General features: G+C 39.8%; 111 protein-coding genes, 1 tRNA gene and 1 riboswitch (2 of these 113 cut by a window edge). Of the genes, 30 read left to right on the top strand and 82 right to left on the bottom strand.

From position 1 onward, the window contains the following. The 4 genes from mgtE to AC106S_RS06650 all read right to left on the bottom strand — a co-directional run. Nucleotides 1–220 carry the 5' portion of a magnesium transporter gene (gene mgtE, locus AC106S_RS06665; RefSeq protein ID WP_482438300.1) on the bottom strand. The gene continues 1,127 nt to the left of window position 1, outside the view, so the window shows 220 of its 1,347 coding nt (coding positions 1–220); it begins with the start codon at nt 218–220; its stop codon lies beyond the left edge, outside the window. A gap of 147 nt (nt 221–367) precedes the next feature. Beyond that, nucleotides 368–532, bottom strand: coding sequence for a bacteriocin-like protein (locus tag AC106S_RS06660; RefSeq protein ID WP_482438299.1), 165 nt, complete (start codon nt 530–532; stop codon nt 368–370). A gap of 19 nt (nt 533–551) precedes the next feature. Next, the gene (locus AC106S_RS06655) at nt 552–701 is read right to left on the bottom strand and encodes a bacteriocin-like protein (protein WP_482438298.1); all 150 of its coding nucleotides are present in this window, start codon (nt 699–701) and stop codon (nt 552–554) included. Nucleotides 702–949: 248 nt separating this feature from the next. After that, nucleotides 950–1,501 carry a pyruvate decarboxylase gene (locus AC106S_RS06650; protein ID WP_482438297.1) on the bottom strand — a complete coding sequence of 184 codons (552 nt, stop codon included), beginning with the start codon at nt 1,499–1,501 and terminating at the stop codon, nt 950–952. 173 nt (nt 1,502–1,674) lie between these two features. Here AC106S_RS06650 and rpsO point away from each other — a divergent pair, with 173 nt between their 5' ends. Both rpsO and AC106S_RS06640 read left to right on the top strand, forming a co-directional pair. After that, nucleotides 1,675–1,944, top strand: a complete 270-nt coding sequence (gene rpsO / locus AC106S_RS06645) for a 30S ribosomal protein S15 (RefSeq protein ID WP_062696685.1) — start codon at nt 1,675–1,677, stop codon at nt 1,942–1,944. A 209-nt stretch (nt 1,945–2,153) separates the two neighbouring features. After that, the gene (locus AC106S_RS06640) at nt 2,154–3,296 is read left to right on the top strand and encodes an acyloxyacyl hydrolase (RefSeq protein ID WP_482438296.1); all 1,143 of its coding nucleotides are present in this window, start codon (nt 2,154–2,156) and stop codon (nt 3,294–3,296) included. A 50-nt stretch (nt 3,297–3,346) separates the two neighbouring features. Here the strand turns inward: AC106S_RS06640 and AC106S_RS06635 are convergent, their stop codons facing one another. Together AC106S_RS06635 and AC106S_RS06630 are read right to left on the bottom strand one after the other, a co-directional pair. Continuing rightward, entirely contained in the window at nt 3,347–3,550 is a 204-nt protein-coding gene (locus tag AC106S_RS06635; protein WP_482438295.1) for a DUF4260 family protein, read from the bottom strand. Between the two features lie 285 nt (nt 3,551–3,835). Next, the gene (locus AC106S_RS06630; protein ID WP_482438294.1) at nt 3,836–5,257 is read right to left on the bottom strand and encodes a sugar MFS transporter; all 1,422 of its coding nucleotides are present in this window, start codon (nt 5,255–5,257) and stop codon (nt 3,836–3,838) included. 444 nt (nt 5,258–5,701) lie between these two features. On the opposite strand from AC106S_RS06630, the gene AC106S_RS06625 reads away from it, so the two are divergent. From AC106S_RS06625 to AC106S_RS06615, 3 genes are all read left to right on the top strand, one after another. Continuing rightward, nucleotides 5,702–7,927, top strand: coding sequence for a polyribonucleotide nucleotidyltransferase (locus AC106S_RS06625; RefSeq protein ID WP_482438293.1), 2,226 nt, complete (start codon nt 5,702–5,704; stop codon nt 7,925–7,927). 113 nt (nt 7,928–8,040) lie between these two features. Further along, nucleotides 8,041–8,769: a WG repeat-containing protein gene (locus tag AC106S_RS06620; protein ID WP_482438292.1), complete on the top strand. Its 729-nt coding sequence runs from the start codon at nt 8,041–8,043 to the stop codon at nt 8,767–8,769. A 4-nt stretch (nt 8,770–8,773) separates the two neighbouring features. Next, nucleotides 8,774–10,045, top strand: a complete 1,272-nt coding sequence (locus AC106S_RS06615; RefSeq protein ID WP_482438291.1) for an outer membrane protein assembly factor BamB family protein — start codon at nt 8,774–8,776, stop codon at nt 10,043–10,045. 238 nt (nt 10,046–10,283) lie between these two features. Here the strand turns inward: AC106S_RS06615 and AC106S_RS06610 are convergent, their stop codons facing one another. The 6 genes from AC106S_RS06610 to AC106S_RS06585 all read right to left on the bottom strand — a co-directional run bounded on the left by AC106S_RS06610 (nt 10,284) and on the right by AC106S_RS06585 (nt 18,793). Beyond that, nucleotides 10,284–12,692, bottom strand: a complete 2,409-nt coding sequence (locus AC106S_RS06610; protein ID WP_482438290.1) for a TonB-dependent receptor domain-containing protein — start codon at nt 12,690–12,692, stop codon at nt 10,284–10,286. Nucleotides 12,693–12,697: 5 nt separating this feature from the next. Further along, nucleotides 12,698–13,138, bottom strand: a complete 441-nt coding sequence (locus AC106S_RS06605; RefSeq protein WP_482438289.1) for a MarR family winged helix-turn-helix transcriptional regulator — start codon at nt 13,136–13,138, stop codon at nt 12,698–12,700. 744 nt (nt 13,139–13,882) lie between these two features. Continuing rightward, complete coding sequence (locus AC106S_RS06600; RefSeq protein WP_482438288.1) at nt 13,883–17,056, bottom strand: M1 family aminopeptidase; 3,174 nt, start codon at nt 17,054–17,056, stop codon at nt 13,883–13,885. Nucleotides 17,057–17,058: 2 nt separating this feature from the next. Continuing rightward, nucleotides 17,059–17,931 (bottom strand): ABC transporter ATP-binding protein, encoded by an 873-nt coding sequence (locus tag AC106S_RS06595; protein ID WP_482438287.1) that lies wholly within the window; start codon nt 17,929–17,931, stop codon nt 17,059–17,061. Nucleotides 17,932–18,072: 141 nt separating this feature from the next. Continuing rightward, a complete protein-coding gene (locus AC106S_RS06590) occupies nt 18,073–18,276 on the bottom strand; it encodes a helix-turn-helix domain-containing protein (RefSeq protein WP_045494476.1) in 204 nt (67 codons plus the stop codon). Between the two features lies 1 nt (nt 18,277). Next, nucleotides 18,278–18,793 (bottom strand): DUF2975 domain-containing protein, encoded by a 516-nt coding sequence (locus AC106S_RS06585; RefSeq protein ID WP_482438286.1) that lies wholly within the window; start codon nt 18,791–18,793, stop codon nt 18,278–18,280. Nucleotides 18,794–18,961: 168 nt separating this feature from the next. Between AC106S_RS06585 and AC106S_RS06580 the strand changes: the two genes are divergently transcribed. Then, a complete protein-coding gene (locus AC106S_RS06580) occupies nt 18,962–19,306 on the top strand; it encodes a TfoX/Sxy family protein (protein ID WP_482438285.1) in 345 nt (114 codons plus the stop codon). 358 nt (nt 19,307–19,664) lie between these two features. Here AC106S_RS06580 and AC106S_RS06575 read toward each other — a convergent pair whose 3' ends face one another. The 11 genes from AC106S_RS06575 to AC106S_RS06525 form a co-directional block, all read right to left on the bottom strand. After that, complete coding sequence (locus tag AC106S_RS06575) at nt 19,665–20,723, bottom strand: nucleotidyltransferase domain-containing protein (RefSeq protein ID WP_482438284.1); 1,059 nt, start codon at nt 20,721–20,723, stop codon at nt 19,665–19,667. Further along, on the bottom strand, nt 20,698–22,956 hold the full coding sequence (locus AC106S_RS06570) for a winged helix DNA-binding protein (RefSeq protein ID WP_482438283.1): 2,259 nt from the start codon (nt 22,954–22,956) through the stop codon (nt 20,698–20,700). The genes AC106S_RS06575 and AC106S_RS06570 overlap by 26 nt, the downstream gene beginning before the upstream one ends. After that, nucleotides 22,932–24,170 (bottom strand): ATP-binding protein, encoded by a 1,239-nt coding sequence (locus AC106S_RS06565; RefSeq protein ID WP_482438282.1) that lies wholly within the window; start codon nt 24,168–24,170, stop codon nt 22,932–22,934. The genes AC106S_RS06570 and AC106S_RS06565 overlap by 25 nt, the downstream gene beginning before the upstream one ends. Before the next feature lie 172 nt (nt 24,171–24,342). Then, the gene (locus tag AC106S_RS06560) at nt 24,343–25,053 is read right to left on the bottom strand and encodes a tunnelling fold family protein (protein WP_482438281.1); all 711 of its coding nucleotides are present in this window, start codon (nt 25,051–25,053) and stop codon (nt 24,343–24,345) included. 64 nt (nt 25,054–25,117) lie between these two features. Further along, entirely contained in the window at nt 25,118–26,494 is a 1,377-nt protein-coding gene (locus tag AC106S_RS06555) for a TROVE domain-containing protein (RefSeq protein ID WP_482438280.1), read from the bottom strand. Nucleotides 26,495–26,598: 104 nt separating this feature from the next. Beyond that, a tRNA-OTHER gene (locus AC106S_RS06550) sits at nt 26,599–26,730 on the bottom strand. Then, nucleotides 26,708–27,526 carry a hypothetical protein gene (locus AC106S_RS06545; protein ID WP_482438279.1) on the bottom strand — a complete coding sequence of 273 codons (819 nt, stop codon included), beginning with the start codon at nt 27,524–27,526 and terminating at the stop codon, nt 26,708–26,710. Before AC106S_RS06545 ends, AC106S_RS06550 begins: the two co-directional genes overlap by 23 nt. Nucleotides 27,527–27,661: 135 nt before the next feature. Next, nucleotides 27,662–28,393, bottom strand: coding sequence for an ATP-grasp domain-containing protein (locus AC106S_RS06540; RefSeq protein WP_482438278.1), 732 nt, complete (start codon nt 28,391–28,393; stop codon nt 27,662–27,664). 25 nt (nt 28,394–28,418) lie between these two features. Continuing rightward, a complete protein-coding gene (locus tag AC106S_RS06535; protein ID WP_482438277.1) occupies nt 28,419–29,042 on the bottom strand; it encodes a hypothetical protein in 624 nt (207 codons plus the stop codon). A gap of 11 nt (nt 29,043–29,053) precedes the next feature. Continuing rightward, nucleotides 29,054–29,719, bottom strand: a complete 666-nt coding sequence (locus AC106S_RS06530; RefSeq protein ID WP_482438276.1) for a hypothetical protein — start codon at nt 29,717–29,719, stop codon at nt 29,054–29,056. 1 nt (nt 29,720) lies between these two features. Continuing rightward, on the bottom strand, nt 29,721–30,473 hold the full coding sequence (locus tag AC106S_RS06525) for a nucleotidyltransferase domain-containing protein (RefSeq protein ID WP_482438275.1): 753 nt from the start codon (nt 30,471–30,473) through the stop codon (nt 29,721–29,723). Between the two features lie 503 nt (nt 30,474–30,976). On the opposite strand from AC106S_RS06525, the gene cobT reads away from it, so the two are divergent. From cobT to cobC, 3 genes are read left to right on the top strand one after another with little or no spacing between them, the layout of a single operon-like run. Further along, nucleotides 30,977–31,981 carry a nicotinate-nucleotide--dimethylbenzimidazole phosphoribosyltransferase gene (cobT, locus tag AC106S_RS06520; RefSeq protein WP_482438274.1) on the top strand — a complete coding sequence of 335 codons (1,005 nt, stop codon included), beginning with the start codon at nt 30,977–30,979 and terminating at the stop codon, nt 31,979–31,981. After that, nucleotides 31,982–32,764, top strand: coding sequence for an adenosylcobinamide-GDP ribazoletransferase (locus tag AC106S_RS06515; RefSeq protein WP_482438273.1), 783 nt, complete (start codon nt 31,982–31,984; stop codon nt 32,762–32,764). Continuing rightward, a complete protein-coding gene (cobC, locus tag AC106S_RS06510; protein ID WP_482438272.1) occupies nt 32,749–33,303 on the top strand; it encodes an alpha-ribazole phosphatase in 555 nt (184 codons plus the stop codon). The genes AC106S_RS06515 and cobC overlap by 16 nt, the downstream gene beginning before the upstream one ends. A 156-nt stretch (nt 33,304–33,459) precedes the next feature. Here the strand turns inward: cobC and AC106S_RS06505 are convergent, their stop codons facing one another. The 3 genes from AC106S_RS06505 to AC106S_RS06495 form a co-directional block, all read right to left on the bottom strand. Beyond that, a complete protein-coding gene (locus AC106S_RS06505; RefSeq protein ID WP_185113841.1) occupies nt 33,460–33,597 on the bottom strand; it encodes a hypothetical protein in 138 nt (45 codons plus the stop codon). A gap of 628 nt (nt 33,598–34,225) precedes the next feature. Beyond that, complete coding sequence (locus tag AC106S_RS06500; protein WP_482438271.1) at nt 34,226–35,239, bottom strand: helix-turn-helix transcriptional regulator; 1,014 nt, start codon at nt 35,237–35,239, stop codon at nt 34,226–34,228. A gap of 39 nt (nt 35,240–35,278) precedes the next feature. Then, the gene (locus AC106S_RS06495) at nt 35,279–35,614 is read right to left on the bottom strand and encodes a HopJ type III effector protein (protein ID WP_482438270.1); all 336 of its coding nucleotides are present in this window, start codon (nt 35,612–35,614) and stop codon (nt 35,279–35,281) included. A gap of 679 nt (nt 35,615–36,293) precedes the next feature. Between AC106S_RS06495 and AC106S_RS06490 the strand changes: the two genes are divergently transcribed. Together AC106S_RS06490 and AC106S_RS06485 are read left to right on the top strand one after the other, a co-directional pair. Continuing rightward, a complete protein-coding gene (locus AC106S_RS06490; RefSeq protein WP_482438421.1) occupies nt 36,294–37,094 on the top strand; it encodes an RtcB family protein in 801 nt (266 codons plus the stop codon). A gap of 189 nt (nt 37,095–37,283) precedes the next feature. After that, entirely contained in the window at nt 37,284–39,035 is a 1,752-nt protein-coding gene (locus tag AC106S_RS06485) for a hypothetical protein (RefSeq protein ID WP_482438269.1), read from the top strand. 965 nt (nt 39,036–40,000) lie between these two features. On the opposite strand, the gene AC106S_RS06480 is transcribed toward AC106S_RS06485, so the two are convergent. Then, the gene (locus AC106S_RS06480) at nt 40,001–41,185 is read right to left on the bottom strand and encodes a DUF1501 domain-containing protein (RefSeq protein WP_482438268.1); all 1,185 of its coding nucleotides are present in this window, start codon (nt 41,183–41,185) and stop codon (nt 40,001–40,003) included. 27 nt (nt 41,186–41,212) lie between these two features. Continuing rightward, nucleotides 41,213–42,589: a DUF1800 domain-containing protein gene (locus AC106S_RS06475; RefSeq protein WP_482438267.1), complete on the bottom strand. Its 1,377-nt coding sequence runs from the start codon at nt 42,587–42,589 to the stop codon at nt 41,213–41,215. Nucleotides 42,590–43,005: 416 nt separating this feature from the next. On the opposite strand from AC106S_RS06475, the gene AC106S_RS06470 reads away from it, so the two are divergent. From AC106S_RS06470 to AC106S_RS06445, 6 genes are all read left to right on the top strand, one after another. Then, a complete protein-coding gene (locus AC106S_RS06470) occupies nt 43,006–43,569 on the top strand; it encodes a hypothetical protein (protein WP_482438266.1) in 564 nt (187 codons plus the stop codon). 114 nt (nt 43,570–43,683) lie between these two features. Then, on the top strand, nt 43,684–44,733 hold the full coding sequence (locus AC106S_RS06465) for a glucokinase (protein ID WP_482438265.1): 1,050 nt from the start codon (nt 43,684–43,686) through the stop codon (nt 44,731–44,733). A gap of 147 nt (nt 44,734–44,880) precedes the next feature. After that, on the top strand, nt 44,881–45,447 hold the full coding sequence (locus tag AC106S_RS06460) for a YceI family protein (protein ID WP_482438264.1): 567 nt from the start codon (nt 44,881–44,883) through the stop codon (nt 45,445–45,447). A 78-nt stretch (nt 45,448–45,525) separates the two neighbouring features. After that, nucleotides 45,526–46,152, top strand: a complete 627-nt coding sequence (locus AC106S_RS06455; protein ID WP_482438263.1) for a YceI family protein — start codon at nt 45,526–45,528, stop codon at nt 46,150–46,152. 381 nt (nt 46,153–46,533) lie between these two features. Next, entirely contained in the window at nt 46,534–47,199 is a 666-nt protein-coding gene (locus tag AC106S_RS06450) for an alpha/beta hydrolase (RefSeq protein WP_482438262.1), read from the top strand. 114 nt (nt 47,200–47,313) lie between these two features. Further along, nucleotides 47,314–48,735, top strand: a complete 1,422-nt coding sequence (locus tag AC106S_RS06445; RefSeq protein WP_482438261.1) for an L-serine ammonia-lyase — start codon at nt 47,314–47,316, stop codon at nt 48,733–48,735. 98 nt (nt 48,736–48,833) lie between these two features. On the opposite strand, the gene AC106S_RS06440 is transcribed toward AC106S_RS06445, so the two are convergent. The 6 genes from AC106S_RS06440 to AC106S_RS06415 form a co-directional block, all read right to left on the bottom strand. Beyond that, entirely contained in the window at nt 48,834–50,471 is a 1,638-nt protein-coding gene (locus AC106S_RS06440; protein WP_482438260.1) for a serine hydrolase domain-containing protein, read from the bottom strand. 4 nt (nt 50,472–50,475) lie between these two features. Further along, nucleotides 50,476–51,057, bottom strand: coding sequence for a YIP1 family protein (locus AC106S_RS06435; RefSeq protein WP_482438259.1), 582 nt, complete (start codon nt 51,055–51,057; stop codon nt 50,476–50,478). A 10-nt stretch (nt 51,058–51,067) separates the two neighbouring features. Then, nucleotides 51,068–51,340: a DUF2089 family protein gene (locus AC106S_RS06430; protein WP_482438258.1), complete on the bottom strand. Its 273-nt coding sequence runs from the start codon at nt 51,338–51,340 to the stop codon at nt 51,068–51,070. Nucleotides 51,341–51,495: 155 nt separating this feature from the next. Continuing rightward, nucleotides 51,496–52,338: a prephenate dehydrogenase gene (locus AC106S_RS06425; RefSeq protein WP_482438257.1), complete on the bottom strand. Its 843-nt coding sequence runs from the start codon at nt 52,336–52,338 to the stop codon at nt 51,496–51,498. Between the two features lie 165 nt (nt 52,339–52,503). Beyond that, a complete protein-coding gene (locus AC106S_RS06420; protein ID WP_482438256.1) occupies nt 52,504–53,034 on the bottom strand; it encodes a DUF5991 domain-containing protein in 531 nt (176 codons plus the stop codon). A 16-nt stretch (nt 53,035–53,050) separates the two neighbouring features. Further along, on the bottom strand, nt 53,051–53,539 hold the full coding sequence (locus AC106S_RS06415) for a hypothetical protein (RefSeq protein WP_482438255.1): 489 nt from the start codon (nt 53,537–53,539) through the stop codon (nt 53,051–53,053). 487 nt (nt 53,540–54,026) lie between these two features. Between AC106S_RS06415 and AC106S_RS06410 the strand changes: the two genes are divergently transcribed. Beyond that, on the top strand, nt 54,027–54,671 hold the full coding sequence (locus tag AC106S_RS06410; RefSeq protein WP_482438254.1) for a hypothetical protein: 645 nt from the start codon (nt 54,027–54,029) through the stop codon (nt 54,669–54,671). A gap of 104 nt (nt 54,672–54,775) precedes the next feature. On the opposite strand, the gene AC106S_RS06405 is transcribed toward AC106S_RS06410, so the two are convergent. From AC106S_RS06405 to tsaE, 9 genes are all read right to left on the bottom strand, one after another. Beyond that, nucleotides 54,776–55,294, bottom strand: a complete 519-nt coding sequence (locus AC106S_RS06405) for a hypothetical protein (protein ID WP_482438253.1) — start codon at nt 55,292–55,294, stop codon at nt 54,776–54,778. A 21-nt stretch (nt 55,295–55,315) separates the two neighbouring features. Further along, nucleotides 55,316–55,804, bottom strand: coding sequence for a hypothetical protein (locus tag AC106S_RS06400; protein ID WP_482438252.1), 489 nt, complete (start codon nt 55,802–55,804; stop codon nt 55,316–55,318). An 82-nt stretch (nt 55,805–55,886) separates the two neighbouring features. Next, entirely contained in the window at nt 55,887–58,169 is a 2,283-nt protein-coding gene (locus tag AC106S_RS06395; protein WP_482438251.1) for a cation:proton antiporter, read from the bottom strand. Nucleotides 58,170–58,457: 288 nt separating this feature from the next. Next, nucleotides 58,458–58,847: a hypothetical protein gene (locus AC106S_RS06390; RefSeq protein WP_482438250.1), complete on the bottom strand. Its 390-nt coding sequence runs from the start codon at nt 58,845–58,847 to the stop codon at nt 58,458–58,460. Between the two features lie 109 nt (nt 58,848–58,956). Next, entirely contained in the window at nt 58,957–59,667 is a 711-nt protein-coding gene (locus tag AC106S_RS06385) for a LytR/AlgR family response regulator transcription factor (protein WP_482438249.1), read from the bottom strand. Then, on the bottom strand, nt 59,645–60,415 hold the full coding sequence (locus tag AC106S_RS06380; RefSeq protein ID WP_482438248.1) for a histidine kinase: 771 nt from the start codon (nt 60,413–60,415) through the stop codon (nt 59,645–59,647). The genes AC106S_RS06385 and AC106S_RS06380 overlap by 23 nt, the downstream gene beginning before the upstream one ends. Nucleotides 60,416–60,495: 80 nt before the next feature. Continuing rightward, nucleotides 60,496–60,867, bottom strand: coding sequence for a hypothetical protein (locus tag AC106S_RS06375; RefSeq protein ID WP_482438247.1), 372 nt, complete (start codon nt 60,865–60,867; stop codon nt 60,496–60,498). Further along, a complete protein-coding gene (locus AC106S_RS06370; RefSeq protein ID WP_153394414.1) occupies nt 60,867–62,060 on the bottom strand; it encodes an alanine dehydrogenase in 1,194 nt (397 codons plus the stop codon). The genes AC106S_RS06375 and AC106S_RS06370 overlap by 1 nt, the downstream gene beginning before the upstream one ends. 70 nt (nt 62,061–62,130) lie before the next feature. Next, nucleotides 62,131–62,538, bottom strand: a complete 408-nt coding sequence (gene tsaE / locus AC106S_RS06365; protein WP_482438246.1) for a tRNA (adenosine(37)-N6)-threonylcarbamoyltransferase complex ATPase subunit type 1 TsaE — start codon at nt 62,536–62,538, stop codon at nt 62,131–62,133. Between the two features lie 210 nt (nt 62,539–62,748). Here tsaE and dnaG point away from each other — a divergent pair, with 210 nt between their 5' ends. Beyond that, nucleotides 62,749–64,731 carry a DNA primase gene (dnaG, locus tag AC106S_RS06360; RefSeq protein ID WP_482438245.1) on the top strand — a complete coding sequence of 661 codons (1,983 nt, stop codon included), beginning with the start codon at nt 62,749–62,751 and terminating at the stop codon, nt 64,729–64,731. Between the two features lie 121 nt (nt 64,732–64,852). After that, nucleotides 64,853–65,539 carry an ATP-dependent Clp endopeptidase proteolytic subunit ClpP gene (gene clpP / locus AC106S_RS06355; RefSeq protein WP_050021502.1) on the top strand — a complete coding sequence of 229 codons (687 nt, stop codon included), beginning with the start codon at nt 64,853–64,855 and terminating at the stop codon, nt 65,537–65,539. A 217-nt stretch (nt 65,540–65,756) separates the two neighbouring features. Here clpP and AC106S_RS06350 read toward each other — a convergent pair whose 3' ends face one another. After that, nucleotides 65,757–66,881 (bottom strand): T9SS type A sorting domain-containing protein, encoded by a 1,125-nt coding sequence (locus AC106S_RS06350; protein WP_482438244.1) that lies wholly within the window; start codon nt 66,879–66,881, stop codon nt 65,757–65,759. An 80-nt stretch (nt 66,882–66,961) separates the two neighbouring features. After that, nucleotides 66,962–67,152: riboswitch (cobalamin riboswitch) on the bottom strand. A 247-nt stretch (nt 67,153–67,399) separates the two neighbouring features. Between AC106S_RS06350 and AC106S_RS06345 the strand changes: the two genes are divergently transcribed. Then, the gene (locus AC106S_RS06345; protein ID WP_482438243.1) at nt 67,400–68,662 is read left to right on the top strand and encodes an esterase-like activity of phytase family protein; all 1,263 of its coding nucleotides are present in this window, start codon (nt 67,400–67,402) and stop codon (nt 68,660–68,662) included. Between the two features lie 241 nt (nt 68,663–68,903). Here AC106S_RS06345 and tpiA read toward each other — a convergent pair whose 3' ends face one another. The 5 genes from tpiA to AC106S_RS06320 all read right to left on the bottom strand — a co-directional run bounded on the left by tpiA (nt 68,904) and on the right by AC106S_RS06320 (nt 74,047). Then, entirely contained in the window at nt 68,904–69,662 is a 759-nt protein-coding gene (gene tpiA, locus AC106S_RS06340; RefSeq protein WP_482438242.1) for a triose-phosphate isomerase, read from the bottom strand. A gap of 72 nt (nt 69,663–69,734) precedes the next feature. Next, entirely contained in the window at nt 69,735–71,858 is a 2,124-nt protein-coding gene (locus AC106S_RS06335) for a S9 family peptidase (protein ID WP_482438241.1), read from the bottom strand. A gap of 27 nt (nt 71,859–71,885) precedes the next feature. Beyond that, nucleotides 71,886–72,236 (bottom strand): TerB family tellurite resistance protein, encoded by a 351-nt coding sequence (locus tag AC106S_RS06330; RefSeq protein ID WP_482438240.1) that lies wholly within the window; start codon nt 72,234–72,236, stop codon nt 71,886–71,888. A gap of 128 nt (nt 72,237–72,364) precedes the next feature. Next, a complete protein-coding gene (locus tag AC106S_RS06325) occupies nt 72,365–73,477 on the bottom strand; it encodes a BT_3928 family protein (protein WP_482438239.1) in 1,113 nt (370 codons plus the stop codon). Nucleotides 73,478–73,483: 6 nt separating this feature from the next. Continuing rightward, the gene (locus tag AC106S_RS06320; RefSeq protein ID WP_482438238.1) at nt 73,484–74,047 is read right to left on the bottom strand and encodes a DUF1599 domain-containing protein; all 564 of its coding nucleotides are present in this window, start codon (nt 74,045–74,047) and stop codon (nt 73,484–73,486) included. Nucleotides 74,048–74,323: 276 nt separating this feature from the next. Here AC106S_RS06320 and folP point away from each other — a divergent pair, with 276 nt between their 5' ends. Continuing rightward, the gene (folP, locus tag AC106S_RS06315) at nt 74,324–75,190 is read left to right on the top strand and encodes a dihydropteroate synthase (protein ID WP_482438237.1); all 867 of its coding nucleotides are present in this window, start codon (nt 74,324–74,326) and stop codon (nt 75,188–75,190) included. A gap of 465 nt (nt 75,191–75,655) precedes the next feature. Here the strand turns inward: folP and AC106S_RS06310 are convergent, their stop codons facing one another. The 5 genes from AC106S_RS06310 to alaS form a co-directional block, all read right to left on the bottom strand. Then, on the bottom strand, nt 75,656–75,892 hold the full coding sequence (locus AC106S_RS06310) for a hypothetical protein (RefSeq protein ID WP_482438236.1): 237 nt from the start codon (nt 75,890–75,892) through the stop codon (nt 75,656–75,658). Nucleotides 75,893–75,907: 15 nt separating this feature from the next. After that, nucleotides 75,908–78,322, bottom strand: a complete 2,415-nt coding sequence (locus AC106S_RS06305; protein WP_482438235.1) for a hypothetical protein — start codon at nt 78,320–78,322, stop codon at nt 75,908–75,910. Nucleotides 78,323–78,485: 163 nt separating this feature from the next. Beyond that, nucleotides 78,486–80,300, bottom strand: coding sequence for a cytochrome-c peroxidase (locus AC106S_RS06300; RefSeq protein WP_482438234.1), 1,815 nt, complete (start codon nt 80,298–80,300; stop codon nt 78,486–78,488). A 66-nt stretch (nt 80,301–80,366) separates the two neighbouring features. Beyond that, entirely contained in the window at nt 80,367–81,854 is a 1,488-nt protein-coding gene (locus AC106S_RS06295; protein WP_482438233.1) for an alkaline phosphatase PhoX, read from the bottom strand. Between the two features lie 530 nt (nt 81,855–82,384). Continuing rightward, nucleotides 82,385–84,988, bottom strand: a complete 2,604-nt coding sequence (alaS, locus tag AC106S_RS06290) for an alanine--tRNA ligase (RefSeq protein ID WP_482438232.1) — start codon at nt 84,986–84,988, stop codon at nt 82,385–82,387. Nucleotides 84,989–85,441: 453 nt separating this feature from the next. Here alaS and AC106S_RS06285 point away from each other — a divergent pair, with 453 nt between their 5' ends. The 4 genes from AC106S_RS06285 (at nt 85,442) to msrB (ending at nt 87,920) form a co-directional block, all read left to right on the top strand. After that, nucleotides 85,442–85,996: a sigma-70 family RNA polymerase sigma factor gene (locus tag AC106S_RS06285; protein WP_482438231.1), complete on the top strand. Its 555-nt coding sequence runs from the start codon at nt 85,442–85,444 to the stop codon at nt 85,994–85,996. Nucleotides 85,997–86,009: 13 nt separating this feature from the next. Beyond that, nucleotides 86,010–86,282: a hypothetical protein gene (locus tag AC106S_RS06280; protein WP_482438230.1), complete on the top strand. Its 273-nt coding sequence runs from the start codon at nt 86,010–86,012 to the stop codon at nt 86,280–86,282. 80 nt (nt 86,283–86,362) lie between these two features. After that, entirely contained in the window at nt 86,363–86,809 is a 447-nt protein-coding gene (locus AC106S_RS06275) for a DUF417 family protein (protein WP_482438229.1), read from the top strand. 19 nt (nt 86,810–86,828) lie between these two features. Then, a complete protein-coding gene (msrB, locus tag AC106S_RS06270) occupies nt 86,829–87,920 on the top strand; it encodes a peptide-methionine (R)-S-oxide reductase MsrB (RefSeq protein WP_482438228.1) in 1,092 nt (363 codons plus the stop codon). Between the two features lie 705 nt (nt 87,921–88,625). Here the strand turns inward: msrB and AC106S_RS06265 are convergent. From AC106S_RS06265 to AC106S_RS06180, 18 genes are all read right to left on the bottom strand, one after another. Then, on the bottom strand, nt 88,626–88,967 hold the full coding sequence (locus AC106S_RS06265; RefSeq protein WP_482438227.1) for an LPXTG cell wall anchor domain-containing protein: 342 nt from the start codon (nt 88,965–88,967) through the stop codon (nt 88,626–88,628). A gap of 16 nt (nt 88,968–88,983) precedes the next feature. Continuing rightward, entirely contained in the window at nt 88,984–91,257 is a 2,274-nt protein-coding gene (locus AC106S_RS06260) for a hypothetical protein (RefSeq protein WP_482438226.1), read from the bottom strand. A gap of 37 nt (nt 91,258–91,294) precedes the next feature. Beyond that, on the bottom strand, nt 91,295–93,316 hold the full coding sequence (locus AC106S_RS06255; protein ID WP_482438225.1) for a hypothetical protein: 2,022 nt from the start codon (nt 93,314–93,316) through the stop codon (nt 91,295–91,297). A 98-nt stretch (nt 93,317–93,414) separates the two neighbouring features. Beyond that, the gene (locus tag AC106S_RS06250) at nt 93,415–94,233 is read right to left on the bottom strand and encodes a phage baseplate protein (protein WP_482438224.1); all 819 of its coding nucleotides are present in this window, start codon (nt 94,231–94,233) and stop codon (nt 93,415–93,417) included. Between the two features lies 1 nt (nt 94,234). After that, nucleotides 94,235–94,762: a hypothetical protein gene (locus AC106S_RS06245; RefSeq protein WP_482438223.1), complete on the bottom strand. Its 528-nt coding sequence runs from the start codon at nt 94,760–94,762 to the stop codon at nt 94,235–94,237. Between the two features lies 1 nt (nt 94,763). Further along, entirely contained in the window at nt 94,764–95,663 is a 900-nt protein-coding gene (locus tag AC106S_RS06240) for a nucleotidyltransferase (RefSeq protein WP_482438222.1), read from the bottom strand. Between the two features lies 1 nt (nt 95,664). Then, nucleotides 95,665–95,964 carry a hypothetical protein gene (locus AC106S_RS06235; RefSeq protein WP_482438221.1) on the bottom strand — a complete coding sequence of 100 codons (300 nt, stop codon included), beginning with the start codon at nt 95,962–95,964 and terminating at the stop codon, nt 95,665–95,667. After that, entirely contained in the window at nt 95,954–96,247 is a 294-nt protein-coding gene (locus AC106S_RS06230) for a hypothetical protein (RefSeq protein ID WP_482438220.1), read from the bottom strand. Before AC106S_RS06230 ends, AC106S_RS06235 begins: the two co-directional genes overlap by 11 nt. 1 nt (nt 96,248) lies before the next feature. Beyond that, nucleotides 96,249–96,473, bottom strand: coding sequence for a hypothetical protein (locus AC106S_RS06225; protein ID WP_482438219.1), 225 nt, complete (start codon nt 96,471–96,473; stop codon nt 96,249–96,251). Next, nucleotides 96,470–96,961 carry a hypothetical protein gene (locus AC106S_RS06220; RefSeq protein WP_482438218.1) on the bottom strand — a complete coding sequence of 164 codons (492 nt, stop codon included), beginning with the start codon at nt 96,959–96,961 and terminating at the stop codon, nt 96,470–96,472. Before AC106S_RS06220 ends, AC106S_RS06225 begins: the two co-directional genes overlap by 4 nt. After that, a complete protein-coding gene (locus AC106S_RS06215; RefSeq protein WP_482438217.1) occupies nt 96,961–97,959 on the bottom strand; it encodes a hypothetical protein in 999 nt (332 codons plus the stop codon). The genes AC106S_RS06220 and AC106S_RS06215 overlap by 1 nt, the downstream gene beginning before the upstream one ends. Then, on the bottom strand, nt 97,940–98,572 hold the full coding sequence (locus AC106S_RS06210; protein ID WP_482438216.1) for a DUF6046 domain-containing protein: 633 nt from the start codon (nt 98,570–98,572) through the stop codon (nt 97,940–97,942). The genes AC106S_RS06215 and AC106S_RS06210 overlap by 20 nt, the downstream gene beginning before the upstream one ends. 1 nt (nt 98,573) lies before the next feature. Then, entirely contained in the window at nt 98,574–100,196 is a 1,623-nt protein-coding gene (locus AC106S_RS06205; RefSeq protein WP_482438215.1) for a hypothetical protein, read from the bottom strand. Nucleotides 100,197–100,377: 181 nt separating this feature from the next. Then, the gene (locus AC106S_RS06200) at nt 100,378–100,785 is read right to left on the bottom strand and encodes a hypothetical protein (protein WP_482438214.1); all 408 of its coding nucleotides are present in this window, start codon (nt 100,783–100,785) and stop codon (nt 100,378–100,380) included. An 18-nt stretch (nt 100,786–100,803) separates the two neighbouring features. Beyond that, entirely contained in the window at nt 100,804–101,241 is a 438-nt protein-coding gene (locus AC106S_RS06195; protein ID WP_482438213.1) for a hypothetical protein, read from the bottom strand. Between the two features lie 8 nt (nt 101,242–101,249). After that, on the bottom strand, nt 101,250–102,410 hold the full coding sequence (locus tag AC106S_RS06190) for a DUF2586 family protein (protein WP_482438212.1): 1,161 nt from the start codon (nt 102,408–102,410) through the stop codon (nt 101,250–101,252). A gap of 84 nt (nt 102,411–102,494) precedes the next feature. Continuing rightward, the gene (locus AC106S_RS06185; RefSeq protein ID WP_482438211.1) at nt 102,495–103,016 is read right to left on the bottom strand and encodes a hypothetical protein; all 522 of its coding nucleotides are present in this window, start codon (nt 103,014–103,016) and stop codon (nt 102,495–102,497) included. A 1-nt stretch (nt 103,017) separates the two neighbouring features. Next, nucleotides 103,018–103,476, bottom strand: a complete 459-nt coding sequence (locus AC106S_RS06180) for a CHAP domain-containing protein (protein ID WP_482438210.1) — start codon at nt 103,474–103,476, stop codon at nt 103,018–103,020. 218 nt (nt 103,477–103,694) lie between these two features. Between AC106S_RS06180 and AC106S_RS06175 the strand changes: the two genes are divergently transcribed. Further along, complete coding sequence (locus tag AC106S_RS06175) at nt 103,695–104,240, top strand: hypothetical protein (protein ID WP_482438209.1); 546 nt, start codon at nt 103,695–103,697, stop codon at nt 104,238–104,240. Here AC106S_RS06175 and AC106S_RS06170 read toward each other — a convergent pair. From AC106S_RS06170 to AC106S_RS06130, 9 genes are all read right to left on the bottom strand, one after another. Beyond that, a complete protein-coding gene (locus tag AC106S_RS06170; protein WP_062696604.1) occupies nt 104,237–104,440 on the bottom strand; it encodes a hypothetical protein in 204 nt (67 codons plus the stop codon). The two genes, AC106S_RS06175 and AC106S_RS06170, sit on opposite strands and share 4 nt — an antisense overlap. Nucleotides 104,441–104,525: 85 nt before the next feature. Beyond that, the gene (locus tag AC106S_RS06165) at nt 104,526–104,744 is read right to left on the bottom strand and encodes a hypothetical protein (protein WP_482438208.1); all 219 of its coding nucleotides are present in this window, start codon (nt 104,742–104,744) and stop codon (nt 104,526–104,528) included. Nucleotides 104,745–104,901: 157 nt separating this feature from the next. After that, a complete protein-coding gene (locus tag AC106S_RS06160) occupies nt 104,902–105,231 on the bottom strand; it encodes a hypothetical protein (protein ID WP_482438207.1) in 330 nt (109 codons plus the stop codon). Between the two features lie 10 nt (nt 105,232–105,241). Next, nucleotides 105,242–105,412 carry a hypothetical protein gene (locus AC106S_RS06155; RefSeq protein ID WP_482438206.1) on the bottom strand — a complete coding sequence of 57 codons (171 nt, stop codon included), beginning with the start codon at nt 105,410–105,412 and terminating at the stop codon, nt 105,242–105,244. Nucleotides 105,413–105,567: 155 nt separating this feature from the next. Then, the gene (locus AC106S_RS06150) at nt 105,568–105,777 is read right to left on the bottom strand and encodes a hypothetical protein (RefSeq protein WP_482438205.1); all 210 of its coding nucleotides are present in this window, start codon (nt 105,775–105,777) and stop codon (nt 105,568–105,570) included. Continuing rightward, nucleotides 105,774–106,406, bottom strand: coding sequence for an ATP-binding protein (locus tag AC106S_RS06145; protein WP_482438204.1), 633 nt, complete (start codon nt 106,404–106,406; stop codon nt 105,774–105,776). The genes AC106S_RS06150 and AC106S_RS06145 overlap by 4 nt, the downstream gene beginning before the upstream one ends. Then, nucleotides 106,403–107,329 carry an AAA family ATPase gene (locus AC106S_RS06140; protein WP_482438203.1) on the bottom strand — a complete coding sequence of 309 codons (927 nt, stop codon included), beginning with the start codon at nt 107,327–107,329 and terminating at the stop codon, nt 106,403–106,405. The genes AC106S_RS06145 and AC106S_RS06140 overlap by 4 nt, the downstream gene beginning before the upstream one ends. Nucleotides 107,330–107,348: 19 nt before the next feature. Continuing rightward, complete coding sequence (locus tag AC106S_RS06135; protein ID WP_482438202.1) at nt 107,349–109,406, bottom strand: hypothetical protein; 2,058 nt, start codon at nt 109,404–109,406, stop codon at nt 107,349–107,351. A 23-nt stretch (nt 109,407–109,429) separates the two neighbouring features. Further along, complete coding sequence (locus AC106S_RS06130) at nt 109,430–109,564, bottom strand: hypothetical protein (RefSeq protein WP_482438201.1); 135 nt, start codon at nt 109,562–109,564, stop codon at nt 109,430–109,432. Nucleotides 109,565–109,957: 393 nt separating this feature from the next. On the opposite strand from AC106S_RS06130, the gene AC106S_RS06125 reads away from it, so the two are divergent. Then, nucleotides 109,958–110,677, top strand: a complete 720-nt coding sequence (locus AC106S_RS06125; RefSeq protein ID WP_482438200.1) for a S24 family peptidase — start codon at nt 109,958–109,960, stop codon at nt 110,675–110,677. Nucleotides 110,678–111,504: 827 nt separating this feature from the next. Here AC106S_RS06125 and AC106S_RS06120 read toward each other — a convergent pair. Next, the gene (locus tag AC106S_RS06120) at nt 111,505–113,667 is read right to left on the bottom strand and encodes a TonB-dependent receptor domain-containing protein (RefSeq protein ID WP_482438199.1); all 2,163 of its coding nucleotides are present in this window, start codon (nt 113,665–113,667) and stop codon (nt 111,505–111,507) included. A 144-nt stretch (nt 113,668–113,811) separates the two neighbouring features. Here AC106S_RS06120 and AC106S_RS06115 point away from each other — a divergent pair, with 144 nt between their 5' ends. Both AC106S_RS06115 and AC106S_RS06110 read left to right on the top strand, forming a co-directional pair. Next, nucleotides 113,812–114,834, top strand: coding sequence for a sensor histidine kinase (locus AC106S_RS06115; RefSeq protein WP_482438198.1), 1,023 nt, complete (start codon nt 113,812–113,814; stop codon nt 114,832–114,834). Then, on the top strand, nt 114,831–115,343 hold the 5' portion of the coding sequence (locus tag AC106S_RS06110; protein ID WP_482438197.1) for a LytR/AlgR family response regulator transcription factor. 192 nt of this gene lie beyond the right edge of the window; the window shows 513 of its 705 coding nt (coding positions 1–513); the start codon lies at nt 114,831–114,833; its stop codon lies off the right edge, out of view. Before AC106S_RS06115 ends, AC106S_RS06110 begins: the two co-directional genes overlap by 4 nt.

Here is a 115,343-nt window from a genome sequence, read left to right as displayed (position 1 = left end):
GAATTTCAGAAACCTCATCGCTTCCGATACTTCTGATGGTATCTTCCTGAAAATCCGGATCAAGATGGGAAAAAACTTCCGCTTTATATTCTTTCGGAACCTTCAGAAACGCCAGCAGCCTTTCATCAGCAGGCAGTCCGCTGAGAGTCTCGGCAATATCGGCAGGATTGAAGATAAGTTCGTCTCTGGAATTCAAAACGTGAAATTTTTGGATATGCAAAAATAATTCAATTTTTTAAAACAGGACAACAAAGTGATAAAATTAAGGATTAATTAAAGTTCAAAAACCTTTATAACAGTGTATTGGAAAATAAAAAAACACCCGCCGGAGCGGATGTCAGAAAAATTAAATTTCAAAATCTCTGGATTATTCCAGTATCGGTCCGCATAAAGGATAAGGGGAGGGCATACACATGCCGCCGTCACAACATTCCCCGAATCCGCACTGCGTATGGGTCTGACATTTTTTTAAAGGACCGCCGCCGTTAATCTCCTGAAGCCCTTTTCTGCTAAGTTTTTTTAGATTTTTCATAACTGTCGGAGAATTTAGATCAGGCTTCAATACAGATATACGGTTTACAGGCTCCGTCACAGCACCAGCCCACAGTACATGGTACCGTTTCGCTGCATCTTTTGATGGCTCCGCCATTGATCTGCTTCTGCTGATCTCTCGTGATTTTCTTTAGATTTGAATTTTTCATATGATGTAGATTTAATGCTATACTAAAATAAGAAAAATTCCCATATTATTCACCAGATGATGAAAATATTTAATTATGAATCAGAATGTTGTACGTTTTTTTTGATTTTCGATATAAAATAAAAGGAAAGATTTCAAATAGAAAGAAATATCAGGATTTTATCATACAGCTATAAATTGAGTATTGACCAGTGCCGCTGAATTGAGCATTGACACTCTCAGCATACTATGAATTACAGACTGTACCAATTACAGCTCAACTCCCTCAGCATATTTAAGCTTGCGGAGTTTTTTTAGAATTCCTTTTATGGCACCTTCTGTTCCTATTTTAATGGAGTTTTCGGTAGAACCTAAAAGACGCATGTTTTTACGGTAGGTATCATAATCGGTTTCTGTTACCAGGTTGCCAACGGCATCAAAAAGTTTCATGCTGACTACCACCTGATTGGAGAATACGTATTTACCGATACCCACTTTAAAGTATTTTACTTTGGGAACAACCGCAAAATCAGCATCGTTATTGACGCAGTAATCGGTGATGGTTTGCTTTTCGATCGTATCAAAAGGAATCTGGACTCCGGCTCTGAGCATTTTGTTTTTCCGGTTGCTGAAATTGTCTGAAACGGCACTGAAAAAAGCCAGATTGGTGAGTTCTTTAATTTCCTCAATATCAGGTTCCACCTCAGGATTAAAGTATAAAACCTTTTTTGCTTTATCGTCGCTGTTTTTCTGCGCCTTTACTGAAGTAAAACCGATGAGGAGAAAAGTGCTGACTGCTGTAAAAAATATAATTTTTTTCATTTGTAATTCGTATGCAAAAATACGGCCTTTTAACAGGATGACATAAAATTTATTAAGAAATTTTTAACATTTTTTTCTATCAATTTTGATATATGAAATCGATAATGTTTGCAGAATCAAAAAATAGTCGTAATTTTGCACCCGTTACATAATAATCATTAAACAATATTGGAATGTACTTAACAACAGAAAAAAAGCAGGAAATTTTCGCAAAACACGGAAAATCTGCACAAGACACAGGAAGTGCTGAAGGACAGATTGCACTTTTCACTTTCAGAATCAACCACCTTTCAGGTCACTTAAAAGGGAACCACAAAGATTTCAACACAGAGAAATCTCTTGTTAAGCTGGTAGGTAAAAGAAAAAGATTACTGGATTATCTTAAAAATAAAGATATCGCAAGATACAGAGCGATTATCGCTGAACTAGGTTTAAGAAAATAGTCTATAAAAATTTTCAAAGACAAAGCAACTTCAGAAGAAGTTGCTTTTTTTTGTTTACAGATGAAAAAAATTAATGCAATTTTATTAAAAAGGTATAATAATGAATTATGCAATGATTTTAATGGTTTTTTAATTTTTTTTAGTTAATTAATGTTTTAGATTTGTGGATTTTAAATCCATTACCCGTTTTGAAACATTTTTATCTGTTTATGATCTTAGTGCCGGCATTCTGTATGGCACAGGAAAAAGATTCGCTGCATAAAAGCACTCTGGCGTTTTCTGCCGGCGCTGAATACGGAAAAGTGCTGGCTACCAATATACATCTGAAAAGTTATGAACATAAAGATTATGCGGCATATTCTTTTCAGCTGCTTAAACAGACCACAGGTACCAGAGACTGGGAAAAACAGTTTAATTATCCTCAGTACGGTATAGGGGTTTTGGCGCTTGATTTTCTTCATAACAGACAAATGGGAAGCCCCTTTGCCGTTTACGGAATATATAATGCGAAGATCAGGCAGTGGGGACCACTGAAATGGTATCACCACGTTAATTTCGGAATATCCTTCAATTCCAGTCCGTTTGATATTGATAAGGAGTATTACAATACATCGGTAAGTTCTAAAACCAATATGTTCATCAGTGTGGGAACAGGAATGTACTATGAGCTGGGAAAGTATTTTGATATCGGGCTTAATGTAAAATTCAATCATCTTTCCAACGGCGGCTTAAAAATTCCCAATAAAGGCTTAAATACCTGGGCTCCGCAGCTTAGCCTGGTGTACTATCCGGAACGTGCAGCGCTGCCGGAAACACGAGGAAATAAATATACACCGTATGATAAGTACAATACTTTTGAAGTATCTGTTTTCGGAGGCAGGAAAAATGCATTTTACAGAGGCGATCACCGTGAAGATCTCAGGCTGTACGAAGGCTACAACTATTCTGTGTACGGTGCTGAAGCATTTTATATGCGGCAGTATTCTGCAAAATCAGCGTACGGAATAGGGGTAGGCGTTACGATGGATGAGCAGTATAATCATCAGATGTATGTTTCAGACAGTACATTATATCAGAAAAAAAGGTTTTCAGATGATCGGGTTTTACTGAGTGTCATTCCTTCTTACAGATTGATGATGGGAAAATTATCCGTTAATATCGGAGCTGGATATTATGTCTTTAAAAAACAGCGGGAATATGATGATGATGCTTTTTTTCAGAGAATAGGACTGCAGTATCAGATCACAGACCGTTTTTTCGCCTCATTCGGAATCAATGCCTACAACTTCCATGTTGCCAATTATCTTGAATGGAAACTGGGATATACCTTTTCTAAAAAAGTAAGAAAATAGCTTTTTCCGGGAACAAGCCGCTTTTACAATTAAAGATAACTGTACCCGGACTACGTTTTATTTTTCCCGATCTTTCCCAGAGGGGTATTCTGAAAACTGTCCGGATACTTCAGTCCATAGCCCGGCAAGCGGTCAAAAGCAGAATGAGAAAACAAAATGGCCCCGGCTGTCTGCAGATAGGGAAGAGAAAAAACTTCCCCCAAAAGATAAACGGCAATGGTCACTCCAAACTGATGGAACAGTTTATAGAACAATGCCCCTGTTTTATTATTGATCAGATAGATATCCCAGCATGGAAAGGTCAGGAGCAAAAAAGAGCTGCAAACCACCACCAGGAATATTCCGTCCGCGAAAATGCAAGGATCCCTAAGACTGAAAATGCTGCGTACTCAGGTTTTAACTGGGCTTTCATAGGACCTGAAGGTTTAAACGATATATTAGAATAAGTAGAATTTTCCGGAGGGAAGTTACCCGCTGCATATTTTAAAAAGAAAGCGGAACACCTGAGTATTCCGCTATATTTTTTATATCACTGATTTTTAATGTCCGGATTTCGATTCCGTACTTTGAACGTGGCTGAGATACTTGGTGCAGTAAATTCCGAATATCAGAATCACCAGATAACAGAATACAGGAATGATAAATGAATGCTGAACCCCGAACTGATCCGCAAGATATCCCTGGAAAATAGGAACAATGGCACCGCCAAGAATAGCCATAACCACCAGAGACGACCCCTGGCTGGTATATTTACCTAATCCTGAAATCGCTAAAGTATAGATATTGGAGAACATAATGGAGTTGAATATCCCGATTCCTAAAATACTGTACATCGCCAGTTCTCCGTGGTTTACCATAGCAGAGATCAGCAGAAGGACATTCACGGATGCAAAGATGGAAAGAGTTCTTGCGGGAGCTGCTTTACCGATAAAGAAAGCAATGAAATTCAGCACAATGAATACCAGAAAGAAACTGATCTGAGCAAAACTCAGATTCACAATACTGAAGATGACCAGGAATACAGCACCTGCCGCTCCCAGCATATAGAGGGCTTTTTTCTCCTGGCTTAGTGACTGATTCAGGGAAATAGCCCCGAGGAAACGTCCGATCATCGCGCCTCCCCAGTATAAGGCAAGATAATTTTTACTGATTACCTCTGTGAAATTCATGATCTGTGGCTGTTCCAGGAAGCTGATGATAAAACTTCCTACGGCTACTTCACCGCCTACATAACAGAACATGGCAAAAACACCGAATTTCAGATGACTGAACTGAAGCGCTCCCCAGCCTTTTACAATTTCCTCTTCTCCCATCCGGAATGAAGGAAGTTTCACTCTGGAGATCAGTAGGCCTACCAGAAGCAGTATTCCTGCAAAGATCAGATAAGGGATTCTTGTGGCAACAGCGCTGAAAGAGCCGTCCGGAGCCGAGAAAAACTCGAAGATCAGATGCCCGCCGAGTACCGGGGCAATCGTTGTTCCGAAGGCATTGAAAGCCTGCGTCATATTCAGACGGCTGGATGCGGATTCCTCGCTTCCCAATAAAGAAACATAGGCGTTGGCTGTGATCTGTAATACCGTAAAACCGAGCCCGAGAATAAATAACGCACCTAAAAATAAAGGATAGTAGGAGAACGTAGCCGCCGGATAAAATAATACACAGCCCAGGGCCGCCAGAAGGATTCCAAATAAAATTCCCTTTTTATATCCTAATTTATTGATGGGATCTCCTTTGGAAATGGAAATCAGGAAATAAATCAGCGATCCGATAAAATAAGCTCCGAAAAAACAGAACTGTACCAGCATCGATTCGAAAAAGGTGAGTTTGAAAAGCTGCTTCAGATACGGGATAAGAATATCATTCATGCAGGTAATGAATCCCCACATGAAAAAAAGCAGGGTGATGGTGATCAGCGGAACAGTATAATTCCTGTTCTGCGGCTGTACTTCTTTATTGGTCATAAACATTTATTTAATATGAAAAAGCCTGTTAAACTTATTCAGTTGATTTTTCGTCTGCAGCATATTTTTGTGAGAAGCGGGGCAAAGATAAGACGGTATCTTATTTTTCTGCAACTTCTCCACTGCTTTATACTATTAAAAGCATAGTTTGATCTTTTAAAACTTTATTTACACTTTTTGAGACAATAATACAAAAACAGCATGATTTTTTCCTACATAATTTTGGAAAAAATATTTTTTTACCTTCAGAATGATCGGCAGGTTTAACTTTTCACACAAACAGCTACTATTTGTTAAGATGTGACCGTTCTTTTTTCTGATCTCATATAGGATTTTGAAACTGAAAATTCAATATATCATTATTATATACTACCTTTGCAAACGAAAATTTAAAGAGTTTAAATATTAATCATACTCAATACGGAGTATAAAGAAGACAAATTTATGAGTATACCTCAGGCGTTTACAGAAACGGTTGTCCTTGCAGACGGCAGGGAAATCACTATTGAAACAGGGAAGCTGGCCAAGCAGGCAGACGGATCTGTTGTTGTAAAATGTGGCGGAACAATGCTTTTAGCAACCGTTGTAGCCAATAAAGAAGCCAACCCGGGAGTGGATTTCTTACCACTTACAGTTGATTACAGAGAGAAATTTTATGCAGGAGGAAGAATTCCTGGAAACTTTTTCAGAAGAGAGGCTAAGCCTTCTGATGATGAAGTTCTTACAATGAGATTGGTGGACAGAGTACTTCGTCCGTTATTCCCTGAAGATTTCCATGCGGAAGTACAGGTAATGATCTCCCTGATCTCTTATGATAAAGAAGTAATGCCGGAAGCACTGGCAGGTCTTGCAGCTTCTGCTGCGATTGCGATTACCGATATTCCTTTCAACGGACCAATGTCTGAAGCAAGAGTAGTAAGAATCGATGGCCAGCTGGCGGTAAACCCAAGCTATGAAAACCTGTTAAAATCAGATATCGATATTATGGTGGGAGCTACCAAAGATTCCATCGTAATGGTAGAAGGGGAAATGAAGGAGATCTCCGAGCAGGAAATGCTTGAAGCGATCAACTTCGCTCACGCAGAAATCAAAAAACAGATCGAAGCTCAGGAAAGACTGGCGGCGAAAGTAGGAAAATCCTTCCCTAAAAGAGAATATTCCCACGAAGATCACGATGAGGAGATCCGTGAGAAAGTATGGAAAGAATGCTACGATAAAGTGTATGAAGTAGCGAAAACCCCTTCCAACAAAGAAGAAAGAGGAGAGAAGTTCAAAGCGGTTCTTGAAGAATTCCTGGCACAGTATGCTGAAGATGAAGAAGAGCTGGCAAGAGTAACTCCTTTCGTTAAAGTATATTATCATGATGTAGAGAAAGAAGCAATGCGTCAGATGATCCTTGAAGACAATATCCGTCTTGACGGCCGTGATCCTCAGACGATCCGTCCGATCTGGTCAGAAATCGACTATCTTCCGGGAGCACACGGTTCAGCGATCTTTACAAGAGGAGAAACTCAGTCTCTTACTGCTGTAACCTTAGGTTCTGTGAAAGACGCAAACATGATCGACAGCGTAATCTCGCAGCACGATGAGAAATTCTTCCTTCACTACAACTTCCCTCCGTTCTCTACCGGAGAGGCAAGACCTTTAAGAGGAACTTCAAGAAGAGAAGTAGGACACGGAAACCTTGCTCAAAGAGCATTAACAGCCGTTATCCCTGCTGAAAACCCATATACCATCAGAATTGTTTCCGATATTTTGGAATCCAACGGTTCATCTTCAATGGCAACCGTTTGTGCAGGAACATTAGCATTAATGGATGCAGGTGTAAAAATCACAAAACCGGTTTCAGGAATCGCGATGGGATTGATCACAGATGCCAAATCAGGTAAATTCACTGTTCTTTCAGATATCTTGGGAGACGAAGATCACCTGGGAGATATGGACTTTAAAGTAACAGGTACCGCAGACGGGATCACCGCTTGCCAGATGGATATCAAGATCCAGGGGCTTTCTATGGACATCATGGAAAAAGCGTTAATGCAGGCTAAAGACGGAAGACTTCACATCCTGAACAAAATTACCGAAACTATTTCTGAACCAAGAGCAGACGTGAAGCCTCACGCTCCGAAAATGGTGGTTATGGAAATTCCAAAAGACTTTATCGGTGCAGTAATCGGGCCTGGAGGAAAGATCATCCAGCAGATGCAGAAAGATACGGATACGGTGATCGCTATCGAAGAGATCGGAGAAATCGGACGTATCGAAATTGCCGGTACAGACCGAGAGAAGATCAACGCTGCGGTGGCGAAGATCAACGAAATCACTTTCGTTCCGGTAATAGGAGAAGTATACAAAGGAAAAGTAGTGAAAGTAATGGACTTCGGAGCTTTCGTTGCTATTGCTAAAGGTACCGAAGGACTTCTTCACATCTCTGAAATAGAGTGGAAGCGTCTGGATAAAGTTCCTTATGCGGAAGGTGATGAAGTGGAAGTGAAGTTCATGGGTTACGATGACCGTAAGAAAATGAAACTTTCAAGAAAAGTGCTTTTACCAAGACCTCCGAAACCGGAAGGAAAACCAAGACCGGAAGGCGGACAGAGACCGGATGGAGGGCAAAGACCTCAGGCTGAAAAGCCGGTGGAAAACCAGAATCCTTCAACAGAAGCTTAAGATTAATTCTTATATACATAGAATCCCTCAATTTGAGGGATTTTTTTTTGTTAAAAGCCTGAAATAATGAATATTTCACCTGATTTTGTTTTATCTTTAGCCAAAACAGAGCAATGAGAATCATATTGTTAAGCAGCATAATCGTAATGATGGCCTGCCAGCCTAAAAATAAAGAAGAAAATCAGGCACGTCCGGCCGCTCAGGCAGAAACGGTAAAAACGATGCCGGAAAATAAAGGAGATTACGGTACCCAGGTAAAAGGACACTACAATAAAACAGATGATGCATGGATCAGTGAAGATCCTTTTTACGAAACCGTTCATTTTGAGGGTTCTGATTTTGCAAGTATAAAGAGACTTACGGATAATGAAGACGAACCGAACATGGGGCTTATCAGTAAACAGGGAAAAATAATGGTGTCTACCAAGTACGACGGAATCGCTGTTGGGTTTACCGATGGTTTCTGTCAGGTAGCTTTGGGCCAGAACTGGGGCTTGGTGAATGATAAGGGAGAAGAGATTCTGAAGCCTTTGTATGGAGATATTATGGCCGAAAAAGACGGGATTTTCAGGATCTCAAAAGATAACAAATATGGATTTGCCGATAAGACGGGGAAAATATTGGTTGAGCCCAAATATGAATCGGTGGATTATGCAGGAAGCGGGCTGTTTTTCTTTATGAAAGAACCGGCACGCTGGGGACTTAAAAATTTCAGAGAAGAAATAATTGTTCAGCCCGAATTTACCTTTACCAACGATTTTGTTGATGGAAAAGTGGTTCTGCAGAAATCAGGCGGTGAAGAATATACCGTGTATACGGATGGGAGAGTCGTTAAAAAATAATGGTATGAAAAAAATATTTCTGTTATGCTGTACCGCTGCCATTCTGTCAGGCTGCCATTCTACCGGAAAAAAAGAACCCGCAGTAAAGGTTCCCAATGAAACGCTGATCGTCTCATCAAAAGGAAAATTATTCAATTTTAACCTGGAAACCGGAAAACTGACGTGGCAGTATGTATCAAAGGAAGACACCCTGTCCAATCAAAACCGGTTTACTTTCGATACGGAATCTGTTTATATGCCTTTTGAAAGCGGAAGGCTGGTTTCAGTACAGATTGTTTCGGGAAAAGTAAAATGGAATAACAGCTATAAAGATGCTCCTGATGAAATTATTGAAGGGGGAATTTCTGAAGACGGAACCATTATAACGGAAAATTCAGAAAGGTATCTGGGGCCTGTTTTTATGTCAAAGCCTTTACGGTACGATGATAAATTATATATTGCCTCCGCGGGAAATCCTCAGGTTTTCAGATCCCGGTTTTATGTCATTAATGCTAAAGACGGAACCAGCTTTTCTACCGATAACAATTCCACCAATTACAACTATTATCAGCCGGTGGAAAACAATAAAAACATCTATCTCAATTCTGCGGTTTATCTTGATCTGCATTATAAAGAAGGTACCTCTGCAAGCAACGGAATGTATGAAGATGCTCCTTTTCCCGATCCTCTGTATGTTCAGATGCAGGCTTCCGGAAACCTTCTGTTCTTAGGAGATGAAAAAGGAAAATTCTATGCATTGGCCGTAGAGGAAAAAGGATTGACAAAAGGTGGGGATATTACAGACCCTAAAAATAATTTTACCGACAGAAAAGATATTTTTGAGTGGACCTACCAGTCGGAAAAATACCCGCGCCTGGGAGATGATCAGACCGCCCTGGCTGATGATTTCCTAATAGTCTGTAAAAAAAGCGATGACGGAAACAAAATGGCCTTAATTGCTCTGGATTCAAAGTCAGGAAAAGAAAAATGGATGTTTGAGCCTCGGGGAATGATCAAAAACTGGCAGCTTACCGGTCAGCATGAAATAACAGGATATACCGCAGATAAAATTTTTGTCATAGACCTGAAAGGGAAAACAACTTTTGAGATCCCGGTTGATTCCTCACTTTACCCGGTTTCCAATATTGAGATCAATGCGAAAAAACAGTTGATTTATATTACCGGAAAAGGAATTGTATCTGTGGATAGAGAAAAAAAGAAAATGAAACTGATGATTTCACATACTTTCTATCCAAGCTCTTCACCTTTAAACCAGATTAAATATTTTAATAAATAGGCTTTTTTACAGGACATTGAAAGTCTGAAATAAGTCTTTTAAATTCATTTAAACTTAGCCGGAAAAAGAGAAAATTTTGTTTTAAACACTTGAGTTCACTTAGAAAGTTTAAGAGAATATCTCACAGTTTAATAAAAGAGGTTGAACAGACTTAATAAAAGAAACTTATTTTTTCTCATATAAAAAACCTTACAGACGATCCTGTAAGGTTTAATCTTATCATTTGTAAATTAAATAATTACGCTCCGATTCTCTGTTTCAGATCATCCGCACCGCCAGTCTTTCTCGGCTGTCCGTTTTTCGAGGAACCAAAATTATAGGTATAGGAAAGCGTAATGACCCGGCTGTCTCTTTTTACATCAAAATTCTCTACATAATTATTGAAAACGACCTGGGCTTTTTGATTGCTGGTAAAAAATACATCGTTGAAAGCCAGTTTCAGTGTACTGTTATTGCTGAATTTTTTCTGTGCCCCAATATTCAGGTACCAGTTCGGCTGAACGTCCATATACGCATAAACTTCCCTCGCTCTGTAATTTCCTGTAAGTTCTGCTGTAAAACCGTTTCCTAATTTAAATGAATGAATGCTGTTAATATTGAAAGTGAAATTTCCTTTATTATTGATCTGCGTTTCCGAAACATTTCCTGTATATAATCCGTAATAGAAATTAGCACTGTTGTTCATTTCCCACCATTTCGTCACTTTTACCGGAGCGATCAGATAAAGTCCGTAATAAGTTGCTGCACTTATGTTTTCGATGGTTTGAACTGTAATATTCTTCCCGTTTTCCACCACAGGCTTTATCACATCCGTAATATTGTCGGAAGTTCTGCTGTAACTTAACGTAGCAAAATATTTATTGCTCAGGCTGTAAGTGAATTCATAATTCATTGTGGTCTGTGGGTCCAGATCTGGGTTTCCGGCCCGGTAGGTGGTAGGGTCCAGGTAGAATTTAAAAGGATTCAGCTGATTGTAGCTCGGCCGGGTGATCCTTCTGCTGAAATTGACTTCCAGGCTGCTTTTATCCGTCAGATTATAAGAAAATACAGCACTTGGGAAAAGCTGGGTGTAATTCTTTTTATTAACCTGATTGGTCGTCAGCTGGGTTCCTTTTACATTGGTATTTTCAGCTCTCAGCCCGAAAACAGCACTGAACTTTTCCCATTTCTTCGATACGTTTCCATAAGCAGCATTAATGTTTTCCTCATAAATGAAATGATTGGTTTTATTCACATCCAATACCGGATTTCCTGAGCTGGCATCAAAAAACTGCAGATCATTATCTGCCTTTACAAAGCTTACTTTGGCTCCGGCTTCTATTTTCCAGTCGTTTTTAAGGTTTTTCGAAAGATCAGATTTTAAAGAATAAATATTAAGGTTCCCGCCAATATCCCCCTGCAGAATGTCAAGTCTGTTTTCTGCTGCCGAATAAGTTCTGGTTTCAAAATTCTGGAGAGAAGTATTGGAATAGTTGATATAATCGAAATCGGTTGTCAGCTCTGATCCCAATGAATCAATCGTATACTTATGATTCAGATTGAACGAAATATTTTTCCAATGGTCATGAGAACGGTTCTGAGTGGTGAAATTACTTTCAGGAAGATGATTATTGCCCAATACAATACTGGAATTGTCACCTTTCGGGTCAAATTTATTGCTTACAAATCCGGCGGAAAAACCTAAGATATTTTTATCATTCAGGTAATAATCCATTCCGGCTCTGGCAATGTGGTTTCTGAAATTAAGCTTCATAAAATTGTCCTGTACATAAGCGCTTTGAAAAACACCGTCCTCATAAAAATTTCTGTCGAGTTTCAGATGATTGTAAAATTCACGGTAAGCGAAGCTGTAATTGGCAAATATATTCAGTTTTTTATTCCGGTGATTAAGGCTGATGCTGTTGTTGTTCTTGATAAATTTTCCGGTTCCCAATGAGGTGGAAATGGTTCCGTTCGTCCCTTTTCTCTGATCTTTTTTAAGCCTGATATTGATAATGGAAGTTCCGGCTGCATCATATTTGGATGAAGGATTGGTGATAAACTCTATTTTTTCCACGGTGGAAGAGGGGATACCCCGTAGATAAGCTGCCAGGTCGGTTCCGGACATCGGAGTATTCTTTCCGTCGATCTGAATGAGAAGATTTCCCTTTCCGCGAAGGCTGATGTTATCATTGCTGTCTATATTCACCCCGGGTGCTTTTTCCAGAACTTCAAAGGCTGAATTTCCGGTGCTTGCAATGCTGTTTTCCACATTCAGGATCATTTTACCGTCCTGCCTTTCAATATAAGGCTTTGCTTTTGTGATGGTAACTCCTTCAATGGACTTTACATTCAGATCAATTGAAGGCAGGGTTTTATTTTCTGTTAAAGCAATATCTCCGGACTGATAGACTTCAGCTCCATTTTTGCTGATCTTCAGCTGATAATTTCCTGCCTGAAGACCGTTAAAGCTGAATTTTCCGCTGGCATCTGCAATCTCAGTTTTGATTAGTTGATGGTCCGGGCTGAGCAGGTTAATTTCCATCTGTTCCGGTTTCTCAGAATTGATATTTCCTGAAAGAGAATAATTCTGTAAAGTCTGGGCAGAAAGCGGGCTGCTCATCAAAGCTATTACCCAGGTTAATAAAAATAAAAATATTCGGATCATGGTATTTATTTTTTAGTGTTAAGACAGTTTTCTGAAATATTAAGCATCGCTGAATTCACTATTTCCAGTTCCTCATGGCCAATGCCTTCTAATGCTGTGGTCCGGTTACCTTCCACAAGTTTCTGGACATCCTTAATGATTTTTTTCCCGGAATCGGTGACTTCCAGGTTGGTTTTTCTGCGGTCTTCAGGATGTACATTACGGATGATATATTCTGATTTTACAAGCAGATCTATGATCCTGGTTACCGAAGCTTTATCCTTGAATACCAGATCACCAATCTCATTCTGGGTAATTCCCGGATTTTCCAGAATGGCTTTAATAATAAGCCACTGATCGATGGTAATCGTAAATCCGTGGGCTTTCAGCTGGCGTTGCGCGTAATTTCTGTAAGACCTGATCGCTTTATCGATATTGTAAAATATAATTGAATTTAATTTTTCCATGATTTTAAAATTTAAATAAAATGATTTATCAATTATTGATATATCAATTAATTAGTAAAATGTATTTTTATTTTGTTACAGGAAGATGAAAATATTTTTTTGTAATAATTGAAAAAGCAGCTGTATGATGAGGATATAGCTGGTTTTATGTGATATTTGTATGTTTTTCTCTCGTGGATTTGCGGATGTTTTTCTTCGAATTTTCAGATAATATGGAATTTTTTGTTGGTTTAACGCGATGGCACAAAGCTTTAATTATTATACTGCTTTTAAGGCGCAGGAAAATCAAAGATTTTCAGCAAGTTTTGTAATATAGTCGAAAGCCAATCCGCCGCTTCATCCGATCAACGGAGTTGATTCTACACTTTGCACCCTTAAAATCAACATTGCCTATGCATTGAACATTGCGTTCCAAAAAATACAGTTATCACATTGATAAAATTTGAGTTCCCCACAGATTCCACAAATCCCACTGATATTTATAAGTGTTTTTATCTTGCAGATCATGCTGATAACGCAGATGTCTTTTAATTATAATGATAAAACATATATAAGTACGCTTAAATAAAAACCTAACAGGTCTCAAAGACCTGTTAGGTTTATTTAAAAAATAACTTAAGTATCTAAAATCTTTTGTGCCTCGTTGTGGTTAAAATAATTTCCCACAGATTCCTCAGATAACACAGATATTGTGAATATTTATGGTCTCGCCGATTTTTCAGATGATGCAGATTCTTTCATTCCTTATATCGTTTTAAATAAAGTATCAATCTTCTTTTTAGTTGCAGCATCAGGAGAAACTCTGTAAAATTCATTGAGTAAATCCAGTGATGATGGCTTCTTAGGATATGGATTGTTTCGTAAAAAGTTTTTTAACGCAGTATTCACTTTATCTTCACCTATCAGCTCACTCAGTTTTACCATAGCCACAGCACCTTTGGAGTAGGAAATGTGAGGAGTATCTCCGGTAGCTCTGTAAATAGGAAGATCTTCAGACAGTCCTTTTTCATTATCGTAAATCTGCCGATGTACGCTGAGTCTTTCTTCCATCTTTTCGCTGCCATGCATTTTTTTATAAAGCATCATTTCGGTATACATGGCCAGGGTTTCTGTAAGCATTACTGAACCTTCCCTGTCATCGGGATTGATCCGGCTGTTTCCCCACCACAGATGGGAGAGCTCATGTCCGGCCAGCTCATTAATGACATCCTGTTCTTTATCTGCACGAATATTGGCATGGAAAACCATATTTTCAGGCATGAAAACCGCGGATGGATAAGCAGTGGCGGCAAAACCTCCGGTAAAAGAGGAAATTTCTGCAAAATTCACCGTTTTAAAAGGATATTTTCCAAAATTCTGAATACAGTAATCTAAAGTGAGCTGTGCATTGTTGAGAAGGTGATCTGCATTTTCAAAGTGCTTGTCATGATAAAAGAGGTTGATGGCAATTCCTTTATAATAAACAGTTTTCAAAAGGTAAGAAGCAGAGGAAACGGCAAATCTGAACGGAATCTGATAGGCACGGTACTGAAAATAGCTTCTTCCCGAATGGGCCCATTTTTTTACCAGATCTCCTGTTCCGATTGCGGTTTGGCCCGCTTCAGTGGAAACGGTCATATCAAGATCGATAAAATCATTTTTGAAAACCTCCGGTGCTTCCGGTTTTTTCAGAGGAGACAGTTTCCCCAGGCTGTTTTTTTTCCGTAAATGTTCATCCTGAATTTCATAATCTTTCTGATAGCCTATTAATGGATAATACCTGCTGATTCTCATGAAAGAACCATTTTCTATGATGGCATTGAAAGATTGATGGCCATTCACAGCATACCAGCGGTAATTAAGCTTAAAATGAAGAAAAGCGGTATCTCCCGGTTGTAAAGGATGTTTCAACAGGATTTCCGGTTGGGTTTCTGTAATTTTTATGGTTTCGTTTCCGGTTTTTAAAAGAGCCGATTCTGTTTTCAGATCTGAATTGAAATTGATCAGGATTCTGTCAATCGGTTTTCCGGATAGATTGGCCAGTGTATATGTTCCTGTGATCTGATACGAATTTTGGGAAGGAAATAATTGTATTTCAGTGGTAACATTCGTAATTTCCGGCTGAGGAAGATTTTCGTATGAGTGAAACTTTTTTTCGTATTGAACAGAGCGTGCCATATTTTCCTCTTTATTTTCAGGAATATAGCCTTTCATAAAAGATATTCCGGTCCGGATCCCTGAGATAAGTAGTAGCGCAGTGAAGATAAGCGATAAAGTATTGGACTTTCCGGTTTTTATCCATTGGTTCAGACTCCACAAAACCATAATAATTCCTGCTCCGAATAACAATCTTTCTGAAAAGGCAGCTGTATAAACGCCATATCCGTTAAAATCACTGTAAGTTCCTTTAAAATCTGAGAAAATTCTGAAGAGAGGATAAGGGATGAGTTTCCCGGAAACCGGCCCGGCCAGCATGAAAACTGCCAGAACAGAAATTCCCAGGGCAATAAATTTATTCCGGATCCGGTCATTGATCAGCAGAATAAATCCTGAAAAAAGGATAACCGGAAAGGTATTGAACAGGAAAACCCCGAAATAAGCATTCCAGTCGATATGCAGATAGTTATAAACGGTCTGGAATATAATCCCTTCCATAATCAGAACAATGGTGAAGAAGAATATCAGTACGGAAATAGAAAGAAAATGTCCGGCAAGCCTGTTTTTGGAAAGGAAAGTACTGTTCTCAATCAGAGAAAATCCCGATGAGCTGCTCCGCCAGTAGAGGTCGTTGATAAAATAAGCGGTAACCAGCAGTCCGAAAAAATGAAAGTTTTCTGAAATGGTTGTGGCCATCAGTCCGGATCCTGCATATTTCTGCGGAAGGCGGATTCCCTTTTCAATTTCGGCATACATTTCCATTCCGACTGCAAATACTAAAAGGATAACAACGGCGGGAACAACGATACTTTTAAAAAGATAGATCAGGTCAATTTTCGCATAGGAAAGAACAGACTTAAAAGAGGCTGCACGGCCGAAATGCTGTGAAGAAATAACAGGATCAGGAATAGCTATTTTTGATTTTTCCGGTAAAACTGAAGTAATTTTCTTTGTTTTTCCATGTTTTGAGGCATTACTAAACGAAAACAGACGATGGGTTAAAAACAGGAATGTCCCGGAGATACATATAAATAGGATTCTGTTCCATAACAAGTATCCAGTGAACGGAACAAGCAATGTATTTTTCTGATCAACAGAGAATTTTCCGGCTTCAAAAAAGTAGGAAGACAACCCGAAAGGATCCAGAAGTGCTGAGATCTGCTGGGCTTCCGGCGACTGTGGCAGGCTCCCTGCCATAAATGGTGATCTGGAAAAAATCAGCACAACCATATAGGCTACATACAGCAAAAGTCCTCCTGCTACGGTCATCAGCTTTTTCTTTGAGGTAAACGAGACAAAAAACAGAAAACTGCAGACCAGAAAGCTGTTCAGCATTCCGAAGATCAGTAATGGATAAAGAGAGTACATCAGATTGAATCCCGGCAGCATTTCACTTCCGGAACGGGTCATCTGACCTGCTGTAAATCCTGTGATCAGAAGGATAAAACTGATAAAGGTCTGAGTAAAATAACCTGCAAATTTTCCGTTCAGGTAAGTAATTTCTGTCAGCGGAAATGAAAAAAGCACCTGGTCAAACCTGGAATCATGATCTTTAAAAAGCATCTGGACAGCATAGATCACCGCGAAAAATATAATGGAAAGACTTAGCATCCCAATCATAAAACCCGTGGTATAGGCAGAATTCAGATAGATTCCTTTTCCGGCGGACAGATTGAACCGGCTGCCGCAGAATACACCCAGCAAGATCAGGATCAGGGATATAAGATAGGCTGGCCAGTGCCTGATGATGCGTCCGGCTTCAAATAAAAACAGGGTGTTCATGGCTAAATTTTTTGGGTGAGAGAATGAAAGTAAACGTGCTCCAGTAAAGGCGTTACAGGATGAAATTCTTCAGGCTGTTCTTCGGAAAATACGGTGATGTGCAGTTCTCTTTCTATGAGCTGTCTGCTGATCACTTCATGGCTGGATTGGTAACTTTCCAGTTCATTTTTACTGATGGGTTTGCTCCAGACCCTGTTTTCCAGCCCGGAAATTAATTCGGAAGGTTTTCCCTGTTTCAGAATTTGCCCCTGGTTCATAATGGCCATTTCAGAGCAGAGGTTTCTTACATCTTCTACCAGATGGGTGGAAAGAATGACAATAACGTCCCGGCTGATATCGTTCAGCAGGGAATTGAAGCGGTTGCGTTCTTCAGGATCGAGGCCTGCTGTGGGCTCATCAACGATAATGATCTTTGGGTTTCCTAAAAGGGCCTGGGCTACCCCGAACCGCTGCTTCATTCCTCCTGAAAAAGTATGAACCTCTTTTTTTATAAAGTCTGAAAGATTGACTTTTTCAAGCAGGTTCAAAATCTGGTTTTTGCGCTCTGAACGGCCTGTAATACCTTTTAAAACGGCGATATGTTCCAGAAGATCATACGCGGAAACTTTAGGATATACTCCGAAGTCCTGTGGAAGAAATCCGAGATTCTTCTTGATGTAATCCGGGTCTTTGGCGACATCATTTCCGTTGAAAATGACAGTTCCGGAAGTCGGTTTCTGAAGTCCTACAATGGTTTTCATTAACGAAGATTTTCCGGCACCGTTAGGGCCAAGCAGCCCGAACATTCCGTTCTGTACCCCGAGCGTGATGTCCTTTACGGCCTGAAACCCATTTTTGTAGGTAAGGCTGAGGTGGTTGATGGATAAAGTATTCATAGGTTTGGGTTTGGATAACAGGAGAGTGGGTAACCCTTTTTAGGATTACTTCGGTATAAGACGGATTTGAAATAAAAGAGTGCGGACTCTTAGAGATTAAACTGAAATTTAAATAAAATCTGATATTTTTATAAGGTACAGTTATTCCTTATATTCAAGGATGTCTCCCGGCTGGCATTCGAGGATTTTACAGATGGCTTCCAGGGTATCAAAACGCACCCCTTTTGCTTTTCCTGTTTTCAGAATGGATAGGTTCACGGGGGTGATGCCTAATTTTTCTGCCAGTTCTTTACTCTGCATTTTCCTTTTGGCAAGCATTACATCTAAATTGACTATGATCGGCATATTATATAAACAGGTCTTGTTCGTTTTGCAAATGTAGCCCTTGCTTAAAGATATTCGCAAGAAACAGACAGAAAATTCCAAGCATAAAGTGAATAAACACCAGTCCCCATATCATACTTTCCACTTCCACGAAGAAACTTGCGGTAATCACCACGGGAAGCGGAACAAAAATATTATACAGGTAAAATCTTTTAAGCTGAAGGATATTTTCTCTTGTAAACAGTTTAGCCTGGAAAAATACCCTGAAAACTTTAGCGGAAAGCCAGAAAAAAATACCATAGGAAATCAGCACCAGTAGAAATGAGAAAATAATGTAGGCATAATTATTTTCAATATTCAAAAAAGGCTGTTCCGTGAAAGGATAGTTAATGTGAAGAAACTTTCCATCTTTATAAGGTGTGACAGCGGAACCTGTGGACAGGCACAGCCCTGAGTATATTCCTGTAAGAAGGTACCCGCCGGAAAGAATGAGGCAGATGTAATACAAGACCTTCGAAATAATTTTAGTCTGGTTCATGGCAATAAACATAAGTTGATATTGCAAATGTATAATTAATTATCGTAAAACAATAATTATTTTAAATAAAATTTTATTTTCATAAAAAGCTACTGATGAAATAACGGAGAGGAAATATTGTTCTGACGGCTGTTTTTAATTAACTTTAATTAATAAAAAAATAAGATCATGGCTTATAATCCTGAACTTGCGGACAGGGTAAGGGAATGGCTTGCTGCAGTAGAGGATATTGAGGTTGAAGAGAAAAAAATGTTTGGAGGATTGGCTTTTCTGGTGAACGGGAAAATGTGCATCAATATCAGCCACGATAATCTGATGTGCCGCTATAACCCGGAGCTGGAGGAGGAAGCTTCGGAAAAAGCAGGTTTTCTCCCCATGATCATGAGAGGGAAACAGCTTCAGGAGTATTGTTATGTAGAGCCCATCGGTTTTCAGAAACCTGCGGATTTTGAATACTGGATGAAACTCTGCCTTGAATATAATCCAATGGCTAAATCTTCAAAGAGAAAGTAAAGAACTCAAATTTTGTCTGTATTAAAGCTCTATAAGAACACATATGAATGAATAATTATCAGGTCGCTCCTACGGAGCTTCCCTTAGATCATACTTAAATTCTATGAACAGAGTACTCCCACGGAGCGTTAAAAAACTCAAATAACATCATATTTTTTTACAAAAATTAATAATTGATCATCAATCTTAGTATAAATCTGATTTCTCCTCCCGAATTGAGGCTGTTTAACATGAGTTTGGGATAATTATTAAGAGAATGGAAGCTGGAAGAGGGCCATAAAATTAAATTAAAAAAAATGTCATTCATTCTGACCTTCATAGCTTCTCTCTTCCATCTCCATCTCCAGCTTCAAATCTGTTATTGATATAACTTCTCTCTGATTTCTATTAAAATATCCGTTGTTTTTTCTAAATCCGGGAAGTCGGGAAGACCGGATATTGAATAAAGATGTTCAATAGAGGTGATCAGATGTTCTGTTTTCTGCATTACGCTTTCATAGGACTGATTTCCGGCTTTAATGTCCAGCAGTTCCTCACGGTTGTCTACCCTGATTTTCACGGTTCCGGTTTTGAAGATATGCTCACAGGACTGAAGCAGGCGGATGGTGTGCATCATGTTTTTACTGTCATAATTCTGTCCGTGCTGCTGATTGACGTTATAGCGGTCTTCATTACGCTCGGAAACCCATTTCCAGTATTCCCTGTAATCTTTGCAGTAGGTGGAGTAGGAGTCCAGGTTGCAGAAGAGGTAAGCTTCAGGATTCTCACCTTTCGGAACAGATGACAGGGAAACCTGGTTGGCTTCTTCATGCTGAATAATTCCTTTATAGCCCAGATTACCGGATTCATCATAGAACAGGGCATGCATTCCTTTGATATTTCCGATGTTGGTCAGTCCGCAGTTTTCCTGAAGCAGATGGTTTTCCAAAAGCCATTTTTTCAGGGGAACAGAGCCTTCTCCTTCAAGAATGAAGCAGAAATCAAGGATAGATTTTCTTTCTTTTTCAACAGGATTGAGGATCTTTTTATTGAGACCTTTCGCCTTTTTGATCTGTGAAATAGCGTAACCTGCAAAGGTGTCTCTGCATAATTTAGAGAGGAAGTCTTCAGACTGAAGCAGGTTCATCAAAGGATCTTTATGCAGGATACAATCTTCAGGCGTTGCCAGAATTTCCAGAATATTGGGATTGTTTTTTTGAAGCAGCTCTACAAACCTTCCGATCTCATAATAGGTAATATCATTGGTTTCATTGGAAATCTGCGGAATATAATTCAGTCCGAAAAAATCTTTCTTCGGTAAATAATAAACACCCCGGATGTCTGTATCCGAGTTTTCGGTGGCCAACCCAAAAGCGCGGCTTCCGGAAATGGCTTCAAGGAGGATGAGGTTTTTATTTTTCAGGTCCTGAATGGTCATGATGATGTTTAAGGATTTTTTGTTCAAAGAAAATTCTCTGCTCTTTGGGAAGCTCGTAAAGGGCGGAATTGTTTTTATTAATGATTACTTCCCGGTAAAGAAGAACATATGCTTCTAATATGATCAGTTCCGGGATTTTTTCCATATGCCTGGTAGTGAATGCTATTAAATACATGAGTTCGCCGGCCTGGAGACCATTTGAATAGATCATGATATTGGTGATCCAGGTCGTAAGAATTTCGTTCAGATCACCTGTTTGAATATCCTCATCAATGGTAGCAGACAGCAGGAAAAATAGGTTGAATTTAGGTATTTTGGCCAATTTTGCATAAATCTCAACTCTTTCCTTTATAGACAGCGATTTTATATAATTCAGGTATTCGGAGGTGAATTTCTTTTCTTCTCCGTTCCACAAATCATAGACAAGTTCCAGAATCACATATTTATATTTATGGGAATAGCTGTTGAATTCTAAATCAATGATATGGTTTACAATAAGTTCTGCTTCTGGTTTTTTATGATCTTCAATTAAAATTTTTGCCATTGCTGCTTTTGCCATAACATATTCATGACTCACTATTCCATGTTTTTTATACATGTTTTCTGTTAATTCAATGGCTTCTTGTAATAGCGGGTAATCATCAGTGGTGAAAAATAAATTGAGCAAAGAATTGGTAAATCCTGTATAATAGTTATATGTACTTGTTGAATTCGAAGCAATAAAAGACTTTTTATTAACGTTGACTTTTCTGAAATAGCTGATTGCCTTTTCATATTTATGTTCGTTCTGTAAGTAGATAGCAATGAGAAGATTCAATTCATCTTTATTCTCAGAGAGATTGGTAAAATAAACTTCTTCCGCTTTTTTGAAATCTTCTTTGTGAATTAATTCTGTGAGTTCATTAAATATAGCTTCTAACTTTTCCTGTTTTATATTCAATGCTTTTTTAATCGCTTCTATTTCGTATAAAATATTTTTCTGATCTTTTTCATTGCAGTTCTGCAGAATTTCATTAAACTTTTGGCTTCTTTTGTCAAGCTCTTCAATATTATAGTAATATGCCAGAAAATCTATAAATAAAGAGGTGATTCCTTCTTTGTGTTCACCCACCTCAATACTGATCCTGAGTAAAGGTTCGGTGATGTCATAAAACTTATTGCGCCTGTCGGCAGGATCGGGAATGGCATCAACCAGATTTTTTCTGGAAAGCTCGCTCAGCTGCTTGCTTAATGACTTCTGTTCTATAAAGCAGTTCCTGGATATTTCAATTCCTTTCTGAGGACGTCGTGATAGCGCGATATACCGTAATATTTTCTGCTGCTGTGGCGGAAGGTACCGGATATACGTTTCATAATACGGTTTCAGATCATTGATGGTTTTAATGAAGTTTTCGGATACTTTGGCCAGGGTATCTGTTTTCAGAAAATGATAAAAAGTAACGAGCAAACGGTGGTTGCCCTTCACCAGATCGAAGATAGCACGAACCTGGGGTTTTCCTTTTGTTTTTAAATGTTTGATGAGTGCTTTATCCTTATCTATTTCAGCTAAAGAAAGTAAAAAAGAATAAGCTTCCTCGAAAGATAGGTTTTTAAGGTAATATAACGTGAAAAAACCGTAAAACGGACGGTCCTCTCTGTCAAAATCATCACTGATGGACTGGCTGGTAGCGATAATATTGATATTGTCGTTTTCATAAAGCCATGCTCTTAGCCTGCCCTGTTCTTCACTGCCCATCTGCTCCAGAATATCTCCGAAGTTTTCAGCAAGAATAAGAAGAGGCTTTTGAGCTGTAAACGTTTTAATGATATTTTCAAGGTAGCTTAATTGTCTGGAAGCTGCTGTGTTCTGTAATATTTCCAGTTCTTTTTGCAGATAAGCCTGATCTTCCTCATACCATTTAATAAAGGAGTTTAAGATTCTCAGCAGGAAATCAAAAAAATTGTCTACCCCGTATTCTTCTTCAGCAAAATACGCTGTCACAAGCTTTCCTTCCTTTACATAATGCTGTATCCTTGAATGTAAAACACTCATCAGATGGGTTTTTCCCATTCCCCGCTGTCCTATGATAAGCCAGAACTGGTTATTGTTATTCTTTACGATGGCATCGACTTTATTTTCGAAAAAATCGGCTGCTGCGGCTCTTCCGGTAAGCAGCTGCTCCAGTATTTCCGGATTCACGCTTTTGGCCCCGAATGAAAGTACCGTATTTATGCCTTGTTTATTCTCCACCATTCCTTGAAAATTTTATATTTGAAACCATAAGTTCTTCCATCGCTGCCTGTTGTTTTAATAAAATAGTGATCCTCCGTCAGGATTTCCAGAATTTTTTTAATTTTTTCATCTTCTGCATCTATCTGGGTAATAATTTCTGATTCTGAAACCGGATGGTCTGTCCTGGAAATAAGTGAAAGGATTTTACTCATCAGCTTTGAATCTTCTTTATAATAGATATCAAGACGCTCTGTGAGCTGTTTAAATGCTTTTTGATAGGAAGCGTCATTTAAAATCAGATGATAAGACTTTCGTATATTGTCTTCATTTACTTTAAGATCGAACTCCGACTGAATGATCAGGAACAGGTGGGCAATATAAAAAGGAAGCCCGTCGCACAATTCATGGATGAGCCTGAAGATTTCCGCTTTTTTTTCTGCATCCACCGTATATCCGGACAGGAGGTAGCATTCCATTAAGAAAGAGGAATCTTCTTCTGAAAAAGGAGTTACATTGAACTCTCTCATATCATTGGTAGGCTCTCCCGTATAATTTAATGTTCTCCTCAAGGTCTGTAATATCACCTTAATACCGATGGAGCCGCAATAGACGAATCTTAAACCCTTGTTTTCCAGTTCCTGTCTTCTTTCCCTGAGAATATCCAGAAATTCAATAACCTCCTGGTGTCTTCCTTTCTGATACCAGTCCCACAGCATAATAGGTAATTCATCCAATATCAGGATAAGCTTGCTGTTATCTTTCTGTAAATTATCTGCAACATTTTCCAGGGTCTGAAAAAAGATACTTTTCCAGCTTCTCTGATATTCCTGCAGATTAACCGAAAACTCAGCTCCGTATACATCAACTTTTACAGCACCTATCAGTTTGGCGATGAATTCTCCGGTTTTAGTCAGGTCTATCTTATACCATTTTTTAAAACCATTGAATCCCTGTATCAGCTTATCTATCACTTCTCCCAGGTTTTGCTTTCCCTGAAGTGAAAAGTAAATGGCCTTGAAATTTTCTTTCCTGAAATCGTCAGGGACCTTATTGTGGTTACACAGATAAACCAGTTTTTTAAGAAGAAGGGTCTTGCCCATTCTTCTCATTTCCTCCAGCGTAACGCTTTGTACACTTAAAGCTCTGAGAATATTATAGATCTCTTTTTCCCTGCCGATGATCTGTTCGTCTTTTATAGTTCCGGTAGAAGGAGTAAGGGGGAAAAAATCTTTCATGATATTGAGTTTTGGTATCAGAAAGGTACGATAAATTTATCATACGACAAAATTATCGTACGATAAATTTAACCTATAATAAATATGTAGGAATTTTCAATGAATATATAATGGGAAAGATGGCTTTTGGGGATTATAAAATTCTATTTTAAAGCCGCTTACCAATCGTAGTTCAGTCTAAAAAATAAGGCGAAAAATCAATTCCCTGGATACATCCCGCCACAGGAAGAACATTATCCCCGTTCATCGTTACTTCATACTCGTCACAGGTAAGCTGTGAAACCTTCTGATACCAGCTTTTCTGGTATTCCTTTCCGATAGCTTCTGTTTTGATGAGACAGTGCAGACCGCCGTGAGTTTTGATAAAGGTAAGACAATCCGCATTGATGACATTTTCTATATCAGCTCTGAACTTATTAACGGCTTTCCGGTGATCTCCTGTCCTGAAATCAATGTCCAGATCAAAGAAAACTTTCCTCGATGTGGAGGTCTGGATGAGGTTTAAAGACAGGGTATGAGGATTGATCGCGTTATCATTACGGATCAGCCTGTCGGAAATTTCCCGCATCAGAAGCAGGGAAGCTTTGTGAAGATCCCGGGGATTCGGGGTAATGTATACGGCAAGATTATCCTGTGAAACATCAGTTCCGCCGGATTCATACAGGCCGAGAGGAAGTTCAAGCTGCCTGATCTTATGAAAAAGCATTTCTTTGGTTGATGTAAAACGCTTTAGCTGGGCTTTATCTGCCTTCAGTCCTGTTTCCGGATTGTATTTTTTCCGGGCCAGAAGCTGTACATAATATTGTTCGTTAGGTTTCAGATCGGGAAGCCATTCAATGAATTCCTTTAGTTTCTCTTCGTTACAGATGATTTTATAGTTCATGAGTTGATTAGTTTTTTGCATAAATTTTTCGTAAAAAGCTTCGTATAAGAAGCTCCGGAAAATCTTAATTTTCCAGAGCCTTAATATAATGAAATACTTTATCACTCCATCCATTGATTTCAGCGGTCCAGTTCCCGGTTTTTATACCGTGGGTATGGGTTGAAATATCAATAATATACGAGTTTTTATAAGGTGAGGTATCCGGTTTTCTGTTCAGTCTGTAATGCGCATCAATATCCTGACTGTCGGAGATCACCACCAGTCTTTCCGCATCTTTGGCATATCCTTTTTCCTTCAGCCATTCACATAGCTGATAGGTAAAGATACCGCCACCTCCCAGTTCCTCGTAAATCTGCCTGAAGCTGTTGAACAGCCCGAGACCTTTACCATTGCTCCAGACCATATGCTTTCCTTTTCTCTCACCATCGTTTCCGGCGGTGAATACCAGGATCATATCTTCAAAAATATAAGAACCGGTGGCTGCCATAGCAAAAGCAAGATCCATTCTTGAAAATTTAGACCGGGAAGAAGTGACCTGTCCCATACTTCCGGAAACATCAATTGCCAGAATTGTTGTTCCTTTTATTTTTTCCCGGGCAAAACAGTTTTTCATAGCTTCGTCAATATCAGCCGTGAAATCCGGAGCATTTCTCTGGGCTGACAGAAAATTCAGCGGAGTAAGCCAGCTGCTGTTCACCTGTGAGATCGCCGCTCTGATGGTCTGTCTGGAAACGCCTGCTTCGGTCATATTTCTCAGGTTTCTCAGAATGGCCAGAGAACCCAGACTTTTCTCACCGATCATTCTCTCAAACGTCTCTTTTTTATCAGCACCCTGAGATAAGGCTGATTCCCATGTATTGGCAGGTTGTAAAGTATCTTCGGTAAGCGCTTTCAGGGCATGCTCATTTTGGGCAGCTGGCTTTGGATGTACCAGATTGACAACGTCTACCAGAGATAACTCCAGGTTGCTTTTTTTATATTTGGCGATCTGGTATTCATCATATTGATCAAAAGCTTTGGCCAGACCTTTCTTAATGGATTTCGACATTTTATATGAACCGTTTCTTGCCTTCAGCATCTGAAGCAGATCCATAGTCATATCCGGCCGGTTGGCAATTTTAGCCACCGCATCTTTTACGGAAACTCCGTGAATTTCATGAGCCAGAATAAGCAGCCATAGAGGAGTATGTCTCAGCTTCTGTTCAAAACGGCATTCCAGAGCCAGTTCAATAATCTGCTCTCCGTCTACTCTGTAACACAGATCCTCAATCTGATTCATGATCTCATCAGCAGACTGATAATAATCCGATTCAAAAAGCATGTTGGCAAGAGTAACCCTTCTCAACAGTTCGTAATCAGAATATTTTCCTGCTTTGTCAGTCAGTTTTCCGGCAATGATACCGGAGTCAAATCCTGTTTTTCTTGTGTTAAATTTTGACATACCATTAGTTTTTTGCATTCATAAAAAATAAGCGGTTAAACATTGATTAAGGTGTTTTTTTTGTAATCGAAGTAACCTTAATCTCACACCGCTTTTATCATCAGGAAGACCGGCCGGACTCGAACCGGCGACACACGGCTTACGAAGCGAAGTAACTTTATCATCACACCCATTTCACAGGGTTAAAATTTAATAAAGTATGTTTACGTTGCTCTACCCAACTGAGCTACGGCCTCCCTTATTGATGATGCAAAGTAAATAGGGTAGTGCGCAATGTTTTTGCGTAATGAAGAATGGTTGAAATTTTTTTGAAATATTTGTTGTAATCTTCAGCTGGAAAAGTGAATTTTCTCCTGTTGGCAGGGGTGGACAGCTGTTAACATGGAAACCACCAGTGCATAAAAAGATCCTGTTGTTTTTGAAAAATATTTTGAGATGTCCGTCTGAAATGCCCTGATGGTCTTCTCTGAGCTGTATCACCTGGAATTTCCCTTCTTCATACACATCCAGTGTGCCGATATTTTTGATGGCATTCGGGAAGATGGGTTTCAGATCGGTAAGGGTTGTTTGGGCATCGATTGTAATGCCTTTGTACAGGATGTAATTTCCATTAAGAAACCTGAATTCATCTACCGCGACTTTATTCTGGGAGTTTTCAAAACGGGAGCCGTTTTTATAGAGATAGCGGTCATTCATATCTTTGCTTCCGTCGGGATTTTCAAAAATATACGTGCAGGGTGCTTCTTCGGACATCAGTTTAATGCTGTCTGGCTTTCCGAACACTTTTTCAAAATCATTGAGAGAAAAGAATCTTTTCAGCTTACCGTTAAAAAGAATGTCATCTTCAAGCATGACTTCATTCAGACTGTCTTTTGAAGTATTTATGGTTGCAGGAGTGACAGATACCGATGAATCGTTTTTAATCCCGGTCTTTTGGTGCGGGCTGATATTCCGGGCCTCTTTTTTATTCCCCTCCTTTCCGGTACAGGACGAAAGGAAAATAAATATCCATAGAATGGAAAGGTATTTCATATTTATATTTTCCACTAAAATACAAAAGGACCGGATAAAAGGAAACCATTAAGAACATGAAATCTGTTTAAAAATTAAAATAACTGCTGTTCAGTATGCTAATTCATTTGAAACTTCATTTCTTAATGGTTTTCTCTAATGTTTAATGCAGCTTTCCACGATCACCCCCAGGGCTTTTTCCGCATCACAGGCATATAAGCCGGAGCACCAGGCGGGATTCGCTTCAATGAGTGCCCAGCCTTTCCCCTGGATGATTCCAAAGTCCAGAACAACCGCTTTGGGAAGGGTAGAAGCATATTGTCTGATGAACTTTTCAAAAAACGAGAACATTTCCTGATTTTCTGTTTCAGAAAGCGGATTCGTATCAAAAGTATTGTTCCTCCAATAGGATGAGTGGGTTTTTATTTCCCCGTTCAATACAAAGCACCGCACTTCAAGCTGCCATTCCACGACTTCCGAAATAAAGACGGTACTTTCCGGATCAACGGTATCAAAACCTTTGATATTGCTTACTTTATCATAAACGCCTGCTTTAAAGCTTTTGAAATCTGCACATTTGATAAAAACGTTTTCCAGATCTGTAAAATCTTTCAGCTGGCCATAAGATATTTTCCGTTGGGTAAATTCTTCTGAAATATGGGCCATCCAGTCATCATCCGGTTTGGTAAGGGTAAGCCCGCACTGCCCGGCAACGATCTCTGCATAAATATCTTCACCGTATACGCCAATGACATCGGTACGGAATTCTTCCGGAACCTTCCATTGGGCATTAAACCGGTTCAACTCATATGGAGAGTTGAGGGATGCTTTTTTCAGATTGTTGCTGTCTTCCGTGTACATGGGAGAAAGCGCGATTATATTTTTCATGGTATTAAGTTTTTTTTAATTCTAATTAATCTTTCTGATTCAATGCTTGCAGGATAATTTCTTCAAATGACTGGTAATCCTGAAGTTCTTCATATCTGATTCCGGCCGTTGTTCTGTATAATGTATTTAAACCCGGATAATCCTGCCCGACCAGTCCCACCAGTTCAGTGGTAAGAACAAGATTTTGGAAACCGAAATCAACCGTAATAATCAGTTCTTCACCGGAAGCTTTGAATTCTCTGTAACACTTATTGATGAAGGTGGAATCCGCAATAGTGTTATTAAAACAGTCTTCTTTCAGGTTAAATTCATACCTCATCTTATCCAGTAAATCCTGAAGTGGGGCTAAATCCGTTTCTCTGCCATGTATTTCCTGATAACGATTTACAACATGTTCAATAAATTTCCCGGTGAAAAATAGTTCAAGGTGATCGTTATCAAAATGCCAGAACGGACTGTAATAATAATGATCTTTTGGAAGATTGAAACGTACCAGACAGTCAATAACAGATGGAGGAACCACCAATCCGAATTCCTCTTTTAAAACTATGCATTGTTCAATAAAAGGATGAGGTGGTTCGGATTCTTTTTTCCTCCGGACATTTTGAGTTTCCTTGCTCATATTTTTAAACCATTGAAATAATTTCATTGTTTTTTTATTTAATAGGATTGGTTATTCCGGACAGATGAGTGCTCCTTTATAATGGTATCGCCGACTGTTCCATAATAATTCAGAACCTGATAGGTGATGGTAATGCCATTAATATCCAGATCTTCAGACATCCCATGATAACCTCCTGCTCTGTATCCTTTTTTATCACCGGTCATGATCATATATTCAGCACCGCCGCAATCAGCATAGGTTTCGATTCCTATCATAAGGCAGTCCTGGTTTCTTTCCAGTTCTTCATAGCACCGGTCGATGAAAGAAATATCCATATGATCTGCTGCAAACCTGTTCTCTTTAAGGATAAACTCATAATGGGCTTCATCCAGAATTTCCTGCAGATGGGCATAATCAGCCTGCTCACCATGAATTTCCGTATATCTTTTTACAGCATACAGAATAAATTCCCGGGTGAAAAATACCCTTTCTTCAATCTCACCGTCCCAAAGACATTTGTACCTGAAATTCTTTTCTGATACCTTATGACGGGTGAAGAATGAAATATAAACATCAGGAACAATCAATCCATATTCTTCTTTGAGGTATTTACATCTTTCAACAAAAGGATGTGGCGGTATATGGTCATTTTTTTCTGTCTGAATTCCAGATCCGGTATTATTATTTTTCATTGTTTTTTTAAACCATTGAAACAGTTTCATTTTACTTTATTTTTAGTATTTCCCTGAAAACCCTTTCCATTTCACCCTTATCTGCTTTTCCTCCAGCCAGGTTTCTGGATCTTTCTTCATTTTCAAGGACTGTTTTTTCCAGGAATCCGAAGAGTTCCCAATCGTTGGGATGGTAATAGGACTCTCCTTTTGTCGCTTTTAAAGAAACGAGGTCTTCTATTTTTCTTCGTGTATAATCGTCAGTCAGAACCAGCAGTTCACTGAACAGAACCGGAGGAACCGTTCCTTTTTCTATGATCCACTTTCCAATAAGGGCAGTTCTCAGACAGTAAAAATAGCTTTTCAGTTTTACTTCATCACTTCTGCAGGCTTCCAGGTACTTTTTGCTCATGCTCAGATAATGATAGGAAACCGCTATCGGAGAAAAACAGGTACCGGCCAAAGGTCTGAATAATTCTGAAAACTTTCTGTTCTCTTTATACACAATCGGAGAATAAAACCAGCTCAGTAAAGCCGCATTTGACTTCAACAGCAGATGAAACGTCTTTCTGAGGTCCCAGCCGGAGCCATCCAGATCATCTTCGGTCATAAATTCTATGGTTTCGTCCTTATCCCACGGTGAAAGATACCAGTCTTTTTCATGGCGGTAGATAAAACGGATATCATAATCGCTGTCCGGAGAGGCAAAACCCCAGGCCCTGCTTCCTGATTCTACTGCCAGAAGGACTTCTATGCTGCGTTCTTCCTCTATTTTCTTTATTTTTTCTAGTATTTTGGGTGTCATTGTTTTCAGTTTTACGGCAAAGTAAGGAGGTGAGTGCGTAGTGTTTTTGCGCAGGAAAATAAGGGAAGCAGAGGATGATAGATGATAGATGATAGATGATAGACGGATAGATAATAGATGACAATGGACAGTCGTTGAAGAGAATTTCATTCCTTAAATCACCATGTCTGTCATCTATCCGTCTATTATCTGTCCGTCTTTTCTGTCTTTTCTGTCTTTCCGATTTTTTGGCAAAGTAAAGAGGTGAGTTTGCAGTTTTTTTGCGCAGGAAAATAAGGGAAGCAGAGGATGATAGATGATAGACGAATAGATGATAGATGAATAGATAATAGATGACAATGGACAGTCGGTGAAGAAATCAAATCCCTTAAATCACGATGTCTATTATCTATCCGTCTATTATCTTTTCTCTTTCCTCTTTTTCTCTCAAACAAAACCTCATCACATATACCCGGAAAAATGCTCAATTTCACTAATATTGCACATAAATTTAACACATACTCATGTTAGCCAACGAACTTCAGCATAAAATAGATTTTAAAACAAAGCCATTAGGAGCATTGGGACACCTGGAATATCTTGCCCACAAAATAGGGATGGTTCAGAAAACGGTTTCACCTCAGCTTTTACAGCCGCACATGGTTGTTTTTGCCGCAGATCATGGTATTGCTTCGGCAGGTGTAAGTGCCTATCCGCAGGAAGTGACGTATCAGATGGTGATGAATTTCCTGAGTGGCGGGGCGGCTATCAATGTGTTTTGCAGGCAGCAGGGAATAGAGATCAGGATTGTGGACGCCGGAGTGAATTTCGATTTTCCGGAAGGGCTTGAACTGATTGACAAAAAGGTGAGGAAGTCCAGCCGGAATATGCTTAAAGAGCCGGCAATGACAGAAGAAGAATATTTACAGGCTCTGGAAAACGGGAGATCAGTGGTGTCGGAAATTGCTGAAACAGGTTGTAATATCATCGGTTTTGGAGAAATGGGTATCGGGAATACTTCTGCATCTTCACTGATGATGAGCAGGCTTTTTGATCTGCCGGCGGCAGATTGTATAGGAAGGGGAACCGGGCTTGATGATGAGCAGCTTCAGCGTAAGATCAGTATTTTATCCGAAGTTTTACAGCAATATCCTCATATTCAGACGGCTGATGAAGTGGCGCAGACTTTTGGCGGACTGGAAATTGTACAGATGATGGGAGCTATGGAAGAAGCTTTTAAGCAGGGCATGCTGATCATGGTAGATGGTTTTATCGCCAGTATAGCCGTAGCAGCGGTCTCAAAAAAGAATCCTGAGATCCTTAAGAACTGTATCTTCTGCCATGTCAGCGATGAAAATGCCCATCAGAAGCTTCTTGAGCTTTTGGGACAGAAGGCATTACTGAATCTTAACCTGCGTCTGGGAGAAGGAACAGGCTGTGCACTGGCTTATCCGCTGATACAGAGTGCCGTGAATTTCCTGAATGAAATGTCAAGTTTTGAAGATGCTCATGTTTCAAATAAAGCATAAATGAAAGCGGTAAAAAACGAGCTGATCTATTTTGCAACGGCCCTGATGTTCTTTACGAGAATTCCGGTTCCGTTCAAGATTCCGTATTCCGGGGAAATTATGAACCGGTCGCAGAAATATTTTGCCTGGGTAGGGCTGCTGGTAGGCTTGATCAATGCTGCTGTTCTCTATCTTTCCTATCATATTTTTAACCTGGATATTGCCATTGTTCTGATGATGATTTCCAGCGTTCTGCTTACCGGGGCTTTTCATGAAGACGGTTTTACGGATGTCTGCGACAGTTTCGGAGGCGGTTACGGAAAAGAAAAAATCCTTACCATTATGAAAGACAGCAGGGTGGGAGCTTACGGAGCCGTAGGAATTATCCTTTTGTTTGCTTTAAAGTTTTTCAGTGTCAAAGCATTGGGAAACATGGATCTGGTTCCTGCCTTCAGCATTATCGTCCTGGCTCATACGGTGAGCCGTTTCATTTCAGGAACGATGATTTATACTCATCATTATGTGACGGATATTGATGTGAGCAAATCAAAGCCTTTAGCTAATAAGCCTTTGGATGGGAAGTCTCTGCTGGTAAGCTTTATGAGTGTAGTGGTGGCTTTTGCCCTGATTCCTGATCCGCGTCTGATCATAGCTTTTGTATTGGCTTATATCGGGAAAATCTGTATGGGCTGGTATTTTAAGAAGCATATCGGCGGTTATACGGGTGACTGTCTGGGAGCCGTGCAGCAAGTGAGTGAAGTTTTGTTTTATCTTGGAACAATGATCGTATGGAAATTCATCTGATCCGTCATACCGCAGTAGATAATCCGTCAAACCTATGTTACGGATTTGCAGAAATGCCTTTGAAGAAAGATTATATTGACGATTTTAAGAACCTGGATCTTGAACAGGATTTTGACCGTATTATTTCAAGTCCGTCGCAACGGTGTACTCTTCTGGCGGATTATCTTCAGGCGGAATATAGCACCGATGAAAGGCTCCGTGAGATGAATTTCGGAAACTGGGAGATGAAATCCTGGACGGAAATTCCTGAAGAGGAAATTAATCCCTGGTATGAAGATTTTATTCATGTAAAAGCCTCAGAAGGTGAAAATCTTCTGGAAATGCAGTCCCGCGTTATCAATTTCTGGAATGAACTTACTGCTGCTGAAAATAAGGATAAAATTCTCTTGGTAGCCCATGCCGGAGTAATACGGCTCATATTACAGGCTGTTCTTCAGTTCCCGTTAGAAAATATGTTTAAATTACAGATCGGCTACGGAAAACGAACTGTTATTGAGATAAAAGACGGATATTTTTCTGTGAAAGTACTGAATCTGTAAGAGTAAAACGGTCAGGGAAATCTGTAATGATTTAAGCTGGTAATTAGGATTACTTATTGCTCATTACTCATTACTCATATAATTAGCCACAAAAAGAGACCGTTCATCATATGACAGCCTCTTTTCAACAATTTTAAATTTTAACTACTTTTGAGTTTAAGCAGTAATCTGCTTAGGTTCTTTTGGTTTTTCCTCTTCTTTTTTATCTAATTTCTCCGATATTTTCTTTACGATATATTCTATTGCAATCGGAGCTATAATAGCAATAAGGGCTTTAAATATTCTTGATTTCATAGTGTGATTTTAAAATTTAAATAATGCAATTTCCAAGCCATTCTTTATTTTACTGAAATCGTTTTTTGTAATGTGTTTCTTTGTGGGATTGGAATGATTTGTTGTAAATTTTCTGGACTTTCGGTATCTTGATGGATATTTTACAGATTCGTAAATTGGATGGATGGCGTATTTGTTGTAGAAATTTTGGCTAAAGCCATAGGATTGGATTTTATTATTTAGGCGGAATAAAGTCCTCCTCTATTGAATAAATTCTACAAGATATAGGATAGCTTTATTTATTATCCCGCAGATTCCGCGGATTTGGCAGATTTTTCAAGAACTTATGTGAACTTCTATACTTAAAGCATTCAACTTAAAACTGCCGGATTGTAAATTCTTTTGTGTCTGTTGTGGTTAAAAAAGATTCCCACGGATCTCTAAGATAACACCGGTTTTGTATAGAGCTGAGTTTGCTGAAAATTTCTGATTTTCTCTTGCCTTAAAAGCAGTACAATAGTTTAAAGGCCTTGCGTCGTTGTAAGATTCAACAAAAATAAAACCTTACAAATCCATAAAAGGACCCATAAGGTTTAACAGTAATATCAATCCACTGAGAAAATAATAGTGGATTCAAAGCTTATCCGTTCTAATCCTGAATATCCAGATTTTTGTAATTTCCATGCCCCGCTTTAAATTTTTCCTCCATTCTTAACCTCAGCTTTCGGGGTTTGTGAACAATGAGAGAATCTCCGAAACCCAACAGCAGTCTTTCCAGTTCATAGTTGATCTGAACACATATTTTAAATAATGTACCCTCTTCTGTTTCGCTGATGATCTCCTGGCTTTTGTGCAGAGGTTTGGTCTTTATATAGGGAGAATTGGAAGAATCGACGAAGAAAATAACGTTTTTGGGAGCCATACCCTCAGAAACCGTCACTCCTACAATATCTTTGAAATATTCATCACCGTCCAGGTCTTTATCAATATAAGGCACATCTTCTTCCGGATCTATTTTTTCCATTCTGTCCAAAGCAAAGTTGTATATTTTGCCTTTGTGGATGCAGATGAGGAACCACCGGTTGTTGAACTCCTTCAACAGCTGCGGATGTACAGTATAACTGCTGGATTCCCTTGCCGTGAAACTGCGGTACAGGATATTTAAGACCTTTTTATTGGCAATGCTTTCATAAAGAATGTCAATATGTTCCAGACCTTTCAGCTGCTCATTTTTATCAAGATGAATAATAGATTTCTGGCTGGTGGAATGAATGGAATCTTCCAGTTTCTGAATCACCCCGTTCATCTCTTTGAACATCGAAAAATCTTTGAACTGCTTCAGAATCTGTATGGCATTGTTCATGGCTTTCAGGTCGCTTTCGTTCACCGAAATATTATGAATACTGTACTCCGGATCGCTGTAACGGTAATATTTCCTTTCATATACCTCGATAGGAGCTTCATATCCGAATTTCTCACTGCGCATATTCTGAAGGTCAAGCTGAACGGTACGCCTGCTTACGTAAGATTCCTTTCCCTCAAATTCAAACAGGGCTTCAGAACATTCATCGATAAGATCTTCCAGGGTATATTTACGGTATTTGTTTTTTAAACATTTATCCAGCGTTTTATAGCGGATCAGGGCATTTTTATTGGATGACATGGTTGTTCGTTTTTAAAGATTGGATAAGAATTTACCTTATTATGACTTCTTTTTCAAGGCTTGTCCTTCAAAGACAATTCCGCCCCATCCGGATTCCATAAAGTTTCTGATGTTCTGGTGGTCTGTTCCTTCAGGATTCTTTAAAACATCTTCTCTGTAAAATTCCGCGAAAAGAGGAAGCGTCTGCTCTTCAGACAGATTCTGAAGTTTTGCAAAACTGAAAACCTTGCAGGAACCGTTGTTCTGTCCGGTTTCATTCATCGTGTTTCCGTTTTTAAAAGCCGTAGGAGTAAAATCATAATGCTCATCAATATAAGCGATAATTTCTTTGAACTGAAGGGACTCCGGATTATTTTTTAGTGTTTCTGATACCATATGAAATTATTTTGTTCAAAAATAATTAAATTTTTTTTATCTGCGCAGGATTGTTGCGTACTTATGTCATTACTTTGCATCATCAAATACAAATACAATGGAATTTAACGGAAATCATTTAATTGAATTAGGGTACAGACCGGCAAACTGGTTTAAAGAAGCCATCACTTATATTAATGAGAATAATCTGGATAAAAACCAGATCACGGAATATCTGGAACAATTTAAGCAGCCTGATCTGATCCCGCTTCATGATACTCCGAAAGATTTTGTGATCAATATCAGAGCGGAACACGAAAGTGAGAACGATAATGTGGATAAAGTCATCAAAACCATGAATGTGCTGATGAAAACTCCTACATTAACGGCTGGAGCTATTATGCCGGATGCCTGTCCTACGGGGCCTGAAGGTCAGATTCCGGTAGGAGGAGTGGTTGTCGCCAAAAATGCAATTCATCCAGGATTCCATAGTGCGGATATCTGCTGTTCGGTGATGCTTACGGATTTTGGAAAAGCAGATCCTAAAGAAGTGCTGGATGCCGCACATTCCGTGACGCATTTCGGATATGGAGGAAGAGCAAGAGGAGAGCAGATGCCGATGTCTCAGGAACTGATGGATGCTTTCAGGGAAAATGAATTCTTAAATGATGAAAAACTGATCAGCATTGCCCGTTCTCATATGGGAACACAGGGCGACGGAAACCATTTCCTGTTCGTGGGAATTTCTAAAAATACCGGAAACACAATGCTGGTGACCCATCACGGATCAAGAGCTCCGGGTGCCGCGCTATATGATAAAGGAATGAAGGTAGCCAACCGTTTCAGACTGCAGATTTCTCCTGAAACACTGAGAGAAAACGCCTGGATTCCTTATGATACCGAAGAAGGTAAGGAATATTGGGAGGCCCTGCAGCTGATCAGAAAATGGACGAAAGAAAATCATACCTCCATTCATGACGCGGTTTTGAACAAACTGGAAACAGAGAAAGAAAACAGATACTGGAACGAGCATAATTTCGTTTTCAGAGACGGCGACCTGTTTTATCATGCCAAAGGAGCCACTCCGCTGGATGATAAATTCATGCCGGATATTACAGGACCAAGACTGATTCCGCTGAATATGGCAGAACCTGTACTGATTGTTCAGGGAAAAACCAATGAGAGAAATCTTGGATTTGCCCCGCACGGAGCCGGAAGAAATTTCAGCAGAAGCCAGCATAAAAGGTCTCTTGCCCATAAGACAACAGAAGAAATCTTTGAGGAAGAAACCAAAGGGCTTGATATCCGTTTCTTCTCCAATGAAATTGATATTTCCGAACTGCCGAGTGCTTATAAAAGTGCTAAAAACGTAAGAGCGCAGATCGAAGAATACGGATTGTGTGAAGTTCTGGATGAGGTAATGCCGTACGGATGTATCATGGCCGGGGATGTCGGTAAAAATGCACCCTGGAAGAAAAAAAAGAAATATAGAAAAGGATAGGCTCACAGAGCTGAAACCATAATATATCTGGTGAAAAATCCTATATTTGAATATCGGTGATTTTTATCAGTGAAAGAATCAAGGCAAAGGGAGTTCCTATACCATTTGGATGTTACTCCCCGCCTTTTTACAAAATTATAGGTAAAAGGAGTTCCTATACCGTTTATTATAAAACCAGTACTCCTTCATATGAGAACACTTCAACTGTTTAACGCCGTATTAAAGAAAGATTCTGAAAAAGAAGCTTTCATTTCTACCGATGGTTTTGTGATTGAATCCGGCGCACTTTGGGCTAAAAATCACATCATAAAATACTATTCAAAAGAAAAATTAAAAGGAAACGACCTTAACAGGACCTTCCATACTTCCTGGCAGAAAATAAAAAGTACGACCAGAACAAATCTGCTGCTGGAACAGATCAGGCATTATATTTCTATGTACGGAAGCGGATTTCAGGATGAGATCTATATCCCGGAAGAAATATTGAATGTCCCTGAAACCAATCTGATCTTCAAAGTTTTCAAAGCATATTCTGAGGAAGAAATGACAGAGAAGTGTCTGTCGCTTCTGGGATCCGGAGTTACTCTTAAAGAAGAAACAGTGGATGACCTGATCGCGGTTCTTGGCGAGGATCTGAAATATAAATTTACAGGAAAAGAAAATATTATAAATAAAGAAGCCGTAGTAAAAATTGCGGACCGTTACAACGTTTATCCTGATAATCCCGTAGAATTCTTCAGATATGTGATCTATAAAACAACAGGCAGTCTGCTGCTGATTAAAAATGAAGAGCTGATTGATGCTGTTAAGAAAAGCAGGTATAATCCGGGCCATTTGTTCAAAAATTTCGGACTGGAAAGACTGGCTGAAATTTTTAACAGATTCAAACCTCTGTTTCTGGCCTATAAAAAAAGAACTCCGAAAACGATCAATAAGATCTCAAGGTTGTCAAAGACTTATCATAAACCTTTAATGTCCAATCCTCTGAATAAAGCTACTCATTCATTATTGGAAAAAAAAGACCTGCCCTGGCTGGATAGTGCAACACCGTTTGTTTTATTTAAAGCGTTGTCTGCCTGCTATCTGAGAATGTATGGTCAGGATACTTTTGTGTACAGGATCAGAAACGGAAAGTCCTGGGTGAAAACAGGAAAAGCAGGAAATATGAGCGAAAGAAATTATGATTTTATATTGAATTATATGAAATCAAGATATGATCTTTCCGGAAAGAAATTTTATTTTCCCCGAGATGTGGAATTCGGGCTGCCTTCCTCAGAAAAGATGCTTGTAGGAAATATTCCTGCGGGAACAAAGTTTTCAGGGGAGAAGCTGGCCGTAGGTATATATTGGGAAGATCGCTGGGGAGTTCATGATCTGGAGCTTTCAAGTCTGGATATTCTGGGTAAAACCGGCTGGAATTCGGCTTATAATCGGTATGATGCCAGTCTGATGTATTCCGGAGATATAACTTCAGTATCCGACGGAGCTGTTAAATACCTGTATGCAGATAAAGGGCTGTTCAAGCCGATGCTGATCATGAATAATGTTTACTCAGGGAGTCCGGACTGCGGTTATAAGATCATTATCGGAAAAGGAGACGATATTTCAAAGGAATATATGATGAACCCCGACTGTCTTTTTGCAGAGGTAAAATGTGATGCTGCTCAGAAACAGACCGTTCTTGGAATGATGCTGCCGAAAGGGGGGAAGCAATGCTTTGTACTGCTTAATGTAGGAGCCAGACAATCCCATATTTCCGGAAATCCTGAAATTGCCTTAATGGCGATCAAGGTATTATACCAGCAGTGGTATGAGCCAATATCATTCAATATGCTGGTCACTGAATTAGGCGCAGAGATCACTTCTGAAAAAGAAAACGCAGATTTTGATTTCTCACTGGAAAACTTAGAAAAAGATAGCTTTGTTAAAATTTTCAAATAACTGGCTGTCTTTGAATGCTAAAAAATACATCTCATATCAGGAGATTTTATATTACCATGTAAACCTTATGGATTCTTTTATGGATTTGTGAGGTTTATTTTTGTTGGGTTTTCGCAACGACGAAAGGCCTTTAAACTGTTGTACTGTTTTTAAGACGCGAAAAAATCAAAGATTTTCAGCAAACTCATTTCCATAAAAATCTGTTTCATCTGGGCAATCTGTGGAAAACCATTTACTCCCGCAAAAAATCAACTTTATGAAATTTTATCGGAGATAAAATCCTGGCGCCTTATACCCATGAAGCTGGTAAAAAAATTCGCGCCGTTGCGCAACTCCAACAAAAGCAAGTTCAGAAAATCCGCGTCATCTGCAAAATCCGCGAGAATATATTCATAAAAATATGTTTCATCTTAATATCCTGTGGGAAGCTACTTACTTCCTCAAAAATCAACGCTATGAAATTTTATCGGAGATAAAATCCTTGCGCCTTATACCCATGAAGCTGGTAAAAAAATTAGCGCCGTTGCGCAACTCCAACAAAAGCAAGTTCAAAAAATCCGCGTCATCTTCAAAATCCGCGAGAATATATTCATAAAAATATATTTCATCTTAATATCCTGTGGGAAGCTACTTACTTCCTCAAAAATCAACTTTATGAAATTTTATCGGAGATAAAATCCTGGTGCCTTATACCCATGAAGCTTGTAAAAAAATAGCGCCGTTGCGCAACTCCAGCAAAAGCAAGTTCAGAAAATCCGCGTCATCTGCAAAATCCGCGAGAATATATTCATAAAAATATATTTAATCTTAATATCCTGTGGGAAGCTACTTACTTCCTCAAAAATCAACTTTATGAAATTTTATCGGAGATAAAATCCTGGCACCTTATACCCATGAAGCTGGTAAAAAAAATTAGCGCCGTTGCGCAACTCCAACAAAAGCAGATCCGTAAACATTAAAAATCATCAGATAAAATCATAAACCCCGTTTTTCCAGCCCAGCACTTTGGAAGAATCGGCTTTAAGCCAGTTTTTCAGGATGGTGGCATATACTTTTCTGAAATCTTCCGTATAAATCAGGTCACCCTGGTTGAGCTGCTGAAGATCGGGGAGAGCATTCAGAAGCCCTTTCTTTTTCAGTCCTCCGCTGATGAAAAACATCTGATTGGCGGTTCCGTGATCGGTTCCGTTACTGGCATTCTGGGCTACGCGGCGTCCGAATTCCGAGAAGGTCATCAGAAGGATGTCATTGAAAAGCGCGTTACTTTTCATATCGGCTACAAAAGATTTTACAGCTTCATTGATATCGCTGAACAGTTTTTTCTGTCTTTCATTCTGGTTGACATGGGTATCAAAGCTTCCTACGGAAAGGTAGTAAACCTGGGTATTGATATCGGATTTAATAAGAGAGGCTACCGTCCGGAAATCTTTTCCCAGCTGTGAATTCGGATAGATCTGATCGGATTTTTTTGCCTTACTTTTTTCAAAGATATAATCGGCGTTGTTGATCGTGGAGCCTAACGTCTGATATAAATAAGAGACGGTTTCATCTTCATGATGATGATCGTACAGGGATTTGAAATATTTTTCCTGGCTGGTCTGATAGAGTCTTTTGGGATCTTTGAAGGCAAAAGCCTTGTTATTTTCCCCTTTCAGAGCAAGACTCAGCATATCGTCCACTTCCAGGGCCTGGGTAGGGTGTTCGCAACGGTAACATTCTTCATCCAGAAAACGTCCGATCCATCCGGTTTCCAGAAACTCATCACTCCGGCTTGCGGAATGCCAGATGTCCATACTTCTGAAATGGGATTTATCCGGATCAGGGTAACCCACATTATTCATTACGGAAAGTTCACCGCTGTCAAAAAGTTCTTTAAAATAGGAGAGTGCAGGGTTAATGCCTGCTTCATCGTTCAGTATCAGGGAATCTTTGATAGCAATGCTTTTTCTTTCCCGGAAATAAATATCATTTTTTGTGGGAATAATGGTATTCAAACCGTCATTCCCCCCTGTAAACTGAAGAACAACCAGAATCTTCCGGTTCGGTTCCAAAGCTCCGTCAAAGGTCATTGCTTTTAAAAAATCAGGCATCATCAGGGAAGCTGCGGCCAGTGAGCTTATTTTGAGGAATTCTCTTCTTTTGATTAACATACTTCTTGATTTTTGGTTATGAATACCTTACATAAGCTGATATTCCGGGGTAGACATCAGGTTGATTACTGTCATTTTAATGCTTTTATCCGAGAAATTCTTTACGGAAGCCAGATCAAGCGTTCCGGCATTCTGAATCAGATAATCTTCACAGTTTTTATGGGCAAAAACCTTTTCCACACGCCCCCAGTCGATGGTGATATTGGGATTTTTAAACGTTTTATTTAAAGCGGTTTCACGGGATTTCATGCCCATATCCATATCGTCATCCTGTCGTGGGCTGTATTCCAGAGGGCGCAGTCCCGACCATATCTGGGGAACCTGAAGCCGGAGCATAAGTGTAGAACTGTCTATCCACGATTTTCCGGCAGGCCATCCTGAAACATTCGGAGGATAAAGCAATACCTGCCCCAGAAGTTTCTGGTAAACGATGAGGTTTTCAGGATTCTGAATATGCATCGGAAGCATCCGCATAATGCCTGCCATGAGTTCCACAGGAGATTTGATCCTGTTTCCGATATTCTTTTTATCATAAAACCATGTGCCGGAAAATATAGCATACATGAGCTTTTTAATATCATAACCGGAGTTATAGAAATCATTACTCAATGTATCAATGATCCTGCTGTCCGGATTTTCATTCACAAAGAACTTATAGATTTTAGTGGTAATGAAGCGTGCGGTTACTTTCTGTTCAAGAATGATGTTTAAAATATCCGCGCCACTGAAATTTCCCGTTTTTCCTAAAAAAGTTTTGGTTCCTTCATCATGAAAAAGTTTTCTTTCCTTAAAATGTCCTTCTTTATCAAATCCCCAGCCTGTAAATGCTCTGGCTCCTTCGCGGATGTCCTGCTCGGTATAATTTCCCCTGCCCATTGTGAAAAGTTCCATCACCTCACGGGCAAAATTTTCATTGGGATGATCTTTTTTATTCTGCTGATTGTTGAGAAAACTCAGCATAGCGGGTGAACTGCTTACCTCAAAAAGGAGATCTTTAAAACTTCCCAGTGCATTTTTCCGGATGGTATTGAGCAGGTTTTGGTTGAATTTCGGATTATTCACCCTTGTAGCAAAATGTCCGTGCCAGAAAAAAGCCATCTTTTCCCGCAGCTGTTCACGGCTGTTGACCATTTTATCCAGGAAATTGAGATTTAATTCGTTGTTCTGTTCCCTGTTGATCCTTTGCAGTTCCTTTCTCTTTTCCTCAGGTTGGCGGTTATCCATATTAGCCGCTGAATCAGGATCAGGAGTATCATAAATTACCTCTGCAAAAGATTCTTCTTTAAACAGTTCATCTGTGAGTGTTTTAATACTTTTATTCTTCATATCCTCAATCTGGCTGAGCCCGGTTCCGAAGCCTGCGCGCCAGAGAAGATGTTTATGATGTAATAGAGGATCAGCCATTTGAGAAGTTTATGTTTTGATGTTTTTGAAGGAAAAAGGTTAAAAATAATAACGTGAGAAACGCGATGGTAGTATTTGCGTAGGGAAGACGGAAGTTTCTGAAAGGTTTACAAATTACTTAAAGCCGCCGGATTCCTTATATGCTAAAAATACATATCCGGAAATAGGTTTCCATCTTAAAATAGTGCAGACAATTTCCCATTCTAAGAATTAAAAGAACTTATAATTGTGAAATAAGATTCCGTTTACCTTCTTTCTGCTTCCATCCTATTAAACAGTCATTTAATTTTTAAAACAATTTAACATATTGAAATTCATTTGATTAAAAATATTTTGAATGTTAAAATCACAAAAAAAACCTTCGTTGGCACGATTTTTACATCCTCTAGCTTAGTAAAATTTAAAAAATTAGAGTTATGAAAATGTTAAAACAAGCCATATTGTTAGCTGGAATTTTAACAGCAGGTATCGCAAGCGCGCAGGACTCAAAAATGAATAATATGATTAAAGTGGGAGCCAATGTCGGTCTGGCAGTTCCCGCAGATAATCTTTCCGCAGCTGCGGGGGTGGATGTATCCTACCAGAACCTTATTACTCCCGGATTCGGATTAGGTATTGCAACGGGATATACACATTACTTTTCAAAAAATAACAACGGGTACGATAATAATGATGTAGGGGTAATCCCTGTGGGAGCTTTAGTAAGAATCTATCCTAAACAGACCGGTTTCTATTTCGGGACAGACTTAGGATACGGATTTTTGGTAGGAGACAATAAAGTGGCTTCCAACAGCAGTGTAGACAGACCGGACGGAGGTTTCTACATCAAGCCTGAGATCGGATACCACAACAGAGACTGGAATTTCTTTGTACAGTATCAGAAGGTTTTTGTAGGAGATAAAGGCGATCTTGCCGGACAGGATTATAATGTGGGGAACATCGGAGTTGGCTTCGGATACAATATTCCATTAGGAAAGTAGTTAGATTTATATATAAACAATTATTAACCAAACCTTTTCATTTTTGTGGAAAGGTTTTTTTGTTCCATACAGAATTTACGAAAACTATTATTATATTTGATAAAATTTGAGGTTATGATTTTGAATCCAAAATTTCCGCTTTATTTACCAGGAGTAGAGAACAGTAATAATGATAATGTTTCTATCATTGGGGCCAGCCTCCGTGAAGATATGACCATCTTGGGTTATTTTGTTTCCGGTAACGGAGGTCTCGAGATAAAAAGTCAGAATACGTATACCACTAAGGAATATGCGTCGTTTTCCGATATCCTGAGACAATTTATCCAGGACAATCAGCTAAGTAATGTACAGCGTCTGGCAATGGCTGTACCCGGACCTGTAATTAACGGGAAGAGCAGCCCTGCAAGACTGGGCTGGGACCTTGACATTGAAGAATACACCAGAGATTTCGGGTTTGAAAAAGGAGATATGCTAAATGACCTTGAAGCTTCCGCTTACGGAATGGGGCTTCTGGAAGACAGCGATCTTGAGCCTATCTACACCAGCGGGCATCTGGAAAAAGGAAACGTTGCTATCCTGGCACCCGGAAACGGACTGGGAGAAGCCGGCTATTTCTTCGACGGACAGTATCTGAGACCTTTTGCTACGGAAGGAGGACATTCTGAGTTTTCACCAAGAACCAATGTAGAAGTAGAGTTCTATCAGTTTTTGAATAATATTTACGGAATTGTAAGCTGGGAAAATGTGCTTTCCAAAACAGGTCTTTTCAATATTTACAGATTCCTGAGAGATGTTAAAAGGCATCCGGAACCGGAATGGCTTGCCGAGCGTCTGGCAGGAGGAAACTTCGTTGAAGAACTGTACAAAGCCGCAGTAGAAGAAAATGTACTGATCTGCAAAATCGCCCTGGATACCTTCCTGGAATTCCTGGCGAGAGAAGCCAATAACCTTGTTCTGAAACTTAAAGCTACCGGAGGTTTACTTATTTCCGGAGATATTCCGCAAACGGTAAGAGAATATATAGACAAAACCAAGTTCTATGAAAAATTCAAGATCAGTGACAAGATGGAGGCTATGCTTAAAAACACCCCGATCTATCTGATCAAGCAGAACCATACGGCATTAAAAGGAGCCGCTCTGTACACCGCTTACTATCAAAACTAAAATATACAGCTCCGGATGATTTCCGGAGTTTTTTTATGGGATGATATTATTCATAAAAATAATTGTTCATATTGATATACATCAACGAAATCTATCGGATAAGTTGGCTACATTTGCAGCATTCAATAAGTAAATAACTTTAGTCAAATGAAAAAAATATTTTTGTTAGCCGTTTTAGCTGGTGGTTTAGCTTTCGGACAGTCAAAAAAAGTGGTAACTTCTGATATTCACTGGTGGGGTTACAAAGTGGCAAAATCTGAGGCAAGCTCTCATGACGGAACCATCAAAGTAAAATCCGGAGAAATGGTGATGAAAGGAAATCAGCTGGTAGGCGGAAGCTTTGTTCTGGATATGACTTCCATTAATGCAACAGACCTTTCAGGAGAATATCAGCAGAAACTGAACGGGCACCTTAAGAACGGTGACTTCTTTGAAGTTGAAAAATTCCCGACGGCTTCTTTCAAAATTACTTCTGTAAAGAAAAACAACGATAAAGTTTACAATTCATTGGTAACCGGAAACCTTACCGTTAAAGGAAAAACCAACTCTGTAAGCTTCCCTGCAAAAATTACATACAGCAACGGAACGGTAAGCCTTGTTTCCAACAAATTCTCTTTCGACAGACAGAAATTTGATGTAGCCTACAAGTCTAGCATGCAGGATGTTTTTGTGAAAGATGACATTGATATGACCGTAAAGGTAACTGCTAAATAATTTAATCAAAAAAAGATTGTTAAAAGTGTAGAAGTTCTACACTTTTTTTTATTTTTGTTGAATTGTAAATAAAAAAGAATGAAAAGATTACTATTGTTTGCTATGGTGTGCGCGAGCATGTCATTTGTTTTTGCCCAGAAGAAATTTGATAAGGTTTCAAAAGTGACTTCATCAGAGATCAGATGGTGGGGATATAAAGTTGTAAAAACTGAGACTTCCTCCCATTCAGGAACGGTAAAGCTGAAAAGCGGAAAATTCAATTTCGATAAAACGGTTCTGGTAGACGGAGAGTTTATTATAGATATGAGAAGCATGATGGCCGGAGATGTGTCTGAAGAAGATCAGATCAAGCTTACCAACGAACTTAAAGGAACCAACTTCTTTGAGGTGAAGAAATTCCCGATTGCTAAATTTCACCTTACGAAAATCATTCCTTTGGCAAACAGTGAGTACAATTCAACAGTGTACGGAGATATTACAATCAAAGGGGTAAGAAAGACCATCACTTTCCCTGCCAACGTATACGTAACCCAGTTTACCGTTGTAATCGAATCCGCTAAATTCTCACTGAACAGAAGAGATTTCAAGGTATTCTACCAGTCTTCACTGAAGGATTACTTCATCAAGAACGAAATGGATTTCCAGTTCAGAGTTTCTACGGAAAAACTGGATAACGAAAACAGAGTTCCTGTAAAGAAAAAATAAACTTAAAGAAATAACGATTGATAATGCAGAAAGAGTGGTTCTATGAACTGCTCTTTTTTTGTTGAAATAATGCCCATGACCGAAACAACAAAAGTCAGAAGAAGTAAATTTTTATTAATCATAAAGATGAATAATAATGAAGTATTTTTTTAATAAGCAATGCCACCTGCAATGCCTTTGTATTACTTTGCTAAGTTTACGCCCTTGTTTACCTTAATTTACACGTTTTGTTGATTTATTCTTTGTCTGGCTTTGCGCTAAAAATGTTTTAAATCCTATTATTCTTCTATTTAGACTGGCAGTTTATTATCAAAACCTTACTTAGCATCAATTCTGAAAATGGGTTACTTTATTTTTATATGTTTTTTATAAATTAGCTGTATGAAAATTTACATAATTAGTGGGCTTGGTGCCGATTTTAAAGTACTGGAGCGACTGGAATTTCCCAAGCACTGTGAATTGATTTTTATAGACTGGCTCATCCCTGAGAAAAATGAACCTTTCGGTTCTTATGTACAGAGAATGGCCGGAAAAATAGATACTTCCGAACCTTTCTGCCTGTTGGGATACTCTTTTGGGGGAATCATGGTACAGGAAATCAATAAACTTAAACCTGCGGAGAAAGTGGTGATCCTGGGAAGCATTAAATCCGACAAAGAGAAATCCAGATTCATTAGAACCGGAGAGATTACCAGGATCCCGAGAATACTGCCGGTAGGCTTATTCAATGATAAGGCGGCGAATGTATATTCTGTGGTAAGAAAACTTTTTGATCCTAAAAACCCTAAGATCCTTCAGTATTTCAGAGTGAGAGATCCCTATTATCTGAAATGGTCGGTAGAAAAGGTATCGGAATGGAAGTTTGAAGAAAACCCGGAAGTCATCCAGATTCTGGGCGATAAAGATATTGTCTTTCCGATCCGTTATTCAAAACCGGATTACGTGATCAAAGGCGGAACCCATTTATTTCCGGCAACCAGGCCCAAAGATGTTTCTAAAATACTGAATAAGATATTTGGTGAGCCGGTAGAGAATAATATTCATTAAAAGTCTTCACTGATTTTCAAAGTTCTTATTTTATACATAGTTCCTTAATATAAGATCAACTTTATTAGGATTTATCATGTATCTTTGTTTTTCGAGGAAAATGAAGAATCACTTATGGAATCAATATCGGTTTTTGAGATTATTAAAGTAGGAATAGGCCCCTCCAGTTCGCATACGATGGGACCATGGAATGCGGCATCCGCATTCATCAGGATTATAAAAAGAGAACGATCAGTAGCAGAAGTAAAAGAAGTTTTTCTTGAATTTTTCGGCTCACTGGCCAAAACAGGAATCGGGCACGGAACAGATATTGCCGGAATGCTTGGATTAAACGGCGAAGATTTCAAGACCATCGATACTTCAAAAATTGATGAGAAAATAGACCATATAAAAACTACCCAAATCCTTAATCTGGGAGGTGAAAAAGAAATACCGTTCATCTACGGGCATCACCTGGTTTTAAACATGCAGAAATCCCTTGATTTTCACCCGAACGGAATGATCTTCAGGGCTGTTTTTGAAGACGGCACCGAACTTGTTCAGGACTTTTATTCTGTGGGAGGAGGTTTCATTGCCAGTCAGGAAAAAAACTCTATTCAGAAGCATTGTGTACGTACCCTTTATCCTTGCCATCATGGTTCGGATATTGTAAGGTATTGTGAAAAACTGGGACTGAAAAGAATTTCAGATCTTATTTTCATTAATGAAGAAAGCTGGAGACCTCAGGAGGAAACCAGGCAGGAAGCTTTATACATCTGGCAGCAGATTAAAGAATGTATTTATAAAGGGGTGAATAAAGAAGGGATTCTTCCGGGCGGACTGAACGTTACGAGAAGAGCTGCGGGAATCAACAGAAAACTTCTGGGAGAAGATAAAATCTACAAAAATCTGGATGAATGGTTTAAAATGGTGGTAGACGCAGAAGAAAACTTTACCAACATCAATAAATGGATCGCCTGCTTTGCCCTTGCCGTGAATGAAGAAAATGCCAGTTTCGGAAGGATTATTACAGCTCCTACCAACGGTGCCAGCGGTGTTATTCCAGCTGTGCTGATGTACTCCCAGGCATTTACAGATTTTATCAGTGAAGATGATATTGTAAGGTTTATCCTGGTGGCAGGAGAAATCGGAACGTTATTCAAAAAGAATGCGACGATCTCTGCTGCGATGGGAGGCTGCCAGGCTGAAATCGGGGTTTCATCTGCGATGGCGGCCGCAGGACTTACCGAAATTTTAGGAGGAAGTGTAGGGCAGGTACTGATGGCGGCAGAAATTGCAATGGAGCATCACCTGGGGCTTACCTGTGACCCGATCAAAGGTCTGGTACAGATTCCATGTATCGAAAGAAATACAATGGGAGCGATTAAAGCCATCACAGCAGCCAATATTGCCCTGGAAAGTGATCCTGCGAAAGCAAAAGTTACTCTGGATGAAGTGATACAGACGATGTGGGAAACCGCCTTGTCAATGAGTGACCGTTTTAAGGAAACCTCAGAAGGCGGGCTGGCGATTGCGGTAAATGTTCCGGAATGTTAATAGAAAAATATCTTTAAAATATAAAATCCTTAGACAATTGATCTAAGGATTTTTTGTTATAATTTTTTACTGATGAATTTTGCTTTAGGTTGGGCAGTTTACTTTTTATTAAACAGATAAATATTTCCTCCTTGAGTTAATTTCAGTTGGTTATTTTCAGGAATAAAAAGGATAGTGATACCTGCCTGATGAAACTGATATTTATTTTTTTCTATATAAGTCAGCGGAAATTCCGGCTGTCCTGATCCCTGGCCATATAACGTTCCATCCTTTTTGAAAATTTTCAGTTCAAGGGCAATGTCTTTTGAAGCATAACTGCCTGAATACTGATCTGCTTCCGGAACTTTTTTAGCCTCATCAAACTGAGGAAACTGATAATCCTGCCCGTAGAGTATATTCAAAATCCCGATATAAAGGTTATTGTGCATAAAACGTTCTCCGTTTACTGTAACGGCAAAAGCAAGCTTATCGGTAGGCTCATAACTCAGCATAGAATGGGTGCCATAAGTATCGCCGCCATGTCCATAGGAAATAATATTGTAAAAAGGAGGTTTCATAATTCCGGTTCCGAACATTACTTCCTTCTTGTCGGAGGTCATCATATCCAGTGTTTCCTTTTTAATAAATTTGCCGTTGAACAGAGCATTGATAAAAGTATTCATATCTTCCGTAGTCGAAACAATATCTCCCACACCAATACAGTTTCTGAAATCGAAATCCGGAATTTCTTCCCAGCTTCCGTTGTTGAATTGATAAGGTCTGAAGATATTCTTAGGATTATCCAATGCAGAAAAAGTATACTTCATACCCGCTTTTTCAAGGATATTTTCTTTTAAGATCTCATGATACGGCTTTCCATCATATAATTTTTCAAGAATCCTGCTTAATAGAAAGTAGGCGGAATTGGAATATTTTACCCCTTTTCCAGGCTGAAAATGAAGTCCCTGATCTTTAATGGCATCAAGAATGGCTTTATCTCCAACAGCTTTTCCTACCAGCCAGCCGTCTGCTCCCGCGGCTATATAATTCCCAAGCCCGCTGGTATGGTTCAGCATCTGGCGGATGGAAATATTTTTGGAATTGGCAATCTCAGGATAGAACTTAGACAATTTTTCATTAAGGTTCAGTTTTCCTTTTTCTACAAGCTGCATAAGCATAACTGAAGTGAAAAGCTTGCTGATAGAACCGATCTGGTATTGTGTATTTTTATCGTAGGCAATATTTTTTACCTGCTGCTGGCCGAAATCTTTATGATATTCCTGTACCCCGTTTCTGAAAATGGACACACTTCCGATTCCCTGGTTATTTTGTGCAATATAATCCAGAAATTCATTAAGCTTTTCAGCATTGATGGCTTTTCCGGCAAGGTAAGAGATAGTCCTGTCTTTTGATGAATGTGGATCACGGGAAAAATGTAAAGGCATGGTTTTACCGTTTTGGGTAAATAAGCCTTCAAAAAAGTTGTTTTGAAAAGTACCTTTATAGGTGGCATTGATCTTCTTGATTTCAAAAGCCAGCTCATTATTGATGAAAGACGTGTGGTCTACACTGATGTCGTCTTTGCTTTGCAGAGGGCTGTTAAGAAGTGCGGTATACCCATCCGTGGTTTTTTTAATTTTTAAAATGACTGGCAATTTTTTGATCTGTACATCTATTTCACCATGCCAGGTTCCTTCAATTTGGGCGTAACAAAACTGTGCCAGAAAAATCAGCACTAATAATAATTTGGTTTTCATATGGTTATAAGTATTTTGCAGTTAAGATTTGGCACACAATCGTCATGATGAGCGACACCACACCGAAAAGCACGATATGCTGCCATTTTTTTATGTTGGTAGCCGTTTTAAAGCCGTTATAATACACGGTAATGCTGTAAATAAGGACAGTAATAACAAAAGATGCCATAGACAGCGTAACTATAAAGTCCAATACCGGAAACGGACCGGCAGGATTAGTCTGATAACTGATCATATGTTCCTGAGCCTTATCAATAGATGAAATACCGGTAAAAACCTGTAAAATCACAAGTGACATTTGGGATATTAATACCGTATTGACAATGTCTATAAACCGGGTCTTATTGTTCAGTATTTTACCCAGAATGAAGAGTATCACGATTGCAAAAGAGAAGCTTACCAACGTAGGAATGGCCACCGCCTGCAGGGAAGTTTTTTCCAGACCGTTGATTTTATAGATGCTGCTGAAGAAGCTGTCTGTCCAGTAGCCGGTAAGAATGGCCGCAGCCACAGTTAAAAGTCCGGCTACGAGCAGCTGTTTATCATCAAATCTTTCAAAAGGATTGAAAATGGTTTTCCAGTTCATGATCATCAGTTTAGGAATTAGTTTTTAGCTGTCCGACTTTGGTGATCAGATCATCCATTTTATTTCTCATAGTCGGATAGGAGAGGCCTGCCTGTTTAGCCATTTCCTTGATACTTCCGCTGGAAAGAAAAAAGTTGAGGATAAATTCCTGCTCTTCACGGTTGAGCTTAAGTAATACGGGAAGTTCATATTCGCCGCTTACCTCTGTTTGGCAGCTGGGGCATTTCATCCGGCTTACATTTAAAGTATGCTCACAGCTCGGACAGATGATAGGAAGTTTCATGAATTAATTTTTTACGAAAGTAATAATAATTTTAATAAAATTAAAATATTTTTTAACTTTATTAAAAATGAGTTATTAAAATGTAAAAAGCTAAGTAAAAAAATAAAGGACAAATTTGTGAATTTACAAGTTTGCCCTTTGGTATTTTTTCTGATCTATCTCAATATTCCCCTGATCCTGTTGGCGTTGCTGATCAGCTCTTCCAGGTATTCATAATTCTCTTTTTCCAATGCGGATTTGAATTTTCTGAGTTGTGTAATATGTTCATTCAGAACGTCCAGAACATTTTCTTTGTTCTGCTTAAAGATCGGAACCCACATTTCAGGATGGGATTTTGCAAGACGTACGGTACTGGAAAACCCTGAACTGGCCAGCTGAAAAATAGTCTCTTCCTCACGTTCCTTTTCCAGCACGGTATTGGCCAGCGCGTAGGAGGTAATATGAGAAATATGGGAAATATATGCGGTATGAATATCGTGGTCTTTGGCATCCATGTAAATCATATGCATATCAAGCGCTTCAACTATTTTTTCAACAGTTTGCAGAGCATCGTCTGCGGATTCTTCCTTATTGCAGATGACCCCGGCTTTGCCTGAAAAACTTTCAGCAATGGCAGATTTCGGACCATTGTTTTCTGTACCCCACATCGGGTGGAAGGCTACAAATCTTGAGCGTTTAGGGTGATTTTTAACAGCATTTACAATACCTGCTTTTGTAGAGCCGGCATCCATTACAGTCTGATGGTCTGAGATGAGATCCAGAACACCAGGCAGCAACTTCCGGGCTGCATCCACGGGGACAGCGATAATAATCAGGTCCGAATTTTTCACGCCCTGCTCCAGATCAGTTCCTTCATCAATTATTTTAAGGTCCAACGCTTCATTGATGTGCTGTTGGTTATGATCAATTCCGTAAATAAAGCCGGCGATTCCTTTCTCTCTTAATTTCAGCGCCATTGAACCTCCAATCAGTCCTGCTCCTATAATACTTATTTTCATCTTTTCAATTTTAAAATAAAAAAACCCCGTCCAGGACGAGGTTTTAAGTTATGTTCATAAGAATCCCTATCCCAGATCTGAGGTAAAAATTCTATAATAATATGTTCCGTTGTTGAAATTCACAAGGCGAAGGTATAAAATATTTTTCAAATCCGGAGTATTTTTTTATTTCTTTCTGAGCAGCATGGGGGTATCATACTTCCAGTTCCTGTCTGCGGCGATCTTACTTTTAAGATAATACTCTCCTCCTTTTCTGAAAAGGATGGCCAGTGTATCTGTCGGGGCATGGGAATCCATTCCGTTTCCCTCAACTTCTTTGATGTAGCGTACTGCTACCTGGTTCCGGTCGCCTTCTATGAAACAAAGATCTGCAAAATAGGTCTTATAACCATGTCCGGAAAACAGGCAGCTGTCTTTGGTAATGCTAAGATTATAATCAATTGACATTTCTGAAAATTCATCCAGCCTGCCATAATCAACAGACAGACTGTACTCTCCGGCCCACTGGCTGTTGATAGATTCTGAATCTTCTTTCAGATCTGTTATCATATCTTTCTGCTTCAGAGAGTCTTTACCGGAAACTGTTCTCTGATTTTCCTGTTTCTTTTCTGTGGAACCTGTATGGAGATCACGTTCCCGTTCTTTTTTACAGGAGAGGATGCTTATAAAAGACAGAAGATAAATGGTTTTTTTCATTGTTATTCAGAAATTATTAATCGGCACTGTGAACAATCGTTCTTTTTACATTCTCACCTTTCTGTTCCAGTTCTAAAGTGGTTACTCCTCCTTCAAATGCCAGTACAATTTCAATTTTTCCTGCTTTTACCGTGTAGTGGATAGAAATCAGGCCGTTCTGATTGATGTCTTTTGTCATGGTTTGTTCAGGAAGTCCGGAAAGCAGAAGTTCTGTATTTTCAATATCTTTTTCTTTAAGGGTCCGTCGGTACACATCTTCCATTTTGGTGTTGGAAAATGTACATTCCTGTATGGTTTCATAATCAGCCTGCTTTTCCGTACATTCTTTCAGGACAGGGATTTCTGCCTTGTCAGGAGTTTTATTTTCAGTAACCGGACTCTCTGTTTTCCGGAGCACTGCTGTATCTTCTTCCGGAACCGGAGTTTCTGTCCCTGCTTTCGGAGACTCATTTTTACAGCTTATGATTACCGACAGAATTAATCCTGCAAAATATATTTTTTTCATGACTGGTATTTTGAAGTTCATTTTTCTGAATGCAATGATATAACTTTTATTTTAAGGGCGATATTTTTTACGCATCTATGAAAGGAATTTTACTGCTCAATCCCTGTGAAAACATAAACATCTGTGGAATTTGAGAAATCTGTGAGAAATTCTTTTAACTACAACAAGGCACAAAAGATTTTTACACTTTAGCGATTTCTAAGTTTAAAACTTCACGCATAGAAATTCACTTAGTTTTTAAGTTTAAACCTAACAAGTCTCAAAGACCTGTTAGGTTTTTATTTAAGCGTACTTATATATATTATCATTATAATTAAAAAAGATCTGCGTTATCTGCAAGATCTGCGAGCCTTTAAAATTTCCATAAACATCTGTGGAATCTGTGGGAGATTATTTATCCACAATATTCTCAATTATATAATAAAAAATGAAGAAAACAGAAGTTTTACTAGCTTTGCAGGAATCTTACAGGACAAAACACCAAAATATGAAAAACAATATTTTCTACGGATTATTGATAACAGCCGGAAGCTTCATCCTGATGCATGCGGAAGAATATACTGTAAGGGCAGTATGGGAAATGTCCATCCATTCAGATACAGCAAAAATCAAAAAGAAGTTCAACGAAAAAGATATTGAAAGTAATGAATATCTGAAAGACCGTCTTAAATCCATCCGCTCCAATTTCAAAAGAATCAATTCCATTAAAAAATGGACCACGGTCCAAAAAAGAGATATCGAAGGAGAATCTGCTGAAGGCGGAGAAGCCGTATTTTATGAACAAAAAGGAAAGCTGGAAAAAATTACCGCGAGATTATATGGAGAAATGGGACAGGTATTCACCGAATATTATCTCCTGAATGGAAAGCTGTCATTTGTTTTCGAAAAAAACTATCATTACAACCGCCCGCTGTATTATAATGAAAAAGCGATGAAAGAAAATAATGATACCGAAGCTTTTGATTTTAAGAAATCAGAGATCACTGAAAGCCGGAACTATTTTGAAAAAGGAAACCTCATCTATATTATAAACAATGAAGGCCGTGGAGCATCGTTCAGCGGTGAATCTATTTCTGAAGAACAGAAACGGATTTCTGAGCTCTATGAGAAACTTCTGAACCTGAGAGGTTAGTGTAGCTGTCTGAGAGTATAATAATGATTTTTGAGAAGTATCATTCCTCGTTTGAGAAAATCAAATAATTGGTAAACTGCTATATTGTTAAACTGTTACATTAATTATATCTTTTCAGCAAGTTTTATCCGTTCTTCCACATCATGGATCCTTTTAATCCAGTAATCAATTCCCTCATGATTGCTTACTCCCTGTTTTTGCGCATTGGATTTTACAGCAGATAGTTTGTGCCAGTTTCGCTGATAATCTTTTATGCGTTCTTCTTTACTCTCTGGCTCTGTCCTGTTTCTCCAGAAAACCAGAGATTCTTCATAGCCCGAACGGATCTGTTTCAGGTAAGAAATGATGGCTTCCCTGTCATTGGGAATATATCCGGGGCCGGAGCAGCCACAGGAATGGAACGTAATTCCTACGGTGTACAGGCTGCGGATATGCTGCCATTTTTTATCATCATTTTTCGGAGGAGATTTAAAGTCCTTGCCCATGCTGGCCATCAGTTCCCCGCATTCCGGGCATCGGGCTTCCGTGGAGGTTTCCGCGTTTCTGTCCACATCTTTGAGAAGACGGCGTTTAAAGGTTTTCTGACAGCTGAAACAGGCATAATGCGGTTTGTAGGCTATCATGGCATATCGGCACATATTAATCTATTTTTTCGGGGTTACTTCTTCATTATAGCTGATCCCCATGATACTGCTTGCGCTTCGGGGATCATAAACTGACCAGATATTCCCCCACGAAAAATGAAACGTACATTGCGGGTAAGGTGTTTTACTTTTCCGGGTAGGCGGCATTGCAAGGATTCCGGACAGGAACTTATTATTCCGGTAAAATACCTGCATTTCTTTTTCTTCGGTCCATTCGTCCCAGTTTCTGGCATCTGTTTCTTCCCGGGTATTCATGTGAATACTGTCCAGGCGGTCTTCTAAAAAGCAGAGATGAAAGCAGAGCTGGGAACCCTCAACAGTAATGGGATTAAAATAATACCAGAAGTATCCCGTTTTTACGTCCCACATATGATGATAGCAGGATTTATAAAAGTCAGTCTGCTGCAGATCTGCCAGCAGCATTCCCCTCTGCAGAAAGGTATTGAATGCTGCCAGCTCCACAGTTCCGTTTTCAGTATTGATCAGCATATATTGTTTTGGAACGATAAATATAGCTGTTTTTCGTGACAATGCTGGATCCGGAAGATCTGGACTAATGAACTGTTTTCTTTTAAGGATTGGAAATAATCAATGTTGAAGGAATATCGGACAGCCACAGGCTTTTTGTGTCGATAAGATTTTTCCAGCTTTTGCTGCTGATCAGCATCAGGTCCTGGCCGTTCAGGAATTCTTTCTCTATCTTTTTTTCGTTGTATAGAGTGATGTGGTTGGGAGCAACCTGTTCAATGCTTCGGATGAGTTCCTTTACCTCGATATTGTTGCGGATCTGTCCGGCAGCATCTAAGATGATGATCTGGGAATTGTTATTGTTGATCAGTCTTTTAGCATATTCCAGCAGGTAAAAATCGCTGAGGTTGAAGATCGGAACAAAAACTTTATCGGCAGACGTAAAGTCTTTTTCCACCATGATTCCTACCGGAATATTGGTTTTGTCCAGGATCTGCAACGTAAAATCGTCAAAAGGAGAGTTGTTGAAAATATTTCCTTTGCCTTTTACTGTGTTCAGCAGCTTTTCAGGATTGATGATTTTTGTGGTAAAGCCTAAAAGTCTTCCGAGAAGGCTTCCTTCATACATCGATTTGCCCAGCATGATCAGCAGAAGATCATAATTTCCTTTATTGGAAATGCTGGTAAGATCATTCTCAATATCGGTGGAAGCTTTGAAAAGGGTGGTGACTTCCAGTTTCAGGTCATGTGAGGTTTCAATTACATTTTTGAACTGGGCTTCTTCATACTCATTGATGTCATAGGCGTGCATTTCGTCAACCGGAGCAATATTCATGGCTGTAATACTTTTATTGCCATTCATTTTATGGGTAAAGTCGTGAGCCAGTTTCAGCAGTGTGCTTCCGGATTCAGGTTTATCAAATGACAGCAGTACGCGGTATTTCACTTCATTTTCGTCGGGGGTGTCTTCGTCCGTATTTTTTTTAGATTTAAAAATAAAATTGATAAAATCAAGGGCCGGGCCGGTCATAAATGTGGTAAATAAAGCCATAATGACAAGCATGGCAAAGATCTCAGGGCCTAAAACCCCCAGATCGTACCCGATATTCAGAACGATAAGTTCCATCAGTCCTCTGGTATTCATCAGGGCACCGATCGTTAAGCTTTCTTTCCAGTTAATTCCTACAAACCTGGCGGTGAGGGCACTTCCTGCAAATTTTCCGATTACGGCGGTCAGGATAATCAGTCCTGCCGTCATCCACAGATGGCTGTCATTCAGGAGTCCGATCTGTGTGCGAAGCCCGGTAAATACAAAGAACAGGGGAAGAAGAAGCACTAAGGCCACATCTTCTACCTTATCAATGAAAAGGGTCCGGAATTTGGCATTTTCAGGCATAATGGCTCCGGCCATAAAAGCTCCGAATAAAGCATGAATACCGATGACTTCAGTAGCATAGGAAGAAAGGATAAGCGTCAGGAAGAAAATGGCCACCATTGGTTTGCTGATGGTATTTTTTCCGGCCTGAAGATCTCCGATTCTTTTCAGGAAAGGCCTTACAATCTTAATCATTAGAAATACATAGGCGATGGCCATAATGATCACGTAAATGGAGCTTGTAAAAGATCCTGCCTTTACGATGGCAATAACAGCCGCAAGGATGCACCATGCCGTGATATCATCTGCCGCTGCACAGGTAATCACAATGGTTCCCAGCTTGGTTTTCTGAAGATTTCTTTCCTGAACGATCCTCGCCAATACCGGAAATGCAGTGATACTCATTGAAATGGCTATGAATAAGGCAAATGATGTAAACTGAATGCCGTCCGGTGAAAATTCCCGGTAAATAAAATAAGAAAGCCCTATTCCCAAAGCAAAAGGAATAATAATGCTGGCGTGGCTGATGACTACCGCATCATGTGCTTTTTTTCTCAATACACTCAGGTCCAGTTCCATTCCTACGATGTACATAAAAAGGATAAGCCCTATCTGGCTGAGAAACTGGAGATTGCCCAGAGATTCTTTAGGGAAAAGAAAAGCTGAGAATTCCGGGAAGTACATTCCAACAAGAGAAGGTCCGAGGACAATTCCGGCGATCATTTCACCGATAACACTAGGCTGCTTGATCTTCATACAGATCCATCCGAAAAGTCTTGCTACCAGAATAATCGTCACAATCTGTGCAAGAAGGAGAGCCAGCGGATGATGAAGATTGGTTTTAAAAGACTCCAGGAAGTTATCCCAGGTAGAGCCTGTGTTGGTTTTTGCAACGATATTTTCCTTGATTTCCAGGGTCTGGCCTTCTATGATGAAGAAGTACATCAGGCAGGAAAAAAAGGCAATCGTTGTGATATAAAAAATTAAATTTCTGTATTTCCCCCAATTCATGATTCCAATATTTTAATGCAAAGTTGATAAGAATATATTGATGTTAGATACGCTTCTTCTGAAAATGTAATGAAGCTTGCGAAAAATGTAATAAAATCTATTTAGTTTCAGTCCGGGATGAGGTTGGAAGCAGGGAAAAGGAAGTTATGAAGGTCGTTAATGATAAATGTTGTTTTTTAAGGTAATTTGATTTTAGAGTGGTCTTCGGTACTGTAACTGAATTAACTTCCGGCTTTTTTCTTCTTTCTTCCATCCTTTAATTTAAACTTCCTTAACCCCGGATTTCGATTATTTAAAAGAATAACCCAGTCCGATTCCTGCTTTCCATGTTCCGTTCTGGCTGGCAGTTTTAGGATTATAGTAAACCGGAATCTGCAGTGCTGTTTTCCTGTAAATAACGGTAATCCCGGCACCCAGATTCGGGGTGAAAATACTGTTTTTAGTTCCCGGTGAGCGATCTTCTTTAATTCTGAGTGAAGGAAGCATACCGGCTATAAATTTTACGCCTTTTCTGGTAAAGCTGATATTCGGGCCTGTACAATTGATGAAAGCCCCATGATCCACATATCCGGCTGCCACAATTCCGTCGAAAAATGAAGCCCTGATCTTCTGACCGGTCTCCTGGGAAAAGCAGAGCCCGGATATGAGAATTCCTGCTGCATACAAAAGGTTTTTCATTATAAAATCATTTAATATGCAGCAAAAGTACGCCGGCGCTGTCTTTTAAAACGGGAGTGTGTAATGAAACCACCGGATTCTGTACCCAAACACGGAATGTTTGAGTTATCTACTTTCCGAACAGTTCCGGTAATGAGTTTTTATAGGCTTCTCCAATCTGAAGTTTAAGAAAATGATCTCCGTCAGCAGGGATGGTCGTAATGATTTCGTTGGTGGAAAATACTTTGATGGAAGAAAGTGCGATGATTTCTTTTTTGTTGATCTGAGCGAAATCTTTGGCGGGAAGCATTTCCAGAAGGTTTTTAAAGCTGAGGTTTTTCAGGACAATGGCCGTTCCGTCATTCAGAATGATATCTTTATCCCGGCTGTCGATCTCAGAGGTTTTGATGTAGGCGATCTGTTCTGTAAAGATGACGGTTTTCCCGATATTGGTATTCCATTCTATAAAATCCTTTTTGGAAGATGCGGAAACGAGTTCTTTTGCTTTCTCAAAGGCCTGGATCAGTCTTTCTTTTTTTATGGGTTTTCTTACGTAATCTACCACATTCAGGTCAAAAGCTTCCGCTGCATACTCTTTATAGGCGGTGGTGAAAATAATCTTTTTAGAACCTGAGATCAGTTCGGCTACCTGAAGCCCCGTCATTCCGGGCATTTCAATATCAAGGATGCAGAGATTACAGTCGATGCTGTCGATTTCATTTAAAAATACTTTGGGATCATTGAATGCCTTTACCACTTCTACATGATCAATCTGTTCACACAGGAGCTTCAGGTAGCTGATCGCCAGCAGTTCATCATCAAGAATAACGCATTTTATCATGGAATTCGCCTAAATTGATTTTTAATTCTGCGGTGAAGATACCGTTTTTTGAACTTTTTTCAAGCTGATAACAGCTGCTGTATATCATTTTCAGCCTTTGGTCCAGAGACTGGCTTCCGAAACCGCTCTTTTCCTTTTCCAGCACATTTTTTAAAGAAGCTTTGTTGCTGACTTTCATGGTGAAAACACTGTTTTCAAGCTCCATATAGATCGAAATGAAAGAATCCTGTGCCAGAAAGTCCGTATGTTTGAAAGCGTTTTCAATAAGGTCTACGGAGATCAGCGGGGCAAAAACCTTCTCCTCATACACCGCATCGGATTTGTTGATCCTGGATTTGATCCTGAAATCAAAAAGAGGATTTATTTTAATTTTATTGATCTCGATAAGGCTCAGGGCAAAATTCAGTTCTTCTTTCGGGCTGACGAATTTGTTGTTGCTTTCGTATAAAATATAATCCAGGACATTCGCCAGCTTATCCAGTGACATATACGTCTGGTAGGCATGCGACTGTACGGAATTGAGAATGTTTTTAAACAAATGAGGATTCAGCTTGGTACCGATGTGTTCCAGCTGAACTTCATTCAGTTTCTGTTCAATAAGTTTATTGGTTTCAGAAAGTCTTGTATTCCGCTGCCTGAGTTTACCGTTTTGACTGAACAGGTAAATGCTTACCGTCAGAAAAAAGAATATAGCAAATACTCCAATGAATATCAGATAATCGTGGATCATGTAGTAATTGCCTCCCATAAATACTTATTTAGCGTGATGCAAAATTAAAAAAGAACAGTGGATCGTCAAAGATGACTTTTTCCTGTTTCAGAAAAGGATTATCTGATTTTTTTCAGGCTGTTCAGTGTAGCACTTTCCTCGCATTTTTCAAAAGTGATCTCATAGAGCGGATTCTTTTCAGGGTAGGTGAGTACATAATCCGGGCATGGTTTTTTCTGTGCGTGGCTTCTGTCGAAATCAATCTTTCCTTTGGTAATGATGCTGTCTTTCAGGAATTTTTCATCGATTTTATGCGTATTCATTTCAGTTTTAAAACCTTCAGAATATTTAAAGTCTTTGGACAGGGTTTCTGCAATTACACGGCTGTTCGGCAGATAACCGCTGCAGCTTGCTCCTTTTTTGTTTAATATAAAGAATACGATAATGAGCCCCGGAACAAGGCCTATTAAGTAGAATTTCAGTTTTTTCATTAGAAAATTAAAAGATTGATATCGTGGTAGGTCAGTCCGAAACGGTCGCAGATGATCTTTTTCGTATGCCTTCCCTTGTACATGTATAAGCTCTGCTTCATTTCATTTTTACGGATCAGCATATTTTCAAAACCGCCTTCTTCGTCATAGTTAAGGATGTAGGAAAGGAAGAAATTGGAGATCGCTTTCGTGGTGGTTCTCGGCATCCTGGAGGTAAGGTTCGGAAGTCCGCAGTGGATGACACCGTGCTTGATGATATAAGGATCTTCCATCGTTGTCAGTTCGGAAGTTTCGATCACTTTGCCGTTGTCGATGGTAATGTCAATAATAACACTGCCTTTCTTCATGTTCATCACCATATCTTCGGTAACGATAGGTGTCATATTCAGTCTTGGAAGGGCCCCGATTACAACATCGGCACGTCTTAGGCTTTTGCTGAGTTCTTTAGGATCAATGATAGAAGTGGGAACCCTGCTGTCCACAAGGGTATGAAGTCTTCTCAGTTTTGAAAGGGAATTATCAAAAACCCTCACACTGGCACCTAATCCGATGGCTGCTTTGGTAGCAAATTCACCTACGATTCCGGCTCCCAGAATAACGACTTCCGCAGGTCTTACTCCTGTGATTCCTCCCAGCATTAAGCCGTTAGAAAGAGCAAGCAGCTCCGATGCATATAAAATAGAAACAGTTCCTGCAATTTCGCCGACCAGTCTTACTAAAGCCAGCTGTTTATATTCGTCTACAATAAATTCAAAAGCAATGGCATTGATCTTTTTCTCTGCCAGTTTTAAGAAATAATCTTTATCTCTCAGGTTGATCTGAAGTGCTGAAACCAGATAGGTATTAGGCTTCATATAATCAATTTCATCCTCAGTAGGAGGGTTAATCTTCAGGATAAGATCCTGCCCGAATGCCTCTTTCGGATCATTGGTAACCCTTGCTCCGGATTCAGAATACTGAAGGTCTGTAAAAAAAGAACCTTCCCCGGCACCGGCTTCTATAATGATTTCGTGGCCGTGTTCTACCAATACCTGTACCGCGTCAGGAGTAATGCAGGTCCTTCTTTCATTAAGACAGGTCTCTTTAGGAATTCCAATACTGAATTGCTTTCCTTTTTTTATAACCTCCAGCTTTTCCTCTTTCGGCATCAGCTCTTCTTCAGTGAAAGGAGTAAAAATATTTGTAGTACTCATTCTTTAAATTAAATTAGGTCTTACAGATCGTTATTTTACCATTGAATTAATAAGCAAAGATACACAATATTTAATCGAATGTGATTTCTCTTTCATCACCTGTATTGATGATGCTCATTGTGTGGTAATTAAGCCCGTAAAGCTCTTCTTCATACACTTCCGGCCACTCAATGATGCACAGGAAAGCATTATCCAGATACTCTTCGATGCCGATATCATATACTTCCTCAATGTTTTTCAGGCGGTAAAGGTCGAAATGGTAGATTTTTCCTTTCGGAGTGTTGTATTCATTCACGATAGAATAGGTAGGTGAATTAACTTCATCATTACTTCCCAGATTTTTAAGCAGAAACTGAGTGAAAGTGGTTTTTCCTGCTCCCAGATTTCCCTTTAAAAGAAAGATATTGTGCTTTAATTCAGGAATAATGGTATCAACAATTTTCTGCCAGTCTTCAATGGTATGTATGGTATAATTCATGATGGATTTAAATTTAAAAATACAGGTTAACCTGACCCTGCAAATTTAATTCTAAATTACCAGCAAAACAAAAACCGGCCTGAAAATACTTCAGACCGGTTCTCCTATGAAAGTTGTAAAATTATTTTTTAATCACTTAGTGGATTTGTGGTCCCGTATTACTTTCCGGGGAAGTTTTTTTTCTTCAAACTAAATATTTAATTTTACACTATGATTTCCAAGCAGACCATAGATAAAATTTTCTCAACGATACGGGTAGAAGAGATAGTGGGAGAGTACGTGCAGTTGAAGAGAGCAGGGTCTAACTTCAAAGGGCTCAGTCCTTTTCACGATGAAAAGACTCCCAGTTTTGTAGTTTCTGCCAGTAAGCAGATCTGGAAGGATTTCTCTACCGGAAAAGGAGGAACGGCCATTTCTTTCCTGATGGAGATCGAAAATTTCACCTATCCTGAAGCACTTCGCCACGCCGCTAAAAAATACGGAATTGAGATTGAAGAAGACCAGCGTGAATTTTCCGAAGAAGCTAAAAACGCCCAGTCGGAAAGGGATCAGCTGTATAAGATCCATGAAGTGGCGAATGCCTATTTTCAGGATATACTCTGGGACTCTGAGGAAGGGAAAAGCATTGGCCTGTCCTATTTCAGGGAACGTGAGTTAAAAGATGATACAATCCGGAAATTTCAGCTGGGATATTCCCCGGAAAAGAAAAATGCATTTACCGCTTATGCGCTGGAAAAAGGATATACCAAAGAAATTCTTGAAAAATCAGGACTTTCCATTTTCCCGGAAAATACACCTGCAGGAGTTGACCGTTTCCGGGAAAGGGTTATTTTCCCGATTCACAGTTTTTCCGGAAGGGTACTGGGATTTGGGGCCAGAATTTTAAAGAATAACGTTAAAACCGCCAAATACCTCAACTCGCCGGAAACGGAGATTTATCACAAATCCAATGTCCTTTACGGTCTGAATCAGAGTAAGCAGGCTATTTCAAGGAAAAACGTCTGTCTTCTGGTGGAAGGATATATGGATGTGATCTCACTTCATATGTCCGGGATAGAAAACGTAGTGGCCAGTTCCGGAACCTCTCTGACGACTGAACAGATCAAGCTGATCAAAAGACTTACGGAAAACGTAACGATCCTCTTTGATGGCGATAATGCCGGAATAAAAGCGAGTTTCAGAAGTATCGATATGCTTCTGACCGAAGGAATGAACATCAGGGTCCTTTTGTTTCCGGAAGGAGACGACCCCGATTCTTTTGCCAGAAAGCATCCTCAGGAATATGTAGAAAAGTTCATCGAAAATGAAGCGATGGATTTCATCGACTTCAAAGCAGAGATTCTCCTGAAAGATGCCGGAAATGATCCCATTAAAAAAGCTGAAGCGATACGGAATATCGTAAAATCGGTTTCCTTTGTACAGAATGCCCTGAAAAGAGAGGTTTATCTGAAAGAGGTTTCCAATAAATTCGGATTATCTGAGCAGAGCCTGTTCAATGAGCTGGATGTACAGAAGCAGATTTCCCAGAATCAGAATCAGCATGTTCAGCAGCAGAAGGAAAAGGCAGTTCCCAAAATGGAAATTGTGCCTCCTGATGAGGAAAAAAGTGATCCCTTTCTCTTTGATGTTCTGTTTATGGAGAATAAACTGGTAGATCATATGCTGATGTTCGGAGATGTTGTTTTAAAAAGAAGAGATGATAAAAATGATGAATATCAGATCACGGTGATTGAAGAAATTCTCCATCATTTTGAAGACGAACAGTATGAGTTTCTGGTAAAAAGTAATGAATTGATCATCAATCAGGTAAGGGAAGGTATTCAGAAAGATGAGCTGAGGAGCGGAAACTTTTTTGTATCCTTTATGGATGAAGAGATCACCTCTAAAGTTGTAGATGCGCTGATGCCCCTGGATGATCTTGAAAACTGGGCCTCCAGGAATATTTATCCTCCCAATTACGGCGACAAAATTGCTGACCAGGTAAGAGGTGATGTCCTGCTTCATAAATACAGGTATATTGATTATTTAATAAAACAAACGGCCAATGAGCTTGACCGGTTCAACAGTACGGATGAAACAAAATATTTTGAGCTCATCAAAAAGATCACGTTACTGAAACAGGCTTCCATGAAATTAAGTGAAATTATAGAGTATTCCCCGATCAAAGGAATTTACGGAAACAGAAGAAAATAGCAGGACTTCGGATTTTAGAATATAGAATTGACATTCTGTGACAAAAAGTCCTATAAAATTTTAGGAATAAAAGTTGTAATTTAAACTTTGAAAAAATAGTATAATAATACATAATAGAAATATGGACATTAAAAAAGAATTCAGAGATTTCTCTGTAAAACATTTAGGAAATAACGGTCTGGTTACCGATCAGTATATGGGAATGTATGGTCCAACCAATCTTACACCGTACATCATGGAGGAAAGAAGATTAAACGTTGCTCAGATGGACGTATTTTCACGTCTGATGATGGACAGAATCATTTTCCTGGGAACAGGGATTGATGATCAGGTGGCCAACATCGTAACGGCACAGCTTTTATTCCTTGAAAGTGCAGATCCTTCAAAAGATATCCAGATTTATATCAACTCGCCGGGCGGAAGCGTGTATGCAGGGTTAGGAATCTATGATACCATGCAGATCATCAAGCCTGATGTAGCAACCATCTGTACAGGAATGGCTGCTTCAATGGGAGCTGTTCTTCTTGTTGCCGGAGAAAAAGGAAAACGCTCCGCACTTAAGCATTCAAGAGTAATGATCCACCAGCCTTCAGGAGGTGCTCAGGGAGTTGCTTCGGATATGGAAATCAACCTTAGAGAGATGCTGAAACTGAAGCAGGAGCTTTATGAAATCATCGCTCACCATTCAGGGCAAACCTACGAATGGGTAGAGAAATCTTCCGACAGAGATTACTGGATGACTTCTGAAGAGGCTAAAGGCTACGGAATGGTAGACGAGGTTTTACAGAGATCAACAGAGAAAAAATAATTTTTCCTTATAAGGATGATAAAAAACGCACCAGCCCGGTGCGTTTTTTTGTCTTTATGTTGATTTTTTAATGTTTGTGCTGCTTTTAAACCTAGCAGGTCTCCGAGACCTGTTAGGTTTTTATCTAATCGCACTCATATACTTTTTATCATTATAATTTTAAAAGAATCTGTGTAACCTCCCCGATCTGTGAGGATAAAATATCCCACAATATGCATTATTTTTTAATCAACTTATGAACCGCTGTATTTTTTGAAGTTTTAATTTCCATCAGATAAATACCGGACTGTAAAGACTGAATATCGATTTTTGTAGCTTTTGAAGTAAGGACTTTCTGTCCTGAAACTCCATAAATATTTACTTCGATAATATTTTCAGCTGTTTCTATATGAATGAAATCACTGGCAGGGTTAGGATAAACTCTGAATGCTTTCTTCCGGATATCAGAAACCCCTAAAACTTCAAGTGATGCTTCGGTAGGCGTAAACGGTAATCTTTGTCCAAAGCTTAAACCCAGCCATTCATTATTGTTTAACTGAGTCTGTGACAAAGAAGCCTGACTTCTCCATGATGAAAGATCTTTTCCTTTGAAAAGCTTCCATGCATTATTTCCGGAAGATGTTCCTGAATGACTGTTTAAAGATAAAGAAGCAATCTGCCCTCCGTTGGAAGCGAAATTGAAATAGGAAGCTTGGGCCTGAATTTGCTGGAGGGCCTGTTCTGCGGTAATGCTTCCGTTATAGCGGATTCCGAAAACAAATGAATGGGCAGAACCGTTTGGACTGTTGGTTCCGAAATCGATAACCACAAGGCTTGAATTACTTCCCGTACCGATCCAATGGGTAATCTGCGATGCATTATACCAGGCAGAACTGTAAGCGGCTACCGGAGATGAGGGATGGGAAAGTGGAGGGGTATTATCAGTAAATCCATATCCAAAAGAAACTCCGTACCATTTTCCGTTCACGAGCGGATCTCCGTTTACCCCGTTATTAAGCGTCATATTTTCGGCAGACGGTCCTGACCATGTAGACCAGTAATCATCCAGGCTGGGTACGTGGTGGTTATAGTTCAGGCTGTAAAGGAATCCGGAGGGAATTTCCACTTCCATTTTAGGCTCTGCGGCGGCAATAGCGGTGATGAGGTCTTCCATGGTAAGATCATCCGAATCAAAACGGTATCCCCAGGCATAGGAAGAAGGATTGTCGTCATCATTGAAATCAGCAATGAGGTAGGCTTTTTTAGAACCGGTTCCTACCCAGAATTTAATGTCGTTTTCGGTGAACTGGGCCGACAGGAGCTGCATACAAAGCAGCAGGAAAAAAAAGTAGATTTTTTTCATGATATCATTAAATTAAAAGTTTTATTCCCGAAACTTTCCTTCAGAAAAAAAGAAATGAATGACTTCAGATACTCTGTTTCTGATGAATATGGAATAAGGCAGGTCTCCTGGCTCGCATCAGGAATACGCCTTCCCGGATTTTTGATCCAGTGGCACAGTATACTCCTGTTTAAACAGCTTACAGTTGCGGGTACAGCCCAAGAATTGAATATTCTTCTCACTTGGTTCCCTTTTAATGAACAATGGTTCAGCCTTAAACCGCTACAAATATAATATCTAAATTTTTGATGTCATTTTGTGAATTATTCTGATTTTTTAAATTTTGTTTAAAGATCAGGTCATTTTCGGTCTTATGACTTTTTTAATTCGATAAAGAATTCCGGAATATGATGTTTTATCCTGATATTTTTTGTGTTTAAAATAAATTAACCTTAAACCTTGATTGTTAAAATATACTTATTCTTGTATTCAAGATCAGTTTACAATCATTATCTATTTTCGCTGCCATAAAAGTAAACATGAAAAAACTGCTGATCTCTGCTTTGGCGCTTATTGCTATGGCATCATGTAAAGATGATGACCATGTAAGCGGCCAGGATATTAATTATTCCAGACTTCCTCAGGAATTTCCTTTTTCCAAACTGGCAACGGTAAATGGGGTAGATGTGATTAACGGAGGTTTTGGCTCCGGAGCAGCCGCCCACCCAGGCAGAAAAGGTGAATTCTATGTCATTACAGACCGCGGTCCCAATACCGACTATCTGAACGGGAAAAAATTTCCGGCTCCGGATTTCACGCCGACCATTATGCATTTTAAGATCAATACTGAAGGAAATATCGAGGTCATTAAATATATTAAACTTAAAAATCCTTCCGGCCAGCCCATCACAGGGCTTCCAAATCCCGCAGGAATGGGAAGTACAGGCGAAACCGCTTATGATGTAAACGGAAATGTTTTAGGAACGGATAATTACGGACTGGACAGCGAGAGCCTTGTTGCAGCAGCTGACGGTACCTTCTGGGTATCTGATGAGTATGGTCCGCATATCGTACATTACAGTGCTGAAGGAGTGGAAATGGAAAGAATCAGCCCGATAGGCGTTAATACAGGACCGAGAAAGCTGCCTGCTGTTTTAGCCAAAAGAAGAGCCAACAGGGGAATGGAAGGGCTCTGCATCACTCCGGACGGAAAAACGCTCGTAGGAACCATCCAGTCAATGATGTATGTTCCTACAAAGGCTTTGGCTACCAATACCACTTTAACGAGGATTGTTACATTCGATATTGCCACAGGAAAAACAAAACAGTTTTTATATAAACAGGATGGCGGAACTTCAGATTCTGTCTGCGATATAACCGCGATCAGCAACACGGAATTCCTGGTTATTGAAAGAGACGGAAACTTCGGTTCGCAGGGCGGCGTGAAAAAAGTATACAGGATCAGCCTGGCAGATGCTTCTGACGTAACCGGACCTGATGTGGCCGCTGTGGACGGAATGAAGATCAATAATAAAGCCCTGGAACAGTGTACATGGAACGAAATTACCACCGCCGGAATAAAACCGGTGTCCAAAACATTAGCCGCAGACCTGGTGGCCAAGCTGGGCTATGAACATGATAAGTTTGAAGGAATCGTTTATCTTGGAAATAATAAACTGGCTGTTTTCAATGATGACGATTTTGGAATCTTAGATGACGGAAACGGAAATCCGAAAGCCAAGATCCTTCCTAAAACCGGGAAAGTAGATAAGGGAACTATGTATATAGTCGATATTCAATAATTAGATTTTTTTAAAGAAAACGGCGGAATCGAAGATTCCGCCGTTTTTGTTGATGTATGTTGGTTAAGCTCAGTAGAAATGGATGTTATGGTTATTTTTCCTACGGATCACACAAATTTCACAGATGTTATCTGCTGTTTTTTGCATCGTTTGATCTGGTTAATCATAATCAATTCAATTGGGTCCGTTCACATATAAAAATAAACTCCATTGGCTTTAGCCAAAACCTGTTTTTATAATATTAATTGAAAGCCTCGATAATTTTAGAGAAATCCTCTAATTTTAAAGCAGCCCCTCCAATCAGTCCTCCGTCAATATCCGGCTGGGAGAAGATTTCTTTAGCATTATCCGGTTTTACAGAACCTCCGTAAAGGATAGAAACCTCATCGGCTACTTCCTGGCCATATTTTCCTGCAATAATGCTTCTGATGTGTGCATGAATTTCCTGAGCCTGCTCCGGTGTAGCCGTCTCTCCGGTTCCGATTGCCCAAACCGGTTCGTAAGCAATCACCACTTTTTTGATCTCGTCAGCAGAAAGCGTGAAAAGAGCTTCTTCAGTCTGGCTTTTTACCACATCAAAATGCTGGCCTGCTTTTCTCTGCTCCAGGGTTTCTCCGTTACAGTAAACAGGGATAAGACCTTTATCAAGCGCCAGTTTTACCTTTTTGTTGCAGCTTGCATCGGTTTCACCGTGGTACTGTCTTCTCTCGGAATGCCCGATCAGTGAACCGGTAGCATCAATAGATTCAAGCATATCCGCAGAAATTTCCCCGGTATAGGCACCGCTTTCGTGAGCGCTCATATCCTGGGAAAACACACCGATCTCATCTTTTTCAAAGATATCTTTTGCCATCATCAGGTATAAGGAAGGCGGAGCAATCCATATTTCACAGTTCGTGGCACTACTGTTTTTATAGCTCAGTAATTGAATCATTAACTGCTGTGCATCAATTACATTTTTGTTCATTTTCCAGTTTCCTGCAACTATTTTTCTTCTCATAGTTTTATATATTGATTTATTTACTATTATATTTTTCGCGCCGGTAAATCTCCATAATCTGCGGCAGCTTTCTTATTTATTAATCCCTTCCAGTTTAAACATAAACGCATACACCAGCGCAAGATCCTTCAGATAATCAAACCTTCCTGAGGCTCCGCCATGACCGTATTCCATATCGGTTTTTAAAAGAAGTACGTTTTTATCGGTTTTCATATCTCTCAGTTTGGCTACCCATTTGGCCGGCTCAAAATACTGTACCTGGGAATCGTGAAGGCCTGTGGTTACCAGAAGGTTCGGATAGTTCTTTTTTTCTATATTTTCATACGGTGAGTAAGATTTCATATAGAAGTAAGCGTCTTTGTTATTAGGATTTCCCCATTCGTCATATTCGTTGGTGGTAAGCGGAATGCTTTCATCAAGCATCGTGTTGACTACATCTACAAACGGAACCTGTGAAATTACTCCGTTCCATAAATTGGGTTTCATATTGACAATAGCTCCCATCAGCAAACCTCCGGCACTTCCTCCCTGGGCATACAGATGTTTAGGGGAGGTGTATTTTTCTTTAACCAGATATTCTCCGGCATCAATGAAATCGGTAAATGTATTTTTCTTTTTCATCATTTTTCCGTCTTCATACCATTGCCTTCCCATTTCCTGGCCGCCGCGGATGTGGGCAATCGCAAAAGCAAAACCTCTGTTTAAAAGACTCAGTCTTGTACTGCTGAAAGAGGCATCCATAGAGCTTCCGTAAGAACCATAGGCATAAAGCAGCAACGGACTGTTCCCGTCTTTTTTAAATCCTTTTTTATACACAATGGAAATTGGAATCCTGGTTCCGTCTTTTGCTGTGGCAAAAAGTCTTTCTGTGGTGTAATTGTCTTTATTGTAACCTCCCAGAACTTCCTGCTGTTTCAGAAGGGTTCTTTTTCCTGTTTTTAAATCCTGTTCAAACTGGGAAGAAGGCGTAATCATTGAAGTATAGGCGAAACGGAAGTTATCCGTATTGTATTCCGGATTTTCAGCTGCTGAAGCGGTATAAACGGGTTCATCAAATTTCAGCGGTTCTTTTTTACCTGTCTTTCTGTCGAAAACGATCAGCTGGGTTAGGCCGTTCTGCCTTTCACTGAAAACAAGATAGTTTTTAAAAGCACTTACACCCTGCATCAGGACATCATTTCTGTGCGGAATAAAGTCTTTCCAGTTTTCAACCCCTGTTTTATCCAGAGGAGTTTCGGCGATCTTGAAGTTCAGGGCATCTTTATTCGTTCTGATCAGAAATTTATCTTCCAGAGGCGTTACCGTATACAGAACATTTTTCATCCTGGGCTGGAAGACTTTGAAAGTTCCGTCCGGTTTATCAGCATTCAGGTATCTGGTTTCGGAAGAGGTCGTAGCTCCGGAATGAATCAGAATATATTTCTGGTTTTTAGACTTGTATACCGATATGAAATTCGTTTTGTCTTTTTCTTCATAAACCGTTACATCTTTGCCGGGATCTGTTCCTAAAGTATGTCTTTTGATTTTTTCAGACAGAAGGGTAACAGGGTTATTTTCTGTATAGAAAATGGTTTTGTTATCATTTCCCCATTCGGCAGAACCTCCTGTATTTTTAATGCCGAGATCTGTTGTTTTTCCTGTGGTGAGGTCCTTCAGAAACAATTTATACTGTCTTCTGGAAACGTCATCTACACCGTAAAGCAGTTTGGTGTTATCCGGGCTGATGCTGAATCCGGCAGCTGCAAAATAGGAATGTCCCTCTGCAAGCTGGTCTACATCCAGAACAATTTCTTCAGGAGCGTTAAGACTGCCTTTTTTCCTGCAGTATTTATAGTACTGTTTTCCGGCTTCCGTGCGCGTATAGTAATAATATCCGTTTCTGAAAACCGGTACAGATTCATCTTTCTCCTTGATCCTGGCTTTCATTTCCTGGAAAAGCTGTTCCCTGAAAGGTTCCGTATCTTTCATCATACCTTCCCAATAGGTGTTTTCTGCTTTCAGATAATCAACGACTCTGGTAGAATCTTTTCCTTTTTTGAAATAATCGATCATCCAGTAATACGGATCATTGACCCTATCACCGTGGATTTCGCGGATATGTTCCTGCTTTCCGGCAATAGGAGCCTTCAGGGCGGGGAATTTCTGAGCCTGCATACACGTACTTAATGCTAATATTCCTAAATAAAATTTTTTCACGGTATATTTTGTTTTTTTTGGATCAGTTTAAGCAATATTCCACAGGTTTTTCAGAAGCCTGTAAAAAGTATGCTCTTCATCGGTCACTTTATTGTCTGCTTTGATGAGTGTTTTGGCAAATTCAGCAAATTTTACACGCTCATCTTCTGTGGAATCGTCATGAAAGCATCTTGCATGGAATTCAAAATGGTCCTTCCATTCTTCCGGCTGTAATAAAGCAAGGGTTTCAAGCTCGTTATCAAGATTCATTCTGAACGGAAATTCATCTGCCAGATATTGCTGTACAAGCATTCCTTCTTCAGGAGCAAATTCTCCGTCTACTGAGGAAAGAATCATTAAAAGGTGATAACCGGCAATGGATTTATTTGATTTTTGCATTCTTAATGTATGTTTTTAATTTGATAATTGATTTTTATAGTGAAATGGGCAGTTTTGCTTCGCAGCTGAATAGTTAATTTATGAGAATAATTATTATTAAAATTCACTATTCATCATTGGCTGCTCTGTTATTTAATATAGTCTTTCGCTGGCTGTTTGTCTACGATTTTTCCTTTTTCCAGTATCAGTACGAAAGGGTTGCTTCGGGCAATGGTTTTGATTGCCGTTCCGTCCATCATGGTATTTTTAATGGTTTTAAAGGTGTCCGGAAGCGTAGAAACACCATAGATCACTGCTCCTTTTTGGGCATTCACCTTAGCTTCGGTTTTCTGAAGAAGATCTGCAGACAGGTCTTTAGGATGATAAGAGAAGATGAGAATGGCTTTGGGAGCATTGATGATTTCCTCGGTAAGTTCTATTCCGGAAGGATCATCAATCTTGAATTTTGCGATCTCGGATTTATAACCTTCTTTAATCAGAACAGATTTATTTTTTCCTTCCTCTATTTTCCACGGTGAACCTTCGGCCCAGTATTTTGTTTCTTTGATATAGTCGTCCTGGTCTACATTTACGGTCTCTCCAGTTTTCTGATTTTTAAGGGAATAGAAGGTTTTGTATTCAGACGGATTTTTATTAATCTTCTCTTTTTCAGCTTTGATGCTGGTTCCGATCTTATAATCACGGAAATCAATCATCGGTTCATGCATAATGCCCTGAGCCATAATGTAGATCATGATCAGAGAGAAGATTCCCAGAATATAATATTTAAATTTGCCGGAAGACTCCCGGGTATTGCTGCTGCCATACTCATCTTTCTTCCTGAATTCTTTTCTGTACAGGATAAACAGAAGGATCAGCCCTGCAAGAAGGACAATATCCTTAATGAAACTCTGCCACGGTGTAAATTTTACCGCATCCCCGAAACATCCGCAATCCGTTACTACATTGAAGTAAGCGGAGTAGAAAGTCAGGAATCCAAAGAAGATACAAAGGGCGATTAATGCCGAAAGGGTAAATTTTAGTTTTATCTTAAGCAGTAACATAAATCCCAGGAAAAGTTCCAGTACAACTACTACTATTGAAAACAGCAGTGCGAATTTTTCAAGGAAAGGCATATTGAAAACGGAAGGTGAAAAATATTCTTCCATTTTGAAGGAAAATCCTACCAGATCCACCGCCTTTACAAAACCTGAAAGGATGAAGATCACAGCAATAATAAAACGTAATAAACCTTTAAGCATATCAAATTATTTTTGGGGTTCAGAATTCATTTCTTTTTCAGAGAATTTGATGAGGCAGAAAACAGCGTAATTCAGCATGTCGAAATAGTTGGCATCCAGTCCTTCGGAAACAATGGTTTGTCCCTGATTATCCTCAATCTGTTTCGTTCTCAGTACTTTCTGATAAATAAGATCGGTAATGGAAGTGATCCGCATATCTCTCCATGCTTCACCATAATCATGGTTTTTTCTTTCCATTAAAGCCAGGGCCTCCTGAGCATATTGATCATAAAGAGACATAATCTCTTCCTTGTTTTCATTAAAATCATTGGAAAGACCTTTTTCAAGCTGGATCAGCCCGATGATGGAATAGTTGACGATAGCAATGAATTCTCCTTCTTCACTTTCATCCACCATTTTTTTATCAGTCATCTGAAGGGTACGGATTCTGTTGACTTTGATGTAAATCTGATCCGTAATAGAACTGGGCCTTAAAACCCTCCATGCTGCTCCGTAATCCTGTAATTTTTTGCTGAATAAATCACGGCATTCACTGATAACTTTCCCGAACTGTACTGATGTTTCTGACATAAATTCTCTTAATCTTTCAAATATACGAATTAGTTTTGGGTTTGAAAACGGAGAGGTTGGGAGAGTGGTGAGCGGAGGAGGATGGGTGCCGTTTTTAGAGTTCAAGGTTCAAAGTTTAAAGCTCAAGGATTTATAGGTGGATTTCCCTTTGATGATCATGAAGATTTATATTTCATATCTGGGAATCTATATGCATATTTTATAACAACAGATGGTCGTAAGGCTTTAAAATCACTATTTTTGCGGTACTAAAATCAAATATCAATCGTCGGCTCCATGTTCTCAGATACCCCCTTCCAGTCCTTACATTCCAAGACTTATTCCATCAATTGCAATGGCCGTTTGGTACAGCTTGATATCCCCAAAATTATGGGAATTCTGAACCTCACCCCGGATTCTTTTTCTGATGGCGGAACATTCAATAATGAAAAGTCAGCCCTGAAACATACGGAAAAACTCCTGAAAGAAGGCGCTTCTATTATTGATCTGGGACCGCAGTCTACCCGCCCGAATGCTGAATTTCTGACCAGTGATGAAGAAATTGCAAGGCTGGGAAATATTATTTCCATGATCAAAAGAGAGTTCCCGGAAGCGTTGATTTCGCTGGATACATTTTATTCGGAAACCGTAAAATTTGGTTTTAATGAAGGTATTGATTTGATTAATGATATTTCCGGCGGCCAGTATGATGAAAAAATGTTCGATACAGCCGCTGAGACCGGGCTTCCGTATATTCTGATGCACATTAATCCGTCCTATGAAACCATGCATGATAAGATTAAATATGAAGATATCACCCTGGAAGTAAACCGCTATTTTTCACAAAAAACAAATGAACTGCTTCAGAAAGGAGTAAAAGATATTATCCTTGATCCCGGGTTCGGATTTGGAAAAACCGTGGATGACCAGATGAAAATGATCGGGGAAACGGAATATCTCGGATTTGAAAGATTTCCACTGCTGATAGGGATTTCCAGAAAATCGTTTATCTATAAGCCTCTAGGGAAATTACCAATGGATATTAATGAAGAAACCCAGAAACTTCACCGGAAAGTTTTGGAACAGGGTGCTAAAATTTTAAGGGTACACGATGTGGCTGAAGCTAAAAAAACGGTGGATGAGTTTTTGAGAAATCAATCGTAGTGTATGAGTACGCTTAATAAAAACCTAACAGGTCTCCAAGACCTGTTAGGTTTATAAAAATCAGCATAAAGTTTTAAAATTCAACGGTGTGTATCGAAAAAAGCATCCCGCTACTTAAATTTATCGTTACACAAAGTCTTCTGATGTAGTGTAATGCTTTGAAAAAGTTTAAAAATATACTCCAAAGTCAGGAGACGTCAGAGAGCTGAAAATTATAATGATAAAACGTGTATGAGTATGCTTAAATAAAAACCTAACAGGTCTTGGAGACCTGTTAGGTTTATAAAAAACAGCACAAAGCTTTAAAATTCAACGGTGTATATCGAAAAAAACATCCTGCTACTTAAATTTATCGTTGCACAAAGTCTTCTGATGTAGTGCAATGCTTTGAAAAAGTTTAAAAATATACTCCAAAATCAGGAGACTTCAGAGAGCGGAGAGCGGGCTTCAGAGAGCTGGCTAATTTTAATTCAGTTCAGCCAGTTTATCTGCAAACTGTTTAGAAAATTCTTTTCTGTCTTCTTCCAGTTTTTCCTGTGTTGAAGGCAGAACATAATTGAATAGGATTTTATCTTCCCGGTCTAAAAAGATGATTTCTTTTTCATTTCCGTCGATCATCTGAGAGAAAATGGCCCACATGGAAGTGTCTTTTAATTTTAATAATTCAAAAAACTGTTCTGCTTTTATTTCTATTGACTGCATATTCGTTATGTATATTTAAAATTCTAATAATTTCAGCTTGAACTGGATAGCGAAGTTCTGTTTAAAATTCGGAGTGGTGTAGTAGCCGACTCTGTAAAACAATCCTAAATTAAAGTAACTGGATAAAAAGTTGTTCCATTCCAGCCCGACTTCCTGATACAGATGATCCAATTTTCTGAATCTGAACTGGTGATATTCGGGATGTTTCATATCTCCGATGGTCCCTCGCAGTACAAAATCAAAACTGGAAATATTCTGCCCGAAACTTTTGAAATAAAGGGGGAGTTTGTGAGTGAAATAGTACGCTATAAATTTATCATTGTAGTATTTTCCGCCTTCCAGTGTGGCAAAACCGAGATAAGAGGTGAGGTTGAAATTGAAATCCTTTCTTGGAGATGCCAGTCCGTTCATTGTAAAATGTTTCCAGATCGGGGCTTCCCCCAAAACAATTCCTCCATACAGCCTGAAACCTGTTGTTCCCAGCATGGTTTTAAAATTATGAACAAACAGGGCATCGAAACGGGTATAGTTAAAATCTCCGCCCAATGCTTTATAGCTCTGTTCATAATTCAGATACAATTCAGGATATTTCTGGTCAATAATAGATTTTCCCTGAGGGGTCATAATATTCGTGGAATTCGGAGAATACTTTAAGGTGAATAAGGTGTTGAAATTATCAAATGCAGCCCCTCTTCCTCTGAATGCATAGTCGAATTTAGCTTCCTCGATATTTCTTTTGACGGCAAAAACAAGGGTTAAACCATTGGTGACATCATTCAGGTAAGACAGGGAAGCTCCCTTAAAGTGATAATACTTATCGTTGTTGATGTTGTTTCCATAGTTCATTGTTCTCATCTTGAAGTTCCACAATCTTCTGTAAAATTCTCCGGAAGCTGTTACATCATTATAATATTCAATTCTGAAGAATGAATTTTTATCCAGTGTGGTTTTCATATCCAGCCCGATTCCGTATTTCCATTTATCGTCTTTAAAACCATAGGCAAAATAATAATCCGGGGAAAAATAAGGATTGAAAGTTTCATTCAGCTTGGCTTTCAGCCCAAGCCTGAATCCTTCATATAAGTTGTAATTCACGATTTCATCCACTGCAAAATCTACAATTCCCGCTCTAATCTGTCCGTTAATGAGCCCGGTCAGAATTCTGGCCTTGCTGTCAATATTGTATTTTCTGCCCAGGCTGTCGATTGTGGTGTAGGTATTGCGTTCTCTTTCCGTTAAAGGATCTGTTCTGTATCGGTCGAGCAGTTTTCCGTCTGCATTTTTCACTGAGAATGTATAGCCTTTGAAGTCTTTGGGGTCTTCCTCAACCGGCGATTTGAAATCGAAATATTTTGAAGTAAGATAAGCATAGGTCCCGAAACTTCTGCGGTCTTTTTTTTCCGGGTTATTTTCAGGATTTTCTTTATCATCCTCTTCCATAGCCATCTTACTCATCCGGAGTTTTACCTTTTCCTGGGCGAGGAACCATTTGTTGTTGTAAAAAATCCAGGTACTCGTAATAATTCCGTCGTTTTTATTTTTGCTGAAATTTTCGATCTTCTGTATTCCGTAAGTTTCGGTATCTACGTAGATCGCGCCGTTGTACTTTCGTTTTTTATCCTGTTTTTTGTAGTTTACTTCGCGGAATTTGATTACGAAAGTTTTTCTTCCGTCCACTTCAATAGTATCCGAGAGGAAGAACCTGTACAGTCCTCTGTTTTCCTGTTTGATCTGGTTCGGGACCTTATCCCTGTTGCTCTGCTGGAGGGCGATCATTTCATAGATGGGCTGTTTAAGGCCGGAAATCCTGTTGTCCAGGATATTAATCTTTTCACCGTATTTTTTTGAGTAGACGAACTCCTGGGCTCTTTCCCACAGAAAGAGTTTGCTTTTGGAAAATATCTGTCTTGCAGATATATTACTTAATGAATCTTTTTCTCTTTTCCTTTTGAAAAGTCTGGCGTCATCAAAAAATTTATTGAATTGGGTGATGCTGTCTTCATCAATATCCAGGGAAACCTTTTCATAAGATTTGAAAGAGTAGGATCCCAGGCTTTTCGGTGAATTGTCTTTAAACATTTTATTCACCTTTTTAAGGATTTCCAAAGCCCGCGGATCGCTTTTATCTTCAATCACCACCTCTTCAATAGATGTGGTTTTGGGCATTTTCTTCGATAGGGAGATTTCCATGTCATTTTCCACGGTAGCCATTTCCTTCTGATAACGTTCAGCTTCAACCTCAACATTATTGCAGGCGGCGGTAAATTCGAGAATTCCCTGAACATTGGTATAGCCGAGAATTTTGCCTCCGCAGGATACTTTTGCATTGGATACAGGCTTTCGGTCAGTTTCATCAATGACAGTAATCTTTGATTGTGAATAACCAAAGAAATACATCAGAAAAAACAGTAATACTAAAAACCTTTTCATGCGAAAACTATTTCAAAAATAGTAATATTTCTCCTTTTGAAAAAGTTTTTATGATTTGTTATGACATTGATTTACGCTATGTTTCCGATCGTTAAAACCATTTGGATATTAAGCATTCATATAGTAAAATCTCTGTTAAATCCGCAACGGATTCCCTGTGTTTTTACCGGTCATTTAAAGCGTTCATAAAATCAATAATCTGATCCGTTTCCTGATCCGTAAGATTCAGAGGTGTATCCGAAAGTGTCTGATTTTCTACTTTGAATCCGAAACCTTTTCCTCCGCCTTTGTTATAGAAATTCATCACTTCTTTTAATGTCCTATAACCTCCGTTATGCATATAAGGAGCTGTTTTACTGATGTTTCTTAATGTAGGTGTTTTGAAGGAATGCTGAAGAGATACCACTGTCTGATGGAATTTTCCTCTGCCCGGATCCTGGTCAAACGTTTTGTTGTTACCATTCACTGCTGTTCCCAATACTTCCTGTTCTGTTTTTTTGAAATTCGGAGGAACCGTTCCATTGAATAATGGCAAAAAATGGCAGATTGCGCACTGGGCTTTTCCAACAAAAAGATTAAAGCCCTGTTTCTGATTTTCGGTCATGGCTGATTGAGTTCCTCTCATATATTCATCAAAATCTGAGTTGAACCGGGCCAATGAACGGATATAGCTTGCCAGCAGGTTCTGCAGCTGCCAGGTTTCTGCTTTGGGAGTTCTGTATATTTTTTTGAATTCGGGAAGGTATTTGGGATCTTTGTTGATTTTTCCGAGAATCACATTCAGGTCACCATGCATTTCTTCTTTGTTGGAGATCACATCAGAACTCTGCCCTTCCAGATCATCTTTTCGCATATCCCAGAACTGACCGTGCTGGAAGCCTGCATAATTAAGTGAAGGAGCGTTTCTCTGTAATTCGGAATTGGCCAGGGACATTGATTTCGGCAGTCCGTCGGTAAAAGCCTTCTCAGGAATATGGCAGGTGGAACAGCTTCTGTCATTATTATCGGAAAGGATTTTATCATTAAAAAGCTGTTTGCCTAAAGCAGCTTTGGCTTCTGAATAGGCAAACTCTTTTCCGGGAGTAAAGGCGTTCGGATCAAATGCGTTTTCAGAATAAAAAGTAGCTGCATTTTTACCCAGTGCTGAAGTGACTTCTATATTAGGGATGTTTTCCTGTTTTTTGAATTCAAGCATCAGTGATGAAATTCTGTTCAGGTGATCCGGAATAAAATTCACATAATCAAACGTATTTTTATCTGTATTTTTCTTCAGTACGGCAATGGCTGAATCTATAACGGTATTGAGTTCTTTTAAAGAGTTGTTTCTGGAATGTTCCGTGGAAATCTGCTGTAATGTCAACCGGATTCCTTCCAGAGCATAAGGCATTTCTTTTAAAAATGTTCCTGAAACCGGAGTGTCGAATCCGGAGATTCCCAAACTCGAAATTCTGAATATCTCCTGCCGTACAGCATCGAAAACCTGGTCTTTACTGATGGAGATTGCCTGGAAGTTGGCTTTTACCGTATTGCTTTTGTTGGTCAGCTTTTTCAGGAGGCGAACCGTTTCTTCTTTATTTTCTGCTGTGTAAGGATAAAAGAGTTCCTCCAGTACCTGAAGTCCTTCAGGTTCCAGCTCTGTATGTTCGTCCATTTCAATTTCCGGAAGGGCGGGACCGTTAATAAACCTTGCAGAATGGGGGAGAAAATATTCTACTGCCCATTCCATTTTTTTATAGGTTTTTCTGAGTGTTTCAAATTTTTCCTGAAGTCTTTTCTCGTCGGCATTTTGGGTAACAAGTGTCAGCAGTTCACCGATCTGTTGTTCAAAATCTGCATTGGTTTTCAGGATTTCACTTTTTACAGAAGACAGGTCTTCATTTACCGGCTGATGCTTATCATTTTTGCACTGCCAGAGTATAAAAAAGATAAGAGTAACCGATAGGGTAAGAAGAACAGGATATTTGGAAAGGATTTTCATAGGTATGAAAAAGTACCAACGGAAGGTGTTCCGCTGATACTTCGATTTTTATTGAATAGGTTAAAATTATTTCTCTACGTTTCTGATGATGACGATCTGCCCGCCTTCTTTGTTGGTATTGACTCCTGCTCCGTCGGCATTTTTGAACTGATCTTTCTGCCATGTGTGGGAGTGGATATTGACTGCGAAGGTATTCGGAAGCCCGATAATGTCTGAGATATCTACCATCGCACCAAATTCCCATGAACCGAATTTCTGCAGGTTCCCGGACTGGTTGTAGGCCGTCTGCCACGCTGAGTCTGTTCTGTTGTGCTTCATATTCAGCCACGGTTTGTATTGTTTGGTAGCGATATTCAGCTGCCAGATGTAAGAATCGTGAGCGGCGGCTGTATAATAGGAATCACCGTCTTCCTGGATGTAAACATAGTTTTCCGTTACACAAAGGTTATCCGGATTGATCAGGTTATTCCCCGGGTTGGAATCTCCTTCTGCCACCACTTCCAGTTTTCCTGCCAGCATATTGCTTTCATTCAGAACTAATTTATACACTCTTCCCCACATCGTTAGTCCCGGTTTTGGATTAACCCCGTCTGAAGACTCCCCGGTAGCGGTAAAGTAGATTTCTCGTCCTTTTCCGGCACCTTTTCGGTAATCTACATCTTCCACTCTTGAAAAACGGATGGCATTATTGTCTATATTCTTTTGGTTGATCTGTGCACCTGTAAGGTTTTTGGCATTAGGGATTTCCACGAATTCCACATCGTAAGAGCTTCCTTTTACCATATCGGTTTCCGTATAGTTGTTGTTGGTTCTTTTTAAAGCATATAGTTTTCCGTTATCCAGATCACCCGGAGTATTGGAAACATACATGATCAGCTGTCCGGCAGACTGGTGTGATGAAGAGTAAGACTGATCTTCACCAATCATGATATAGGTTTTACCTCCTGAAATATCTTTAGGAAGGGGAACTGCATTTTCCATAGAAGCCTTTCCCAAAGCCGGTTTTACCCTGCTCTGATCGGAAGCCTGGGAAGCAGGAGCCAATGGATTAAGCGCATGAACCATACTTTCTTCACCGGATTCACCGGCAGTAAGGAAGGCACTGAAGCCATGAGTTTCCGGAGTTGCCAGCGTGGCAGAACATAATCTCGTCATCCCGCCGATTCCGTTCAGGATATATTCTCCCTTGAAGGGTCTGAATGCTTTATCGAGGTAAACTCTTGATACAGATTGTGTAATTTCGTGGTTGGTGATCATCAGATAACCTTCGGAATTGGGATCTTTCATAATTCCCATTCCGTCCGGCTGGCCTGCAAAAACAAAGCCGGGAGATCCGGGAAGAACATCGGAACTTGAAATCAGGGTGGTGATGTTCAGGTTTTCAAAGCCGGGCATTCCGTAAACGAAAGCGGGTTCTTTGGAGAAGTTTTCAATTTTAATGTTGGGATTTATAGGTCCGTTTCCTTCTGCCGGGTTACCTTCATTATCATCGTTACATCCCTGAAATACGGAAGCTGCAAGCAATAAAGCCCCAAGAGTTCTGTTCATTTTCATAATTACTTTTTTGAATTTCGATCTGAAGCAAAACTAGAGGTCTATTGTGAATTGTATTTTAAGAAGAGAAAACCATTAGTTTAAGTTTACCTGATGTTTTGTTAAGGTAAAGTCAATAATTAGAACAGTTATAAATAAGGTTGTTTAAACTTTTTGATTAAAAAGATCATGTACAGTTGAGGTGTTTTCTCACGCAAAGTTTATGATTAACATTGTTGATTCTAGGGAGCAAAGAATAGAATCAATTTCATTGATTCGTTGAAGCGTATGGATAAGCATACCGCTTCATCAGCGACGAATTCGCATCACTTTACCCACTTAAAATAAAGCGTAATTATTCATCAACTTTGCGTGACATCTTTTTAATCAACAAGTAATTTCAAACATGATCTATTGAGTTTTATTAATAAAATACATCCGATAATCGTATGTATAAGAGTTTAAGAATGAAATTTAAACAGGTTCTTAATAAAAAAACTTCTGAAAATTTTCAGAAGTTTTTAATGTTGTATGATATAAAATCTGTGATCTTAGATCGTTAATGCTTTTTGATAGGCATTTTCCAGACCGTCAAGGTTTTTACCGCCTGCTGTTGCGAATCCCGGGTTTCCGCCGCCGCCGCCCTGGATCTCTTTGGCAAGATCTTTAACAATAGCTCCGGCCTGATAATCTGCTGCAAGGTCGTCAGAAACTCCTACGGTGATCATCGGTTTACCATCAGCATCGGAAAGGATGATCGTGACTGAAGTCGGGATCTCTCTTTTCAGCTGGAATACAATGTCTTTCACAGAGGCTGCATCAAGGGAAGTTTTCTTTACAAGAAGCTGCTTGTTTCCTTTCTGCTCGTAAGCGTTTTTCCATTCTCCGATTTCACCTTTTGCTTTTTCCTTTTTAAGAGCATCTGCTTCAGCTTTCAGGGAAGCATTTTCTTCAATCAGCTTTTCAATGGATCTTACGACATCTTTAGATTTCAGCAACTGGGAAATTTCCAGCATCTGTTGTTCCAAGCTTTTGAAGTAGGCCTCAGACTCATCTCCGGAAATCGCTTCAATTCTTCTGATTCCCGCTGCTGCGGAACCTTCGGAAGTAATTTTAAAGTGACCGATTTCACTGGTATTTTTTACGTGAGTTCCTCCACAAAGTTCTTTTGAGCTTCCGAACTGAATCATTCTTACATTATCTCCGTATTTTTCACCGAATAAAGCCATTGCCCCTTTATCCAGAGCCTCCTGAATAGGAATATTTCTGAATTCCTGTAAAGCAATGCTGTCTTTGATCTTCTGATTTACTTTCTGTTCGATCAGTGCCAGCTCTTCTTCGGTCATTTTACTGAAGTGGGAGAAGTCGAAACGCAGATAATCCGGACCTACATAAGACCCTTTCTGCTCCACGTGAGTTCCTAAAACCTCTCTCAGTATTTCATGCAAAAGGTGGGTCGCAGAGTGGTTAGCCTGAGAATTCTTTCTGTCAGCAATATTTACTTTAGCATAGAAAACTGCTCCTGCGTCTTTCGGAAGACCGTTGAGGAGTGAAATAATCAGTCCGTTTTCTTTTTTGGTTTCCAGTACTTCGAAGCTTTCCGCTGCATTTTCCAGAATTCCTTTATCTCCAACCTGGCCTCCGCCTTCAGGATAGAACGGGGAGTTGCTTAATACCACCTGGTAAAATTCTCCGTCTTTATTTTCTATTTTTCTGTATCTTGTAATATAGGTTTCTGCTTCAAGCTGGTCGTATCCTACAAATGCTTCAGGCTTTTCTTCCAGTATTACCCAGTCGTAGACTTTTTTAGTATCTCTTCCTCTGGAACGGTCCTGCTGTTCTTTTCTTTTAGCATTAAATGCTTCTTCATCAATAGTCAGTCCTTTTTCTTCCGCAATAATTCTTGTTAAATCATCAGGGAATCCATAGGTATCATACAGTTCGAATACTTCCGGTGTAGGTAATACTTTCTGGTTGTTGGCAATGGTTTGCTGGATCAGTTTTTCAACTCTTACCAATCCGTTTTCAATGGTATTCAGGAAAGATTCCTCTTCACTTTTGATCACCTCCGTAACCAGTTTGCCCTGCTTTTCTATTTCCGGGAAGAATGGTCCCATCTGTTCCTGAAGAACAGCCACCAGTTTATACAGGAAAGGTTCTTTTATATCTAAGAATCGATAGGAGTAAGAAACGGCTCTTCTTAAGATTCTTCTGATCACGTATCCTGCTCCTCCGCTTGAAGGAAGCTGTCCGTCTGCAATAGCAAAAGCAACTGCCCTGATGTGGTCTACCACCACCCGGATCGCGATGTCTTTTTCATCTTCTAAAATTCCGGTATATTTCTTTCCTGACAGTTCTTCCACTTTGGTAATAAGCGGAGTGAATACATCAGTATCATAGTTGGACGATTTTCCCTGAAGAGCCATACACAGACGCTCAAAGCCCATTCCTGTATCTACGTGCTGTGCCGGAAGTTTTTCAAGCGATTTATCTGCTTTTCTGTTGAATTCCATGAAAACCAGATTCCATACTTCCACTACCTGAGGATGGTCGTTATTCACCAGCTCAAGTCCTGAAACTTTAGCTTTTTCTTCCGGAGTTCTCAGGTCTACGTGAATTTCTGAGCATGGTCCGCATGGTCCGCTTTCTCCCATTTCCCAGAAGTTATCCTTTTTGTTTCCGTTGATGATTCTGTCTTCAGAAATATGGGATTTCCAGAAGTCATAGGCATCCTGGTCTCTGTCAAGATTTTCTGAAGCATCCCCTTCAAAAATGGTTACGTATAAATTCTCCTTTGGAATTCCGTAAACTTCAGTAAGCAATTCCCAGGCAAAAGCAATAGCATCTTTTTTAAAATAATCTCCAAAAGACCAGTTTCCCAACATTTCGAACATGGTATGGTGATAGGTATCTCTACCTACATCATCCAAGTCGTTATGTTTTCCTGAAACTCTCAGACATTTCTGTGTATCGGCAATTCTTGGGGCGGTAGGTGTTTTATAGCCTAAGAAAAAATCTTTGAACTGCGTCATTCCTGAGTTGGAAAACATAAGGGTAGGGTCGTCTTTCAGCACAATTGGAGCTGAAGGAACGATAATGTGGCCTTTACTTTTAAAGTAATCTAAAAATTTTTGACGTATCTCTTGTGATGTCATATGTATTGCTTTGCTTTTTAATCCATTTTATGATAAGATGCAAATTTAAGATTTTTAAGCGATTCGGATGTAATTTTATATGATGTTTTGAATAGTACCGGATGTACGTTTGTCCTGCCGAAAAATTATTGTCTGTAAAATCTGCTGATCCGGGATCCGGGATAAAGCGGAGTGTGGCGGAGGGGTTAGATATTTTGGTGAAAGATGATTGGAAGGACATGAATTTTACAGCTATAAAATGCATAGGTTTTAAAAATCAATCAAGCCTGGTTCTGCTGAAAAGTGAGCAGTCCGGTACCTCTTTTTCGGTGTACGATAAAAAGCCACTGCTGATTGAAAAAATGTTGTGTTTTTATAATTTACTTATTATATTCGTTTAAATAAATTTAAAATTTTCTGCTGAACGGTCCGGATTTGATAAAGAAGCTCCGGAAGCCGCAGAAAGAAAGAATAATGACGAAAAACGAAGTACTGAAAAACTGGGTGGAGATGTATTCCGGACTTCTTTTGAAAAGGGCGGTCTATCTGCTTTCAGATAAGGAAGAAGCTGAGGATATTGTTCAGGATGTTTTTCTGGCTGCATTTTCATCATATGATTCTTTTGAAGAGAAAAGCAAGCCACTGACCTGGCTTACGGCTATTCTGAACAGAAAAGCTGCTGACTTTTACCGTAAAAAATATAAATCGGAACCACAGATCAGACTGGATCACTTTTTTGATGAAACAGGTTCTTGGAGAAATGACGGGGTATTGAATGACTGGAATGTCTCGGACAGGGAATCTGAGCTTCTAGATGATAAAGATTTTAATAAAATACTGGAGGACTGTATCGACAGTTTACCCTCCAGATGGAAGATTCCGTTGAAAATGTATTACCTTCAGGAACAAAAAGCACCTGAAGTGAGTCAGGAATTACATATTTCTACGACTAATCTGTGGAAGATCCTTCAAAGAAGCAGAATGCAGCTGAGAGAGTGTCTGGATCTGAACTGGTTTGCCAACTTATAACCATATCTGAAACATGCTGAGAAAATTTATTCATATTTTGTTCCTTCCATGCAGTATCGCTACGATGCTGATGGAAAAAAGAAATGCGCGGACCATTTCCCGGAAGGAGAACTGGCAGCTTTCTGTGCATCTGAAGATCTGTAAGTGGTGCAGGGCCTATGAATCGAAACTTAAAATTTTAGACGATATTTTAAAAAGAAAACTGGCTAAGACGGAAAAGTCTGAAATAAATGATTCTGAAATTCAGTGTTTTAAAGAGAAAATTCTTAAAAATTTAGATCTTTAGAAAAATAAGTGTCAGGATTCTGAATCTGTTCCGACTATACTTTTGAAAATAATAAAAGTATCATTCAAAATCCTAAAAACATGAACGGAACATCACAATTCAACAGTCATTCAGGAACGTACCGGACGGGGTATTATGTTTCTCTTTTTGGGGCAGCACTTATATTGCTCTGGATTGGAATATTTAAATTTACCCCTACGGAAGCCGCCGCGATCAGGCCCCTGGTTGAAAACCACTTTCTCACCTTTTTCGTATATGATATTATGAGTATTCAGACAGTGTCAAATACTATCGGAATAATAGAAATTATCATTGCTCTGTTATTGATATTTAGTGTGAAATTTGCATTTCTACGTAAGTATGCCGGAATAGGAATGACCGTGACTTTTCTGATCACACTGAGTTATCTGTTTAACACACCGGGAGTATGGAAAACAGTGGATGGGGTTCCTGTTACAGATTTTTTTATTCTGAAGGATCTGGTTCTTTTAGGATTTGGCCTGATGATCATAAGCAACAACAAGTAAAATGGATAAAAAGAAAAAAATGAAAAATATACTGATTGTCCTCGGAATTATTCTGGGGGTTGCAGTTTTTGCTGCAGGAACCGGCTTTTTGAAAGATAAAAAGCCTAAAGTAGTAACAAGAGAAAATGAGGAAATTATGAATAATAAAAACGTGAGAGAGATTTATTTTGCCGGAGGATGTTTTTGGGGAACCGAACACTTTTTTCAACAGATCCGCGGAGTGGTAGGAACGGAAGTAGGCTATGCCAACGGAAACACCAAAAATCCTACCTATGAGGAAGTCGTAAGCCATACCACAGGGTTTGCCGAAACCGTAAAAGTGAAATATGATCCTGAGCAGGTAGACCTTAAACTGCTGATTGATCTGTATTTTAAAACTATTGATCCTACAAGTAAGGATCAACAGGGGAATGACAGAGGAAATCAGTACAGAACAGGAATTTATTTTACAGATAAAGCTGATGAAGCTGTTGTAAAAGATGAGGTTCAGAAACTGGCTAAAAATTACAGTAAACCTGTTGTTGTGGAAACAATTGCCCTGAAAAATTTTTACAGAGCAGAGGATTACCACCAGGATTATCTGGATAAGAATCCAGGCGGCTACTGCCATATTGAACCGGGACTTTTTGAAATGGCAAAAAAAGCCAACCCGCTTCCGAAAGCCCAATACCAGAAGCAGGATAAAAAAGTTTTAAAAGAAAAACTGACCGCCGAACAGTATAACGTAACTCAGGAAAACGGAACGGAAAGACCTTTCCAGAATGAATACTGGAACGAAACCCGTGAAGGAATTTATGTGGATATTACTACCGGAGAACCTCTGTTTATTTCCACTGATAAGTTTGAATCCGGATGCGGATGGCCAAGTTTTTCGAAACCAATCACCAAAAAACTGATTGATGAAAAGTTAGACCGTTCCCACGGAATGAGCAGGGTAGAGGTAAGAAGCAAAACCGGAGATGCTCATTTGGGACATGTTTTCACAGATGGTCCTGCAGATAAAGGAGGTCTCCGTTACTGTATCAACAGTGCTTCGCTGAAGTTTATTCCGAAGGCGGAGATGGAGAAAAAAGGGTATGGGGAGTACCTGCCTTTGCTGGATAAAAAGTAATAGAAAATAAATGAAAAATGGAAGGGTGAATTTTAGGATTCATCCTTTTTTTATTTTTAAAGTTTTGGATAATATGCAGATTTTTGTTGTATGTTCTGTTTAATTTGAAATGGATAGAATTTTTCTGATGGGGTGTAAATTTATAGGGACAGGAATTTTTCCTGTCTTGTGTTAAGCCGTCCCTTCGGGACTGTGGTTTTATACGGACAGCGATACCAGGTGCCGGAAAGGGTTTTCGAGATGTCTTTTTTTTCAGGTAAAAGGATACGGTATTATATTGGACAGGAATTTTTCCTGTCTTGGGTTAAGCCGTCCCTTCGGGACTTTGGTTTTATACGGACAGCGATACCATGTGCCGGAAAGGGTTTTCGAGATGTCTGTTTTTTCAGGTAAAAAGGATATGGTATCATATTGGACAGGAATTTTTCCTGTCCTGGGTTAAGCCGTCCCTTCGGGACTGTGGTTTTATACGGACAGCAATACGAGGTGCCGGAAAGGGTTTTCGAGATGTCTTTTTTTTCAGGTAAAAAGGATATGGTATCATATTGGACAGGAATTTTTCCTGTCTTGTGCTAAGTCGTTCCTTCGGAACTCTGTGTTTTTAGAGAAAGAGGTTGGGGTTGTCTTATTTCATATAACCCAAAAACACCCTTTCGGGTGTTTCATGGCAGTATTACTAAAAAATTACAGGATATTTTTAATAATTCAATTTTCTTTAAGTTTTGATCTCAGTTTGGCATTCTCATTTTTCAGGTGATCGTTGATGCGTTTCTGGATGTTTATTTCTTCTTCCAGCAGTTTGATTTTCCTTTCTGCCAGGTTTGAGAATTCTTTAAATTTCACTTCGTAACGTCCGGCAAGATCGTCAAGTGCATCTTTGTAGAGCTTGACCAGTTTGTCGGCGTTTTCTATTTCTTTTCCTTCATTGTCGGCATCCATTCCGGCGACTTCGGCGTTCATTTTCTTTTTTCCGAAAACAAATCCTGCCAGGCCTGTGGCCAGAAGTCCCAAAAAAGTGCTTAAATGCTCGGTTAGTATTTCTTTCATATTATATTATTTGTTGTTAGCTTATTCCGGGATAGAGGCGAATTTCTATAATACCCACGGTCCCGGAAAGTTCTGCCGGACGGGAATCCAGTACTCTGAAAATATCCAGTACAACATTACCTTTATCTGAATATACGGCACGGCAGTCTGTCACAAGTTCTTTGTCAAAATAATTTATTTTGCTGTCGATCCACCAGTTTCCATAATGTTCTTCTTTGAAGGTTCCGATGTACCTGCCTGTTGAGTCGTGTTTCCATTCGATATTACCGATTGTATTCTCAAGATCTATGAACAGAGGGTCAAAGTTTCCGTCTTCGGTAAAGTTCAGAAATGCGGTATATACTTCGTAAGGTCTTTTATACTGATATTCAAGCTTCTCTTCCACCCATTGTTTCTGAACAAAGGAGTTCGGCTCATAGTTATTTCCATAATAGTCTGCTCCTAGTAATCCTGCCCCTCTTACATTAGATTTTACTTCAATGTAAGAATTTCTGTCATCAAGTTTAATAGACTTCGGCCCGTTTTCAACAGTTGCTTCAAAAAAGTTCACTGAAATATTGGCATCTTTAGTGACCATTGATAAGAGCCCGTCATTAATATAGAGTTCAGAAGATCCGCAGTGCAGCATTCCTAAGAATTCATTAGAGAATTCAAGAGAACCGTTAAGTGGTTTTCCCGGGACTGTACCTGTTAACGGGATATAATCCACCTTATCTTCAGTTCCGAATGTACCATCCGGTCTTGCTACGATATTTTTGGTGTAGGATGCATCTGCGGCAGGCATTCTCAGTACCTGTAAGCTGGTATCGAATCTCAGCCATCTGTCTGCAAAGTTTCCTTCGATAAAGTGGGTCTTGTAATAATTATTATCTTTTGCTGTAAAGTTATTGATAATGAATTTATTGTACTGCTGTCCGTTCAGCTCCAGGTTGGACCCGATAATAATACTGTTTTCCCCCCAGACCCCCATAGGATGTCCGGTGGTATTGGCTCCGATGACAATGTTGGACGACCATTTGCCGCTTCCTCCTTTACCCCAGTTCAGACCGGCCTGATAGCCCAGGAAGGTATTGTTATTTCCTTTAATGTTACACCCTGTCCATTTTCCAAGCATGGTGTTTCCTGAACCGCCTTCAATGCCATATCCTGCCGATACTCCTATTAAGGTATTGTCATCACCTGTGGTAAGCCCTTTCGCTGAATCAAGTCCCAATGCAACGTTGGCACCTCCCGTGGTAAGTCCCTGTGCGGCAAAATGTCCTATTACGGTGTTGGACGACCCGTCAGTGAGGGCCGGCATATTATTATATCCTACGGCAATATTGTATACTCCGGTATGATCGGGATTGATATTTCCGAAAGAAAATGAATAGGTTGCCGGATTGGCTCTTAAAACCGCATGTTTGCCGGGCAGCCCGGTTCCGTCTGTTTCTTCAGTGAAGGCAATGCCTTTGGGGGCATAATGGTTACGGTTCATCACTGATGCCAGTGTTTCGGCAGCGACAGGTACTGTATAGGTGAATCCCCTTCTTCTTTCAATATGGTAAATACCATCTTCTAACGGTTTGTCAACTTTATTATCTAAGCTCTCCTGGAGCCCATTTACCATTGATATCGATACCGTAGAAACTCCTGTATTGAGATAGTTGTTAACATTCTTTTTATCGCCGCCTATATAGAAATACAGGGTGTATTGGGGTTTCAGGGTCGTAGACGAGTCAATGTCATGGATTTCCATGTCTACTGAGATGTAGGTGGGAATAGCAACGATATCACTTTCTTCATACTGATAAGCATCAGAATTATATATAAAGTCATTAATTGTCGTTTCTTGTGCCTTAAAGATTCTGGTTAAAGCCAGTGATTCCAGTTTATCGGCCGTAATTTTTCCTTCGCTGTTTACATAATCATCAATCATCATGAACTGGTCTTTTGACTGAGTCTTTGTATACACGTTTCCGATAAGAGGATCACTGTCTATTGTGGCGACATTCTCGGGAAGCTCACCTACGTTTAAAGCTTCTTTCCAGGCCTGCTTGTCTGATGCAGAAAGGTTGGTTGCGTTTCTTTTCGCTAAAAATGCGCTATGTGCTTCAGGATCTGAAAGGTGAAGTTCATATAACGGTTTGTCTACTTTATTTTGTAACAGATTTTCAAGACCCGTAATTTTATTGGTGGGTATTGATTCATCTTTGTGCCAGAATGATGACCATGAAGCCTGGAACTGTTCCTGGGTAGGGAAGTCTCCGGTTTCAAAATAGCTGTATATAGTATTTAATGGAATTGACATAATTTTTATAATTGAATAATGATCTTATATTTTTTGCTTAAAATGTAAAAGCCTGGACAACAGATCCGCTAATGGTTTTCTGTTTGGAGCTGTTTGAAGCAGTCAGTGATAAGCAAACCGCTTCTGTTGTAGAGGTAACGGATTGTATGAGGGAAGTACTGCCTACTGTCAGAAACTGAGTATACACATTTCCTTGTCTCATGATAATAATATTGGCACTGATAACTGTCGCACCCGGTTCAATTTTGGTAGCAAGGGACGAAATATTATTCCAAACCAATACAGATTCATAACCGCCACTTCTGAAACTTGAACTTATCACTCTTAAAAATGAATTATCTGCTAAGGTTAAAGGGATATTTTTTTGAATTAAACCCAGGTAACCATAAAAATCATACGTATCATTAACGGTAGCCGGCACCACTGTTGAAAGAGCCATATTCATTTCCAGATAGAAGTTGGTGTTGGCTTCAAAAACAACATCACTTTTAGCACTTGCTACAATAACATTGGGTTCGTAAGCATACGCTTTATTGCTAGGGCTTGAATTATACCTGAACAATCCTCCGTTAACGTTAAATATATTTCCTTCCTGTTCCGGCGTGTACGATTTGGTTTCCCATTTAAGCCCGCTGATATCAATATTATTGATCGTATCCACAACATTGATGGTGCCTGTCGTTCTATGTACCTGGATCGTTGGATTAGTCGTTCTGATGACCAGGTTGTACTTATTGCCGGATTGCAGAGCATCACCATACACCGAAACAATCATCGATAATCCGTTGGCAAAGGTCTGAAATCCTAAACATTCAATTTCACCGGTTCCGATAGCATTTCCGACCGGTATAAATTTAATGGAAGTAAATGCCGGATTGACATTGAGGTTTAATCCCTGCAATACAAAGTATCTGACAATGTGATCATTTTTAATAACCGGAGGAGTAACTCCGTATACATTCAGATTTCCGTTGGAGTATTGGTTATTCCAATCGGTTCCAAATTGTTCTTTCTGTGCTTTGGTGAGCTTTGCAGGCAATTTCAAAAATTCAGACGGCAGATCCTCAGTGGTTAAAATGGTCTTTTTGATTCCCACACTGTTTGTGAATAAAAGGCTTCTGTTGAAGGCGGTAATCTGATTATTGACCGTTTCATTATTGTCCTCCAGAATATACCCTGTACTTCGCACCCTTCCTGTTAAATGCAACTGTTCAGCAGGGGTTGTTAATCCTATTCCAAGCTTGCCGGCATTATGGAAAACACCTGAATCTTTAAAATCGGTTCCGTTCCAGTACAGAAGGTAGTTGGAGGCGGGATTGACTGCTTTCCAGGTGACGGTTCCACTTAGATTGGACGCAATATAGTTTCCCGAGGCAGTAGGTTTGTTCATTTTGGTGTTTAAAGCCTCCTGTAATCCTTCTACCATTCCAATAGTTACATTGGATAAGCCGGTTGGCAGGTAGTTTTCAACGTTTGCTTTATCACCGCCGATATAAAAATACAGGGTATATTTCCAGTCTGCAGAAGGAATCGCAATAATATCACTCTCTTCATACTGATAGACATGGGTGTTGTTTACAAAATCCTGAAGAGTGTATTCGTTTGCTTTAAAGATCCTGGTAAGAGCTAATGATTCCAGTTTATCCGCGGTAATCTTTCCGTTATTGTTTACATAGTCATCAATCATCATGAACAGTTCCCGGGACTGCGATTTTGTATACACATTCCCCACAAGCGGATCATTGTCTACCGTAGCAATATTGTCCGGAAGCTGTCCTACATTCAGGGCTGTTTTCCATGCTTCCTTATCTGTATCGGAAAGATTGGCTGCATTTTTTTTAGCTAAAACCGCTGCGTGGGCTTCCGGATCGGAAAGATGCAGCTCATACACGGATTTATCTGCTTTATTCTGTAATGTATTGGTTAGGTTGGTGATTTTGTCCGCAGGGATGGAATCATCTTTATGCCAAAACGATGACCATGCGGACTGAAACTGTTCCTGGGTAGGGAAGTCTCCGGTTTCAAAATAGCTGAATATTTGGTTTAAAGGTATTTTCATTGCGTTTCAGTTAATGATATAGTCAAAAAGGTTTTTTATTGATCTTAAAGATGGTCTGTAAATGATTTTTGTTATTGAACATCCTCCTGGTGTTTAGGTTACTGGAAGTTCGGTTCTATGTAGATGGCGATTCTGGATGGCTGGATATTGTTGTGAGGCTGGTTTCCACCAACTTCGCTGGTATTTCTGTAACCATCTACCAATGTTCCTCCTGTGCCGCTGGCTCCTCTGCTTCCTATGCTCCAATAATGCTGGTGTGAGTGTCTCGGCATCTGCTCAATAGTCAGAGTATGGGTTTTTGAACCTACTTCACCGCCCAGATTCTGAAATTCGGATTCTGCGGGATTCCAGCCTACAATGGTTTTTCCTCTGAAATCCAGACACTCTTTCCATCCTGCAGGAATTTCGGAAACAGGTTTTCTCCAGGCTATGACAATTCCTCCATTGATGAAAGGTGCGGTTTTCTGTTCCAGTTTTGCAATCCTGGCCGTTAATGCGGAAACATCAACCTGGGTTGCGGTGTTATTGACTTTAATCTGGATGTTTTTAAGGGTTTCCAGCTTTACAAATTCAGACCAGTTATAGCTTACGGTACCGGTACCGAATTTTACTGTTCTTTTTTCGATTAACGTTTTGGGAAACTGGTCTTCAAATATTTTCGTAATGTTTTCTGTGTGTACATATACGGTAGCGGTAGGAGAGTAAAGGCCTCCTTCGAAATAATAAAGTTTGCCTTCGATGGCTACAATACCCGGGTTTACACTGGCACCTATCACATCGCAGCCAGACAGGATTGTTTTGTCTCCTGCAAGATCTCCCAATGCTTCAAAGATCTCATAGGCCTCTTCGATGGTAGCCATCAGGTCATTAGTTAACGGCACACCACCTGTTTGTAAAAATTTGAAATTATATTTCATATTAATATTCTTTTGTTTTTATTTGGTATCTCTTGGAAGGCAGCTTATAAAAGTCTATATCTGCTTTCAGCTGGTCCATATTCATTAACGGGATGTCCGGGGCTGATGCATTTACCGGTATTTCTACGATAAAATCATACTCGCTGTACAGTTCTGCTTCTGTCCAGAGGTACAAGGGTCTTTCATCTCCGAAAAGCCATTTTTTCTTCGGGTCATTCACACTGAGATTATTGGTTTCCCCTTCGGTGTAAACATAAACCCCGTCATGCTGGACTGCTTTTATAATTTTAATCCTGTTTCCTGCCCGGTCATGGTTATAATTCAGAATACTCTGAAGCGAAAACTTCTGATAGTTGTACTTCATTTTTCTGATATTGTCTTTTCTTTCTCTTCCGAATTCTATATACAATTCTTCGATATAAAAGATTAAGACAGACATTAAATTCAGGACCGATCCTGTTCTCCAGAAGGTAAAAAGCCACCAGTTGGCAAGTCTTTTAAAATTGATATTGAATAGGTTGTCATTCATACTATTGTGCTTGATAATTAATATATTCAATACCGCTCCAGTCTTCCTGCTGAGAGTCCGGATCTTTTAAAGTAAAGCTTCCTGAACTTGGAATTCTGCTGATTTCTATCGGCTGGAAATTTCCGTATCCCGGTGCTCCGGCTTCTATCCATCTGCTTGATACTTCTTTGTTTAAAAGATCTGTAACTCCTTCCACGGCTAAAATTGCAGCTTCAAGTTTCTGAACACTCAGTTCTCCGTTGAATGGAAGATTCTTTAAAAACCTTTTGATAGCGTCCTGAACCGGAAATCTGGAGGTCCGGATACTCATTCCGTTCTGAAGAAGGACTCCCGGATTATAGCAGATTTTAAACTGCAGCCTTAAAATATCCGGTTTGTAATTCACAATGACAATATTGTCTCCTGCGGCCTGAATTTCTTCGATATAAGCTGTGAAAGCCTCTTTGATCTGATTGCTTACCGGAACGATTTCGTCATTCTCTTCGGTGGCAATTTTCATAGAGATCTTGGAGCTGTTGGGAGCTTTCGTCACTGCTACATATTTGATGACTTTTGAAAGGTCAATTTCTTCCTGGGTGGCCACCACTTCGTTTCCGCCGGCATTCTCATATGTAGGGGAGAACTGGTCGCTGTCCGGAAGCAGGCTGAAACCATACTGAAATCTCAGTGCCTGGTTTCTGTACCATCTTAATGTGGGAACTTTCTGTTCCCGGATCAGGGTTTCAATTTCTTTGAGGTGAAGTTTACAGGCTTCCTGAAAGTTCCAGATCACAAAGCCTACGGTTTCAAATATTTTGGTCCAGAAAGAGGTTCTGGAAGATGTATTGAGGCCCTGCAGACCGGGGTTTTCATTTTTAAGCTGTAAAATCTGATTAATTATTTCCTGAAGTGTTTTATTCATCTTAACTTACTTTAAAGGTGTTTCCTATTTGCATGTAACCAATTCCTTTCAAGGACGGGAACTGGTTTTCCTGTTCCAATGTGGTGCCTGTTGCGGGCTTTATCATTCTTGATGTATAATAGTTGGTAACATCAATATTTTTTTCCAATTCATCCGGAATAATAAGCCTGGTTCCGGAGGCAAGAAGGTCGGAAACAGCCATTCCGTTGGCTATGGCAATATCAAAGCATTTCTGAACATCTCCTGTGTACTGTATGGAGATATCTAAAATCGACTGCCTGTTTAATACTTTAATCTCCATAATCTGCTTCTATATCTATTTCAAGGTTTTCATCAATTTTTATCTTCTGCACGTTCATTCCGTCTGCGAAGAATTCCTGGCGGATCTCTCTGGCCAGTTCATCAGGAGCGGCATGTTCCAGGTATTTTCTTGCTCCGACTCCGTTTTTCGGGAAAAGTTTAATTTCTCCTTTGTCTGCTAATAGCAGGGCTTTCTGGTGTTCATAAGTACTTTCACCAAAAGCGAAGTCTCCTTCTGCAAACTGCAGCTCAAAATTTTCATCTAAAAGAATATCTACTGGCATACTATGTTATATTTCCTGTTCCTGTACCGGTTTGGGCAGTGGCCGTTCCCGTTGTGTTTACGATTACTTTTACCTGTCCGGCTTCTACAAATTTTCTGATTGCTTTGGCCATGGCTTTGGCAATTCTGGTTCTTGATGCTCCTGCATCGTTCTGTTCAGCGGCCTCATCTTCCATAATGCTGAGCAGTTCGCTGATAAGTATTGGTTCTGCTGCGCTTAAACTCATTTTAAAAGGGATTTAAATTCATTTCTAAGGTTCTCGAAATCCGCAAGGTTGATCAGGTTGATGGTAGGGCCGTAGTTGGTGGTAAACTTCATCTCCCGGATGGCATCAAAAAGCTGATCCACCAGTTTGGCGAAGTTTTTTCCGTTGGCTTCCATATGAATCCTGTCGGTGAGCTCAACGCTGGCTTTTCCTGTTGTCCAGTAGAATTTCTCTACCACATCACAGGCAATAATCATCCAGTCGTCATCATCTTCCACTCTTACGGCGAGGACATAGCTTCCTACTTTGGGAATCTGGATAAAGCTTTTGTTGCCGGTAAGTACCGGACGCAGCCTTACATCCAGATACTCCTGGCCGTCTTCATCAATCAGAATGCATACTGCTTTTTCTTCGTTTACAGATTTTACCTGTGCGATATTGCTTACCGCCGGGGCATGTGAGCTGGCGATCTGTCTTAGACCTTCTCTTATATATTCTGGTGTTGCCATTATTTCTGCATTAAAAATCCTAATGTTACCGTCTGTCTTCCTCCCGAAGCCCCGAATTCGCCGCTTACGCTTTCAATAAAGTATTCGCCGGTTTTGTCGGGATACATTCCTCCTTCAAGCTCCAGCACCATTCCTTTTACGGCATATGGTTCCAGGAAGAGGGTGATATTTCCCTCATAGCCTTTATAATTTTCCCTGGTCTGCAAACGGTTGGCGATCTGCTTTAAGAACTGGGCAGGAATTCCGGCCTTTACTTTCAGGCTTTTCTCGCTGGTAGGTTTCTCCTGGTCAGATTTCGTTTTGTTTACTTCTCCTTTGTCATTTTTCTCCCGGATGACGATCCGGGTGGTTTTATCTACGGCCTTTTGCTTGAACTCATCATCTTTTACCGTATTCCAGCCTATTCTGGCCTTTATCCTGTCCTGTACTTTGCCATAAAGGGTTCCCACGAAGATTTCGTTCATGTTGAAATAGACGGCGAGTTTACATTCATCTTTCAGCCATTCCAGGACTTTGATTCCGTTGACGTTTTTGAACCTTACGTTCTTCAGCGGAATATCCGGTATCTCTTTGGAAACAACGATATCCGTTCCCAGAATAAGGTCCTCCAAAAGCTTTTTAACAGTAACAGAAGGGTAGGATTTGTTGAACATGATCTCATACAGCTGGTATCCGTATCCTTCGCATTCTATCTTCACGGGGATTCCCATGTTGACTCTTTTCACAAAGCCCTCAAATCGTTTTTTATTGGCTTTATTATAACCTAAGGAAACGCTTACCTTATCACCTTCCCTGAAAGCATAACCCATTCTCTCACTGCTTGTACGCTCTTTATTGAGGTCCTGGGTCTGTACTTTATCTGTCCTGAGGTAGCTGATCCTGGGAAGTTCAATCGTGCATGAATCTATAAAAGATCCTACTTCGCTTTTCCAGGTTACCTTGCTGGCTTTTACATTTTTTTCATCTGCAATAGAGATGTTACTGGTTAGTGTTAGCATTTTTCTGTGGTACTTCTAAGTCTTTTACATCTGCAATGAAATCACTCTCGCAGGTAAGGTTAAATGGTCTTATCCAATGCGTTTTTCCCTGTGTTTCCGGGAATTCCAGAGAGGTAACCGCCACACGGCAGCTTCTGTCCAGAAACATTTCCGGATAGCCTCCGTGAAGGGTTACAGGAAGATCTGTTTCGAAGATGTTCTTAAGTTTCTCAATGTCACCTTCAGGAACTTTTCTGTTTTTATCAATCAGAAAACCTCTGATGGTAAACTTGTAATCATCAACATTAAACATTTCCTTTACGGTTCCTTTTCTTTCGCTCACTGCGGTTTTCACAATGGTTTTGCTGAGATTCACTGCAATGGTGCAGGCATCTATTGTAAGGGAATCACTGATGTTTCCATTGATTCTGAATTCAGCGGGAAACCAGATATCCTTGCCATAGGCTCCTTCTTTGTTGAAAGGAATGTCTTTTCTGCTGTTATGAATCTTATTCCTGCCGGTATTCTGTGAAATTCTGATGTTTTCTGTATCCCCGGCTGAACCCGGAAGGTTGAATGGGGTTCTTGAAAAATAGGATTTATATAAATTTTGTAAATCAAAAACTGTCTGCATCTTATATTACTTTTGCTCCGTTATATAGAACACGTCCCAGGCATTCCATTACTATACTTTCTAACTGATCTGATGTTTCTCCGGAATTCAGGGTGTTGAACTGAATGGTATCGAAGAATTTGCCCAGGGTGATATTGATGGTTTTCTGTCCTCCGCCGGAAACGGTATCTCCGGTTTCCTGTGATTTAGCGGCATTGTTTCTTCTTATATTTTCCCCCTGATTAATCGCTGTGGGCCTGCTTCTTGCTGTGAGATCTGTGGTACTTGGTTTGAAATTGAGTCCGGCTTCCTGGGCTTTAAGATCTTTAGTCAGATCTTTAGGAACGGTAATTTTAACTTTGGGTTCTATGGCCACTTCTTCTCCGCCAACAATTTTTCTGACCCATCGGTAAGCTGTTTCAATCGCATCCAGAATGGGCCTCAGTACACTTTCCCAAATGATTTTTATCCCATCTGCAAGCCATCCAACCATCGTTAAAACAGCTCCCAATACTTTATAGACACCTGTGAAAATATCACTGATCAGTACGCTTTTCGAGATCCAGTCAATGATTCCGCTTACAATACTCCATACGGCACCGAAAATGCTTCCTAAAGTATTCCAGACAATAGAAAAATATTCCTGAATCGTGGTTACAAACCCTCCCCATGCATTGGTTTCTCCTCCTAGATTGAGAATAAAATCATAAGCTGTACTTAAACTTCCTACAATCTGATCCATATAAGGTTTCACCAGCGTCATGAGAGGTTCAAAACCTTTTACCAATTGAACACCGACATCCAATGCACTTGATATAATGGGAAGAAACGCGGTTCCTAAGTCTGTAAGCGTACTGTCGAAAGTCTTTTTAATTCTATCCCATTTGGCTTCCACGGTATTGCTTTGTGCGTCCAGACCTCCTTCAAAGATTCCTCCTTTTCCTCTGGAATCGGCAAGAGATTTACTTAGCATGTCATAGGTAATGTTCATGCCTTTCAGCTGTTCAATGCTTTTGCCTGTGGATGATGACAGGGCTGCGTAAATATCGATGCCGGCATCACCAAACTGCTTAAGCTGATCACCGGATGCCACGCCTTCACTTTTGATTTCTTTCAGCTGTTCAGAGAGTTTTGAAAGTTCATTACTTCCTCCTCCGGCAAAGCTGACCGCATTGGCCAGATTCATGATTTCTTCTCTGGCCCTTTTAGCGTCACCGTCCACAGAAATAAGACCCTTGTTGGCATCTAATAAAGTTGCCTTATCATAAGAAGTGGCATTTGAATCAGCATCAATATTTTTATAAGCTTCGGTAGCTCCTTTTTTTCCTAAAAATCCTGAGAGATTAACAATGTCTTTTTCTTTCTGAATGGCTCCTGTAATGGCAGAGGTAAGGCTTTTCTTGGTGAAATCAAGAAGGAAAGTACCTGCGGCACTGGCGGCTCCTATAAGTGCAGTTCCGAACTTTGTGTTTTTAAATGCTGCAAAGTCTTGTTTCAAAAGTTCATAACCCTGTTTTACTGTTGCTGAAAGATCCTGCATTTTTTTGTAGGTATCCTGTGAAACGGTACTGAACGCCTGAGAAAAGCTCTGTGACCATTCTTGTGCATTTCTTACAAAGTCTGTTATACTACTATTATTGTTCATAATTTAAAATTTTCTTTCGCCTTGTTTTTTCCAAATTTCTAAGGCTATTCCGGTGCGATAGAAAAACTTTTCATCACCCCAATTCTTTAATGCATCGGCTCCAAACTGCATACTTCCAAAAACAATCAGGAACTCTATTCCTTCGGTCTTTTTATCAGAGAATGAACTCCGGCCGGCTTCACTAAGCGCGAAAAAAGTCGGCTTTCTTGCTCTCCAGAATGTTGTTCATCTGTAAGAACACGGCGATGAAGCAGTCTTCATCTTCAATCAGCTGATAATCTCCGTCAATCCAAAGCTGTTCTACGATCATGGCTACGGCTTTGCTCATTCCGTTGGAGCCGATAGCGGTAAGATAATCACCCAGGTCATCTGCTTTAGGTGGTCTGAGAACAGCAAGGAAGTCATCCACCTTCAAATAAATAAGGTCTCTGTTGCCGTACTCTTTTTTCCACTCATCAAGCTTTTTAGCCGTATATCTTGCCTCGAAAGGACCAAGATCTTTTACTGCATCTTTCTTGGTTTCCCGGGTCTTTTTTTCTTCTTTAGATTTTCTGTTATTGAAAATTTCCTGTAATTTTTCGTTTGCCATTTTATTTTGTTTTACTGATTATACAATTCTTCTGCTCATTGCGATATATGGAAGGGTAACCTCTCTGTTTTTAGCCCCCTGTTCCATTTCAAAACCGTCTTCTGTGAACTGAACTCCTGAAGTAACGATGGTTGTTCCTTTGTCAGAAGCTTTTTTCTTGTAAGAAATCGTGATGACGATAAGTTCGTGGGGAACCTCAGTGATGTCATCGTAGCCTGCATCTCTTGCGGCTTTGTTCAGAGCGTCTGCTTCGAAACCTAAAAGCTTGATGTTTCCTTCGTACTTGGTATTTCCTTTTGAAATATCGATAGGCTCGTTTCCGGAACCGTAGATATGCTCGGATTCAACTGTTTTTTTTGTACTGAAACCTCTAAGTCCTTTGATTACTTTTGATAACACTTTCACTTCAAAATGAGCCCATGCGCATTCTGATGATGTAATATTAATATTCGCCATGTTTTAAATTAAATTGTTTTTGTTAAACCCATGTTCAGTACAATCCATGTCATATAGCCTAAAGGCTGGATCTGAATCTGTTTTTCAAGGGTGTTTGTGTTGATTAAATCCTGGTCTAACGGGACCAATACTTCCGCTCCGCTGATCTGTCCTGCCATGTTGTTCAGTAGCTGGGCTCTTGTAAGCTCTTCCAGGTAAACGGCATCTGCTTCATTCAGTTTTCCGTCGGCAGCCATTCTGATGGAAGATTCCAGGAACGGCGTGTCTGTTGCCGTAGAGATTCTCTGTGCCTTGTCGATCAGTCTTCCGTGAACCAGTGTTCTGAAGTCGTCTGAACCGGCCATTTTATCTACACTGAAATAGTAACCCGCTGCTCCTTCTCTGGTGTGGAAAGTGATGAAACCTGCATCGGTAAACAGGTCTAATTTTTCAACCGGAATACGGTCTACTTTATCTGCTCCGATATACGCTTCTGTGATGCTTAATGCACCGTTCTGCCCGTCTCCGATTTTTACGTGAGCAGGATATTTACAGGCTCTTGCCAGAACCAAAGCTACGGATGCGGATCCGTCATTTTTTGATCCTCCAAGAACCACTCCCGCAAATGTGTTGTTCGCAGATTTCGGTTCAAAAACAGGAGTTGCAGAGGCATCTTTTACTCTCCCTTCGATTAAAATCCTTACCGGTCTGTTGATGGACTGCTGGTACTGAGCTAATGTTTTGGAAGCTAATAACGCTTTCTCAACGTCTTTGTCTAAAAAACCTGCAGGAGAAACGTAAGATGCATCCGGGTTTCTGCAAACTCCTACTAAGTTTACTCTACCATTGGAAGCGGTAAGAAGTTTTTTTACGCCTGCTTCGTTGGTGCTTTTAACGGCTTCTTCCATTGTTGTTGCGGCTGGTGTTCCTAAGATCCACAGCTCCTGGCTTCCTCCAAGCTCCTGATAAAATTCATTGATTGCCTGAAACAAGAACGGTTCGTCCTGCTCAGTGTACCCTTTGGTTTTAGCGTCTTCCGGTGAGTAAACAGTCTGCACTTTACCGATATTGGTCAGTGCGCTGGCTGTTCCCACGATTCCTGCAACGCCATCGATTACCTGAATCTGACGAAGTAAGTTGCCTGAAGCCACATTCGCTTTTACTTTTGGTGTTCCATTTCCTTGTGACATTTTTTACTTATTTTTTAAAAAGTTGTTGTACATATTTTTGAATCAGAAATCCTTTTTCTGTTCGTTTTTTATTTTTAAATGGTGTTAAATGATCTTTTTCCATCTGATGATGAGGACAAGAGCGAACAGGGCGAGTGCACCAAGAAAGATTCTTCCGAGCCATAGCTGTGTTTCCTGAAACCATGACAGAGCCTTTTCTCTGTATATAGGTTTTTCAATGTAAATTGGTGTTTTCTCGTGTTCTTTGATATAGGTTTCCCGCCATGTTTTAAATGACTCCTGTGCCTGTTTATAGCATTCTACCGATAGTTTTCCGTCAATAACCGATACTTTCGGTGTCAGCAGGCCGCTTCCGGAGGTATTTCCGTTACGGCTGATATTTTTACTGAATTCAGGGTCTTTCAGAACCGGTTTTCCGTTGATGCATTCTATCAGTGCGTGATAATAGGTGCTGTCTGCCTCGGTTCTGAAGATGGTGTCCTTAACCACGGTTACCACTTCTTTCGTATTTTCGATGATCACCGGTTCCTGAGGCTTCCTGTTTAGGCAGGAAACCTGAACCAGCGAAACAAAAAATAACGATATGAAAAACATGAATTCTTTCATTCTAATATTGTATATATCCTTTGATGGATGTTAATGTTCTTTTTCTTCTGCACACCTTGATGCCTTCCCGGCTTCCGTTATCGTTCGTATTTCCTTCTATGGTGTAGATGTACTGAGAATCGAATTTTTCAACGAAACCGGTGTGGCCGAGACCTTTTCCGAAGTCCATGATGAATACAGATCCCACGGAGGGTTTTGAAGATTTCCTTTCTTTGGGAGCATTATTCCATGCGTATAAAACTCCGCCTGTTCTTATGGCTGTGTTGCCGGTTTTATTCTGCCTGGCAGCTTCATTGAAGCACCAGTAGACAAAGGCCATACACCAGCTTGCCGGAAAATTGATCCCCACCGATGCCAGATAGGTTTTAACGGGGATTCCCCAATTTGAGCCCTGAGGTTTTTCCTCCTGTCCTATTTGGGTAATGGCGACTTTTAATGCGGTTGCAGATAGTGAATCCATATTAATAATTGAGTGTTGTGTTTGTTTTGTGAGTACAAATTTCCAACATCCTGCAACGGTTTGAAAATAACAGCGCAAGGATTGCACACCTTTTTTCAAATGCCCTGTTTAAAGCTCAATTTTGTACTGTGAAATAGTGTAGGCGGGAAAAATGAAAGCCTGTTTAGTAAAGCTGTTCCACAACAGAACTTAATTTGAGAAACTATAATTTAATACTTATGGAAGAATATTTTTATGTACAGTTATTAGTAGATCTTCAGGAAAGAATTGCCCGGGAGGTTCCGGAGATTCAGTATATCGATCAGCAGCTGGGCCAGCTTGAAAGTGCCCAGGGAACACCGGGTGCGGTAACTTATCCGGCTTTATTCATTGATTTTCCTGAAGCCATGTATGATGTGGATTTCCCGGAAGCATCGTATTCCGATATGTCTGCAAACAGGCAGTTGGGAAATGTTCCGGTATCTTTTCAGCTGGTATCGGATGATGCATTTCCGACATGGCACGGGATTCCGGTTGAAGAAAGAAAAAAAGGGTTTGATTTTTTAAGAATCGAGCAGAAGCTGTATCAAGCGCTTCAGGGCTGGAGCAAAGATTATTTCTCACCATTATCAAGAACAATGGTGAAAAGTACAAGTAAGCAGCATGCCGGATTTAAAGTAAGAGAACTGATCTTTACGACGCAGTATGAGGATGTATCGGCCAGTCCTGAAGAAACGCGGGCTGAAATAGAGCGTTATCATTTTTCAGTAATAGGCGTGAACTAAAATAAAGTAAGCTGGGTTTCCTCTTTGGGAATCACCATTCCTTTGATGTTCATCCACTGTCTGTAAGAAAGATGGATGTTGTATTTGGGGAAAGTATGTCTTACGATTTTGGTATCAGGAACATCGGCGTGCTTGTGTGCATTATAAACACTTATAATGTACCGGGCACGTTTGATGTAATTTTTATTGTTGTAAGACATAAGGCAAAATTAAAGGGTCTTTTTGTACAAGTCAAGGCGATTTTCGGCCACAAAAAAAGCTATGGATGCCCATAGCTTTTGGTATTTAGAGTAACGGAGGCTTCTTTTGGAACTCCTTTAGGGCCACACTTTTTAAGGTGTTCAGAACGGTTGGATCTTGTCTGTTAATGAGTGCATAGGTCTCATACTGAGGGTAATCCCTGCGTTCCGTGCTTATTTCCAGAGTGATTATCGTGTAACCTTTTCTTTCGAGGGCTTCTTTTACTTCGGTAGTGGTGTACCAGTGACCGTTTATTTTGATCATGTTATTGAATTTAAAGGTTGTAAATGGCTGGAAGACGGATGCTGGAAGAGGGGATTTACAGAAAGTCATAAAAGAATAATTTCAGTTTTATGGTGACTGTCTGTAATGATAACTAAAAGTAACTTCCAGCATGCTCAGATCAGGTTATAGAAACTTTTTACTGCAGCTGCCGGTGAAGTTCATTTTTCATCATCAGAACAGCGTTGGTTTCATAGCTTCCGAAATCATCCGGAAAATAGATCTCATATTCTTTCAGGAAATGCCAGAGAGCATCGGCTTTATAATAAGGAAGCTTAATGATGAAAGATTTGTCTTTCTGTCTTGTTTTTACGGCTTTCTGCAGCAGCTCGGTGCGGAGTTCCATACAGATGGAGATACTGCTTTTCAGGTTCCTGGGCTGGGTATTGATGTTCAGCATATCCAGGATCTGCATACTGCTGTTGAGGACATTGAGTTTGCTGTTGTCTAAGGATAGGAGAAGTTTCATTTCAGCTTTATTAATAGGAGGAATTTAAATTAATTCCTTTCCATTCATTTTTGGAGCAGGAAATGTAATCTTTGCCTGATTTCAGGTTTTCATACCGGGGCTGCTTCTGCTTCTGTTTTCCTGTATTAAGTTCCGCTTCAGGTTCTTCAATGGTTATTATTTTTAATGTTTCTGTGATCATGTTTTTTTGTTTTTTTGGTGATGAATGAATTGTGGTTGGTGTTAAAAATCGAGATTTCCGAATGGAAGCGGGATAACTGTTGAAGGGCAGTTATTCTTTGGGGCTTTTGTAACTTTCCTTTTCCCTCATCCCTCTTCCTTTCTAAAATCAGATCTTTAGTAGGGCGATTCCCACTGGAGCTGGTTAATAATTCTGAGTTTGATCTGTATTTTTCCTTCCACGTCTTCCGGAATCACATATCCTGATTCGTTCCAGATGGAGCTGATTTCTTTATGAATAAACATTCTGTCGAAATCGGTAAGGTATTTTTCCCCGTAGCTGTCATATTGCAGGGCTATTGTCAGTAGGTTTTCTCTTGTATTCATTGCTGTTGATTTTCAATTGTTGTTCCCCAATAGAGGTTGGCTTTTTCTTCGTTGATATTTAATGTTCCGCCGGGGCATCTTCCGGAAATAATGGCTTTCAGACCTTCTGCCTGGATGATGATCTTGGATAGCTTTCTCCAGACAGTTCCCAACGCACTGTCCGGAAGTCCTTTTTCTTCATGGCTTACGAAAATGATGAGTTTGTTTTTGTGCTTTTCTTTAAGTTCGAGTACCATTTTCCTGGTGATTTCGTCACGGTAAACCGTTGTGTTGTCTATAAAAATGATCTTCGGGCATTTTCTTGATTCAAACTTCTGGTTCAGTTCATCCCAGGGCATATAATCCAGGAGCTTGAAATTTCTGTCGGTACCGGATAATCCTGCGGCAACCATTGCGGAGATAATATCCTTCGAAAAACCTTCTTCCGCAGATACATACAGTACTTTTCCAAATTCAGCCAGATATCTGGCCAGCATCATGGCGAAAGTGGTTTTTCCGTTTTTCTCTGCTCCTCCCAGATACCAGAATCCGGTTGTTTCCGGCTGTCCGAAAGCTTTCTGCCATAATCCGGTAAATTCAAATTGTTTAAAGACGATGGACAGGGCCTGTTTTACTGATATGGATCTCATGATCTGCTTACGTTTACTAAGGTTTTCAGGTATCTCAATGATTTGATCTTTCCGTCTTCCTGACCTTTGCGGGTGGAGTAGGGCGTGTCTGTTTTTACCATACAGCTCCTGATGACTTCATTCACCGTTGTTTTATCATCCAGGTTTACATAGGCAACATCCCCGATCAGTTTGGCGTAGAATTTCTTGCGGTCTTCAGGACCTTTCGGAACCAGAGTGACGAAATCATCAGAAAAGCGGCTGAATATTTCGGCAAATCCTACCTTATGGTTGTTGATCCCTTTGGTGATCTTTGCTCTCAGGCCGTCTGCCCCGATCATAAACCAGGCGCAGCTGTCTACCGTATCATTCATAATTCCCTTTAATTCCAGATAAGCGCTGTATTCCAGGTCTCCGGCTTCATCAATGCATACAAAAGGGTTTTCCAGTACGTTCAGGGCATATTTTACATTTTCCAGAACTTCGTGGTATCTGCCTTTTGTTCTGCATCCCAGGACAAGGGCCAGCTGCCGGATAAATCTCACTTTAGTGTGTGTCTGCGAGGCATCCACATAAAAGGCATTCTTCATCTGTGAAATAATAGCTTTTGCGCATTCTGTTTTTCCAATACCGCAGTCATCCACCAGGATCATAGAGGTCTTTGATTTCTGGCAGAACATGAAGCTTTCGTACATCTGTTCATAGACTTCCGTTCTGGCAAACTTCCAGCTGTTCTTGCTGAAGTCTACTCTGAATTTTCTTCCGATGTGCAGCCATTCTCCGGCAGAGAGGATCTTTTCTGTTTCCCCTTTCTTTATTCTGCTGTATATTGAGTTACTTATATTTAATGATTTGGCAAAAGCAGCATCTGTTCCGCCGAAATGATTCCGGTATTTCATCATTGCCTCCCGGATCTGATATTTTAATTCTTTATTGATTTCCATATTTTCTATTGTGTGTCTGTTATCTGAAGTTTGATTTCCAGCTTCTTGCAGTGCTTTCTGTTTCTTTATAATGATATTCCTGGGTTTCTTCGAAAAGAACTTCTTCCGGAACCGATTCTGTCTGCACGTATCTTTTTCTGCCGGGAATCTGAAACTTGCTGTTGATTATTTTCTTACGGTTGTCTATCACCGTAATCTGTTCAATTTCTCTTTTCTGGTGGGCCATAAAGGCGTTAACTGTATTTTCATAGGCAGACATCAGCTTTCTGTTGATTTCTCCCTGTTCGCTTCTTTCATGCTTTGATTTTGAATATTCCGGATGCGGAACAATGTCACACAGCATCATATCTTCATGATAGATCATGGCTTTTAGTGTGCTTCCGTCATTTCCATCCAGCCAGAATATCCTGAATTCCTTTCCTTCCACATACTTCATCAGTCTTATCAGGTCTTCTCCCAAAACAATTTCATTATCTAATCCCAAAACATAGGTGGTATTCCTGAAATTGATGATCCCGGCATTACAGCTTGAGACCGTTTCCTTTCCCAGGTAAGGCAGGAGCGCCTGCCAGTTGGTGGGCCAGGTGTCTTTGTTCTGCATCTCACAGAATACTTCCCATCTTGTTTTGTCTTTATGTATGGAATGAGGTGAATTGTTCCATGTTTCAATGTCGTTCAGAGAGTGGTCTACAATGTCATCATACGGAATGATGATTTCGCCATCTGCGCTCTTCTGATTTTCTTCTTTCCGGGCATGAGGTCTGGCCATCCATCCCAGTCTGCTTTTTTCGTGCCGGTACCGCAGTTCTTCAAATTTTCTTTCAATGGCTTTGGACCTGGCCCGGTTGGCATAAATATTAACGCTGTCGAACATCGCTCCGTTTCTCAGGAATGTATCTTTGAAGCTGCTGTTCAGTGAACTTTCACATTCTAATCCTAAAGGAAGATTGAATCCCCATTCTGTGTAATTCCTTATCATCTGGCGGTAGAATTCGGTAATGATTCCTTCTTTGGTCTTTCCGTGTACCCAGCATGTCCAGGCTTCGGAACCGAGATCTATTCCCATATAGAACCATACCCGGTTTCTCTTTTTGTCGTACATGAATGGCGGCTGTCTGTCGTCAATTGAGATCAGTGTTCCCGCTTCTTTGATTCTGGTCAGCTTGTGCCACGGAATAAACTCCTGCATCAGCTTCTGCCGGTCTCCTGAGCGTCTGGCAAAAGTTCCTATTTTGTTTTCCCATTTTCCGAGCCATGCAATGACTGAGCTGTCTGATATTTCCCTGAATTTTCTGCGGTCTGCCGGGTCATAGATTTCACCTGTTTCGTTGGAGATGATCTCCAGTTCTCCGTTCATAAAAGCCTGATACTGCGAAGCAACCTGGGTTCTTGAAGGTTTGTAATCCTGTCCGGCGAACATGTCATTCAGCAGTGTCATCATTTCACCGGTCATCAGTTTCCTGTTCTGATTCTTCAGTTTTCCGGAGATCAGGCAGCTGTAATTGTATCCTCCATCTTCATAGGTATTGAAAAACGGCTTCCATATCCTGTCAAATGCTCTGTATGATGCCGGAATGGTATGTTCCGTATTAAAAAGTTTCGGCAGGAATTCATTGAAAGTGATTACATCGGTACAGATAGAGGGCATAAGTCCGCGTCCGGATGTTTTTCTGAGCTTTTTCCATTCTTCAAGTCTTGCCAGCTTCAGTCTTTCGGCGGCGCGTAGAACGCTTGCGTTGATGATGTATTCCTGTTTGAAATTTTCTTTTAAAGGAGTGCCGTCTTCAAATCTGAAATCGGTATAATAACGGACTGCTGACGGATCAAACTGAAAGAAAGGAATCAGGGGATGCTGCATTTTTCGCGGATCTCCAATGCTGTCCTGTATTTCTTTGGGGAGCGAATCAAAGTCAATAAGCATCTGGCGGCCGTTTCCTCCTTTTCTGACCTGTTTAATTCCAAAAGGCAGATCTCTGTACCGCTGGATTTTTTTCTGAAGAGCATCTAATGTGCTGAAGTATGCCGGAACGAGTTCATCTTTTGTTACTGCGAGTATACTGCCCCAGTAGATCGGCATGGTATCGTTATTTTTTTGTTTGTTTACTGAGGTTGGTAAGTGATTTTAAAGAAAATGCCTAATATTATTTTATAGGTGGCGGTTTCCTTTCTTCCTGTTTTAGCATCTATCACGTCTATCTTTTTGTGACAGAACAGGGTCTGAAGTATTTTTCTCATGATTTTTATTTTTTAGTGATTGGGCTTCGGTATTAATGGCTTCTTCGGTCTTCTTTAAAAAAAGGTTGTATTCCTTCTTTAGCCGGTCGGATTTTTCTCCCACTCTGTCACCACGCAAAGATTTACGAATAAAGTCGGCGGAACAGGTATAGCGTTTCATCAGAATATTTAGGATCTCTGTATTGTAATATGTTCTTTTTTTAGTAGTTTTGTTCATTATCATGTTTGTCTTTTGTACGGGACAAATATCGTAAAACTTTACGAATAACCAAATGTAAACTCGAAAAATTTTTCGAATCAATATTCAAATTACTGATTATGAATGGAATAAATTTTCGGATAAAACAACTTGTTGATTACTTTGCTAATGGGAATAATTCTGTTTTCGGGGGTATGATAGGGGTAAATGAGTCCAATATAAGAAGTTATATCAACGGAACGGAGCCTAAATTCAATGTGATCGAAAAAATATGCACTTCGCTCGCAATAAATTCCGAATGGTTGATTATGGGTGAAGGAGAAATGCTGAGGGAAGATAGAAAAGAACAGGCCGCCCTGCTGTCTGATTTTTACCACAGGGTTCCTCAGGTAATTACGGTGGATTCTCATAACAGGGATAATATTGCTCTTGTTCCCAACAAGCTGAAGGCCGGGTATCTCCAGGGTTATAATGATCCTAATTTTATTAAATCGCTGCCTACATTCCGGCTTCCGAACCTTAATAACGGTATATTCAGGATGTTTGAAATTGAAGGGCATTCGATGTTTCCTACGCTTCCGGACAGAACGCATGTGGTTGCCCAGTTTGTGGATGACTGGATTCATGATATCAGCGATAATAAACTGTATGCCATCGTTTCCAATGAAATTGAAGACGGTCTTATTAAAAGATGCCTGAACAGGATCAAGAAATATGATAACCTGATCTGTAAATCGGATAACCGGCGAAATTACCCCACTCAGAACATCCATCCAAGCACGATAAAAGAAGTATGGGAAGTAAAGCTTCACCTGAATTTCAATCTGCCGGATCCTGCAGAGTTTTATGACCGTTTGAATGATCTGGAAGCAGAAATACAGTATTTGAAAACGAATAGAAATATAAGTAATTGATTTTTAGTTTGTTTGTGTTTGTCCGTTGATCCCCTAAAGGGTGATGAATCATTGTTTTTTGCTGTTTTTAAGTTATTTTCAGGCTTTATCGGCTGGCAGATCTGCCCGGAATAATATGAAAATGTCCGTGCAGATGTCCACCCAAACGTCCATGCAACCTCTTTTTTATATTTTTATGAGGTTGGTCTCAGATGGTTTCAAGTGTAAATATCGTTTGAATTCCCTTTATAATACCCGTTTCTTCGGGATTAAAGTATAAAAGCACCCGGAGGTGCTTTCTGTATTTTAGGAGTCATGGTGAATGAAATCCGGCATTTGGAAAAAATGAGTGGTTATTGAGTTTTTATAGTTAAGTTTCTGATATTTAATTTATTAAATTTCATATTGTGATTTTTATGATGGACTTTTCAATCTGGTGAGGGTATAGGTGATGGACTGATTTTTATTTTTTAGACGGACTAAAGCCTGCCTTTATTGAATAAATTCTATGTGCCGGAAGAGGTTTGCAATGATTTTTTATCCCGCAGATTCCACAGATTGAGCAGATTTTTGCCGGAATACGCAAGGTCGCAGGAATTATTTTAAAGCCGTATTAAAAGGTACGGGGGTTTTATCTCCGATAAAATTTTACGCTTCGAATACAAAAAATCATAAATTTTTATAAGCTTTAGTGAACTTCTATGCGCAAAGTTTTTAACTTAAAAAAATCACTAAAGTGTAAAATGTTTTGTGCCTGTCGTGGTTAAAAAAATTCCGTGGATTGCACGCATTGTACTGATATTAGTGGATATTTTTTCGCTCGCAGATTTTTTCTATTTCCAACCTTATTAATTGATCCTGTTCCGTTCATCCTCATTCCCGAAATGTCTGTCTTTGGTTTTCATATTATTATTGCCGAATCTGTAACTTAAGGATATTCTGAAGCCGCAGGTGTAATTGTTGTTGCGGATAGTGGTATTGATGCCGTTTGACTGATAAGAGATCAAAGGTTTTTGGCCATTCAGTACATCAGTGGCCGCAACAGTTACGGACAGTTTTTTATCTAAACATAAAAACTTAACGGCAACATCCATGATATTCATTGTGGAAATATGGAAGATCTGGTATCTGCCCGGGAGCTGTAATGCGTAATTTACACTTAGAGAAACTGTTTTATTTTTATTTAAAGTAAAATCGTTATTGGTATAAAAATAAGCATTGAACCCATCGATTGACTCTGCGAAAGAAACTTTGGATTTTACATTCTGATAATTGACATTGAATCCCGTAAAACTGTTCCACCACTTCAGACTGCTGAAATTATACGACGTGGAAAATCCGATCTGGTAGGTGTCTGCATAATTCACAGGAGTGTTTCTGGTAACATTGGTTTCTCCGTCCGGAATGGATAATGCCTGCCCGAAATCTGAAACTTTGGAGTAATAAAGAGAGGAAATCCATTTCTGTCCTTTAACATAAGTGAATTCCAGATTATCAATAATAGAAGGCTTCAGATACGGATTCCCTTCATAATAATAGAACGGGCTGGTACGGACTACAAACGGATTCAGGTAATCGAAGCCGGGTCTTCTTATTCTTCTGCTGTAATTCAGGGAAAGGGAATGATTGCTGCTCATTGTATAGGTTATATAAGCAGTAGGAAACAGTTTAATGTAGTCATTTTTGTCTGTACGGTCTGTATTTTCGGAAAGTCCTTTGGTTTGGGTAGCTTCAGCCCGAAGTCCGATTTTCGCTTCCCACTGGTCATTGAATTTTCTGTTTAAAGATGCATAAACGGCCTCATTGTATTCTTTATAAATAAATGTATTGGACTGATCGGTATTCAATACGGAAATTCCGGTCTCTCTTCCATAAACAGTAAGGTCATTATCTGTTCTGGTGTATGAAAAGCGGGCTCCGAAATTAAGATCTGCCCAGGAAAGTTTGGTTTCCACGTCGGTTTTCCCGGAATAGTTGCGGATCCGGTTGATATTGGTATTCAATGCGGAAAAACAGGTGCCTGGAACTGGTTGTGATCCTGCATTAAGTTCCCGGCCGTCGAAATCCCTGCTGTCAGTCTTTTTATACTGAAAGAAGTCGAAATCTGTGGAAATAACGGTTCCGGAGCTGTCTGCTTTGATGGTGCTGAACCAGTTGAAAGTATGGGTACCGGGTTTATTGGATGCAACGACATCTGAGGCAATGAAGGATTCAGGATTCATTGTCTGATAATTAATTCTTGAAGTAAGGGGAGAGCTGGATGAGGTTTCACTGTTAAAACTTCCGAGATATTTTATTCCGGAGGTCCATTTTTCAGTGATTTTGTAATCTAAGCCCAGGCTTAGTCCTGTATTTTTATTCTTTTCAGTGGCTGTCTGATTCATTATCCATAATTCTTTCGGGTAGAAGGTCCGGCTTTCAGAAAAGGAACGGAGTTTTTGCTGTTCCGTATAAACGGATGCCTGTAATGATAATCTGTCTCGGTTATAGCCGAACGTTCCCTGAAGGCTGCTTCCCGCAAAATACCTTTGGGTATAATTGGCCCCTGCACTTGCATTCCAGGAATTGTTTCCTGCTTTTTTTAGCCGGATATTGATGATCCCGCTATTGCCTTCAGCTTCATACTTTGCGGGTGGGGCTGTAATGATCTCTATACTTTTGATATTATCGGAAGGAATAGTTTTTAAAAAAGCGGCAAGCTCACTTTCCGGCATTCTCTGTAAACGTTCATCAACCATAATAAGGACTTCCCCTTTTCCGGCTATGGAAACAGATTCATTCTGCACTCTTACCAATGGAGCGGATTTCAGCGCGTCAAGAGCATTACCTCCCGTTGAAGCTGCGGAGTTTTCAACATGATAGATCATGCGGTCCACCTTTTTTTCAATAACCTTTTTACGGTTTTTAATGATCACAGCTTCCAGTGCCGTTTCGTCTGTTTTTTCTTTTTCCTGGGCACTGATGCTGTATACAGAGAAAAGAAGAAAGGCGGGTATTAATAGAGATTTCATAGGCTTTTATATGTGTTGTACCGCAAAACTGCTCTATTGTACCGCGTGATGCTACTTTTATCGACGTTTCCCGGGATTTTATCTACGAACCCGGTTCGGATCTCTTTTTTAAAAGACTATTTTTACAAAAAATTAGTAACCGGAATGGAGAAACTCTATCTGAATAAGAAAACAGAAGCCGGCCTGCATATTCTGTTTTGGATCCTTACGCTGTATTTTGTAGTGGTGGGGAATACCGCCTATTATCTGAATATCTCAGAAATTGATCTGTTCCTTAAAACCTATGCCGTTGTTTTTATCCTTACTTTCTATTTTCATTACAGTCTGGTGATGCCTGGGATTTTTAAGGACTTCAGATGGCCGAAACTTATTGCGGGAGTAATGATCTCCTATCTGTTTTTTACACTGGCCCGTTTTACCATTGAACAGGTACTGACGGACTGGTGGTTTGGAAAGGTCAACTATACAAAACCTGCTCTCTGGAGCTATCTGGCTGATAACCTGCTGTACAGTCCGCGTCCCATTATCCTCAGCTCTTTTTTATGGCTGGTGATCCATGTGATCAGGCTTCTGGAATATAATAAGATCATTCTGGAGGAACAGAAAAATACGGAGATCAAATTTCTTAAAGCCCAGATTAATCCGCATTTTATTTTTAATACCCTGAATAATATTTATTCCATGGTGCATTTTCAGTCGCCGGAATCTCTTTCCGCTATTGAAAAACTGAGCAGTATTATGCGTTTTACAACTTATGAAGCCCAGAAAGATCATATTGCCCTGTCAGAAGAAATAGATTATATCAAAGCTTACATTGAACTGGAAGAGTTGCGGCATTATGAAAACAATATCGTACAATGGATGAATGATATTAAAGACGGAAAGATCCGGATTGCTCCCTATATTCTTTCACCTCTGGTGGAAAATGCTTTGAAACATGGAGCTTATTCAGCTAAAGATCCTGTTGAAATCATGATAAAGACAGATGCTGAAAGCCTGAATTTTGAAGTGGTCAACACTATTGGAAAACAGAAAACAGATAAGCTGGGCGGAATCGGTCTGGATAATCTTAAAAACAGGCTGGATATGCTGTATCCCAATCGATATAAACTTACAGCCGGCCGTTTTGAAAACCGGTTTAAAGCTTCTATACATATTCAACTATGAAACAGAAAATCAATTGTATTATACTGGACGACGAACCTTTTGCGGTAAGGCTTCTTAATGATTATGCATTAAAAACAGGAGTTCTCAATGTAATTTATGCCGGAAGTGACGTGTATGAAGTAATGAAAATCCTGAGATCGGAAAGTATTGATCTTATCTTTATCGATATTCAGATGCCGGAACTTACCGGAATCGAGATGATGAAAATGTTCAATAAGGATCACAATTTCATTGTAACGACAGCCTATGCCGAGTATGCCCTGGAAGCTTTTGATTTTCATGTTGTGGATTTTTTGCTGAAGCCTGTCGTCTTTAACCGTTTTTATCAGAGCGTGGAAAAGTTTATTCAATGGCAGCAGACTTTTGTATCCAGTCCTCAGACGGAATACCTGCTGGTGCGGGCTGACCGTAAATATTATAAAATCGCTTTTGAAGAAATCGTTTATATTGAAGGTCTGAAAGATTATATCCGGATTCATACCGCCAACGATAAAGTAATGATGCTTGAA

Source organism: Chryseobacterium sp. FR054 (genome assembly GCF_056844565.1).
Note: the sequence above shows the minus strand (reverse complement) of the source record. Positions and strands in the feature narration are given on the sequence as shown.

Bases quoted from the DNA above. Each gene is read 5' to 3' on its own strand.
- cobT (WP_482438274.1), top strand. From the start codon at position 30,977: ATGTTAGCCAACGAACTTCAGCATAAAATAGATTTTAAAACAAAGCCA.
- AC106S_RS06560 (WP_482438281.1), bottom strand. From the start codon at position 25,053: ATGAACTATAAAATCATCTGTAACGAAGAGAAACTAAAGGAATTCATT.
- tsaE (WP_482438246.1), bottom strand. From the start codon at position 62,538: ATGAATTATACCATACATACCATTGAAGACTGGCAGAAAATTGTTGAT.
- AC106S_RS06250 (WP_482438224.1), bottom strand. From the start codon at position 94,233: ATGAAATATAATTTCAAATTTTTACAAACAGGTGGTGTGCCGTTAACT.
- alaS (WP_482438232.1), bottom strand. From the start codon at position 84,988: ATGACATCACAAGAGATACGTCAAAAATTTTTAGATTACTTTAAAAGT.
- AC106S_RS06190 (WP_482438212.1), bottom strand. From the start codon at position 102,410: ATGTCACAAGGAAATGGAACACCAAAAGTAAAAGCGAATGTGGCTTCA.
- AC106S_RS06115 (WP_482438198.1), top strand. From the start codon at position 113,812: ATGGAGAAACTCTATCTGAATAAGAAAACAGAAGCCGGCCTGCATATT.
- AC106S_RS06615 (WP_482438291.1), top strand. From the start codon at position 8,774: ATGAAAAAAATATTTCTGTTATGCTGTACCGCTGCCATTCTGTCAGGC.
- AC106S_RS06655 (WP_482438298.1), bottom strand. From the start codon at position 701: ATGAAAAATTCAAATCTAAAGAAAATCACGAGAGATCAGCAGAAGCAG.
- AC106S_RS06220 (WP_482438218.1), bottom strand. From the start codon at position 96,961: ATGGCAACACCAGAATATATAAGAGAAGGTCTAAGACAGATCGCCAGC.
- AC106S_RS06155 (WP_482438206.1), bottom strand. From the start codon at position 105,412: ATGATCACAGAAACATTAAAAATAATAACCATTGAAGAACCTGAAGCG.
- AC106S_RS06210 (WP_482438216.1), bottom strand. From the start codon at position 98,572: ATGCAGACAGTTTTTGATTTACAAAATTTATATAAATCCTATTTTTCA.
- AC106S_RS06135 (WP_482438202.1), bottom strand. From the start codon at position 109,406: ATGCCGATCTACTGGGGCAGTATACTCGCAGTAACAAAAGATGAACTC.
- AC106S_RS06345 (WP_482438243.1), top strand. From the start codon at position 67,400: ATGAAAAAACTGCTGATCTCTGCTTTGGCGCTTATTGCTATGGCATCA.
- AC106S_RS06375 (WP_482438247.1), bottom strand. From the start codon at position 60,867: ATGAAAAAACTGAAATTCTACTTAATAGGCCTTGTTCCGGGGCTCATT.
- AC106S_RS06415 (WP_482438255.1), bottom strand. From the start codon at position 53,539: ATGAAAAAAATATATTTTGCAGGATTAATTCTGTCGGTAATCATAAGC.
- AC106S_RS06260 (WP_482438226.1), bottom strand. From the start codon at position 91,257: ATGTCAATTCCATTAAATACTATATACAGCTATTTTGAAACCGGAGAC.
- AC106S_RS06240 (WP_482438222.1), bottom strand. From the start codon at position 95,663: ATGAATAAAACACTTCAGGAAATAATTAATCAGATTTTACAGCTTAAA.
- AC106S_RS06380 (WP_482438248.1), bottom strand. From the start codon at position 60,415: ATGGGAGGCAATTACTACATGATCCACGATTATCTGATATTCATTGGA.
- AC106S_RS06170 (WP_062696604.1), bottom strand. From the start codon at position 104,440: ATGTCTTACAACAATAAAAATTACATCAAACGTGCCCGGTACATTATA.
- AC106S_RS06445 (WP_482438261.1), top strand. From the start codon at position 47,314: ATGGAATCAATATCGGTTTTTGAGATTATTAAAGTAGGAATAGGCCCC.
- AC106S_RS06610 (WP_482438290.1), bottom strand. From the start codon at position 12,692: ATGATCCGAATATTTTTATTTTTATTAACCTGGGTAATAGCTTTGATG.
- AC106S_RS06585 (WP_482438286.1), bottom strand. From the start codon at position 18,793: ATGAACCAGACTAAAATTATTTCGAAGGTCTTGTATTACATCTGCCTC.
- AC106S_RS06130 (WP_482438201.1), bottom strand. From the start codon at position 109,564: ATGAGAAAAATACTTCAGACCCTGTTCTGTCACAAAAAGATAGACGTG.
- AC106S_RS06530 (WP_482438276.1), bottom strand. From the start codon at position 29,719: ATGAAACTGTTTCAATGGTTTAAAAAAACAATGAAAAATAATAATACC.
- AC106S_RS06390 (WP_482438250.1), bottom strand. From the start codon at position 58,847: ATGAAAAACCTTTTGTATGCAGCAGGAATTCTCATATCCGGGCTCTGC.
- AC106S_RS06455 (WP_482438263.1), top strand. From the start codon at position 45,526: ATGAAAAGATTACTATTGTTTGCTATGGTGTGCGCGAGCATGTCATTT.
- AC106S_RS06310 (WP_482438236.1), bottom strand. From the start codon at position 75,892: ATGCAGTCAATAGAAATAAAAGCAGAACAGTTTTTTGAATTATTAAAA.
- AC106S_RS06640 (WP_482438296.1), top strand. From the start codon at position 2,154: ATGATCTTAGTGCCGGCATTCTGTATGGCACAGGAAAAAGATTCGCTG.
- folP (WP_482438237.1), top strand. From the start codon at position 74,324: ATGTTCTCAGATACCCCCTTCCAGTCCTTACATTCCAAGACTTATTCC.
- AC106S_RS06230 (WP_482438220.1), bottom strand. From the start codon at position 96,247: ATGCCAGTAGATATTCTTTTAGATGAAAATTTTGAGCTGCAGTTTGCA.
- AC106S_RS06535 (WP_482438277.1), bottom strand. From the start codon at position 29,042: ATGAAATTATTTCAATGGTTTAAAAATATGAGCAAGGAAACTCAAAAT.
- AC106S_RS06295 (WP_482438233.1), bottom strand. From the start codon at position 81,854: ATGAAAATGAACAGAACTCTTGGGGCTTTATTGCTTGCAGCTTCCGTA.
- AC106S_RS06525 (WP_482438275.1), bottom strand. From the start codon at position 30,473: ATGACACCCAAAATACTAGAAAAAATAAAGAAAATAGAGGAAGAACGC.
- AC106S_RS06125 (WP_482438200.1), top strand. From the start codon at position 109,958: ATGATAGGGGTAAATGAGTCCAATATAAGAAGTTATATCAACGGAACG.
- AC106S_RS06485 (WP_482438269.1), top strand. From the start codon at position 37,284: ATGAGAACACTTCAACTGTTTAACGCCGTATTAAAGAAAGATTCTGAA.
- AC106S_RS06565 (WP_482438282.1), bottom strand. From the start codon at position 24,170: ATGAAAGATTTTTTCCCCCTTACTCCTTCTACCGGAACTATAAAAGAC.
- AC106S_RS06440 (WP_482438260.1), bottom strand. From the start codon at position 50,471: ATGAAAACCAAATTATTATTAGTGCTGATTTTTCTGGCACAGTTTTGT.
- AC106S_RS06580 (WP_482438285.1), top strand. From the start codon at position 18,962: ATGGCTTATAATCCTGAACTTGCGGACAGGGTAAGGGAATGGCTTGCT.
- AC106S_RS06420 (WP_482438256.1), bottom strand. From the start codon at position 53,034: ATGAAAAAAACCATTTATCTTCTGTCTTTTATAAGCATCCTCTCCTGT.
- AC106S_RS06320 (WP_482438238.1), bottom strand. From the start codon at position 74,047: ATGTCAGAAACATCAGTACAGTTCGGGAAAGTTATCAGTGAATGCCGT.
- AC106S_RS06200 (WP_482438214.1), bottom strand. From the start codon at position 100,785: ATGGCAAACGAAAAATTACAGGAAATTTTCAATAACAGAAAATCTAAA.
- AC106S_RS06180 (WP_482438210.1), bottom strand. From the start codon at position 103,476: ATGGATTCACTATCTGCAACCGCATTAAAAGTCGCCATTACCCAAATA.
- AC106S_RS06595 (WP_482438287.1), bottom strand. From the start codon at position 17,931: ATGAATACTTTATCCATCAACCACCTCAGCCTTACCTACAAAAATGGG.
- AC106S_RS06160 (WP_482438207.1), bottom strand. From the start codon at position 105,231: ATGAAACTTCTCCTATCCTTAGACAACAGCAAACTCAATGTCCTCAAC.
- AC106S_RS06350 (WP_482438244.1), bottom strand. From the start codon at position 66,881: ATGAAAAAAATCTACTTTTTTTTCCTGCTGCTTTGTATGCAGCTCCTG.
- AC106S_RS06540 (WP_482438278.1), bottom strand. From the start codon at position 28,393: ATGAAAAATATAATCGCGCTTTCTCCCATGTACACGGAAGACAGCAAC.
- clpP (WP_050021502.1), top strand. From the start codon at position 64,853: ATGGACATTAAAAAAGAATTCAGAGATTTCTCTGTAAAACATTTAGGA.
- AC106S_RS06575 (WP_482438284.1), bottom strand. From the start codon at position 20,723: ATGACCATTCAGGACCTGAAAAATAAAAACCTCATCCTCCTTGAAGCC.
- AC106S_RS06475 (WP_482438267.1), bottom strand. From the start codon at position 42,589: ATGGCTGATCCTCTATTACATCATAAACATCTTCTCTGGCGCGCAGGC.
- AC106S_RS06285 (WP_482438231.1), top strand. From the start codon at position 85,442: ATGACGAAAAACGAAGTACTGAAAAACTGGGTGGAGATGTATTCCGGA.
- AC106S_RS06460 (WP_482438264.1), top strand. From the start codon at position 44,881: ATGAAAAAAATATTTTTGTTAGCCGTTTTAGCTGGTGGTTTAGCTTTC.
- msrB (WP_482438228.1), top strand. From the start codon at position 86,829: ATGAAAAATATACTGATTGTCCTCGGAATTATTCTGGGGGTTGCAGTT.
- AC106S_RS06265 (WP_482438227.1), bottom strand. From the start codon at position 88,967: ATGAAAGAAATACTAACCGAGCATTTAAGCACTTTTTTGGGACTTCTG.
- AC106S_RS06175 (WP_482438209.1), top strand. From the start codon at position 103,695: ATGGAAGAATATTTTTATGTACAGTTATTAGTAGATCTTCAGGAAAGA.
- AC106S_RS06120 (WP_482438199.1), bottom strand. From the start codon at position 113,667: ATGAAATCTCTATTAATACCCGCCTTTCTTCTTTTCTCTGTATACAGC.
- AC106S_RS06430 (WP_482438258.1), bottom strand. From the start codon at position 51,340: ATGAAACTTCCTATCATCTGTCCGAGCTGTGAGCATACTTTAAATGTA.
- AC106S_RS06425 (WP_482438257.1), bottom strand. From the start codon at position 52,338: ATGAAAATAAGTATTATAGGAGCAGGACTGATTGGAGGTTCAATGGCG.
- AC106S_RS06450 (WP_482438262.1), top strand. From the start codon at position 46,534: ATGAAAATTTACATAATTAGTGGGCTTGGTGCCGATTTTAAAGTACTG.
- AC106S_RS06255 (WP_482438225.1), bottom strand. From the start codon at position 93,316: ATGAAAATACCTTTAAACCAAATATTCAGCTATTTTGAAACCGGAGAC.
- AC106S_RS06435 (WP_482438259.1), bottom strand. From the start codon at position 51,057: ATGAACTGGAAAACCATTTTCAATCCTTTTGAAAGATTTGATGATAAA.
- AC106S_RS06630 (WP_482438294.1), bottom strand. From the start codon at position 5,257: ATGACCAATAAAGAAGTACAGCCGCAGAACAGGAATTATACTGTTCCG.
- AC106S_RS06195 (WP_482438213.1), bottom strand. From the start codon at position 101,241: ATGGCGAATATTAATATTACATCATCAGAATGCGCATGGGCTCATTTT.
- AC106S_RS06325 (WP_482438239.1), bottom strand. From the start codon at position 73,477: ATGCTTAAAGGTTTATTACGTTTTATTATTGCTGTGATCTTCATCCTT.
- AC106S_RS06480 (WP_482438268.1), bottom strand. From the start codon at position 41,185: ATGTTAATCAAAAGAAGAGAATTCCTCAAAATAAGCTCACTGGCCGCA.
- AC106S_RS06400 (WP_482438252.1), bottom strand. From the start codon at position 55,804: ATGCTGATCAATACTGAAAACGGAACTGTGGAGCTGGCAGCATTCAAT.
- AC106S_RS06625 (WP_482438293.1), top strand. From the start codon at position 5,702: ATGAGTATACCTCAGGCGTTTACAGAAACGGTTGTCCTTGCAGACGGC.
- AC106S_RS06490 (WP_482438421.1), top strand. From the start codon at position 36,294: ATGGGAACACAGGGCGACGGAAACCATTTCCTGTTCGTGGGAATTTCT.
- AC106S_RS06150 (WP_482438205.1), bottom strand. From the start codon at position 105,777: ATGAATACAAGAGAAAACCTACTGACAATAGCCCTGCAATATGACAGC.
- AC106S_RS06185 (WP_482438211.1), bottom strand. From the start codon at position 103,016: ATGAAAGAATTCATGTTTTTCATATCGTTATTTTTTGTTTCGCTGGTT.
- AC106S_RS06385 (WP_482438249.1), bottom strand. From the start codon at position 59,667: ATGATAAAATGCGTTATTCTTGATGATGAACTGCTGGCGATCAGCTAC.
- AC106S_RS06465 (WP_482438265.1), top strand. From the start codon at position 43,684: ATGATTTTGAATCCAAAATTTCCGCTTTATTTACCAGGAGTAGAGAAC.
- rpsO (WP_062696685.1), top strand. From the start codon at position 1,675: ATGTACTTAACAACAGAAAAAAAGCAGGAAATTTTCGCAAAACACGGA.
- AC106S_RS06225 (WP_482438219.1), bottom strand. From the start codon at position 96,473: ATGAGTTTAAGCGCAGCAGAACCAATACTTATCAGCGAACTGCTCAGC.
- AC106S_RS06605 (WP_482438289.1), bottom strand. From the start codon at position 13,138: ATGGAAAAATTAAATTCAATTATATTTTACAATATCGATAAAGCGATC.
- AC106S_RS06330 (WP_482438240.1), bottom strand. From the start codon at position 72,236: ATGCAAAAATCAAATAAATCCATTGCCGGTTATCACCTTTTAATGATT.
- AC106S_RS06495 (WP_482438270.1), bottom strand. From the start codon at position 35,614: ATGGTATCAGAAACACTAAAAAATAATCCGGAGTCCCTTCAGTTCAAA.
- AC106S_RS06140 (WP_482438203.1), bottom strand. From the start codon at position 107,329: ATGGAAATCAATAAAGAATTAAAATATCAGATCCGGGAGGCAATGATG.
- AC106S_RS06395 (WP_482438251.1), bottom strand. From the start codon at position 58,169: ATGAATTGGGGGAAATACAGAAATTTAATTTTTTATATCACAACGATT.
- AC106S_RS06505 (WP_185113841.1), bottom strand. From the start codon at position 33,597: ATGAAATCAAGAATATTTAAAGCCCTTATTGCTATTATAGCTCCGATT.
- tpiA (WP_482438242.1), bottom strand. From the start codon at position 69,662: ATGAGAAGAAAAATAGTTGCAGGAAACTGGAAAATGAACAAAAATGTA.
- AC106S_RS06570 (WP_482438283.1), bottom strand. From the start codon at position 22,956: ATGGTGGAGAATAAACAAGGCATAAATACGGTACTTTCATTCGGGGCC.
- AC106S_RS06660 (WP_482438299.1), bottom strand. From the start codon at position 532: ATGAAAAATCTAAAAAAACTTAGCAGAAAAGGGCTTCAGGAGATTAAC.
- AC106S_RS06515 (WP_482438273.1), top strand. From the start codon at position 31,982: ATGAAAGCGGTAAAAAACGAGCTGATCTATTTTGCAACGGCCCTGATG.
- AC106S_RS06145 (WP_482438204.1), bottom strand. From the start codon at position 106,406: ATGAGATCCATATCAGTAAAACAGGCCCTGTCCATCGTCTTTAAACAA.
- AC106S_RS06600 (WP_482438288.1), bottom strand. From the start codon at position 17,056: ATGAACACCCTGTTTTTATTTGAAGCCGGACGCATCATCAGGCACTGG.
- AC106S_RS06620 (WP_482438292.1), top strand. From the start codon at position 8,041: ATGAGAATCATATTGTTAAGCAGCATAATCGTAATGATGGCCTGCCAG.
- AC106S_RS06370 (WP_153394414.1), bottom strand. From the start codon at position 62,060: ATGAGTACTACAAATATTTTTACTCCTTTCACTGAAGAAGAGCTGATG.
- cobC (WP_482438272.1), top strand. From the start codon at position 32,749: ATGGAAATTCATCTGATCCGTCATACCGCAGTAGATAATCCGTCAAAC.
- AC106S_RS06405 (WP_482438253.1), bottom strand. From the start codon at position 55,294: ATGATAGCCTACAAACCGCATTATGCCTGTTTCAGCTGTCAGAAAACC.
- AC106S_RS06275 (WP_482438229.1), top strand. From the start codon at position 86,363: ATGAACGGAACATCACAATTCAACAGTCATTCAGGAACGTACCGGACG.
- AC106S_RS06590 (WP_045494476.1), bottom strand. From the start codon at position 18,276: ATGCCGATCATAGTCAATTTAGATGTAATGCTTGCCAAAAGGAAAATG.
- AC106S_RS06545 (WP_482438279.1), bottom strand. From the start codon at position 27,526: ATGAAATACCTTTCCATTCTATGGATATTTATTTTCCTTTCGTCCTGT.
- AC106S_RS06650 (WP_482438297.1), bottom strand. From the start codon at position 1,501: ATGAAAAAAATTATATTTTTTACAGCAGTCAGCACTTTTCTCCTCATC.
- AC106S_RS06410 (WP_482438254.1), top strand. From the start codon at position 54,027: ATGAAAAACAATATTTTCTACGGATTATTGATAACAGCCGGAAGCTTC.
- AC106S_RS06280 (WP_482438230.1), top strand. From the start codon at position 86,010: ATGCTGAGAAAATTTATTCATATTTTGTTCCTTCCATGCAGTATCGCT.
- AC106S_RS06165 (WP_482438208.1), bottom strand. From the start codon at position 104,744: ATGATCAAAATAAACGGTCACTGGTACACCACTACCGAAGTAAAAGAA.
- AC106S_RS06245 (WP_482438223.1), bottom strand. From the start codon at position 94,762: ATGAATGACAACCTATTCAATATCAATTTTAAAAGACTTGCCAACTGG.
- AC106S_RS06555 (WP_482438280.1), bottom strand. From the start codon at position 26,494: ATGTCAAAATTTAACACAAGAAAAACAGGATTTGACTCCGGTATCATT.
- AC106S_RS06300 (WP_482438234.1), bottom strand. From the start codon at position 80,300: ATGAAAATCCTTTCCAAATATCCTGTTCTTCTTACCCTATCGGTTACT.
- AC106S_RS06235 (WP_482438221.1), bottom strand. From the start codon at position 95,964: ATGGAGATTAAAGTATTAAACAGGCAGTCGATTTTAGATATCTCCATA.
- AC106S_RS06305 (WP_482438235.1), bottom strand. From the start codon at position 78,322: ATGAAAAGGTTTTTAGTATTACTGTTTTTTCTGATGTATTTCTTTGGT.
- AC106S_RS06470 (WP_482438266.1), top strand. From the start codon at position 43,006: ATGAAAATGTTAAAACAAGCCATATTGTTAGCTGGAATTTTAACAGCA.
- AC106S_RS06215 (WP_482438217.1), bottom strand. From the start codon at position 97,959: ATGCTAACACTAACCAGTAACATCTCTATTGCAGATGAAAAAAATGTA.
- AC106S_RS06205 (WP_482438215.1), bottom strand. From the start codon at position 100,196: ATGAACAATAATAGTAGTATAACAGACTTTGTAAGAAATGCACAAGAA.
- AC106S_RS06500 (WP_482438271.1), bottom strand. From the start codon at position 35,239: ATGTCATCCAATAAAAATGCCCTGATCCGCTATAAAACGCTGGATAAA.
- dnaG (WP_482438245.1), top strand. From the start codon at position 62,749: ATGATTTCCAAGCAGACCATAGATAAAATTTTCTCAACGATACGGGTA.